A 115,343-nucleotide genomic window follows, 5' to 3' on the forward strand; every position below is an offset into this window, starting at 1 on the left:
AATGGTGCTGAGAAACCTAACTTTTTAAAATTTGATCCATCACAATTTCCAATAATACAACTTTCACTGCGGGCGGAAAATGATAATGTAGATGTGCGTTTACTGGCGGAAGCCTTGGAAAAAGAACTTCGTCGAACGGCTGGTGTCGCAAGTGTCAATATTTCAGGTAAGCTGGTAGAAGAAGTTCAAATAACTTTAGATAAATCGAAGCTAGTTGAAAAAGGATTAACCCAAGCAGATATTATTCAAATTATTCAATCGAGCAATGTCTCTCTTCCTGGTGAACCAGTGTTAACAGCAGATGGGAAGATGTTAACTACTCGTATTTTAAGCACTTTAAATTCGCCAGAAAGCATTGCGGATTTAATCATTTCAGTAAATCCTCTAGATGGTAAAGCATTAACAGTTGGAGAAGTAGCAACTGTTGAACGCGTAGAGCAAAAATCCGTAACTACTACCCGAGCGAATGAGCATCCTGCAGTATTAATGTCTGTGTTACAGGAGTCAGGTGCTAATACGGCAGAGGTATCAAAAGCTTTTAAAGAAGCTTTAAATGAATTATTAACGAAGAAGCAATATCAAGGAATCGCTGCAGACGTGCTAGTGGACCAAGGGAACTACGTGGATTTAGCGATTAGTAATATCGGATCTTCTTTACTTCTAGGTGGATTATTCGCAATGTTCGTATTGTTTGTCTTTCTACGTAGTGTGAAAAGCCCTATTATCATTGGCATTGCGATTCCATATTCAGTGATTGTTACATTTGTTTTAATGTTTTTTGCAAATTTCTCGCTCAATATTATGACATTAGGGGCATTAGCACTTGGCATCGGTATGCTGGTTGATAATGCTATCGTTGTTATTGAAAACATTGAACGACATTTAGGACTTGGCAAGGACCCGATAGTAGCAGCTAAGGAAGGGACGAGGGAAGTGGCACTTGCGATTACGGCTTCCACTCTAACTACTATTGCGGTATTTATTCCAGTAATGTTTATTGAAGGATTAATAGGTCAAATTTTCACAGAATTTGCATTAACTATTTCCTTTAGCTTAATTGCTTCATTAGTCGTTGCGTTAACAGTTGTCCCAATGCTTGCAAGTCGTCTTTTAAAAATGAAATCAACGAATATTTACGAAAAGCGTAATGAGTCATCCTTTTACAAGAGCTATAAAAAATCAATTATTTGGGTATTGCGTCATCGTATGCTTGTACTAATCTCAGCAGTTGTCTGTTTTGGACTTGCATTGTTTGGGCTTATGAAAATGGGCACAGAGTTTTTACCGCCAACCGATGAAGGATTTGCATCCATTAGTGTAAATCTTGAAAAAGGGGTAGCTGTATCAGAAACAGAAAAAGTTGTTGCGAAAATTGAGGAACGCTTGAAACGGGAGAAAGATGTTGACGTATATGTTAGCTTAATCGGCGGTACGCAGCAGGCACAAGCACGAGGGCAAACAAGTGCAAACCAAGCAGAGCTATATGTAAAGCTTGTGCCTGTAGCAGATAGGGACCGTTCGATTTTTGAATTTGTGGAAGAGGTTGAGCGAGATTTGCATAAAGAGCTAGGTGAGCAAGTTGAAATTAACTTCAATGTCTCAACGACAACCGGTTCGTCACCAAATACATTAACGTTTAGGCTAACAGACTCGGATGAGCAAAGACTTCATAGCTCTGTTGATAAGGTGCAGCAGGAGCTATCAAAAGTAAAGGCCATCACAAAAGTATCTACGGATTTAGATATCACTGTCAAAGAAATTCAAGTCGAAGTAGACCGAGAAAAGGCGAAAGACTACGGATTTGTACCTGCGCAAATTGCTCAAACGGTCAATCAAATGACAAAGGGTCAGCTAACTACGCAAATAATGGCAGGGGATGGTGCTGTATTGCCTGTTTATACAGGCTTTGGACAAGTGTTTAATGATAGTATCGAGTCATTAAAATCGATGCAGCTTCGTTCACCTGCTGGTTTATTTGTAAAGCTAGAGGACATTGCGACTGTTTCTATACAGGAAGGACCAGTATCGATAAGACGTTCTGATCAGGCGGCTGCGGTTGCATTTTTTGTCGAGTATGAAACGAAGGAATCACTAGGTGGCATCTCAGCTAAAGTGGACAAAGCATTGGAAAAAGCAGATTTACCATCTGAAACTCAAGTTGTCTTTAGTGGAGATCGTGAACTTTATGATAGTGCGATTAATGATATGCTTTTAGCCGTTGCATTAGCAATAGTGCTTGTATATATCGTAATGGCTGCACAATTTGAATCATTCAAATATCCATTCGTTATCATGTTCACAGTGCCATTAATGATTATTGGCGTTGCAATTGCAATGTTTGCTACGAACACGCTCATTGGTGTGACATCTGTTATAGGCATCTTAGTACTAGTTGGAATTGTCGTGAACAACGGGATTGTACTTGTAGATTACATTAATCAACAAAAGGCTAGTGGAATGGCGACGTATGATGCAATTTTACTTGCTACACAAGATCGACTTCGACCAATTTTAATGACGGCACTAACAACAATCTTAGGATTGCTACCACTTGCTCTTGGTATTGGTGAAGGAACAGAGATGAATCAACCGATGGGAATTGTAGTTATCGGGGGACTTGTGACATCAACTTTGCTGACATTATATATTGTACCGATTATTTACAGTCTAATGGATAAAGAAACTAGGAAGATGCGGTAAGTTCAGGGGGGATGAGAGATGGGGGTTCATTTTTTTACAGGGTTTCCGGGTTTTATTTCAAGTCAACTAATTCGAGAGTTGTTTCGAAAAAATCAATCGCAGGAAGTAATCGCAATTGTTTTAGCTGGTGAATTAGTAAAGGCGAATTTTGAAAGAGAAAATATACTAACGGAGTTTCCTAACTGTTCTATTCATATTGTAGAGGGCGATATTACATTACCGAATCTCGGTCTAGAAAACCAAGCTATACAGGAAATTGTACCTCAAATTGAGGTGCTCTGGCATCTAGCTGCAATTTATGATCTAGCAGTACCACGTGAACTAGCATGGAAGGTCAATGTGCATGGTACGACGATGGTCAATGATTTTGTTCGAACACTTCCGAACTTAAGACGCTATATGTATTTTAGTACGGCGTATGTAGCAGGAACACGTGAAGGTGTTTTGCGTGAAAACGAACTAATTCGCCCTCCTGCATTTAAAAACTATTATGAGGAAACAAAATATGAAGCAGAGCATCGAGTGGAGGATTTGAAATCAGAAATACCACTGACAATAATTCGCCCTGGCATAGTTCGTGGACATTCTGAAACAGGAGAGACTATTAAATTCGATGGGCCCTATTTCTTTTTAAATATGGTGGATAGATTAAAATGCCTTCCGTTTATCCCGTATATTGGTCAATCGAAAGCAACAATAAATGTGGTGCCAGTGGATTATATTATAAACGCTTCGACTTATCTAGTTGATGAAAAATGTGCTGAAGGGATAACTTTGCATCTAACGGACCCAAAACCGCATCCTGTGCAGGAAGTGTATCGTACGATGGTAAAATTATTAACTAACCATTATCCTAAAGGGCGATTACCGTTAACTCTAGCAAGATTATCTTTACAAGTGCCATGTATTAGAAAAAATCTAAGGGTTGAGCAAGAAACTTTAGACTACTTAACTTGGAATGCTAAGTTCGATACATCAGAAGCAGTTACTATTTTGAAAAAGGGTGGTATTACATGCCCCGATTTTATACAAACTATGCCTAGAATGATTGATTTTTATTTAGCACATAAAGAAGATAAAAGCTATCAAATTCAGATAAAGTGAGTAGCCCGTAGCGGAAATCAGAGCCTTCTTTTAAAAGTAGGGGTAGATAATTTTGCCACTCATATATGATAGTGCTATAATAAGTTAACAGAAGAAGAACCTTCGACGTTTTGTCAAAGGGGAGTAGCTAACAGATACGAGCGATGTATCTGGATCACATTCGTCATTACATGGTTATTACCATCGGGTGTGATAAGCGAATAACTCTATGCTAGCGGTATTCAGCTTCTAGTAATAGAGATAATTATTTGCTTAGCGAGACCTTTGCCTTTTATAGGGCAGAGGTCTTTTCTTTTGTACTCATATAGTAATGACTATTTTGGGTATACAGAGCATTAGAGGAGGCACATGAATGGAATCAATTTTATTACAATACGGTTGGGTACTTATTGTACTTATAGTATTAGAAGGGTTATTAGCAGCAGATAATGCAGTTGTAATGGCGGTGATGGTGAAGCACTTGCCACATGAGCAACAGAAAAAAGCATTATTTTACGGATTATTTGGCGCGTTAATTTTCCGATTCTCTGCACTCTTTGTCATTACAGTATTAGTGAATTATTGGCAAATTCAAGCATTGGGAGCAGCTTATTTATTATTTATGTCTGGCAAAAATATATATGATTTGCGTTATAAAGGGCATTCAGAAGAAGTATCTAACGATAAAGCGAAGAAAAAGGGCTCTGGTTTTTGGATGACAGTGATGAAGGTAGAGGCAGCGGATATTGCATTTGCTATTGATTCTATGCTTGCTGCAGTTGCCATTGCTGTAACTTTACCGAAGTTAGGGAACTTTGAAATTGGTGGCATCAATGGTGGGCAATTTATTGTCATGTTACTTGGAGGATTTATCGGAGTCATAATGATGCGATTTGCGGCACAATGGTTTGTGAAAATATTAAATGACTATCCTTCACTTGAAACCGCTGCGTTTTTAATTGTAGGTTGGGTAGGTGTGAAGCTCGTTGTGTTAACTTTGTCACATGAGAAGGTGGGCATCTTACCTGTAGAGTTTCCGCATTCTACTGTGTGGGAGTTAACTTTCTGGATTGTATTAGTTGCCATCGCACTTGTAGGCTATTTAGTAGGGGTTCGTAATAAAAAATAAAGCTCAATAATAGTTTAGAGGAATAGTCGTATCTATTCCTCTTTCTTTTTTTATATATTTTTTCTATACTAGTATCTATCGAGTTTGGCATCATTTAAGGAAGGGGTTGTCAAAGTGCCCTGGAAAAGATCAAAAAATAGACTTGTAACACCTTTTCAGGTACTTGTTTCTTATTATTTTATAGCTATAGCGATTTCCTTCCTGTTACTACGACTACCAGGCGTTCATCAAGAAGGTGTTAAAGTTTCATTATTAGATAGCTTGTTTACAGCAGTAAGTGCAGTTAGTGTAACAGGATTAACAACATTCAATATATCTGAGAGCTATACAACATTTGGGCTCGTGATGGTTCTTGTTATTTTACAGCTAGGGGCAATTGGTATTATGTCACTTGGTACATTTGTTTGGTTACTTGTTGGGAAGAAAATTGGTATGCGTGAGCGTCAGTTAATTATGATTGACCATAATCAATACAATTTGTCAGGGGTTGTTCAATTAATTCGAGAAATTTTGAAAATATTAATTGGCATTGAAGCGATTGGTGCGATTATTTTAACTTTGCACTTTACCAATTATTTTGATACTTGGGAAGAAGCCTTGATTCATGGTGTCTTTGCCTCCGTCTCTGCTACTACAAATGGTGGTTTTGATATTACAGGAATGAGTTTACTACCGTTTCATAACGATTACTTTGTTCAATTGATAACTATGGTACTCATTGTGCTTGGTGCTATAGGATTCCCTGTACTAATAGAAGTGAAAACTTTTTTACTCCATCGTCATGAGAACTTTCGCTTTAGTTTATTTACTAAAATAACAACTTCCACATATGCAATTCTATTTGTGGTAGGGGCTGTCGTTATCTTTTTGCTCGAATCATTCCATTCGTTTAAAGGGATGTCTTGGCATGAGGCGCTTTTTTCTGCAATGTTCCATTCGGTCTCGACCCGATCAGCCGGACTAGCAACCTATGATGTAACATCCTTCAGTGAAGCGACAGATTTTTTTATTAGCTTTTTAATGTTCATTGGTTCTTCACCGAGTTCAGTTGGTGGTGGGATACGTACAACAACGTTTGCAATGGCCATTCTATTCCTAATTACTTTTTCACGAGGTAGAGAGGATATTCAAGTATTCGGACGTGAAATACATTTAATTGATGTTTTCCGCTCGTTTGTTGTTATTTTGTTGGCATTTTTTATGGTATTAGTTGCGACAATCATTTTACTCATTACGGAGCCACACGCATCGCTCATTCAAATAATTTTTGAAATCACATCAGCGTTCGGAACATGTGGGATGTCTTTAGGAATCACCTCCGATCTATCGGTAATCGGTAAAATTATCATTATGATTTTAATGTTTATTGGTCGTGTCGGTTTAATTTCCTTCCTTTACACTCTTGGTGGTGGAGGTAGAGGCAAAAAATCAAGTTATCACTATCCTAAAGAGCGTGTAATTATTGGGTAAATTACTAGGAAATTAAAAAAGAGCTGATTGAGCTCTTTTTTAATTTCCTTAATATATTCTAGTTAAAAAATTGAGGAATTTAGAGATTACCTTGGTAGGAAATCTATCCATAAAAAAGTGTCTAGATTGTTTAATTAGCTAAAAAATTGGTTTCGCCACAGAATTGTCGAAAAATTTGAAATTATTTTTCCTGGTTAATATGGCTGTTTGGTGGGTAATATTTACAATAATAAGGTATTAATGAGTTGAGAATTTCGTACTAAGCTTTTTTAGGATAATTGTAATACCTCTAATAATCTCTATTAACCGCAATAAATCTATGACTTTAACTTACAATAGGCTCAATTAAAAAGGTAATTGTTTGGTTTTTATTTTCGGTTTCTGAAAAATTTAAGAATTCTTTATGAATGAAAAAACGCTAGTCCTTTATTTTATTAATGGACTAGCGTTTCTTATTAGATAGAGTGGATTGTTGCAAAGTATGGTTCTTGACCGTGACGGAAGTAGGTTAATAGATAGCCGTTTTTTTGTACAATTTTGCCTTTTGAGAAATTTTGATAATCTATATGATGCGGAATAATGAGCGTATGTTTAAACAACTCTTTTTCAGATAGATTGAAGCTGGCGAATTCCTCACCTGCAATTGCAGGGTTTTCACGTAAAGCATTATAAAGTGCTTTTTGCTGCTCCTCTGTAGGGCGTTCCTTCCACCATAATTTACGTGGTTGGAATTGCTGTGCCACTAAATAATCCAGTTGCATTAGACTTTTAATGATATTTAAATTAGCACTTTCTACAGTTTCTAAAAACATTAATAAACGACGGAATAAATCCTCAAGCTGATGTCCGATACGCGACCAACCTTTTGTTTCCCAATAAGTACCGAAATTTTGGAAGAAATCAAATGGTGTTTCAAACACTTCAGTTACTAAGTATTCAATCGTATGATCCATACGGTGATCGTTCCAGTATTTCTCAAGTACATCCTCTGCATGTTTAATGCGTACGATATCATCAAATGTTAAGACATTGTTTGAGAAAATCTCGTAAGGAGATAGGTCCACATACGTATATCCGAATTTTTCAGCCTCTAGACGAAGGCCAGTACCGCGCAGAAGTTTAAGGAATCCAAGCTGTAATTCTTCTGGTCGCATTGCGAAAACATCATTAAAGGTTTGACGGAAGCTTGCATAATCTTCCTCTGGTAAACCAGCGATTAAATCTAAATGCTGATCAATTTTTCCACCTTCCTTGACCATCGTCACTGTACGCGTTAGTTTTTCAAAGTTTTGACGGCGCTGTACAAGAGTATTTGTTAAATCATTCGTTGACTGAACACCTATTTCAAAACGGAAAATACCTTTTGGTGCGTTATCATTTAAAAACTGGATAACCTCAGGACGCATAATATCTGCGGTAATTTCAAATTGGAATACAACCCCTGGCTTATGCTCATCGATTAAAAACTGGAACATTTCCATGGCATAGCTGCGACTTATATTAAATGTACGGTCAACAAACTTAATAGTACGCGCACCATTGTCCATCAAGAATCGAATATCTTCTTTTATTTTTTCACGGTTAAAATAACGAACCCCTACTTCAATAGAAGATAAACAAAATTGACAGCTAAATGGACAGCCTCGACTTGTTTCAATATATTGAATTCGTTTGCTTAGATGAGGAAGGTCCTCCTCATAACGAAATGGACTTGGCAATTCACGTAAATCTATTTTTGGTGCTTGTGCGTGAATGCGTACTTTACCATCCTCCAAGTAGCAAATCCCTGGAACATCGTCTAATGCAATTTCTCCATGCAAATAGCGTAATAACTGTTTAAAGGAAGTTTCTCCTTCGCCCATAACAATGAAATCAACCTCTTCAATTCTACGTAACCAATGGTGGGCATCGTAAGAAACTTCAGGTCCTCCGAGCAAAATTTTAACATTTGGACAGACAGTTTTTAACATCTTGATGACGTGAATGGTTTCTTTAATATTCCAAATATAACAACTAAATCCTACGATATCAGGTTTTTTTTGAAACAAATCTGATACAATATTAAAAGCAGGATCTTTTATTGTATATTCTGCAATTATTGGATTAAATTCTGGTAAAGCTGCACCTTTTAAATAACGCAATGCTAAATTTGTGTGAATATACTTTGCGTTTAAAGTAGTTAAAATAGTATTCATGCAATAATCTTCCTTTCAATTTCTAATTGTAACAGTCAAGTAGCTGTCATACAATATAATCCTTTTTACCTATTTATTTTGTGAACAGTTCGTGAAATAATTTTAAATACTTAAATTTACTAAATTTTGTAATAATAGAATCGTGCAATCATAGATTATAGTAAGGGCTCAAAATTCGAATAAGGGGTTTTTTACTCTTTTGAAAGGTTCGGTGAGAAAGTTGAAGCAAAATGATATTAATCAATGTTTTGGAAACCTTATGACAAGTACTTCGTCACCAACACTTATTCTTAATAAAGCAGGGAAAATTTTGAACGTGAATGAGGCTGCTATTAACCTTTTTAACCTCACTTCAACGTATATTGGCTATTTAACTATGGACGAGCCATCTAATTTAAATTGGGCGAAATTCGTCAAACAATTAGAAAGTGATTTGAGATCAGAAGAAATCTTCAATATTCAAACAGCTGGAAACGAGTTTGAAATGATGTCTTTCAAATGTTTTTATGATCCAAACACAGAAGAAATTGTTGCGCAAATTTCAACGTTAAATAATGACATAGCTCATGAATTATATGTTAGTCAAGAGCAGGAGAGATCACAATCTTTCAATGCTTATGATCACTTACCGTACGCCGTTATTGTAAGTGACGCTAGCGGGATAATTCTTGGGCTAAATAAGTATGCCGAAATGTATTTAAAAATAGAAAAGTCACAGCTTCTTCATAAGGCACATCAACATATATTTGATGCATTCACATTGAAGAAAGGTCAAATTACAACATACCTTTCTAAACTGATGGGTGAAAAACATGCAAATATTCATGTAGTTGATGAAACACAAGTTAGCAGAACTTGCTATTATGAAATTTCGAGTATCTTTGATGAATATAACAATATTATTGTCACAGTCATTAATGATGAAACAGAAAAGAAACAACTTCAACATAAAGTGGAACATCAGCAAGCTTTAAATGTTGTCGGTCAAATGGCCGCAAGTATAGCCCATGAAATTCGTAATCCATTAACTTCTTTAAAGGGCTTTACCGAATTATTAAAGCTAAATGCCGATGAAGAGTCACGCATGTATTTATCTGTCATTGATAGTGAACTTCAACGTATGGAACAAATTTTATCCGAGCTTTTAGTATTGTCCAAGCCAACAAGTACGAAAGTGGAATTATTAGAGTTAAACAACATTGTGAAGCAAGTGATTGAGTTTATGCTTCCAGATGCACTTATGAAAAATATTATGATTCAATACATCTCTCCTTCTACCCAAGTATACATTGGTGGCAATGAGAATCGCTTAAAGCAAGTATTCATGAATCTTATTAAAAATGCGATGGAATCCATGAATAATGGTGGAACTATCACAGTGGAAATGAATGTTATTGACTGTGCGATTGTAGAACTAATGATTAAAGACGAAGGTGTCGGTATGGACAGTGCTACCCTTCAAAACTTATTCCAACCTTTTTACACGACGAAATCAACAGGGACAGGACTAGGCCTTGCTTTCGTGAAAAAGGTGATTGAAGAGCATGAAGGAGTAATAGGTGTGGATAGTGAATTACAGAAGGGGACATGCTTCCACTTACAATTCCCAATTTACACATTTAATCAGATGGATACAATAGAGGTATCCACGAAAGATCCTGCTTATTTAGTAACATAAAAATAGTTATAATGATAACATAAACCACCATGAAAGGCTCAAATTAAATATTGCTTTTGACAACGCTTTTCTAATATCGCTATAATGGCATGTATAAAGAGCGAATTGAGAGGAAAAGGATATGACGTCAGAAGATTTAAAGCAATCTTTAAAATTATACATTGTATTATCACGTGCACATAAAGCAATTAATGAGACGACTCATCAATTTTTTCAAGAGAATGGATTAAACCCTACTGAATTTGCTGTCTTAGAGCTTCTTTATCATAAAGGAAGACAGCCATTACAGCAAATTGGCAATAAAATTTTGCTAGCTAGTGGGTCTATTACGTATGTCATTGACAAACTTGAAAAAAGAGGTTATTTATTACGTGTCTCTTGTCCATCAGATCGCCGTGTTACTTATGCAGAAATTACGGATAAAGGTGAAGCATTTATGGGAGAACTATTTCCAAAACATGAACAGCATTTACATGAATTGATGAGTGTGCTATCTGTTGAAGAAAAAGATCAAGCTATCACTTTATTAAAAAAGTTAGGCCTATCTATTAAGGATTTGTCTTATTAAAAAGAGTTGTCTCAATGAATTTGAGGCAACTTTTTTACTTTGGCAAGTTGTCGCTAATGTGGGGGCGAGGCTAATTGTATCACTTTCTTGAAAGCCCCTTCCTTAATCACGTTTAACGCCCTCATGAACGCCCCTAGCCGCTCTATCGGACAAATCCATCCAGTCAGAATGGAAATCTCCCTCACGGTATGGTATAAGCCTTTAAAATAAAAAAGACTGTAGAGCAAAAAGTTTGTCTACAGTCCTATTTGAATAACTATTTTTTAGAAATAGTTGCTGCCATTTTAAGCATAGCATCAGTTAAATCAAGTTCTTTGTTATCGTGAATTGTTAGTTTTGTAATTAAACCGTCTTTTTCAAAAACAACGCCGATTACTTTTTCTGGATCAAAGTTTACAACAAAGCCGTCAATGTTTTTTACATCTTTAAATGCAGATAAATCTTCAGAAGATAAAGCTGATGTTTCACCAACAGCATTCATATAATCTTGCATAGATGTTTTTGCATCTTCGTAGCTTGATTGTGATGCATCAATAGTTTCGATACGCATAAATACTTCAGAATTTTCTTTAGAAACTAACATGTCTTTACCTGGTTCTTCTTGGGTAAGCGTAAATCCAGGTAGTTGTTGCATTTTATAGTCTTGTTTAGCACTTTTAGATTCTGTAGCTTTTTCAGTTTTGTCTACACCTTTTTGTACATATTTAACTTCTGGTTCTTTTTTAGTTGCATTGTCTTTATTTGTTTCATTTGATGTAGGCGTTTCTTGCGATTTATCTACAGCTTTATCCTCAGATGATGGTTGTTGCTGTTGTTCAGTCTGGGCATTTGATGGCTCATTTTTTTGAGCATCAGAATCTTCTGTTTTATCAGAAGTATTACATCCTACGACTAAAACCGATGTTAGTAATAATGCAGGTATAGAAAATAATTTTTTTTGCATGAAAAGCCCTCCTTTTCCTAATTAAACGTTGGTAAAGATAAAATGTTTCCAAATTTTAATGTTATCATGTTAAAGGTAACACTAAAAATAATAATAGTACAAAAACTACATGGGCTACAATAACAAGGGGCATACTTTTACGCCATTCATATAACAAGCCCCAAATAAGACTTGTTACAAGTGCAGCAATCATACCAAGTATAAAGCCGCTTATTGCAATGGAGATTGCACATAAAATCGCAGCTACAATGACAGCAAAAGTAGGACGCATAAAGCGTTTTAGTTGTTGCTGAACATAGCCACGCCAAAAGAGCTCTTCACCAATAGCAATAATGAATACGAGGAAAATATAGTGCCAAATATTTTGTGGGCCATAATTTGCTAGAAATTTTTGTACTGATTGTACTAAAGAATCATTAATGTATGGTGCAAGCCAATAGCCAAAGCGTATAATACCGTATGTTATTGTACCGTATCCAATACCGAAGAGTAAAAATTTCCAGGTAGGTAACTGATCTTCAATTTTACTAGCCAAAATTGCAATTGCAATACATACAAGCAAAGTAAAAGCATAAAGGTACCAAAATACAGCTGGGTTAGCAAAGGTAAAAGCAAGCATGCCGTAAACGAATAATAAAGAAAGGAGTAATATTATTGTTTGTTTCGAATTTGTAAGCATCATTCGACCTCCATGCTTATAATATTATCAAAAAAAAAGCCCCTTATCATCTATTAAGACAAATAGGGACTATTCAGACTATTAAGCTTTATTTGTATATAAAATTTTGTAACGTTTATGGTTGACGACCGTTTTTTCTTCAATTTCAAGAGAATCGAAATTCTCCATGTATGTTAAATCAACGATCACCGAATTTTCATTTACTTTTTCGACTATACCTTGTAAACCATCTTTAAACTCGATAATATTTCCAACTTCAGCTATTTTCACAGACAGTCAGCTCCTTCATCGACTAATAATATACAGTTTGCATGAAAAAATGGGAAACGTAAAGCTTTTTTTAAATAATTCATAATTTATTACACAAAATTCTGAAAAGAAAGGAATAGAATAAATGGAAAAATACGAAAACATGATTAAACAATTACAAAGTGGGGAATTAGAAAGTATAGAGATAGAAAAGGAACAATTTTATGAGTTTCGAGAAGTACTTGTAAAACATCCTTTATTTAAACATTTTAGAGGTGAGGCCAAACAAAATGGACGCGTAATCTATACTTATCAGGAAATTCCAAGAAGCTAATTTGTCGAACATTGTCGTAAGTTAATGCTGTAAGAAATGAAATATAAATGTATAATAATGGTATGATTATTTGTGTGTGGAGGGTTTAATGAATGGTCAATCTACTCTTGAAACAAATGGAACAAACTCGTGAGATGATGATTCGCTCAGGTGTAGAGAACGGGTTACAAAATGCGAAAACCATTCAACTGAGTCGCAGATTAGATCAGTTAATGAATACTTATTATAGACAAACAGCATTTGAAGAAGAAGAATATCAAGAAGATTGAAAGAATGTTCCAGTATCCAGAGAATAAACTTTTTAAAATAATATGTTTAAAAGGAATTTGATGGGGAAATACTTATTATGAACACAGCAACATTCTCATTTCCCCCTTTAGAGCAGTGATACCCCATCATCTGCTCTCTTTTTTTTTTCATTTAGCAAATGTTTTTATGTAGCGAAAGCTAAAGCCTCTGAAAGTGATTTACTCGTATATATGCAGCGCATAAGAATTTTAGTACAAATTAATAAGAGGAGTTTGAATTATCGCACTTATTCAACTACACTGAAAGATACAAATAAGTGCTAATGATTGATTATCTAAAAAATGTTGCGAGAATCAATCGATGGCCTTTATAACAAAGGAGTATTTACATATGGGAAAAGAGCGAATTGCATTTATCGGTACAGGTGTTATGGGAGCTAGTATTATCAAGCATTTATTACAAAATGGTCATGAGGTAACAGTTTATACACGCACAAGGGAGAAGGCGGAGCCACTTTTAGCTTTAGGTGCTGCTTGGGCAAGTACACCAGCAGAGGCATTAAAAAATACGGAAATGGCTTTTACGATGGTTGGATACCCTGCGGATGTAGAGGAAGTTTATTTTGGAGATAATGGTTTATTTCAAACAGCTGAATCCGGCAATATCGTTATTGATATGACTACTTCCGAACCGACATTGGCAAAGAGAATTTTTGAGCATGCCCAAAAGCTTGGAGTAGAAGCGCTAGATGCACCTGTTTCTGGAGGAGATATCGGTGCTCAAAATGGGACATTATCAATTATGGTTGGAGGAAGCCGTGCTGCATTCAATAAAGTTTTATCAGTCATGAAACATTTTGGTGAAAATATTGTTTATCAAGGTGAAGCTGGTGCAGGACAGCATGCTAAAATGTGTAATCAGATCGTTATTGCTTCTGGAATGATTGGTGTGTGTGAGTCACTGGCTTACGGTTTAAAGGCAGGTCTTGATTTACCAACAGTATTGCAATCTATTTCGTCTGGTGCAGCAGGCTCTTGGTCGTTAAGTAATTTAGCACCCCGTATGATAAAAGAAGATTACGCGCCAGGTTTTTATATAAAGCATTTTGTAAAGGATATGAAAATTGCATTAGACGAATCTAACAAAATGGGGATAACATTACCAGGCCTAGCACTTGCTTATGATATGTACGAAAAGCTAATGGAAGAGGGCTATGGTGAAAACGGTACACAGGCACTTTTAAAGGCTTATCAATAAAAGTTAATACTCTAGAAAACTGAAGAATTTTAAATTTTAAGAAGCCCGAAGTATCATCTTTTGGAAGGATGAATACTTCGGGTTTTCATATATCTTCATTCAGTAGAAGACTCTCACCTATGATGGTTGTGAGTTTAATGCGGATGTGAATCCTAATGTGTCCAAACATCAACTGAATGAAGATAAAGCCTCCGGCGGATGTCACAGATTTTGAAAGGAATGAATTGTGCAGGCACAATTTTATATCTGGACGCAATTACGCCAAAACTTTTTGATAAAGAAGCAGCTCACTAACACACAGAAAATAGCAAGCTACGAAGCATCACTCTTTATCAAAAAGTTTTGCATCTAAAGAAAAACTAGATGCCCCTGCAAGTGCAAAGTAGAAAGCAATTGCAGCTAAAGCTAAGTCTAATTCATATCCAGCTAAGCCGTTTGCGCCGATAAAGCCAACGCTAAGCTTCGCTGTAAAAATGGCAACAATCATTGTCACTGTCAATAAAGCGCCAAAAAGTCTTGTACCTAAGCCTAAAATAATTGCTACACCACCGACTAGTTCTATAATGGCTACAATATAAGCCATAAAGCCTGGAATACCAATGGCATCAAAATAATCAGCTGTGAAGCCAATACCACCTTGAAACTTTTGAAATCCGTGAGCTGCAAAAATAATGCCAAGTACCACACGTAAAATAGTTGAACCGATATTTTGCATAGTTTAATAAACTCCTTTCGTTTTTACTTACATTTCGTAACTTAGTTTATTTTTAAAAACAACTTTTGTCAAGTAACTAAATTTTATTTTCGAAACTAATTTTCGAAAAAATGATATACTGTTATATAAGAACGAAATACTAAGGAGGCAAATAAATTGGATCAAAAAAATATTTGTCCACGATTTGAAAAGGCGCTAAAAATCTTAAATCATAGCTGGAACACCCTGCTTATTTATCAGTTATTAGAAGGTCCTCAACGATACTCAACAATTAAAAATCAGGTGGGTATTAGCAGTCGTGTGTTGACGGAGAGATTAAAAGAATTAGAAATCGAGAACATTGTGAAACGCACTGTTATACCATCAACACCAGTAGTGATTGAATATGAGCTAACAGAAAAAGGACATGCACTTGCGCCGGTCCTTAAAGCCATTGAACAATGGTCTTCTATGTGGGTGAATTTAGAAGAATAGCACAAAGGATATCCAAGCGAGGGGGCTTGGATATCTTTTTTATTATGAAGAAAGAGAAGATTCGTTCATTTTAGAGTGTTAGTTAAATAAAAACGATTGTATATTGTAAATAGTATTAATTTTCTATAAATAAAGGGTATTTTTTAATACAAAAGTGAATTTATTTAATAATATAGAGAATGGGGAGGAGGGTTTTATGAAGCGGAATTCAGTAGTAGACGCACAGCATCGGAGTCAGTTAGCTCTTTATTTATCATTGCCAATTTTATCGTGGGCATTTTATGATTTTGCGAATACCATATTTTCTTCAAATATTAATACTATATTTTTCCCGTTTTATATGGACGAGGTTTTAGGGACGAATGAGGTAATGCAGCAGGTGGCAAGTACGTTTATTTCTTATGCTAATGCCATTGCAAGCTTTTTCCTCGTTGTTTTTTCACCACTTTTTGGTGTATGGATTGATAATACGGGTTATAAAAAGAGATTTATAGTGTGGTTTGCATCTATCTCCATCTTCTTCACCTTTATGATGGGTGTTTTTGCGAATCTACAGACATCAACAAATTATTCAGGTGTGCCACTTAGTTTATTTTTAGTTGTAGCTAGTTTTATCATCGCAAAATTTTTCTTTAATTCAAGTTTAGTATTCTATGATTCAATGATGGGAGATTTAGGGACAAAAGAGGAAATGCCCCTTATTTCTGGCTATGGGGTAGCGATTGGTTATCTTGGAACAATTTTAGGACTACTTGTTTATTTGTATGTAGGAAACAGTGATTTCCATCGAGCATTTATTCCAACTGCCATTTTATATTTATTATTTTCTTTGCCATTATTTTTTATAAATAAAGATACACCTATTCCAACGTCTCAGAGAAAGTCTATTAAATTTCTAGATGGCTATAAGGAAATTGTTCAAACTTTTAAGGATATGAAGCAATATAAAGCCATTTTCACTTTTATGATTGCTTATTTCTTTTTAAATGATGCAATTGCAACAACGATTGCAATGATGGCTGTATATGCAACAGCGACTGTAGGCTTTACTTCAGGTCAATTTATCGTGCTTTATTTAGTATCTACTGTTTCGACTATTATTGGCTCGTTTTCATTTGGCTATATTACAAAAGCTATGGGAGCCAAGCGTGCAATCACCGTGGTGGCGATTTTAATGATTGTTGCTTTATCATTTGCAGTCTTTGCGACAGAGCAATGGATGTTCTGGCTTGCTGGTAGTATGTTTGGCATATCACTAGGATCAATGTGGGTAACATCTAGAACATATATTATTGAATTGTCTCCAGAAGAAAAACGGGGTCAGTTTTTTGGCTTATTTGCATTTTCGGGTAAAGTATCCTCGATTATTGGGCCAGCAGTCTATGGAACGGTTACATTATGGATGAGAGATTATGGAACGTTAGCAAGTCGTTTTGCCTTATCGACATTAATTGTGATGACTGTAATTGGCCTATTAGTACATTTAAAGGTCAATGACTCAAAAGTTGGAGATGATATTTGTTAAAAATGTGCCTTGTCTATAAGTTGATTGGAGTGGAGACTGGGTGACTCCTTGGGGAAAAGCAATAGGGGAGTGAAGGCTAAAAGCATCACGTCCTGTGAAAACACCTTCGTGACCAACATCCTGTCGCTGCGCGAAAGCGAAGCGGCAGCGATAAAAGCACCCAGTCGGAACGGAAATCAACCCAAGTTATGCTTGAGGTAAATCAATGAAAAAATTGGGAAAAGCGAGTAGGAGAAATGTATTGCCTATGATACAATTGAATTATAAATTGAAGATAGAAAGAAAGGAGCGGGGTTGCTTTGGAACATAAAGGTATATTATTAGAAAGTGGCACAAATGAGCTAGAAATTGTTGAATTTGAAGTAGCTAACAATAAATTTGGGATTAACGTTATTAAAGTGAAGGAAATAATTCAACCGATTCCAGTAACATTTATTCCACACGCTCACCCGCATGTAGAAGGGATAATTCAATTACGAGGTGAGGTTTTACCAGTAGTTGATATGCTCCGAGTATTAGGTATTCAAAATACAGAGCGTAATTCTCAGCAAAAATATATTGTAGCTGAGTTCAATAAACAGCGCGTAGTATTCCATGTAGATAATGTAACGCAGATTCACCGTATTTCTTGGAATCAAATCGAGAAACCTTCTGATATGTATCAAGGAGGAACATCACAAGTCATAGGTGTTATTAAGCAAAATGAGCAAATGATTTTATTGCTTGATTTCGAAAGAATTATGGTAGATATTAATCCGGATTCGGGTATTAGTGTAGAATCTGTTAAAAAGCTTGGTAAACGTGAGCGCTCTGAAAAACGAATTTTAATTGCTGAAGATTCACCATTACTTCGAAAACTCTTATTCGATACTATGAATGAAGCAGGTTATGAGAATGTTGAATTCTTTGAAAACGGTAGTGATGCTTATGAATACCTAGAATCCATCATCAAAAGTGGTAGCAATGTAGCTGAACATATTCAATTAGTTGTGACGGACATTGAAATGCCACAAATGGATGGACATCATTTAACACGTAAAATTAAGGAACATCCAGATCTTCAAAAGCTCCCTGTCATTATTTTCTCAAGCTTAATTACGGATGATCTTCGTCATAAAGGTGATCAAGTAGGTGCAGAGGATCAAATTAGTAAGCCAGAAATTGCGGAGCTTATTTTACGAATAGATCAACTTATTTTATAAAATACAGTTTTAATAAAGATAAAGTTGGAAAAGGTACTTCACAATATTAATAATGGGTATCCTGAAAGTATATTAATAATTTTAAGAAAGTCGGATGCTTCTGTTAGGCACCGACTTTTTTGTATAGATAAATGATGCTAGGAACAAAATAATAAGGTTCTATTTGTTGGGGTCATTTTTGATATGAAGATAAATATCCATAACTGGTTAGCTAAGAGCTCGCAGGTTTGTAACGACAAATCGAGCAGGCTAAGCAGTCCGTCGACGAAAAGGGACCGGATTGTTTGAGTATCTACACATTGTGGCTCGCTTAAACATATGATACAGAACCAATAACAATATGCTGTACGCGTTAAGGAAGTGATTATTTGAATGAATTAAAAACCGCTATCATCGATATTGGCTCAAACACTATTCGATTAGTATTGTATAAATACGATAAAGAAGAGGGACTTCGTGAGATTGGGAATATTAAAACGGTAGCACGTTTACGTACATATTTACAGCCATCAGGTGAAATGTCTGAAGAAGGTATACAAGTATTAACAGAAACATTATTGACTTTTAAAGCAATGCTCGATGATTTTGAAGTGACTGATGTTAAAGCTGCTGCAACAGCTGCAATCCGTCAGGCGACAAATAGAGAAAATATTATTACCTTAATGAAAGAACGGACAGGCATTCAAATAGAGCTTTTATCAGAAGAAGAAGAGGCATATTATGGCTTTGTTGCTGTAGCGCATTCAATGGGTACGAAATCCGCTGTAACTATCGACATTGGCGGTGGTAGTACAGAAATAACGCTTTTTAAAAATAAAGAACTACAGAAATCTTATAGTTTTCCTTTTGGTACAGTTTCTTTAAAGCAACGCTTTGTAAAGGGCGACATTCTGAATAGTAGTGAAAAAAAGGAACTCATTGCATTTATCAAAGAACAGTTCAAATCACTTCCATGGATTCAGGATATAGGTTTACCGATTATCGCTATTGGTGGTAGTGCTCGGAATATTGCTCAAATTCATCAACAAAAGAATGCATTTCCAATCGCGAGTGTACATGGCTACGAAATGACGAAGCAAAATTTAGAAGAGCTTAGTGTATTTTTAGATAATTTAAGCTTTAATGAATTAAAACAATTAGATGGGCTTTCAGTGGATCGTGCGGATATCATCGTCCCTGCATTAGAGGTTTTTAATGTGTTAATGGAGGTTGTTGGCAGTAAATTGTTCCAAATAACAAAGAAGGGTTTGCGAGAAGGACTCATTATACAGCGTATTTTGCAAACAGATAAAAGTGCTTTTGATAAGTACAATGTGATGGAGGGAAACGTTAAAAGATTGGCTCGTCAGTATGGTCGAACTGAAGAAGAAGTGGACTACTTGATGAATTTAATGGATCAATTGTACCGTGAATGTTGTAATCTTGGGTATTTACAACATAATCCTAAAGATTTGCAATTATTAACGAAAGCGGCAAATGTTTTTAATATAGGAGAGTATATTGAGTTAAGTTCGGCGAGTCAGCATACCTTTTATTTAATTGCGAACCAATCTATTGATGGGCTAAATCATAAGGAGCGCTTAAAATTAGCCCTTTTAGCTTCGTATAAAAATAAAGATTATTATCAACGCTTTGCTGCTCCGTTTACAGAATGGATGAGTCGTGAAGAGTATCGTAAAATACGAGACTTTGGCGCAATTTTAAAATTTGTTTATTCGTTAAATGTATCTAAAAGAAAGATTGTATATGCCATTAAGATGCATACAAAAGAAGATTATGTACAGCTTAGCATCTATGTGAAACACAATGTGGCCGCTGAAAAATATCAAGCAGATCGACATAAAAAACATCTAGAACGCGCACTAAAGATACCTATAAAAATTAACTTTATTGAAGAAGGGTTGGACAATTATGACAACTGAAGTCACGAATAATCAGTTACTTGAAGAGGGATTAACAGAAACACAAAGTCGATTACTAGAGGAAATCGCTAAGCCGCAATACTATAATAATCGTGAATTGAGCTGGCTAGCCTTTAATGAACGAGTTTTGGAGGAAGCAGAGGATGTCAATAATCCTCTGCTAGAACGACTGAAATTTTTAGCAATATTTAGCTCGAATTTAGATGAGTTTTTCATGGTGCGTGTTGCAGGTCTACAAGATCAGGTACGAGCAGGTTTCCATAAGCCTGAAAATAAGTCAGGCTTAACACCAAAAGAGCAATTAGCGAAAATTGCAGAGCGAACTCAGGCATTAGTGCGCCGACAAACTGAAGTTTACAGACATTTAATATATGATTTATTACCACAACATAATGTACATATTGCAGACATGAAAGACTTAAATAGTACGCAAAAAGCATTTGTCAATGAAATGTTTGCAGAAACCATCTTCCCTGTTTTAACACCTGTAGCTGTAGATGCATATCGTCCTTTCCCAACTTTGCTTGGTAAAACATTAAATTTACTTGTTTTATTAGAGCAAGATGACGCAGACTTAGAAAATCGTGAAAAGGTAGCAATTGTCCAAGTTCCATCTGTCTTAGATCGTTATATTAAAGTACCATCAGCAGACGGAGAGACAGTTATTGTCTTACTAGAAGACGTAATTGTAGCACATATAGAAAAGCTCTTTTATGGTTACAGTGTTAAATCAGCACAGGCTTTCCGTTTGACACGTAATGCGGATTTAACGATTCATGAGGAAGGTGCAAGAGATTTACTTGTAGAAATCGAAAAAGAGCTGAAAAAACGTAAATGGGGTGTAGGCAGTCGCTTAGAAGTTCGTGAGGGCGAAATGAGTGAGGAAGTTCTTCAATACTTACTAGATGAATTTGAAATTGAAGAAACAGATGTCTTTCATATAGATGGACCGCTAGATTTAACTTTTATGTTCTCGTTTGTAAAAGGCATATCTGTTGGCCGAGAACATTTAGAATATGAAAGCTTTATCCCGCAACCACCATTAGATTTGCAATCGGATGAAAATATTTTTGAAAAAGCACTACAACAAGATATTTTTTTCCATCATCCATATGAGTCGTTTGCGCCAATCGTAGATTTTATCTCAGAAGCGGCCGTTAATCCGAACGTTTTAGCAATCAAACAAACATTATATCGTGTAAGTGGTAATTCACCCATTATACAAGCGTTAAAGCTTGCAGCAGAAAATGGAAAACAGGTAACCGTTTTAGTTGAATTGAAAGCACGTTTTGATGAAGAAAATAATGTGCATTGGGCAAAGCAACTTGAGCAAGCTGGATGTCTTGTCATTTACGGTATGAATAACTTAAAAACACACTCAAAAATAACGCTTGTTGTAAGTCGGCGAAATGGAAAAATTGAGCGTTTTGTACATCTTGGAACCGGGAATTATAATGATGCAACTGCCAAAATTTATACAGACATGGGTATAATAACGTCAGATAAGGAATTTGGCATTGATGCCACTAACTTCTTTAACTATTTAAGCGGTTATACAGAAAAGCCAACTTTTAATCATTTAGTCGTGGCGCCGTTTGATATTCGAGATGAATTTATTAGGTTAATGGATGAGGAAATTGCTTGTCACAAGAAGCATGGTAATGGTTTTATACGAGCTAAAATGAATTCACTAACGGACAAAGATTTAATGATGAAGTTGTATGAAGCGTCTATTGCAGGTGTGAAAGTAGAGCTTATCATTCGTGGTATTTGTTGCATTAGACCAGGCATCCCTGGGATTAGTGAAAACATAAAAGTAACGAGTATTGTTGGTCGTTTCCTTGAGCATTCTCGTATTTATTGGTTCCATCATAATGGAGAAAATAAAGTATACTTATCTTCCGCAGATATGATGACTCGTAATATGATTAAACGTGTAGAGATTTTATTCCCTGTATATGCAAGCGAAGCAAAAGCTCGTATTATTAACATCATGAATACACAACTTGAGGATACAGCAAAAGCTCGTATTCAAGACTCCAATGGAAAATATCATTACAAAGAGTTTGATCGTAGTGAAGATCCAATTAATAGTCAGGAAATATTCCTAAAGGATGCACTAAAGCCTACGCTAGACGAAGAATAAAGCAAACACGCTACTTAGTGAGGGATATAATGAAAAAATATAAAAAGAATGTAGCGCAATTTGCAGACTATCATCAAATCATACAACTTAATCCATTTGATGCAGTCGTATGTTTGAGAAAAGTTGATACAAAAGCGTTTGAAATCGTTAATTTTAACGATAAGCTACCGTCATTAATTAAGCTACAAGATGTGAAAGCCACCAACGCAGAACATTTTTTTACGGAGCAATGCTGGCTACAATTATCGAATATATTACAACAAGAATTAAATATAGACCAAAGTCTAAAGGAATGTACGGAGCACAAAGTAAAATCATTTGTTGTGTGTGTACAGCCCTTAGAAAACGAAGTTGTAGCAGTTATTCTACGTGAAAAGCAGAATGAAGTAGAACCGTATTTGCAATTTGTGGAACAGCATGTAAGTCCGGTAGTAACAACTGATTTACAAGGTCGCATTATTCACCAAAACGTTGTTGCCACTTCTCTTTTATCAAAAGAACATCAAAGCTTGATAGGACAAAATATTTTTTCATTATTAGAGAGTAAGTATATCAACGAATTTAAATTATTATTTGCAAAAACAATTGAGGGCTCAGCATTTGGTATGCCCCAATGCCTGTTTAAACGTCAATTGCTAAGTAAAGAACCATTTTATTTAAGAACGCATCCAACGTACTTTAATGGTGAAATTATAGGTGTACATTTATTTGTGAAAGACGCCAATTCATTTATGAATGATCATGAGGCCTTTTATTACCTAGCACTAATGGATGAATTAACGGGTATTTGGAATCGCAAGGCTTTTAAGGAGCATTGGCTTCAGCATTTAAATGATAAAAAGCATAATAAGCAAGCAGCTATTATTTTAGTGGATATTGATCGCTTTAAAAAGTTTAATGAATCCCTTGGTGAAAGTAAGGGAGATGAACTTATGCGAATGTTTAGTCATAGACTTCGTGAGCTTTGTTACTCCAAATGCTCGCTTTATCGTTATAATAGCGATGAATTTATTTTTGTTCTAAAAGATGCAACCGTCAACAAAATTGAACATACGGCTAACGCTATTTTAGACGCATTAAAACAGCCATTCATGATTGATGGACAGGAATATTTTATTAGCGTGTCTATTGGTATCTCACTTAGTCCAGCAGATGGCAAGGATTTAGAAACCCTTGTACGTAAAGCAGATAAAGCATTATTTTCTGTAAAAGAGCATGGGCGTTCACACTTCCGTTACTATCGTGAAGATATGACCACTATTTTTCCAAATGAGGCGCTAATGGAGGCCCATTTACGCCGTGCTATTGAATTTAATGAGCTCAGTATTCATTTACAGCCACAAATGGATTTAACGAATAACAGCATAAATAGCTTTGAGGCGTTATTACGATGGAATAATCGAAAATTTGGCTTTGTATCTCCTGCGCAGTTTATACCTATTGCAGAGGCATCAGGCTTAATAATTGAAATCGGGGATTGGATTATTGACGAGGTATGTCGCTATCAAGAGGAGTGGCAGATGAAGGGCTATCGACCGGTACGAATTGCCATCAATATTTCACCAAAACAATTTAGAAAAGAAAACTTTGCTCGAAAGATTAAAGCAGCCTTGAAAAAATATAATATACCACCAGAATTATTAGAGGTGGAAATTACCGAAAGCTCCATGACTAATGTCCATGAAACATTTTCAATTTTAACCGAATTGAAGCAACTAGGTGTTTATGTTTCAGTTGATGATTTTGGAACTGGCTATTCATCTTTAAGCTATTTAAAGCGTTACCCGATAGACATTATAAAAATTGATCAATCATTTATAGCTGATATTACGAAAGATGATAAAAATGAGGCAATTATTAAGGCCATTATTTCAATGTCCCATAACTTGGGATTAGAGGTCATTGCTGAGGGGATCGAGGAACCATCACAGGTTGATTTCCTAAAACGCCATCGATGCCAAAAAGGGCAAGGCTATTTATATAACAAGCCATTACCCGTAGAAACCATTGTTAATAAATATTTTGTTAGCTAATGAAAACTGATTAAGTAGCACTTCATCATGAATTGGATGAAGTGCTACTTTTTTTAGAATTTAGAGAGATATCTAAGCAAAATGAGGGCATAACCTGATCACTTCACCGTTCAAGCCGATCAAAAAAGGGGCCGACCTGATCACTTCTATGTACTACCCGATCAAAAAGTGGCCGACCTGATCACTTCACCGTTCAAGCCGATCAAAAAAGGGCCAAACCGGATCATATCTCCTAGCTACTCGATCGAATAGTGGCTGTACCCGAGCGGTTCTCCCGTCAATCCGAACGAACGGAGTTACAACCGGAACAGAAAAGGACTACACCCGAGCGTATGCAGTTTCCACCTGAACAAACCCTTCTAAAATGAGCTATTTATTTTCTGCTTTCAATCCATCTAACACAATAGCTGTAAATTGCGCCATTTCCGCGGATAAATCGAAGTCTTCATTATGGATTAACCAATCATAGACATTTGCACGCATACAACGTTGAATAATAGCCTGCATTTGAGAAACCTGCAAATCTTGACGAAATTCTCCAAGTCGAATGCCTTCCTCTATATAAGAATTAATGATTTGAAATATTTTTCTTTGTGGATTTATTAAATAATGATCTTGCTCCACTTGACTTGTCATTGCTGCAGTATAGACTGTACGCATTAAATCCTTTCCAATAATGTTTGTTAAATACATCATTTGCTCTTTATAAAGTGTTAGAATTTTTTCGCTTGCTGGCAAAGAAGAGTCTATATTTTTTTCCACAGTGCTATAAAAACTATCAAGTTCCTTAAATTTTTCTAAAATAACATCGTACTTAGATGGAAAATGAGTGTAAAACGTTCCCTTCGATACATTACATACTTTAGTAATTTGTTCAACAGACACATGCTCGAAGCCATATTCATTAAATAAGTCTAATGATGCTCTGAGTAATTTCTCACGTGTTTCTAATGCTTTTTTTTGACGGCTCGTTAATGAATTCATATTCTCATATTCCTCCGAATTAAATATATTAAGATGTTCTTGTGAAAAAATCTGAAAATATAAAAATTTTGATTGACGATATGGAATTAATTTGATTATGATTTAAATGACTGAAGTCAATGACTGTGGTCATTCAGATTTTCTCGTACTAATGTTACGATAAAAGACTAGAGTTGGCTAGTGTGCATTGGATTTTCAAGAAAGAATGATATGTCTGTAACTTATTTAAATCTAAAAAATGACAACTTTAAAGGAGGACAAGAAATATGACAACGGCACATGAGGTTAAAACATTAACACATTTCATTGGTGGAGAACTTGTTGAAGGAAAAAGTAGTCGCTTTGGTTCTGTATACAATCCAACTACTGGTGAGGTCATTGCAAAGGTGCCACTTGCAACGGTAAAAGAAACTCGGGAGGCAATTGATAAGGCACAGGCAGCTTTTCCACAATGGCGTGATACGTCAGTAGCTAAGCGTGCAGAGGTCGTATTAAAATTCCGTAACCTTATTACTGAAAATATGGAGGAGCTTTTACAAATTATATGTAAAGAAAGCGGTAAAACAATCGAGGATGCAAAAGGTGAAATTACACGAGGTTTGGAGTCTGTTGACTTAGCTATCAGTGCGCCTCATTTAATGAAGGGAGAGTATTCAGTCAATGTTGGCGGTGACATTAATGCCTACTCTGCTAAATATCCATTAGGTGTTGTAGCGGCCATTTCGCCATTTAACTTCCCAATCATGGTCCCTTTAGCGCAAACAAGTATGGCAATTGCTGTTGGTAATGCAGTTATTTTAAAAGCTTCCGAACGTGTTCCTATGACTGCCTTATATGTTAGTGAGCTTTGGAAAAAGGCTGGGTTACCAGATGGTATTTGGACGGTAGTAAATGGGGATAAAGATGCAGTTAATGAACTATTAGAAAACCCGAGTGTGCAAGCAATTTCATTTGTTGGATCGACACCTGTTGCCAAATATATTTATGAAACAGGTTCGAAATACGGTAAACGTGTCACAGCCCTTGGTGGAGGGAAAAACAATATGGTTGTTATGCCAGATGCAGATCTTGACCAGGTAGCAAATGCATTTATCGGAGCAGCATATGGAGCAGCCTCTCAACGTTGTATGGCCATCTCTACGATCATGCCTGTTGGAAAGGATACAGCAGATCGTCTTGTTGAGATCTTAAAGGAGAAAATCGCTAATTTGAAGGTAGGCTCATATACAAATCCAGAAACAGATTTTGGCCCTGTCATTTCACAGCAATCGAAGGAAGCGATTATTTCGGCGATCAATCGAGGAGAGTCTGAAGGCGCAACAATTGTTTGTGATGGCCGTGAACTTGATATTGTCAAAGAGTCAAAAGGATTCTTCGTAGGACCAACACTGCTAGATAACGTAAAACCAGGCATGGAAATTTATGAACAAGAAATATTCGGCCCTGCTCGAAATGTTGTACGTGTGAATTCATTGGACGAAGCCATCCAACTTATTAATAAGCATGAGCTCGGAAATGGAGTAACAATCTTTACGAATGACGGTTTAGCAGCTCGTAAATTTACTACAGAAATCGATGTTGGTATGGTTGGCGTGAATGTCCCAATTCCAATCCCAGTAGGCTACCATAACTTTGCTGGATTTAAAGGTTCTCGTTTTGGAGAAGGGCATATGTTTGGGCCCGATCAGGCACGCTTCTTCACAAAAACAAAAACAATATCAGAGCGTTGGATGGCAGGTCAAGCATCAACAGCATCTACGTTTGCATTCCCAAGTAATAACGACTAGTTCAAATGAAGAGCTGTATTCTTTTACAGCTCTCAGCTTGTCGACAAAAGAAAAAATATAAAATAATGTATGTCAATAAACAAAGGCTGATTTTTACTCTGAGTTGGCGCTTTCCGCGGGCTTGACTTCAATATCCTCGTTGCAGGCTCATCCCGCAGGAGTCGCCACTCTCCTTGAAAAAATCAACTGTTTCTCATAGGACGATACTCGGAAACATATTATTCTCAGGAGAAATATAGGAGGGGTTTTGCGTGAAAGGAAAAACAGTTTTTATTACAGGAGCAGCCCGTGGTATCGGTTTATCCATGGCACTAGCGTTTGCTGAGCAGGGAGCGAATGTAGTTATAACAGATATTAATGAACAGCTTTTAGCGGAGGTAATTAAACACAATCCGCAATTAACTGCATACACATGTGATGTTACAGATGAACAAGCAATTCATGATGCGATTGACTTTACTGTTAAAAAGTTTAATGTCATAGATATTTTAATCAACAACGCAGGGTTTCAGCATGTTTCTCTTATAGAGGATTTCGCGACAGAAATCTTCGAATCCATGCAAAAAGTGATGCTTGTTGCACCTTTTATAGCAATGAAATATGCGTTACCACATATGAAGAAGAATAAATTTGGACGCATTATTAATATGGCATCCATTAATGGTGTTATTGGGTTTGCAGGTAAGGCTGGATACAATGCTGCCAAACATGGGCTTATCGGTTTAACGAAAGTGGCGGCGCTAGAGGTTGCAACTGAGGGGATAACAGTTAATGCGATTTGTCCAGGGTATGTCGATACAGAATTAGTACGTAATCAGTTTACGGATTTGGCAAAGACAAGAGGCATTCAAGTAGAGGAAGTGCTCGAGCAGGTGCTTTATCCACTCGTTCCTCAAAAACGCTTACTGGATGTATCAGAAATTACAGGACTTGCGCTTTATTTAGCTAGTGACATGGCAAAAGGATTAACAGGTCAAGCCATTATTTTGGATGGCGGTTATACAGCACAATAGCAAAGGCTAAGGGGGATGAAATATGATTCAAACAAAAACAATCTTCACAGTAAACTCACCAGGAACAATCCTTTATGGGAGAGATTCTTTTGAAGAAGTGGGAGTCTATGCGAAAAAACTGGGGACTAAGGCACTTATTATTAGTGATCCAATAATGGATAGCTTAGGCTTTGTTAATCAATGTAGCGCTTTATTAAGAGCTAGTGGATTGGGAGCGGTTTCATATTTAGGTGTCACAACTGAACCAGTGGATACATATGTAGCAGAGGGGCTACATGTTTTACAAGCTGAGGGCTGTGATATTATCATTTCTGTTGGCGGTGGAAGCTGTATCGATACAGGAAAAGCAATCGCAGTAGTTGCAACGAATGGTGGCTATATTGGCGATTATATGAAAATGGCGAAAATTGCTGAGGAAGCACCGATTCCACATATTGCGATTCCGACAACAGCAGGGACTGGCTCAGAAGCAACGGATGCAACAGTTATTACTAACACGAAGAATGAAGTGAAAATGATGATTAAGCAGCCTGCATTTATGCCGAACATAGCGATTGTAGATCCGATTTTAACGGTTACATCTCCACCCGCCATCACTGCTGCGACTGGTATCGACGCATTAAGCCATGCTGTTGAAAGCTATTTATCACGTTTAGCCCATCCTTACTCGAATGCACTCGCATTATCAGCAATGGAGCTAATCGTTAATAATATTTTAAAAGTTTATAAACAAGGTAACGATATTGATGCTCGGGAAGCAATGTCTCTAGGTTCAATGCAAGCAGGTCTTTCCTTCTCAAATGCTTCTGTCGCTTTAGTACATGGCATGTCTCGTCCGATAGGAGCACTATTCCATGTGCCGCATGGTATTTCCAATGCCATGCTTTTACCAGCAGTATTAGAATATTCAAAAGATGCTTGTATCGTCCGACTAGCAGATATCGGTAAACTCTTTAATAAGGATGAAGCCACTTTGTCTCAAAAAGACCTTGCCGATTTAGCCATTGTTTCGATTAAGGAAATGTGTAAGAAGATGGATGTAGGTAATTTAAAGCAATGGGGAATTGATGAGGAAGCATTTTACGCAGCTATTCCAAAAATGGCAACGGACGCAATCGCAAGCGGTAGCCCTGGAAATAATCCTAAGGTGCCGACACATGAAGAGCTAATAGAGCTTTATAAAATTGCTTATCATTATGAGTTTTAGGATTTCAAAAAGAAACTGTCTAAAATAGAGTTACAAATCATATGTAATTTGTAACTCTATTTTTATTGTTCAGGAAAAATAGACCAATTAATTAATGGTTGTGTTATAATTTTGAAAATTCGAACAAGGGAGTGGAGATTAATGGAGGAATGTTTTATTTGCAATAAACATGCTAGCAACATCCAAGCTTCAGAGTTAAGGATTTATGAAGACGAATATGTTTATGTTGGACATATTGATAAAAATGGAGCTCCCAATTATTTAGGTCATATTATGATTGATTTAAAAAGGCATGTTCCCACACTTGGAGATATGACAATAGAAGAGGCAAAAGCATTTGGTGTCATTATGGCTAGAGTCAGTAAGGCAATAATGGAGTGTGAAAAGGCAGAGCATATTTATTCATTAGTTTCCGGTAACTCGGTGCCACATTTGCATATGCATTTAGTTCCTCGATATCCTAATACCCCTAAACAGTATTGGGGACCAAATGATGTGTATGATTGGGAAGATGCTCCGATGGGTGACGATATAGAAGTTATTAAACTTTGTACTCGAATAAAAACATATCTAGAGAATAATGCAGATGAGTGAAATTATAGAAGATTTTAGCTGGATAGGCAGCCAAGACAACTTCATTGATCATCCAAATCTTTATCAAATCAAGCATGTTATTGTTGGGCGATATGGTGGTAATTCTGATGCAGGACAATATAAAAACGAAGATGGGTGTTTAGTATGGCTCGATGAAAAGCAAGATTGGGAATTTTCCATTTTACTAGATGCTCATAATACGTCTGAGAGTGCTCAAATAATTATCGAACAATTTTTTTATCATAAACATGAAATTAAACATTTATTATCATTACCGACAAACCATCAAACCTTTAAAAGGTTTGAAGAGAAGATTTTAACGATATTTCAATCGGAAGAGTTCTTATCTGTTTGCAAAAATATTACTGGAGAAACTGCATGTTTAATTGTTGTAAGAAAGGATAAATATGTATGGTGGTTTTCAGTTGGAGACTGTGTTCTTTTTTTATTTCACCAAGAATTGGCTGCATTAGGTCAGTACCAATTAAATCAAAGGCAATTTTACGAATGGATAGGACAAGTCAATACTTTTGAACAGGACGTCCCTTGCTATAGTGTTGGAATAAAAGAATTAAGAAAAGGCGAAAATCGTCTTTTTCTAACTACAGATGGCTTAATTGAATGTCCCCATGAACCATACTCTAACCCTATTAACATTTATAATTCCTTCTTTAACTCTAAGGATAAAGAGAGCATTTGGTCAATGTTAAAGAATATCAAAAAAAATGGTGTCAGAGATAGCACTACCATAGTTTTTTGGAAAGTTGATATTTCAAAAGAAGCCACTAGAGCAAGTAATCAAGTAACAAGTTCTTAGTTGATTTTAAAAATGATGATTGTGATAAAATGTTGCGCAAAGAAAGGATACTAGCGCGGAAATGGTGGATACCCGCGAGAGGGTCAGCAGGCAAGCTGTGGGGACATCCCTTTAAGAAGGTACAGTATTTGAGTTCAAAAAGAACTCAAACATAGCAGTTACTATTTATCGTGCTTGGACAGAAGCAGAGGCTTGGAAGGTTTTAGCCGAGACTCTGAAAGTCACAAGCTAAGATTTATTAATTATTGCACATTTCGATAATTAAACGACTTTATTATACTTTTTAAACATTAAATTAGGTAATAAGAACATGCTAAAAGGACAGAGAATATACAATATTATCTGCCCTTTTTTATTGGATTAGGATTTTACCGTGCTGTTTTTTTTGATTGAAAATATCTTTGTGATTGTACACCTAAATTAAAAGCCGCTGCCACTGCGGTAAATATCCAAATATTTACCTGAAAGTTATCTATTTGAATTGGTCCTCTATTGAACAGCATAAAAATATTAATGGTAAACATCGATGATGTAAAGCATGCAAGAATGAATTGACCCTTTAATGATTTGACCATAATAGAACCCCCTCTTTTATGTTAACCACACTTAATAAAAGGTTAACACGTTTATGTTGGTAGTTAAATAATAATATTCAAAAAGTAGTGTATCTTTTATCCGCGCGTCAAGGATGAATACCCGCGAAAGGGAAGGAAATATCCGCGCGTCAAGCGGATACCTGCGGAAGAGAAGGAAATACCCGCGGAAGAGAAGGAAACACCCGCGCGTAACAGGGGAATACCCGCGAAAGAGTAGGAAATGCCCGCGCGCAAAGGGAGAATACCCGCGCAACAAAAAATCCCCTGTATACATATATAGTTGTCACCTTTCATCCTTTCCCTAAACTTCTATCGAGAAAAGAATTCTATGTGTGTTTTACAGAATTAATATGACATATGCGAGAAAATATAGTAATATTTTATGTGAATCACCATTCATTTTTGCAGAGGGGGAAATCGTATGTTGAAGGGGAAAACAATTATTATTACTGGTGGATCAAGTGGTATGGGGCTTTATATGGCAACGCAATTCGTTACTGAAGGGGCAAATGTTGTTATTACAGGCCGTAACGAGGAGCGTTTAGCTGAGGCGAAAGCCTTTATTTTAGAGGCTGGAAAAACGATTGAAACATTCCAAATGGATGTTCGAGTGCCTGAGCATGCAGAGGCAATGCTAGCATTTGCTGTTGAAAAGTTTGGACAGGTTGATGGGCTTGTGAATAATGCGGCTGGTAATTTTATAGTGCGTGCAGAGGATTTATCACCGAATGGTTGGAAGGCTGTTGTTGATATTGTTTTAAATGGGACATTCTATTGTTCTTCGGCAGTCGGAAAGTACTGGATTCAAAATAATATTAAAGGATCTATGCTTAATATGGTTGCAACTTACGCTTGGAATGCAGGTGCTGGTGTGATTCATTCTGCAGCGGCTAAAGCGGGTGTATTGTCATTGACTCGAACGTTAGCTGTTGAATGGGGAAAACAATATGGCATTCGAGTTAATGCAATTGCGCCTGGTCCAATTGAGCGTACAGGTGGTGCGGAAAAGCTCTGGGAGTCAGAGGCAGCAGCTGCTCGTACGCTAGACTCTGTTCCATTAGGTCGTACAGGTACTCCAGAAGAAATTGCTGATTTAGCAACATTTATGATGTCTGATAAGGCGAGTTATATGAACGGTGAATGTGTGACACTTGATGGCGGGCAATGGCTCAATCAATATCCGTTCTAACTAAAAATCTTTGCATAATGAAGAGCTGGGTTGACGCATACTAAAGGTAAAGAAAGGAGTTTTGCCTATGGGTATGTGGTTGATACCGGCTCTTATTGCCATTACGATTATTTCTGTCATTTCGCTTGTGTCTACGCTGAAAATTGCCAAAATGACATCTGAACGGAAATCAGAAAACGATACGCCGATTTCAGAAACCGTAGAAGAGTATGCGACTATGCTCAATCCAATTGTTTGGGTATATATCATTTTTTTACTTTTTTTAGGGATAATGATTTTTTATTATTGGAGTAAAGCAGGCTATTAAAAAAGATTTTTTTCTTCATTCAGTTCATATTATATAAATATGGCTGAATGAAGATATTTCTCCATTGTCCTCGGGTAAAACCTCCGTTATATATGCACTTTCGATACTTAGTTTTGTTCAAAATGCTTAAATAATTCATTGCTTATAAAAACTCTTCTCGGCCTTGTCATGGTCATAAAAGGAATAGTTATGATATGATAGAAGGGAAGCATCCTGTTCTGCAAAGCGAGGACAGAAAAGGAGAAGAAGTTCATGATTTCAACTAACAGCAAAGACTTTTTAGCAATGCCAATTAGTGATTTTATTATTTCATCTGAAAAGGTTGCGCATGTACAGATTGGAAATAGTGCGGAACATGCACTCCTAGTACTTACACGTACAGGGTATTCGTCGATCCCTGTTTTAGATTTGAAATATCGGCTTCAAGGTTTACTAAGTATGAAAATGATTACTGAATCCATTCTTGGACTAGAACATATAGAATATGAAAAGTTACCAGATATTAAAGTGAATACAATTATGGAGAAAGATATCGCTGTATTAAAGTTGACGGATACTTTTCAACGGGCTCTTGACTTAGTTATTAATCACGCCTTTTTATGTGTTGTGGACGAAGAAGGAACATTTGCGGGAATTTTAACTAGACGTGTTATTTTAAAGCAATTGAAAAAATATATTTATCAAAAAGAGTAGTAGATTAAGAGGGGACTCAGATGAAAATCATGAGGCCCTCTTTGCTTGTATCGGAGGTATACTAATTGATGGCAACGGAGGCTGAAATTTTAAAAGTACTAGCAGAGGAACGTAATATGCGTAAAGCAGCAGAACGACTATTTTTATCTCAACCAGCACTTTCTCAACGGTTGCAAACTATTGAAAAGGACTGGGGCGCGCAGTTATTTATTCGTTCTCAAAAAGGACTTACAGCGACACCTGCTGGAGAGCTTATTATTGCCTATGCAACTGAAATGCTTAGCAAAAAAGAAGAGATTTTTGAAACAATCCAATCATTAACGACGAAAGTAAACGGGACATTGAAAATTGCCTGTGCATCGATCGTCGGCCAAAACTGGCTTCCGATAATATTAAAAGATTTTGTAACGAAATATCCAGAGGCAAAAATCTCTCTTATGACCGGCTGGAGCTCTGAAATTGTAAAAGCGCTTTATGAGGGGGAGGCTCATGTAGGGATTGTGCGTGGGCAGGTTGATTGGAAAGGAGAAAAAATTCACCTTTTTCGGGACACCCTTTATTTAGTAGATAAAGAGCTAAAAACTATAGAAGATGTCCTGACGACTGATCGACCTTTTATTCAATTTAAAAGTGATTCTAATTACTATCAGGAAATTCAACAATGGTGGCAGCAGCATTTCGCTTCAAATCCAAGAAAACAAATTTTAGTTGATCAGATTGAAATTTGTAAGCAAATGGCATTGAACGGCATTGGTTATGCTATTTTACCTTCCATTACTTTAAATGACCATGATGGTATTAATAAAATAGCATTAACTAATAATGAAAAAGAGTTTGGTTTAACGCGTGATACTTGGCTAATTGGCTATGAATCCTCGTTTGAGTTACGACAAGTAGAGGCTTTTGTAGAGGTAGTGCAAGACCATGCGCGATGTTTGTTTGATTATACGAAATAAGAATAATATCAAGGTGGTCTCAAGTGATTCACTTGGGGCTGCTTTTTTTTATCCGATTCTTAATCTCACCATGGCGTGTGGTTGATTTCCGTTCCGACTGGGCGCTTTATTGCTGACGCTTCGATTTCGCGCAGAGCAAAGCTTCATCAAGGGTCTCGGGCCAACAGATGTTTTTTGTGCGAAAGCGTAGTGTTAACGTAGCGGCAGCAAAGTGTTTTTGTTTGTGCGAAAGCGTAGTGCAACGTAGCGACAGCAACAGCAACGATGTTGATCACGAAGGCGTTATCACAGGACGTGATGGTTTTAGCCTTCGTTCCTCTTAATCGCTGATCCCTAAGGAGTCGCCCAGTCTCCACTCCAATCAACTTATTCGCATGACATAGGTTTAAAAAAATGTCATCCAACTTTTGAATTTTATCGACTAACTTTCACGTATTATCACCCAACTTTTGAATTTTATCGACCAACTTTCACGTTTTATCACTCAACTTTTAACTTCTTTCAGCAAATGTCCAAACATCAGCTGAAAGAAGTTCTTTGTGCTCCAAAGAGCAAAAAGGATTCATACACAAAACTGTGTGTGAATCCTTTTTCTTAGCCTCCACTCCACTTACATGTATACGTTTTAATAAAATATCAACCCCACACTTTGGTAATTAGTTAATTCTTAAGAGTTTATGAATATTCATGAAGATATCATAAGAAATGGAACAAAATGCAATTTTAAACGTATAATTATTTAACCATCAATTTACATAAAAAGGGGTTGAGTTTTTGAAAAAAGCGAATATTACGGCACTCATACTACTATTCTTGCTTGTTATTAGCTTTATTCTTCCTGTGGAGCAGGCAAAAGCAGCCGCAACATTGGATGTACAGGCTAAGGTAGGGATTGCGGGTAAAGCTAAATACCAAACAGTTGTGCCAATTCAGGTAACAGTAAAAAATAATGGTACAGATTTTTCTGGAGATATGGTGATCAATGCCTCCAGTTCCTATCAAGCAACATCAGCACAAGTTATTCCAATAGATATAGCGGCAGGAGAAGAAAAAACATTTGATATTTATCTAGATGGTAATTATTCAAATGAAGATGCGTTTGCCTTTTTTGAAGGAGGCATAGAAAAAGGAGAAAAGGTTGCTTATGAAGGAACAAAGCAGCTACAAGCTAACTTTTTAGATCCTTCATCAGTTTTTATCTATACATTAACGGATAAAAGTGATCGTTTAGCAGCATTTTTGCGTTTATCTCAATTAGCTCCTCAAAATAATGTTGAAGTTTTCAATTTAAATCAAATCAAGGATTATATTCTGCCAGAGGATACACAAGGATTCGCAATGGCGAACGTTATCGTCATCGATGAAATTGCTATTGCTGATTTATCGCAAAAGCAACAAGACTCTTTACTAAAATGGGTACAGAATGGTGGAACTTTATTAGTAGGAGCTGCTGATCAAGTAAATGCAACAGCAGGTATTTTCAAGGATTATTTACCACTAGCGTTATCCAAGCAAATGACATCTGTTTCGGCAGATAGTCTATCAAAATTATCAGGCGGCGGAACTTTTACACAACCTATTTCTATTTATGGAGCTACTGAAAATCAAGGAAGTATTCCTGTATTAACAGATAACAATAAGATTTTAGCGTCTAAGAAAAAGGTTGGCAGTGGAGAAATTATTCAAACAGCCTTTTCTTTAGGGGATCAGCCACTTGCGTCTATGGATGGCTATCCAGCATTAGTGGAAAAATTGTTAAATATTCAAAAGATGTCACAACAAGGGATGAGCGTTAATGGACAGTCGCTGGTGGATCAAATTTCATATGACCTGCGTAATATAAATGAATTATTCCCTTCGTTTGAAGTATCTGTTAGCTATATGGTAATCGTTATTATTTTATATATTTTAATTATCGGACCTATTTTATATTTCATTTTAAAGAAAATAGACAAGCGTGAGCATGCATGGTGGATAATTCCTGCGATATCCATTGTGTTATCTATTGCCCTATTTATTTTTGGTGCAAAAGATCGAATTGGGCAACCGCAAATTCAACAATCTGCATTTTATAAAGTAAATGAAGATAGTAGTGTAAATGGTTATTATGTAGAGTCCATCTTAACAAATCGCAGTGGTGATTTTGTTGTTAATGCAGATAAGAATACAAGTGCATTCGCGCTACGAAATTCTAATGATTTCGCAGGGATAAGGGAGGATTTACATGAAATATCCTATATTAAGGAAAATGCCCATGGTTCAACGTTAACACTACGTAATTTAAGCTATTGGTCTGTTCAGTCGTTTGCAGGGAAGTCAGCGGCACAAAATATTGGCAAGATGGACATTGATATTACGCTAGATAATGAAAAGCTAACTGGGACAATTAAGAATAAATTCCCGTTTGCTCTAAAGGACGTTACTTTAATCTCTGGCATTAAAGAAGTTAAACTTGGCGACATTGAAGCGAACGGTACACTTAAAGTCGATAAGGAGCTAAAAGCAACAGTTCTTCAAAAACCATCTAATTATACTAGTTACAATTATAATAATTATCCGGCGAAGAAGGATGAAGTGGATCCTTCACGTATCGAGCATATGAAATCTATTGCATTACCGCTTGTAGAAAATGATAAAAAGCCTGTCATTACAGCATGGGCAGATCAAGCCATTGCTGGTGTTGAGCTAGAGACAAGTGCTAATATGTCACCGATTTCCTATTTTGTTCAGCCGTTTGATGGCAAAGTAGAGCTATCAGGTCCATTTACGATGAAACGTAACAACTTTATGTATACAGCAAACCCACAATCTCCTAATTCGTATGCTGAAAAAGTGGATGAACAGTTAAATAGTTGGCGCTTGTCTGATGGTTTATACGAAGTATCCATTGCGATGCCAGATAATTTTATGAAGTCAGTTCAAACATTAAACGAACTGACGATTTCGAATAAGGATACTGATCGTATGCAGCTATCGATTTGGAATAACGAGAAGAAAAATTATGAGCCATTGGTAGATGCGAAACAGGTGTTTACAGATAACATAAAAAAATACTTCAATGAAAATGATGAATTGCTGATTGAGATTAAATTCGGACCAGATCAAACAGGTGAGGAAACAAAATTACCTGATGTAGAGCTGAAGGGAGTGGCGAAATAATGATTGAAATTCGTGATTTGACGAAGAGATATGGCTCCTTTACAGCACTAGATCATTTGAATCTATCTTTGGAGGAAGGAGTTGTCTTTGGCTTTGTAGGTGCCAATGGGGCAGGTAAATCGACTACATTTTCGATTTTAGCAACCTTGCTGGCTCCTACTTCTGGTGATGCTCTTATTAATGGGAAAAGTGTTATTAAGGAACCAAAGGAAGTTCGAAAACAAATTGGCTATATGCCAGATTTCTTTGGTGTCTATGATCAACTAAAAGTAGATGAATACTTAGACTTTTACGGTGCCAGCTATGGCATTGGGGCAGCTGAACGAAAAGTACTTATTCCACAGCTGCTTGAACTCGTAAATTTAACAAATAAACGTTATGAATATGTTGATTTACTATCACGTGGGATGAAGCAACGTCTATGTTTGGCACGTGCTCTTATCCACGATCCTAAAGTATTAATTTTAGATGAACCTGCTTCAGGTTTGGATCCACGTGCCCGAGTAGAAATGCGAGATATTTTACGGAATTTAAAATCTATGGGGAAAACTATTTTAATCTCCTCACATATTTTGCCTGAGCTTGCAGAAATGTGCGATGAAATCGGTGTGATTGATAATGGTAAGCTTATCGCTCATGGCAATGTGGCTTCCATTCAAGCACAGCTACAGGGGGAGAAGCGTATCGTAGTAAAAGTAACGGATTGTTTAAACGAGGTACGTGCATTCTTGGAGGAGGATCCACTGATCTCTTCTATAGATGTATTGGAGACTCGCTTAGAGATAGCCTTTAATTACCGTGGGACAGATGCTGATCAGGTAGCGCTATTGAAAAAAGCAATACTTGCGAATTTACCTATTTATTCGTTAAGTGAAGAGGAAAAAGATTTAGAAGATGTCTTTATGGCTATTACGAAAGGAGCGGATAATCAATGATGGAACGATTTTATAATCCGGTATTCGTAAAAGAATTGAAGTTACGCTTCCGTTCTTTTAAAAGCTTTTCAGGTTTAATGTTTTATTTAGCGGTTATTTGTATTTTTATAGTAGGATTTTTGCTTATAACAACTGGATTCACAGGTAAGGGTTTCTTTAGACCAGATATGAGCTTTATGATGTTTGCGGTCTTAACAATATTACAAATGGCTCTTGTTCTTTTCATTACACCTAGCTTAACTGCCGGTGCAATTAGTAGCGAAAGGGAAAAGCAAACATTAAATATTTTACTAACAACGACACAAAGCTCTACTCAAATCATCATTGGAAAATTATTATCCTCGGTAGTATTTTTAGTATTAATGCTTATCGCAGGGCTACCATTGTATAGTTTAGTATTTTTATTTGGTGGTGTATCGCCGTCTCAATTAATCTCGATATTTTTATTTTATTTATTAACAGTTGTAGCAATCGGTAGTATTGGTGTTATGTTTTCAACGATTACAAAGCGAACAATTGTTGCGATGATTTCTACGTACGGTTCGATAATCTTTTTAGGTGGCATTACAGCGTTTTTCTTCTTTTTATCAATGGCCTTCCATCAAATGGGGAATGCCATAGGTACTACTACTTCTTATATGACTTACTTCTGGGCTTCTATTAACCCGGGTGCATTAATGCTCACGCTTACTTCACCAGCTATGGGCGATGCTTTAGTACAAGTTTCGGGAGTGAAATTACCTGTATGGATTAGTTATTTAATAGCTTATTCATTGATTATTATTTTTTGTTTAACAATTGCGATTAAAAAATTACGTGCCAATATGAAAAGCAACCGATAAGGAGGAAATATTATGGAGCGCCGTAGGCAATTACGAAAATATATTCAACGTGCAAAGACGAGTTTAACAGTTGAAAGAAGCGTTCCAATTGCACAGTCCGGCTTGTTTTTGGCATTGCTTTCGAGTGCTTCTCTCTTCCTCGTTTCAAGGCTATTTGTTTGGCCGTATTATCGTCAAACAGCTCTTGCTACCTTTATCGTTGTCATACTAGCAACATTGCTATTTATATGGTGGAAGCGTGTAAAGGAAAAGGAAGCATTGCATATGTTGGATGATTATTTTTCTCACAATGAGCTTGTGACAGCCTTATCGTTCGAGGACGATAAGGACCCACTCGTTCAATCTTTACTAACGAAAGCGATAGAAAACGTAGAAAAGGCATTTGCTGATTTTAAGACACGAAAGAAAAATTTGTTTCGTCCAAAAGCATTGATTGGATTATTTGGAACAGCTGTCGTACTGGCCATTCTTTATATGTTCCCAGCAGCTACACAAATTGAAGCGATTGAAGTGGAAAAAGAAAAAGCTGTCATTGAGGACGTAAAGAAGGAAGTTGCTAAATTAGAGAAAAAGGCAGAAACAAAAGAAGTGAAAGAGAAATTAAAAGAATTGCAAAATACGTTAAAAGAGACAGAAACAGCTGAAGAGGCATTACGCGAAGTCGTGAAAAAGCAAAAGGAGCTTGCTTTAAAGGAACAACAATTAAAGGATAAGCAAACGGCTAGTAAGGAGGGCGCTTCTGACGACAAAGGCTTATCGAAGGAAGAAGTGGAGCAATTGAAGGAGCTCGCCCAAATGCAGCAGGAGCTAACGCAAAATGCAAATACTACTCAGACAGCTATGAGCAAGCTTGGAAAACCAGCAAGCAATACTCTACAAAATGCTATTGCGAGTGCCAATAGTGCCAACAACAATCAGCAAAATAATCCTAATACTAATCCGTCAGCGAATTCACAGCAAAGTAATCAGCAAGGTCAAACAGGACAACAAGGCCAAAATGGATCCCAACAGGCTAGTGGTAATGGTCAGAAACAAGGATCGAATCAAAGTAATCAACAAGGGCAAGGACAAGGGCAAGGGCAAGGACAAGGGCAAGGACAAGGACAAGGACAAGGACAAGGGCAAGGGCAAGGGCAAGGGCAAGGGCAAGGACAAGGACAAGGACAAGGAAATGGCAAAGGTGCAGGCAAAGGTCAAGGCGGCCGCGATTTATTAACGACATCAAATAGAATTGGTGGCTCTAGTCAGACTTCAGTTGATGGTGGAGCATTAGGAGATGGATCACATGTATCAGAGCAACAAGGAAATGGCCCGATTACTAAAGGTTCTATCCGCCCATATGAGGAAGTTATAGGCTCCTATAAAGACAGCTATTTAGAAAGCTCAGAGCGTTTGCAATTACCGAAGGATTTACAAAATGTCGTGCAATCTTATTTCACGTCAATTGAGTCTCAGTAGGAGGAAAAAGAATGGCATTTACAGAGCAACAATATGTTGAAATGAGTACGAAATTACAGCAAGTAAAGGACGAAATTCATCGCTTTATCGTCGGGCAAGAGGAAGCAATTGATTATACATTGTACGCAGTCCTTGCTGATGGGCATGCATTATTAGAGGGCCTACCGGGTTTAGGGAAAACGATGTTAATCCGTACAATTTCTGAAGTATTAGATTTATCATTTTCGCGAATTCAATTTACACCAGATTTAATGCCGGCGGATATTACAGGAACAAGTATGATTGAGCGCACAGCTGATGGCAAGCAGCAGTTTACGTTCCAGCCGGGTCCGATTTTTAGCCAAATGGTATTAGCGGATGAAATTAACCGAGCAACACCAAAAACACAAAGTGCACTGCTTGAAGCTATGGGTGAAAAAACGGTAACCATCTTGGGAGATACAAAGAAGATGGCAAGGCCATTCTTCGTGTTAGCAACACAAAACCCGATTGAGATGGAGGGAACGTATCCTTTACCAGAGGCGCAAATGGACCGTTTCTTATGTAAAATTCTTGTGCCGTATCCTGAGAAAAGTGAGTTAATGGAAATTATGAAGCGGACAACAGGCGCTAAGGAAATTGATTTACAAAAGATCATGAATACAGAAGCACTTATTGAAGCGCAGCAAATGGTGAAGGAAGTACTTGTTGCTGATGAAATGCTTGAATTTGCGACGGATCTTGTTGTAGCTACACATCCTGAAAGAGTGGATGCAATCGCTGAGGTCAAACAATATGCCATGTATGGTAGCGGCCCTCGAGGTTTACAAAGTTTAATCAAATTAGCGAAGGCAAGGGCGCTTATGAATGGACGTTTCCACGTTTCTGTAGCAGATATTAAATCTGTGGCTAAGCCAGTCTTACGCCATCGTATGCTGTTGAATTATGAAGGGGAGGCTTCAGGCAAAACAGCAGACGATGTGATTGATGTCATTTTAGAAAAAGTACAGCAAGGTGTTAGTAGGTGACAAAAAAATTATTATTGCCCGAGGATTGGTTAGCGAAAATCAGTCGCTTCCAAGTGGCAACGGCCTCCAAATTACGTGGGCAGCACAAGGGCTCGCACCGTTCGCAACGCTTCGGGGCATCGCTCGATTTCTCAGATTTTCGTGAATATCATTTAGGTGATGATGTACGTCAGGTGGATTGGAACGTCTTTGCGAGAACTGATAAATACTTCATTAAACGTTTTTTAGATGAACAGGAGATGCGTGTACATATTTTGCTAGATACAACTAAATCTATGGGCGATCAAGCAAAATGGACTTTTGCCCGGCAAATTGTCGCATCACTTGGTCTAATGGTGCTCGGTCGCGATGATCGCTTATCATTTTCTTGTGTACAGGAGATGAAGCCACCGTTTCGTCGTAAAGGTGCTATGTATCGTCGTGCTTTTTTACAGCTAGTCACAGAAATTGAGCAAGCGACCTATACAAATAGCTTCGCACTAGGAGCTTTAAAAGCATTGCCTAAGGATAGTACCGTACTATTTATTGTCACAGACGGACTTGAGCCAATCAAGGAATGGGAGCAACTTTTAAAAAGGCTACCACGTTTTGCAGGGGATGTACGTATTTTGCAAATAGTTACGCAAGAAGAAATTTCACCAGAATATTCGGGTGATGTACGTTTACTCGATTGTGAAACGGGCAGAGATGTGAATGTTACCATGTCTTCAAAGGTTCTGGACACATATAAGGCAAGACGTTTATTACACGAAGAGGAATTTGAAGCAATTTGTCGGCGCTTCGGTGTTCGACAATTACAGCTTAAAGTAGAGGATGGATTACAGCAGGCCATCTTCCAACAATTATTAAAAGCACATTGGATTAGGTGAGGTGAGCCGTATTGGGCTTTAGTCAATTACTATTTAGCTGGACGGCCATCATCCCGGTCATTGTCCTTCTATATTATTTCTTTCGAAAAAAATATACTGATCAAACCGTATCCTCGACACTTTTCTGGTCGGAAATTATGCAAGAAACACGTGTATCACCATACTTAAAACATTTACAAAAAAATGCACTGCTTTATTTACAACTGCTAGCTCTTCTTTTACTTGTACTGGCATTAATGAATCCGTATGTTAAAAAGTCAACGATCGTTGGTGCGCAGACGATTTTCATTGTAGACACATCTGCAACAATGTTAGCTGGAAAAGATCAGTCAACATTTGACACACATAAAAGAGAAATGCTGTCATTGGTCAATGAGCTTAATGGAAGACCTGTGACGCTCATTACAACAGGCAATACGCCAAAAGCTATATTACAGCAGGAGACAAATACTAAAGATATTGAAAAAGCTATTCAACAGTTGCACGTCACCTATGAAACAGCTCAAATGAATAAAGCTTTAGATGCGGCACAGGCTTTTGTCGGTAATACCCCAACATCTATTTATGTCTTTACAGATTCGCTCGATAAAAAGCAATTACCGATGGAAAAAGATACGGTGAAGTGGATCGTAAAAGGGTCTGCTAAAAATTTAACAAATATCGCAATTACACGATTTGCTGCTACTACAGATGGAAAGTCTGCAATGGCGCTTGTACAGTTACAAAATGATATCGATCAAGAGCAACATGTAAAACTTTCGATAGAAAATGCTGAAGGTAAGGAGTTAGTTTCAGAGAGTGTCGCATTACCTCCGAATGAAGCTGTAACAAAAACATTTAAAGACCTATCGTTAGAAGATACTATGACAGCCAAGTTAGATGCTAAAGACGATTACGCTGTTGATAATTCGCAAACGGTATTGCTACAAACAGCTACTTCAAAAATAGTTGTCGATCAAAGTATGCATCAACTCATTCAAAAAGGCTTGCAAACGATTAATAGTAGTGTGAAAATTGTTCCATCTTCACAGGTGGCTGACAATCAGGACGCCACTGTTGTGACAAATCAGACGGCGCTACTCGAAAAGAAGGACAAGCCAATTGTATTATTTGGACGGGATGACGTTGAGAAGGTTGAAGTTACTGGGAAAGTCAGTACTTCAAGTGATTCATTGTTTGCATTTAGTGAACTAAAAGATATTTACGTCAGCGCCATATATCCAGGATTCGACAACTATAAAACGATTGCATCAGTTGGAGACCAGCCATTTATTCAGCGTTCACCTAAAGGGGATATTGTTGTATTAGCCGATATTGCAGATACAGATTGGCCGTTACATCCTTCATTCCCATTATTTTTATGGAGTGCTGAACAAGAGCTTTCAGAATCAATTGGTTCACTTGGTATTTTTACACCTAATGAGCAACGTGCAGTTGCCTTAGCGCAGGGCGATTGGAGTATATATTCGCAGGCAGATGAGTTTTTATCGTCCATTACGAATGGTCTTTTAACAGCTCCAATGAAGCCAGGAGTTTATACAGCTCGCTCAAAAGATGAAGAAAAGCGCTTCATCGTTCAGCTTCAAGCGCATGAGCGTATGATTGGAAAAGGGACAAGCTATACGCTTGGAGAGCTTCCGGATAATGGTAAGGAAGAAATATCGAAAGCCTCCTTCGTACCTTGGCTTATCCTTATGATCTTAGTATTACTTGTTTTAGAGTGGGAGGTGCAACGACGTCGTGGATTTACGAATTGATATGCCATTAGCATTGTTGCTTTTACTTCCATTGCTTATGTATTTTGGATGGACCTATTGGCGTGAACGACAGCGACTAAAAAAAAGCCATATCGTTGTACTAGGTATACGTATTGTGGCAATATGCTGTTTAGTTTTTGCACTTGCTGGTCCCTATATTTTATTGCCCGTAAAGGAAGAACAAGTATTATACTTAGTTGACCGTTCTGCTTCAATGAATGGTACAGCTGATGAGATGGCCAATTTTATAGCAGAAAGTTTACAGTCGAAAAAAGATGAACAGCTTGCAGGGATTTATTCTTTCTCATCGACATTACAAACGGAAGCCATTTTATCAGATTCTTTAAAGGAAGTGCCAAAGTTTACAGCCATAAAAGCAACAGATCAAACAAATATTGAACAGAGTCTACAGCTCGCATCAGGTATTGTAGATCCGAAAAAAGCAACACGACTTGTGCTCTTAACTGATGGCAATGAAACAAAAGGAGATGCCTTAGAATTTGCATCAAAGTTTAAAGGATCAAATATTAGTGTTGATGTAGTGCCATTTAACCAACCTGTTGCTAAGGATGTATCCCTGAAAAGCTTTGTAACACCGCAAGTTGCTTATGTAGGTGAACAGCAGCAGCTAGTCACTGAAATAAATGCAACTGTAGCAGAACGAGGGGAGCTATTATTATACGAAAATGATAAGCTTATTCATCGTGAAGCAGTGGAGCTTGCAGAAGGTTCAAATATGTTTACGTATAAACATTCAGCAACTGCTGAAGGACTTGTAAAATATGAGGCACTCGTGCAGGTTGAACAGGATGCAATATTTGAAAATAATAAATTAACAAGCGTCACGATGGTACAAAGTGAACCACATTTACTAATTGTTAATGGCTATGATATAGCATCACCAATCGCAGCAGCACTTGGCAAACAATCAATTTCCTATGATGTTGTAGATGCTAAAAGTCTGCCAAATGAACTTTCTAGTTATTTACAATACAATGCAATCATTTTTGATAATGTGCCAGGGCATTTAGTAGGCGAGGCAAAAATGAATGTCATTGAACAGGCGGTGAAAAATTTTGGTGTCGGTTTTACAATGGTCGGTGGCGAAAATAGCTTTGGTTTAGGCGGCTATTTTAAAACTCCAATCGAAACTTTATTACCTGTTGAAATGGAGATTAAAGGTAAGGAACAATTACCATCACTAGGGTTGGAGATCGTACTTGACCGCTCTGGAAGTATGTCTGGAGCAAAGCTAGAGCTCGCTAAGGAGGCAGCCGCTCGTTCAGTTGAAATGCTACGAGATGAGGATACGCTCGGGTTTATTGCCTTTGATGATCGACCTTGGGAAATTATTGAGACAGGACCACTTGGCAAGAAGGAAGAAGCGGTGGATACGATTTTATCTGTAACGCCAGGTGGTGGTACCGAAATATATGGATCACTTGCTAAAGCATATGAAAATCTAGCTGATTTAAAGCTACAGCGAAAGCATATTATTTTATTAACTGATGGACAGTCACAGTCAGGTAACTATGAAGATTTAATTGCACAAGGAAAAGAGAATGGTATTACTCTTTCAACGGTTGCAATTGGTCAGGATGCAGATGGCAACTTACTTGAAGCGCTTAGTGAGATGGGGAGTGGGCGATTCTACGATGTTGTTGATGAACAGACGATCCCCTCTATTTTATCTCGTGAAACTGCTATGATTTCACGCACATATATTGAGGATAATCCGTTCTATCCAACTATATTTAATGCTTCTGGCTGGAATACTTTATTTACAAATGGTGTACCTAAAATGAACGCTTATATCGGTACGACAGCAAAGCAGGGAGCTACTGTTATCGCAGAGAGTGAGAAGGAAGATCCAGTACTAGCAGAGTGGCAATATGGCCTTGGCAAAACATTCGCCTTTACTTCTGATTCGACAGGAAAATGGACAGGAGACTGGGCAAGATGGCAGAATTGGGGCACATTTTGGCAAACACTTATTTCAAAAATGCTACCAAGCTATAACGATGTTGCCTATGATGTACGTCTAGAATCAGACGGCTCATTTGTCATCACTGACCCAACAAATGAAGCGGCGTTCTTAGATATTGTTGCCGTCAATGAAGCAGGTGAAGAACTTGAAACTCAGCTTGAAACAATTTCAGCATCTCAAGTTCGAGCAGTCGTACAAGCAGAACCAGGACTCATCTTCTTCCGCATAGCCGATGAACAACAGGCTATTTACCAGGCAGGCTTAAGTGTACCTTATAGTGCTGAGTATGAATTACGTCCAGTGAATGATAAGCTAGTCGAAGAACTAACAAAGCAAACAGGTGGCTCCGTTTTGAAGGAACCGAGCGAAGTATTCCGTGAATTTACTAAAAAAGGTGCTGAACGCCAAAATATAGCAACATGGCTTTTATTAGCAGGGATGCTACTATTCTTCATTGATATTACTATTAGACGCTTTGGATGGAGCTTCATAACTAGGCCGAAGAAAAAAGAACAGCCTATTGAGGAAAAACCAATACAGGCAGAGGACACAAATGTTGCCCAGCTATTAAAGGGCATGAAAAAACGATCCTAGTAATTTAAAAACGATGGTTCATTGCTTTTTTAGCAATGAACCATCGTTTTTTTGTCATTCTATTTTAGGGCTATCACTAAAAGCTCGGAATGACATTTGTTAAAGCATATACCATGAATAATTAGTTGATCTTCGTTCCGACTGGGTGACTCCTTAGGGGATTAGCAATAGGGGAACGAAGGCTAAAACCATCACGTCTGTGATAACGCCTTCGTGACTAACATCGTGTTAGCCCGACGCCCCTAGGAAAGCGCTCAGTCGGATCGGAAATTAACCACACGTTATGATGATGAACTAATGTTGATCTTCAAATATGAATTTTTTTATGAAATGCTTGAAAATGAATGGACATGTATGTAATAATTCATGATAGTAATAATTTATTACTATCATTTTTATGTACTATATGTTTGGGGGATCGGACATGACCAATATAATGAATTCTTTTGGTTTTCTAAGTTTTAAATTAGCGGAGGCTTTAGAGGAAAATCTCGAGAAATATATTAGCGAAAAATTTCAAATGAAATCCAGAGAAGTTGGGATCATGATGGCTGTAAAAGAAAAAAAACTTAGTCAAATTCAAATAGGACAAATTTTAAAGTTGGATAAAAATAGTGTCCGCTTTTTTATCGATGGTCTAGAAGAAAGAAAGTATGTTTATAGGGAGAAAAATCCAGAAAATAGAAGAGAGAATTTAATATGCCTTACGGAACAGGGTGAAAATTTGGCAGAAGAATTAATGAAGGCTCTTGCGATTTCTGAGAATGAAGTTTTAAACGTACTTTCATTGGAAGAAAAAGAGCTGTTGAAAAGCGTATTGACAAAAGTATATGAAAATCGTGAATAGGGTTTAACTTCTTTCAGTAGGTTGCTGAAAGAAGTTAATGCCTCCGGCGGATGTCTTATCAATAAAAAAGAAAGAGTGATGACAGATGAAAGCAGTAGAGGTTATGAATGAGTATTTGAAAAGAGCGCAAGTAGAGGGTCAGGATTTATCTGACATGTATGCGGACCAGGGAGAATTAAAAGATTTTAAAGGTGAAATATTTAAAGGAAGAAAAGAAATACAGAACTTTTACATGTCACCTATGCCGAAAGGATTTAAGTTAACTATCCAAACTATTGAAGGCGATGATATAGAATGTGTTGCTATCATTACGACTACTTGGGATGGTTTGCCAAACCCAGTGATTTTGGAAGAAAAATTGATTCTTGAAAATGGAAAAATAAAATCGTTTACGATGATCCCTAAATAAAAGGAGAGCTCTTCCTATGACTGAAAGAGACACAAAATATTGGATTGGCGTGGTATCTCTTACTCATGTGCAAAAAGGGGTTGAGGGTGGATTCGGCCAACTATGCCATGGCAAAGAAAGACCTTTGAAACGAATGAAAAAAGGAGACTGGATTATATATTATTCTCCTAAAAAAAGTCTTGATGATAATGAGCCTGTAAGAGCATTTACCGCAATTGGAAGAATAAAAGACGAGCGAATATACGAGTTCCAAATGGCAGAAAATTTTATTCCTTTTAGAAGAGATATAGACTTCTATAAAGAGGCAAAGGCAGTACCAATAAAAAGGATCTTAGATTATTTAGAATTTGTAGAAGATAAATCGAAGTATGGTTATAAATTCAGGTTTGGTCATTTTGAAATAAGCAAAAAAGACTTTTTATTAATTGCGCATGAAATGGGATTACCATTGAAGTATGGGTGAATTTGTTTGGAACAAAAAACGTTACTTTCTTTATTAATTGCCATTAAAGGAAGTAACGTTTTTCAATTGCTGTAAATCAAGCTATTTAGGCGTAGTGTTAAGGTTAGTTACAAATACTGTTTTACGCAAATTGCTGGCAACGACAAAGCCTAAGATAGCACCAATAGTACTTGAGGTTAAAAAGGCTGGCATGAAAAATAAAGCAGCAACGGATGTCCCCATTAATAAATGTGCGTAAGGTACTGCAATAAGTGAGGCAATAATACCAGTCCCAAACATTTCACCGACACCTGCTAGCCATTGCTTGCCGCTGTATTTATAGGCGAGAGATGCACATATAGCACCAATTACACTACCGGGTATAGCTAGTAATGAGCCTGTGCCTGTTAAAATACGAATGATTGCTGTGACAAAGGCGACCATAACAGTAGGCAATGGTCCAAGAATGATAGCGCCAATAACATTAATGGCATGTTGTACAGGGTAGGCACGCGCAATTCCCGTTGGTATTGAAACGAAGGTAGAACCTGCTACGGCAATTGCTACTAATAAGGCCATGATTGTTAATTTTCGAATTGACATAATTTCCACTCCTTTGAAATGTGAATTTTATAGGTTATCGCCGGTAGCTAGGGAGTTCCGCCGCAAAAAGCGAGAGAACCGCCGCTAAACATGTGAGTTCCGCCGCTAGAGCGTGAAAAAGCCGCTTCCTAAAAACAATAGGAAGCGGCCCTGCATTTTTACATATTAAAAAGCAAGTGTCGCCACTTCCCTCCGCTAGTGTGAACTAGATCAGGTTCAAAGGGTCCGTATATCACCATATACGTCTCAGCCTTTTAAAGACTCCCCTAGTGGTAAGTAAATTTATTTATTAATTTTTCTCCTAATAATGTAGCATAATACCAAAAATAGTCAATAACTTTTCTGGCTATTCTGTATCAGGATGCATAAGGTGTGGTGCTTTTTTCCTTGTCCAAATAAGGGCAAGGAAGAAGCAAGCCATTAAAACAATAGACCCGAATATATAAGGACTGTTCATGTTCCAATCGAATAATATACCTGCTAAAGCTGGACCAATCATATTACCAAGACTCATATACGCATTATTCAGACCAGCTGCAAAGCCTTGTTCATTTTCAGCAAGCTTTGAAATCAGTGTGTTGACAGCTGGGCGAATCAATGTCGTTGCTGTAGAGAAGATTGTCGCAACAATTAAAATAAGTGCAAAACCAGATGCGAATAATATTAAGAAAATCGAAACGGCTGCAATAAATAAATTGACTAACACTACTTTCATTTCGCCGAAGCGATTAAACAGCGGTGTAATAACAAACATCTGTACAACAACACCAAAAGCGCCACCCACAACTAATATAATGGCGATATCAGTAGGTGTGTAATTAAACTTGTCTGTCACAAATAATGATAATGTTGTTTGGAAGTTAGCAATTCCGAATGAGAATACAAGCATGATAATTAGCATGACAAAATAAGGCATTCGGACTGAACGGGCCATCTGCTTAGCAAGATTATCCCGCTTTTGCGCTTTTTTCGTTGTGTTTGGTTTTGTAGCAGGCAGTAAAAAGAACGATAAAATAGCTGCTAAGATAGCTGCACATCCAGCAGTATAAAATGGAAAATGCAAACTAACTTTTGAGAGGAATCCACCGATACCTGGTCCAATCATAAACCCAAAGGACATTGCTGCCCCTAGCATACCCATACCTTTTCCTCGTTCCTCATACGTTGTGACATCTGCCACAAAAGCCATGATAGGAGGTGCCACAAATGCAGAGCCGAGGCCACCTAAAAAGCGTGCCAAGAAGAGCATCCACACATCTGTAGAAAGCCCGAAACCAATTTGTGCAAGTCCTGTTACGATAAGTCCGAAAATAATGAGATTTTTTCGACCATATTGATCCGAAAGATTCCCAGCAATTGGAGAAAATACGAATTGTGCTAAGGCGAACGTTGCAATCAACATGCCAAGTACTTGTCCTGCAGCACCAAATAGTTTTAAATACTCAGGCATGACAGGAATAATAATTCCGATACTCCCCATTGCGATAAACATATTAAACATTAAAATATACAAAGCCGCCTTATTAGACTTCTGCTGGGTCATCGAATACCCCCTTTTCTAATCAAATATAGTACAGTCTATCACAAAGAAAAATGGTTTGCTATTAGTTTGGATTACAAGAAATAGTGGACCAATGGTTTATTCTAAAACTAATAAATGATAAATATTTTGCAATAATAATTAAGTATTCAATTAGTAAATTCCACAAGTTTTTTGTGGAATTTACTTTTTTTCTTGTAGTGAATTAGGGGTTACATCATTTGTTCTTATGTTAATCTTTTTATATCAACTGTATTACGAAAATTGCGATGATTAGCAATTTATATATGGTTGATGTTCCTTTAATAATTCCTTTAATAATTCCTGTAATAACGGCTAATTACTGATCTAAATGAAGCGATCATAAGCCGAAAATCCGATTGAAGTTGATATTAAAAAGGAGAGAAAATGAAATGGTAACTATTCGTGCAGCAATGGAAAATTTAGAAAAATTAGGTATTAATCCAGTAACAGCAGTCATTGGGTCAACCCAACAGCTATTTCAATGGGATGAAGAAAAAGTCAATGAATTAAAGGGTTATTTAATCGCCCAAAATTTTAAACATCATTATGAAAACAATAGCTTTTATCGAATGCTATGCGAGGATAGCGGCGTTAAACCTGCCGATATACAAGGTCTAAATGATATACAAAAAATCCCACTTATTCCGGTGACAAGTTTTAAAAGACCTGACTCTCATTTATTATTATCAACATCTTTAGAGAACATTGAATTTGAAATGCGAAGTACAGGAACAAGTGGTATACCAAGTATATCGAGAAGGGATGCTGAAACATTAAATAATTGCGTATTTAGTATTTACGCAATGTATAGAGAGATGTTTGCCTTCTCTCGTGGGGCTGGTCTCTTCTTATTCCCATCTCCTGAAGAAATGCCAGAGATGGGAATGGTAAAAGTATTAAATATGCTCTCAGGTTTGTTTGATGCAACAAGATGTCTTGTTAAGAGAGCATCCTTCAAGCCTAAGGAGGCAATAGAAACTTTAGAAAAATGGCAAAACATTCATACACGCCACATCGTAGGACCTCCATTTTTAATTTATAAATTGGTCAATTATTTAAAAACAAATAATATTCATTTGAAGTTAGATCAAAAGACGATGATTATCAATCTAGGAGGGTGGAAACGCTTTTCTGGGATGGAGATACCTAGAGAACAATACAATAAAGAATGTGCTGAATTTTTAGGTATTCCTGAAGAAAATATAAGGGATATGTATGGGTTAGTTGAATCTAATATTTTAGCTATCGAGTGTGAGAAACAGTCTAAGCATGTACCACCTTGGGTTCATTTTTCATTAAGAAATCCCAAAAATTTAGCGGAAGAGGTACCACAAGGAAAAAGGGGTGTTTTAGCAATATTTGACCCTACGTCCTTGTCATATCCAGGATTTATTCAAACTGAGGATTTAGTGTATTTAAAGAAAGAGAATACATGTGAATGCGGAAGAAATGGTCAGAAGGTGGTATATCTTTCTAGAGTAGCTGGTGCAGAAATAGGTTGTTGTGCCATTAATTTAGAGAAGCATATGGATGCCGCTGAAGAAAAAAATGAAATGGCAGAAGTATAAGAGAGGATTCTAAACATGTACAATTCTATCATTGTTGATTATTTTAGTAACCCTCGACATTCAGGTGAACTGGCTGATGCAAATATGGAATTAAAAATTGGTAACTCCGTTTGTGGAGATACAATTTTTATGAGTATAAAGGTAGAATCTGGAAAGGTTAATGATGCAAAATATAAAGCATATGGTTGTGCTACATCCTTAGCAACGGCTGATATATTTGCAGATTATATCATGAATAAATCAATAGAAGAAATTAAGCAGCAACCGCAACATGAGATTGATAAAATGCTAGGGGAGTTGGAGCCTCCTCAAATGCATTGTTTGAATATTTTACATGAGTTATTTGAGCAAATACGTTCGGCAGCTTAGGAGGCTTTTATGATAGGAAGATATTTTGATTATAATGCCACTACCCCTCTTCGGGAGGAAGTGGCCTCTACTATGATAGAAAATATAACGTTATTTGGTAATCCCTCTAGCACGCACTCCTTTGGACAGTTAGCGAAATTAAAAATGGAAGAGGCACGTTCAAATGTTGCCACAGTAATCAATGCAGAAGAGACAGATATATTTTTTACTTCTGGCGGTACAGAGTCGATTAATACCGCATTGAAAGGATATTTCTTTACAAATGAAATGCGCCCGCTTCATATCATCACTTCTAAAATCGAGCATGCTGCAACCTTAGAATTATGTCGATATTTAGCTACCCTTGGTGCTGAAATTACCTATTTACCTGTTGATACTAATGGATTCGTAGCAATTGAAGATTTAAAAAACGCTATTCAAGAGAATACAGCGCTTATTTCGATCATGTATGCTAACAATGAAATCGGATCAATTCAACCAATTAAAGAGATGGTGAAAGTTGTTAAGAAGATCAATAGTAATATTATCTTTCATGTTGATGCTGTACAGGTGATAGGGAAAATCCAGATAGATGTTCAAGACTTAGGAGTTGACTCATTATCGATGGCTGCCCATAAAATATATGGTCCTAAGGGTACAGGTGCAGTGTACTTGAAAAACGGTGAACGTAAATTAGAACAGCTTCTTCACGGTGGTGGGCAAGAAAAAGGTCTTCGTGGTGGTACAGAAAATCTCTTAGCTATTATTGGTTTTGGTAAAGCCTGCGAAATTGCAAAAAGAGAGCTAAAGCAAAATGCTAATAAAATAATCGCATTAAGATCTTATTTCCTAGATAAATTAGAAAATTCGATTGAATACTATGAAATTAATGGTCCTGTGTTAGGTGAGGATTTATTACCAAATACTATTAATATATCTTTTCTGAATATACGAGCAGAAGCATTAGCTGTTCTATTATGCCAAGCTTATGGTATTGCAGTATCTATTGGTTCTGCCTGTAGTGCCGATAAAGCTAATTTATCTCATGTATTATTAGCACTCGGCCTAACTGAAGATAGAATAAAATCGTCTATTCGTATTAGCTTTGGTTATTACACGGACTACAAGGATATTGATTATTTTATTGAAAGTCTAAAAGCATCTGTTAATCGTCTACGAAGTATGCTCCCAGTTGGATAGAAAGGAGTCAGTAAGGTGGAGAATTTAAAAATTGTGGCACCTGTACGATCAAAATTTATGATGGAAGAAATGATAGAGGCTGGTGCAAATGAAATATATTTTGGCGTTTCAACTTCGCTTTTTAAACAACTATCATTTGATAATAAATTTCAAACAGTTGCAGATTATCCTGCCCACTTTTCAGATTGGGAGGAAATAGATGGCATAATAGCTTTAGCAAAAGCGAACAATCTTAAAGTCATATTCATGGCCAACACCTCATACGTCCCTACTTGCATTGAAAAAGACTTTCAAAAGCATGTTTATAGAGCACTTGAAAAAGGTGTAGATGCTATTACAATATCCTCAATACAATCTTGCCATCTGCTTAATCATTTGGAAAAGGAAATTCAAATAATTTCAGGCTCGCAATTAGCACCAGTTAATAAATACGGAGCCGAGCTATTAAAGGAATCAGGTGTCAAAAGGATAACATTGTCCCAATCAATGACATTAGAAGAGATTCATGAACTTCGAGATTTAGAGATGGAACTTATGATTACTGGAAACTTTGGCACTGGTAGTATGGCTGGGAGCTGTCGTTTATGGGAAAGCCCAAATAATCCTGAAATTGGAGAAGGGGTTAGAACTTTATATCGAGTTTTATCTCCATTAAACACATACAGTAACCAGCATCATTTTTTAGATAGTGCAACAGATTGTAGTTTGTGTAATCTAGAAGATTTGGTTTCTGCTGGTGTTACAGCCATAAAATTTCTCGGAAGGGAAGCGCCTAATCCAGTGACATTAGCGATGGTTGTGAATATGTTTAATGAATGGCGAGAAATGGGTCTTTCAGGCTTATCAATAGAACAAAAGATGAAAATAACGGAGCAGGAGCAGCTTATGTGGGTAATGAAATGGGTGCCACGCTTCTGTGAAAAATGTCGATGTACTTATAAACCAACTGCAATTACAAAAACATACATTTAGGTGATGCATAATTGAAAACACCAGTAAAAGAGCTAAGAATTCATCATGATTATTTATATACATTAACGGATGAAGTATTGGACGGTTATCAAATTGTTTCCTTAGGGCATTCAGGCTGCCACTATAAAATGGTTGGTCTCGGGGATCAGCATATACAGTTTTTATTGGAACGCAATAAAAAAGTGAAAATTGAATTTCCTATGTTATTTGAGGCATCGATGAAAAAGTTTATTGCTGAGATGCAACGCTTTTTTCATTATGAGCTAAATCTAATTGTGAATGATTGGGGGACAATGCGTTATTTAGCTCAACAGCCATTACCTCCAAACATCACTTTGTCATTAGGCAGGCAACTAATTTTTAGCTATGGAAACTGCCCATGGTATGAAGATATTTTGCAATATGAAGATCAAGCGACAAAGGAACAATTTTTACAATTGAATATTGCTAATCCACCTATGATTAGCTTAATGAAAGAAAATGGTGTAACGGAAATAGATGTAGATATGAATATTTATATGAAGAACTCTGTGCAATTGCTTAGAGATGAAGGAATTAAAGTAAATGGTTTTTTAAATTACCCATTGGTGTCTACCTCTAGATCTTGCCATACACTTCGACTTCATGCAGAGCAAATTGAAAAATGTCAGCATTTATGTGAAAGAGGTATCACAATCGAGCCGAGAGAACGATGGAATCGATTTGAGGATACAACCATTAAAATTTCAAGAGATGGTCGAGAGAAAATGGGGAATCTTATTATTTATGGAAATATGGTTGTTCAGGATATGAAGAAACTAAATGAAAGCATACCATTTGAAGTGGATTCATTATGTGATGATGCGAGATTTTCACCAATACTAGTAAAAGAGGAGGCAATAAATTGAGTACAATACAAGAAAAGAATTTTACGCAAGATCTTTTGACGAAATTAGATGATATTATTGTTGATTTTGTTGCTCCAAATGCTGCACGAATTGATAGAGAACGAGAGTTTCCAAGAGAAAATATTACTGAGCTTGGACGGGGTGGCTTTCTAGGTCTAATTATTCCTCAGCAGTTAGGAGGATTGGAGGCTCCATTATCACTCTATAAAGAAACGGTTATAAGGCTGGCTCAAGCTTGTGCTTCTACAGCACTTGTCTATGTGCAACATATGTCAGCGGTTTCTATTTTATTGTATGGAAGAGAAAATGACTATATAAAAAATATTTTAAGTAATATTGGTAAAGGTCAATGTCTTACTACAATTGCATTAAGTGAAGCTGGTTCTGGCTGTTATTTTTTCTTACCAGTTAGTCAGGTAAATGAAACCGACAAAGGGCTTCGACTAAAGACCAATAAAATTATGGTGACTAGTGCGGGAGAGGCAGATGTGTATGTCATTAACTCAAAAGCAACGTTCGCAAAGAATTCAATGCAAAGTAATTTTTTTGCTGTAGCTAGAGAATATAATGGCATTGAAGTCGGTGGAAAATGGGAAGGTATGGGATTAAGAGGGAATCAAAGCGCACCATTAAATATAGATACCTATTTAAATAAACAGATGCTTATTGGTGAAGAAGGTGAGGGCTTTAAAATTACTCGTGAGGCCCTGCTTCCGATGGGGCAAATTGGTATTTCAGCTGTCAATATTGGCATCGCCAAGGCAATATACAATGAATCAGTTAATTATGTGAAGAAACGATTTTATACACATATCAATACAAATCTTTCTGATTTTCAAAGTATTCAGCAGATGATCGGAGAAATAAAAGTACTATGCGATCAGGCTGAGACTGCGTTAAATGTATTTGTTCAACGGATGGAGAACAAGGAAGTTGATATGGTTAGTACCTTAGAGGTAAAGGTAATCGCCTGTCAAACAGTATTACAGGTGGCAGAATTAGGCTTAAAAGTTTGTGGAGGGCATGCCTATTCCGCTAATACACCGATTGAGAGGTATATTCGTGATAGTATGGCAGGAACAGTCATGGGGCCGACGCCAGATGTTCTTAAGGAATTGATTGGGAAAATTGTATTGGATGTCCCGACTCAATTATAAATTCATAGAACAGATGAAAGAGGGTTGACAATGACAAATCAAAATGAGCCTATCTACGGGGGTATGAAGCAGGTATTGGCGGTAAGCCTTGGTTTATTTTTAGTTTTTTTAGACAGTACCGTAGTTAATATTTCACTCCCAAATATTATGAATGATTATGAAATTAATTTAAGTGTAGCTTCTTGGATTATCAATTCATTTGTGTTAACGCTCGCTATTTTACTAATCACTTTAGGGAAAATTGCAGATTTTTTTGGCAGGAGAAAAATTTTTCTAATTGGCGTTATCGTATTTGCTGTAAGCTCATTATTATGTGGAATGGCCCCTACCGTAGAAGTTTTAATTGCAGCTAGAGTTTTACAAGGAATTGGTGGGGCGATGATTATCCCAACTAGTATGATGCTAGTAAGGACAGCTGTACCAGCAGAAAAAATGGGGCTTGCGATGGGGATATGGGGAGCCGTTGGTGCACTAGCTGTAGCCATTGGTCCTAGTCTTGGTGGTGTAGTAACAGATTTTATTAATTGGCGTTGGATCTTTTATATCAATGTTCCAATTATTATTCTAGCCTTTCCATTCATTCTATTAGCTTTTAAAGGATTTAAAGATATCAAATCCCCATTTAAATTAGATGTTCTAGGTATGTTAGTCGTTAGCTTTGCGCTCTATTTTTTAACTTATGCGATATTACAGGGTGAAAAATTAGGATGGACTTCAACGACCATATATATTTATTTTTCAATAAGTATCATAGCCACTCTATTATTTATTTTTATAGAAAAACGGGCTAAGGTGCCATTAGTGGATTTTTCAATATTTAACAATAAACATTATTTAGGTGGTATTCTCTCGAATTTTTTAGGTGGCATTTTGTTAATGGGTACTTTAATTTTGTTACCTGTTTATTTGACACAAGTAAAAGATTTCACGACTCTTTATGCATCATTTCTTATTACACCTTTATCTGCAGTAATGTTAATCGTAGCACCAATCGTTGGGAGAATAATTGACAAAATTGGCTATCAAGTCCCGATGCTTTTTGGTTATGTTTTTACTGTCGTAGGTTTTATTTTCCTCTTAAAATTAACACCGGATACTGAATTTCCAGTGCTAATTACGATGATGTCCTTATTAGGCACTGGATTAGGTATCATAATGGTTACAAGTGTAACAGTGTGTACGGTATCTGTTTCAGAAAAGCATGTCTCTTTGGGATCAGGTATATTTGCGACAGCACGAAATCTTGGAGGAGCCATTGGTGTATCTTTATTTGTTTCTATTACTCTAAGTTTTTTAAATCAATATGCAAACGATATAGTGGATGCTGGTGTGACACGCTTTGAAAATAGCGAAGTACCTGATGCTGTCAAGACGATAGCTATTGATAATTTAAAGGGAAAAAAAGATAGCTTTTTTGAAGGAGAGCAGAAGGTAGAGGATTTTAAGGTCTCCAAGGAAATGTCTGATCAATTTGTTGCGATGAAAATGGAAGAAGCATTAAAACAAATGCCTAAGACTGTGGAGGTTAATGCTTCACCAGATATAGAAAAGAAAATAACTGCTATGGTAAATGCTGAAATTGAAAATATAGAAAAGGAAGTTAAAGCTATTCAGAGCAATATCCGAAATGATGCGCAAGGATATATTGTTGAGGCAATGACAAAAGCATTTTGGTGTGGATTATTGTTAACGATCCTTTTTAGTTTATCCTTGATTTTTTTAAAAAAGAAGCATGTTGAAGAAGGTAAAGTATGAACTAGTAATCGGTAGGGTAAAAAATCCCTACCGATTCAAATTTATATCTTCTCTTAATTACTAATTAATTTAATATACATACTTGAATCAATTTCATAAATCATATGTTCCAAGAGCTTAGACTGCTCCTTTGAAGAAAACTTACGTTTTTAAAAATTATGCTGCTTGAGTTTGTACTTGTAATAAAGCATTTAGACGATCCACTGCCAACTTGCAGGCATTATAAATAAACGTCACCAGGTTGAAATGAAGTTTGGCTTTTCTTCCTGTTCTATGACGAATGTTGTTTAACTGAAAATATTGTTTTAAATAAGCATTCACACGTTCTACAGCGGTACGTTCCTTATAAAGTTATTTCCAAAGTTCAGAGCCACGTGCTGGATAAGTGAATTTTCGTAAATCCGTGTCACATTTGATTTTGAAACCCTTCTGACAGAGGGAATCATCACGTAACGGACAGGTTGCACATTCCTTTGGTCATTTATAGTATGATCTGTTAACACATCATGTACATCGTTACGGATTTGAGCTACTATACCTAAATAATTTGTATATGTTTTAATCATTTGCAATGTTTCTGGTAGAACATTTCCTGCGCCTAAAATACAAGCAAGCTGCATGAGAGAGCCCGATTTTAGGCTAACCATTTCCAAATATTCAAATTCATTAGAAATACTGTTATGCATATCTTTTTGTTGTCCATTGATTGATTTGAGCAATAATAGTTGAATTTGTTGACTGATGAAATTTTTAGCTTCCTCACTACAATTTAATAAGGTAACTTTATGGAGAGCTGTTAGTAAAAAACCGATTATAATATTTAAATTTTCCCCTATATTAACGTTTGACCAAGGATAAATCAATACATCTTCGTCCTGTATATCATCTAATATATCTGCTGCCAATATGATGAATTCTACAATAACTTGTAATTCTCTTTTTTCCTCTAAATTCTGTTGCTCTCTAAAGATGGAATAGTGAAGCTCAGTTAATAGGGCAAAATTTAGACTTTGTTGAAATTTAAAATTTACTTAGCTTTGAGCAAGCTGTTGCAAATAGACATCGGAAAACGACTTTTCAATCAGTTGATTTGCTATTATGATTAATTCTTCCTGTAAAATCATGTCCTGAGATGACTTCAATATAATCCCTCCATCTCTTTAAACTAAAAGACATTATTAAAATTGAGTACGATTGTTACTTAAAATTTTTGCAACTGCCTCAGAACGAGAATTTACACATAGCTTTTTATATATTTTGGTTAAATTATATTCTACGGCACGAATACTCATAAAAAGTTCATCCGCAATTTCTTTATTGCTGGCTCCTTTAGCTAAATTTTCTAAAATATCCATCTCTTTTTGTGAAAATTCTTGCTGTTGCTCAGCAACTAAAAATCCTTGAGATATGTTAGATGGTAACGAACGAATTAACATTTCCCTTGGAATCATTACATAACCCTTTAGTACAGCTTGTATATTTATCATTAATTCCTGATAGGATGCAGATTTGCTTATAATACCGCAAATTCCCAACTCGATTAGAGTATTCAACTGACAGGAATAATCAAATCCTGTATAAAGTATGATTTTAGCATCCGAATGAGTAAGTAAGATTTTTTTTGATAATTCGATGCCAGAGCAGTTAGGCATATTAATATCCAATAAGTAAAGATCAAATGATTTTTTCTTGATGCCTTGTATGACCTGCTGCCAACTTGATAGATAAGTAATATTATAATCTGATACTTCCTCTAGTATATTTTTAGTGCCGAGACCAACCATTGGATGATCGTCTACAATTAATAGCTGAATCAATGTTCTCACCTCGGAATTGTTATTAAAATTTGTAATCCTTGAGTAAGTTCCGTAATAAATTCAATTTCTCCGTCTAAAATATGAATACGTTCTTTTATACCGATTAATCCAATATGATTCTCATTATACTGCTCACTTATATTGTCCATCCCTATACCATTATCCTTATAATCTAAGAAAATATAATGATCATCCTCCCACATTTCTATGGATACTAATGTGGCATTAGAATGCTTTTCAGCATTGGTAAGCAGTTCTTGAAGTACACGGTAGATAGAAATTGTTAAATTATGATTATTTGCGTAGTTAGAAAGTTGAAATTCATATCGTAGGCTAAAACTAGCTTTCGCTTGTTTCTTTTTACAAAGATTTTCTAACGATCCGATAAAATTTGTATTTAACAAAAAGTTGGGACGTAACTCACTACAGGTATCTCTAATTTGTTTAATAACATCCAATAAACCGTTCTTGATTTTATTTAATGTTTCTAAGTCATCCTTCTGTATAGAGCTTGTTTTTTGTATAAGCAGATCTAATTTCTGATACCAAATTGTTTGATCTTGTAAAGTGGAATCATGTAAATCTGACGCCAATCGTTTACGTTCCTGTTCACTTAATTGCAATAAAAATCGAGTAAGAGTGTTTGAAGATTGATGATTGGTTGTGTCTCTATTTTCGATTGTCTCAATTATATTTTTTACTATATTTAAGTTTTCAAAGACCAATCTTACGTATTTAACAATATTTATTAACCACATTTTTTCATGTAAATTGATCATCGTGTTATTTCTTTTTCTGCTAATCCAAATATACGTACCTATTTTATGATGTTCATAAAGCTGAATGCCAAGATAATTTGGGTGGTCAATTAATATATCTGTATGATTATTTTTAAGCTTAAGTTTAATAGAATCTGCAAGTATAATTTCTGTATTATTTTGGATGAAATCAAAGCATTGGTACTCGGTAGTTTCATAATTTATTCGAATCAATAGTAGAATTTGAGGATCTAATGTCTCTTTGATTTGATGCAGTAATAAATCTTCTAAATCATCTTCTTTGATAACAGAAGCTAGTTTTTGTGAAAATTCATTTAAATTTTTAGAAAAAAAGGATTGATGATAAAGTAAACTATCTTTTAATTGAAAATCTAGTTTTTCTTTTAGAAATAATGTCACAATATTGATGGTAAGTATTACGAGAAATAAAATTATAAAATACAAAATAATATTTCCTGAGTAGAATCTTTCACTGATAATGAAAATTGTTAAGATAAGAGTGGGGGTAAATGTTAAAAATACATAATATGGAATTTGTTTTGATATAAAATTAATATCTATTAAACGATTAGTCAACACAATATATGTGTAACCAATAGGAATAATAAATATCGTAAAAGCTGCTAGATCATCTTGTATATAAGGTAGTCTAAAGATAAATGGAACTGCATGTAAAAAAATAAAAGGTACAAATGCACAAACATTAATTAATATTAACCATTTTAAAAATATCTCATGATGAGAACCTTTAGTAGTTAAGTAAAAATAAATTAGTAGCAAAATTGAAAAACAAATATTGAAACAGAAGTAGCTGATAACAAGTATGGTGTTGAAAGCATCTAAATTATTTATGAAGAAAAGAGTTAATAATTTTGAAATAATAATAATCAAACAGATAAATCCATTTATTTTATAAAAAATATCCCATTTGATTTTAATACCCTTTTCTAACAACAGTATTCGAATGAACTGTGTCAGAAAAAGAGAGCCTAAGGGGAAAAATACACTAATAATAATACTGGAAACATTATCTCCTCTTCCAGATTCTGTCGAGGCAAAAAAACTGAGAGTCACTGATAATAGAAATCCAGTTAAATAAAAAGCAACTTTACTATTTTGTTGATAGATAAAAAGAGTCAGAATGAAAATTGTTAAGGAAAATATGCTAGGAATGATAATTTCTTGAAAGGTGTATTTAACAGAATCGGGTGGTGCTTGTATGTACTGTATTTTATTGTTTCTTATAATCTTTATAGTGGAACCATGAACAAAGCAATTATTACGTTTGAGATGAGTATTGATCGTAGTCACATTGATCTCATCTACCTCTAAGATAGTATCACCGATAGCGAGATATGAATAGCGAGCCCAGCCATCGTTATCATAGATATTGGATATGGTGATTTGGCCATTTTTATTATACTGTACATCTATGCCGATATATGGTTTCAACATAGTAAATATTAAAAAAAAGTGGGATAAGAAGAATATTAATTGTAAAAATAGGATTTTTTTTTATTACTCATCATATAACCCTCTCCAAATAAAAAATTTGCGGTTATTACTAATAGATTTGCGGTTAATACACACTCCCTTTATATTATCATAACAAGCGTGTTGATTAGGAAAAAATAGGTTTATTATTGAGTGATAAAAGGATTTTTCCGATGCTATTTTGCTAATGTATTTCCATTTTTAACTGATTGTAGCGTAGGGCTACTCGACTCCCGCGGGAAAGCGAAGCGACAGCAACGTAGCGGAGGAAGCGGCTCGACGCTCGCCCGCAGGAAAGCGAGTAGCCCGTAGCGGAAATCAGAGCCTTCAAATTAATCAAGGTTGATAAAAATGGTTAATCAACACGTGTGATAAAATAATAATTAATATTTAATTTTTTAGTATTTCGCAGAATCAGAAGTATATCCTGTAAATACTATTTTTGATGAAAATCGGTTGACTGTATGATAAGTTAAACCTTCCCATACATTAGTACCTGATAAATCAGTAGTCTTAACTGTAGAAGTAGCTTTAGAAGGGGTTACTTTCAATACTGTAGTTAGCATAATTCCCTTGAATATAACTTAAGCCCGCAGTTCTTATTGATGTTTGTGCGATATTATATCGAAAATACCACCGTCTTGAGATATCCCGGTGCTCTTAACTTTTCCTTTCGCATATGAAATTTTTGTACTTCCATTTGTATATCTGAGAGCTTCGTTTGCCCTAGTTAAAGACTCACCACCAGGGAAAGTAATAGTACTAGGATAGTTTTCAGTTTCGAAAGATTCCCAAGCCTTATCCCAATCTACTTCATCATTCGATTCATTTGCTTCAGCAAAAGAGTTACTTCCAGCTGATAAAACAAAACCTGCAATTAAGAATGGTGTTAACAATTTTTTGATTGTCATATAAATTCGCCTCTTTTCTTTTTTGTGATGTGAATACCATACCATTTGCTATAAAAGTTTTAAAATCAACTTTTGCTATTTTATTAACAAAAATTGATAATTCAGATAATTTGACTTAATTCATTCCTTAATGTTTTAAAGTGATGTTCAAATTAGATTAAAAAGGGGATGATGCTTTACTGCCAATTTAACAGAGGGCTTTTCTTAGATTTTTTTGTTTTCATCACTACTCTCCTGCGTTTCTTTTTTTTGCTTATGTTAGTACAAAACCATCAGCTATAAATTTTCAAAATCATTTTTTGTAGGTTTTTCTACAAATTCTGAGAATTGAAGAGCAATCAGCTACAACTCTGGTATTCACACATGTTACATACAGAATAAGGTGCTTTAAACATGCAGATTATAGGTGACCACAACGGAGTCTTTGAACAAGGGAGATTGTTATTCCTAAAGTTTTTATTAGCAATGTGGCATATCATTTATATTAAAGTATGGATTTTAAAATTCTTACTAGAAATCTTATGTATCAAGCGTGTTGATTAGGAAAAAATAGGTTTATTATTGAGTGATAAAAGGATTTTTTCGATGCTATTTTGCTAATGTATTTCCATTTTAACTGATTGTAGCGTAGGGCTACTCTACTCCCGCGGGAAAGCGAGACAGACGAGACCCTGCAAGGAGCGAATGTTTTCTGTGCGAAAGCGCGAGTGCTAACGTAGCGGCAGCGATGTTTTATCCGTGCGAAAGTGCAACGACAGCAACGACACCAGCGGAGGAAGCGGCTCGACGCTCGCCCGCAGCGGAAATCAGAGCCTTCAAATTAATCAAGGTGGATAAAAATGGTTAATCAACACGTGTGTTATCATAACTGTAAACAAATTGAGAGGAAGGGAATACTATGATAATGATTACGGTTCATACATTACTCACAAATTCTAATAAAGATGAAATTAATTTACAACAATTACAGATAGCAAATGATCTTTCAGCTTCTGAGCTAAATATTATCCAAGAGGTAGTACAGAATACTGATAAATCAGATGTAATCCAAAAATCATCGACATGGCTTCCTCGATAAAAAATGCTTCTTTTCAACAAAAAAAGTGATGAAAAACAATTTTGTTTTTCATCACTTTTTTTAATCTATCGAATACTCATTTTAAATTTTAAAAACAGCTCATTGTATTTGCCTAAATAATCAGGGCCTAGATTTTTATATACCTCTAATGTTTCGCGTTGTTTTTTAGAAGGATAGAAGCGTTCATCAGATACAACTTTCTTATCCATTAATTTCATCGCTGCAATATTTGGGGTAGAGTAGCCTAGATAATTAGCATTTTTAGCACCGGATTCAGCTTTAAGCATAAAATTGATGAAGGCATGTGCACCATCAATATTTTTTGAAGTTTTTGGGATGACCATATTGTCAAACCATAAGTTTGAGCCTTCCTTTGGTACAGCAAAGTCTAAATCTTCATTTTCTGACAACATATCTGCTGCTTGACCAGACCAAGTGAGTGCCACAGCTGCCTCGTTGTTAATCATCAGAGGTGTAATTTCATCCCCGATAATGGCTTTAACATTTGGTGCTAGTGTGATTAGTTTATCAGTAGCTTTACGTAGCTCCTGTTTATTTAAAGAGTTGAGTGAGTAGCCAAGACTGTTTAAGCCCATACCAATTACCTCACGTGCGCCGTCTACTAAAAAGACTTTACGTTTTAACGATGGGTCCCATAAGTCCTCCCAAGATGAGAAGTCAAGCTTTCCAACGAGCTTTGGATTATAGACAATGCCGACTGTTCCCCAGAAATATGGAACAGAATATTTATTGTCATCATCAAATGGTAGGTCTAAAAAATAAGGATCGATATTTTTTAAATTAGGGATTTTAGATTTATCTAAAGGAATAAGTAAGTTTTCTTCCTTCATTTTTTCAATCGTATATTCAGAGGGTACTGCAATATCGTAAGCTGTACCACCTTGTTGAATTTTTGTCATCATCGCTTCATTGGAATCAAACGTTTCATAAATGACGTGAATGCCTGTTTCTTTTTCAAATTGCTTCAGCAAATCAGGGTCAATATATTCTCCCCAGTTAAAGATTGTTAACGTATCTTTACCACTTTTCCCACCGCCAGCACTTAGAGCGTCAGCAGCATAGAACAAAAGGGCGGAAACGACAAGAATAGCGATTGTTGCTTGAATTAATTGCTTCATTGAGTTCCCCCCGTTCTTTTACTAGCTCGGCTTGTAATGAAGTAATAGCCAACTACGATGATAACCGTAACAAAGAATACTAAACCAGAAATAGCGTTAACCGTTAAGGAAATACCGGCACGGGCCATAGAGTAAATTTCAACAGATAAAGTACTAAAGCCGTTACCTGTCACGAAAAACGTTACCGCAAAATCATCTAGAGAATACGTTAGGGCAAGGAAGAACCCTGCAAAAATACCAGGTTGAATATACGGTAAAATAACACGCATCATGACATCTTTTTTCGTTGCACCTAAATCCAATGCAGCATCGATTAATGATTTATTCATTTCTAATAGTTTCGGTAGGACCATTAGTACAACAATTGGTACACTAAACGCTACATGTGCTAATAACACAGAAGTAAAGCCTAATTTAATACCGATCATTGTGAATAAAATTAAAAAGCTTGCACCAATAATGACATCCGGGCTAACAATTAACACATTGTTTAAAGAAAGTAGGGTATTGCGCATTTTGGAATCTTTTATAGTGACAATGCCAATAGCTCCTAGTGTCCCAATGATTGTAGAAATCAATGCAGAGAGTAAAGCCACGATGACTGTATTAATTAAAATAACGAGTAAACGTGAATCCTCAAACACCGCTTTATAATGTTCTAACGTAAAGGACTCAAAATTATTCATCGATCCGCCACTATTGAATGAATAGAAGATTAAATAGAAGATAGGTGCATACAAAACGATAAAAACAATCGCTAAATACACTCTTGCTGTAGCAGATAGTTTTTTCATCGTACGCGACCTCCTTTATCCTTTTTCTGTCCTGTAATTAGCATAACGATGACCATAAATAAAATTAAGAAAACAGCAATTGTTGAACCCATTCCCCAGTTTTGGGTTACAAGGAATTGTTGTTCAATAGCTGTACCAAGTGTAATAACACGGTTTCCTGCAATTAAACGAGTAATCATGAAAAGTGATAATGCAGGAATAAATACAACTTGAATACCTGATTTAACACCGTCCATTGTTAAAGGCAATATAACGCGACGGAATGTAGTAAAGGCAGATGCCCCTAAATCACGTGCTGCATAAATAAGAGCCGGATTTAAACGATCCAAGGAGTTGAAAATCGGTAAAATCATAAATGGAATAAAAATATAAACGGATACGAACACAAAGCTAATGTCAGTGAATAGCATTTGCTTCGGATCAAAACCAAATACTTCGATAAACGCATTTAATGGGCCGTGCAAGCCGAAAATCCCGATAAAAGCATATGTTTTTAACAAAAGATTAATCCAAGAAGGAATAATAATTAGTAAAAGCCAAAGTTGCTTATATTTCGTTTTTGTTAAAAAATAGGCTGTTGGATACGAAACAAGTAACGTAAAGAACGTAATTAAAAACGCATACCAGAATGAACTTAATGTCATTTTTAAATAGACAGAAGTAAAGAATGCTTTATAGTTATCGAGCGTGAAATTGCCATGTATATCTAGTAGGGAATAGTAAACAACAAGTGCAATCGGTGCGATAACGAAAAATGCAATCCATAAAACGTAAGGAAATAAGGCTGATTTCGAAGTCTTAGTTTGCATCTTCGTCGTCTCCATACGCCTCTAAACGCTTATCGAATTCTTCTTCTGTTTCATTTAAGCGCATTACATGAATTGCTTCAGGATCAAAGTCTAAGCCAATTTCTGTCCCTACCTCAGCTTTTTTCAATGAATGTACAAGCCATTCATTCCCATCTGTGTCATACGTGGATAATTCATAATGCACCCCACGGAACAATTGAGTATCAACTTTAACGACAAGTTTTCCTTTGTCGATTGTTGTCATTTCTAAATCCTCTGGGCGAATGACAATATCAATTTTTTCATTTGGCTTCATACCTTGGTCAACACATTCAAAAACTTTACCAGCAAATTCTACTTTGAAATCTTCAATCATCACGCCAGGAACAATATTTGATTCACCAATAAAATCAGCAACGAAGCGGTTAATTGGCTCATCATAAATATCTACCGGTGTACCAGATTGTTGAACTTCACCTTCACTTAGGACAAATATTTCATCACTCATGGCAAGTGCTTCTTCTTGATCGTGTGTGACAAATACAAATGTTTTTCCAAGTCGCTGTTGTAACTCTCGTAGCTCATACTGCATCTCTGTACGTAGTTTTAAATCTAAAGCAGAAAGAGGCTCATCGAGTAAAATTACTTCAGGATCATTTACAATCGCACGAGCAATAGCTACACGTTGACGTTGACCACCAGACATTTCAGAAATTTCACGATTGCTATAGCCTGCTAAGTTAACGAATTTTAATGCTTCCGCAACACGATTTTTAATTTCACTTTCAGGAAGTTTTTTTATGCGAAGTCCAAATGCGACGTTTTCAAAGACATTTAAATGAGGAAATAACGCATAATCCTGAAAAACTGTGTTTACTTGACGTTCATTTGCTGGTACTGAGTTGATTTTTTTATCATGAAAATAGATATCTCCTGTAGTCGGTTCTGTGAATCCAGCAATCATACGTAAAATAGTTGTTTTACCACAACCAGAAGGACCTAGTAGTGTATAGAATTTCCCTTTTTCTAGCTCCAAGTTAATGTTTTTTAAGACGACCGTGCCGTCATTATAGGACTTTGAAACATTTTCAAAGCGGATAATCGAATTCGTTGTCATAGATGTGCCTCCTTAAGCTATAAATATGAATCCGTTGCGACAAGCAAAATTTTTGTTTCATCAGCATGTGCATTAAAAATTTGATGATGATCTGTCGCGTCAAAATAGAGAGCATTGCCTTCACTTGCTATATACTGCTCATTTCCTAAAACGAGACGAATACGCCCTTCGACAACATAAATAAATGTTTCTGAGAGCGAGGGCTCAAATTGTTTGAATTCACCATCAGCAGCAAATGTTAAGAAAATAGGCTCCATCTCTTTTTCATTTGATGTAGGAATGAGCCATTGAATCTCATATTTTTTTTCTTCATCTGAATAAATGGATTGATCATCCTCTGTATATACAACCTTTTGTTCAGGTGCTTCATCATCGAAAAATTCCTTAGGGGTTGACCCTAAAACTTCTAATAGTGAAAATAATGTTTCAATGGAAGGTGAATTTAGATCACGTTCTAATTGTGAAATATACCCTTTACTTAAATCTGTACGTTCTCCAAGTTCCTCTTGGGTAAGACCCTTTTTTAAACGAAGCGCTTTGATTTTTGCTCCTATTTGCATCTTTTCCCTCCTAGAAGAAGTTTAGCAATCATAAACTTTTGAAATATGAAGTTTACTTTAACGAAACTTTTAGTTTACTAAAACCATTACAATTATACATAATAATAAAGAATTTGCAATCGTTTTTTATGAAAAAAAAGTAGATATAATTTTTAGAAATTATACATAAATATCGCGTAGAAAAATTTCGTTTAAATTAGAATAAAATTGTTAAAAGTAGCTAATAAATAGGCTGTAGTAGCTATTCCATTTGGGGATTTGACGAAAATTTGTCAGATAATTTAATATGAGCACTATTGGGAAGTTTACTTGTTTGAAAAACTACGATTACTCTGCTATCGTAGAAGACGAGTTCGCTGGTGCGAATGGAATATATACACTACATATTTAATCGGAGGGATTTATTATGGCAGAACGCATGGTAGGTAAACAAGCACCTGACTTTACAATGGAAGCAGTACTTCCAGACAAATCTTTTGGTAAAGTATCATTAGAAGACATTAAAGCACAAGATAAATGGACAGTTCTTTTCTTCTATCCAATGGACTTCACTTTCGTATGTCCAACAGAAATCACTGCAATGAGCGATCGTTACGATGAGTTTGAAGACTTAGATGCAGAAGTAGTCGGTGTTTCTACTGATACAATCCACACTCACTTAGCTTGGATTAACACTGACCGCACTAAAAATGGTCTTGGTGAGTTAAAATATCCATTAGCAGCAGATACAAATCACCAAATTTCAAAAGAATATGGTGTTTTAATTGAAGAAGAAGGTATCGCACTACGCGGCTTATTCATCATCAACCCAGAAGGCGAATTAAAATACCAAACAGTATTCGATAACAACATCGGCCGTGATGTAGATGAAACTTTACGTGTACTTCAAGCTTTACAAACTGGTGGTCTTTGCCCAGCAAACTGGCGCCCAGGTCAAGCAACTCTATAATTAAAGACTTGGCAAAATTGATTATTTAACAAATAAAGAGTCCCCACAAACTTGCTGTGGGGATTTTTTTAAACTTGATATAAATAAAGGAGAATGTTTTATGAAACTTCGTGAACAAATGCCTGAACTTGTAGGCGCAACGACTTGGTTAAATGGTGAAGTAACAAAAGCGGATTTAGTAGGTGAAAAACCAACGTTAATCCACTTCTGGTCAGTTAGTTGCCATTTATGCAAAGAAGCAATGCCGGATGTGAACAATTTCCGTGATCAATACAAAGATGAGTTAAACGTTATTGCAGTGCACATGCCACGTTCTGAGGAAGATACAGATTTAGAAACAATCAAAGCGGTAGCAGCAGAGCATGATATTGTTCAACCAATCTTTGTTGATAGCGAATTAAAGCTAACGGATGCATTTGAAAACCAATACGTACCAGCATATTTTGTTTTCGATAAAGATGGTCAGCTTCGTCATATGCAAGCCGGTGGTAGCGGAATGAAAATGCTAGAAAAACGTGTAAATCGTGTTTTAGATGAAATGCGTAATGCATAAAATAGCAGATTAAGAGGCGAGGATATTTTATTCCTCGTCTTTTTTTATGGAGAATCTTCGGGAGGGAATCGGAGAGTATCCTAGTTACCTGAGTAGAAAAATCGGGTGGAACGTTCATAATCCGACCCGAGCGAAAAAGGGAGTAATCCGATCAAATTAAGGCGTGACCCGAACGAAAAAGAGGTTACCCTGATCACTTGATTGGATAACCCGAGCAGTTTTGGTGCAAACCAGATCACTTTCTCGTGCAACCCGAGCAGTTTTGAGGCTAATACGATTATTTCCTAACGACAACCGAACAAAAAAGCTACTAGGTAGAACGATCCTGTTCAAGAGATGTCTTTTATTGACGAATAGTTTCTTGTTTTGACGATACATATAGCAGAGAATGCGTTACAATAATGGTATAGTAGTTTTCGGAGGGATTTTTAATGATGAAAAAAGAGTTTGCTGTCATTGGACTTGGACGTTTTGGAGGAAGCATTGTTCGCGAACTAATGAGTCAAGGTGCACAAGTTATGGCGATAGATAATTCCTCAGAGCGGGTGGACGAGTTTGCTTCCATTGCCACACAGGCCGTTATCGCAGATTCGACAGATGAATCGGTATTAAATTCATTAGGTATTCGTAATTTTGAGCATGTTATCGTAGCCATTGGTGAAGATATTCAAGCTAGTATTTTAACAACCATTATTTTAAAAGAAATTGGTGTTCAGCAGATTACTGTAAAGGCTCAGAATGACTACCATGAAAAAGTTCTGCGTAAAATTGGTGCAGATTTTGTCGTGCATCCTGAGCGCGATATGGGGATACGTATTGCCAATAATATGCTGTCTAATACAGTGCTTGATTATTTGGAGCTTTCAGATGAACATTCAATTATGGAGCTTAAGGCCAATGATGCGATTGCGGGTAACTCTGTTATGGATTTAGATATTCGTGCAAAGTACGGGATTAATATTGTAGGTCTTAAGCGTGGTTCAGATATCATCGTATCTCCGCAAGCGAGTGATAAAATTTTGCTAGGAGACATTATGCTTGTTATTGGAGCTGATGTAGATATTAACCGCTTTGTCAAAAAGGCATTGAATGGGTAATGAAAAATGAATAAACGAAGATGGAAACTAGTAATATTTGTTGCAATTATTCTTATTGGCGCTTTTACATTGCAGTTTCGAGAAAAAAATGAGGAAGAGGCTATTTCTCACATTTTAGATCACACAGCAGAAATTGATGCAATCGAGCTATTTAAAGGAGAACAATCTTTATTTAGAGCAACTGGTCAAGATGCAACAGCCTATATTGAAAAATATCCTCTAAGCCATGTTAAGAAACTAAGTAAAAAAGAACGATCTATATTTGAAGAAAAACCACTCTATCATATTGTCTACGAAATTAAAGGAAAGCCTTTATATGAGGTGGATATTTTAAAGGTCGCTATTAGCTCTGAGCTAAGTGAAGAATTACAGCAGATGGTTTTTAATGTTGGAGATCAGCAATATTCGATCTATTGGGCAAAAGAGAAAAAAGCACTTGAGCAATCAACAAATACGCAACGTTTGCTTGAACAATATGCTAAATAAAAAGGGTAGTGAAACAGCAAACTAGCTGTTATCACTACCCTTTCTTGTAGTTAAGGAAAATATAGATTTTTTGCCTGTGAATACCCTAGAACATAGTAGGCGTCTAGGCTAAAGTGCTACATCCTTTAGGCGCTTCGATTCCTCGGACAAAAGTGGTGGAGCGTTTACTTTTGCTTCGGGCTCTCCAGCACTTTAGCGCATTTGTTCTTAGGACACAATAGTATTTTTTCCTTGAAGTGCACGTTCTTGCATTTCTATATCAAACTCTTTTTCGGATTTCGATACAACTACACAAGCTACACCGTTACCAATTAAATTTGTTACGGCACGTGCTTCAGACATGAAGCGGTCAACACCAATTAATAGTGCAATCCCTTCGACTGGAATCATTGGGAAAGCAGCAAGTGTAGCTGCTAATGTGATAAAGCCAGAACCTGTTACACCAGCGGCACCTTTAGATGTAATCATTAATATCCCAAGAAGTGTAATAATTTGAATCCACGTCAAATCCATTCCGTATGCTTGTGCAATAAATAATGCAGCCATTGATAGGTAGATGGACGTTCCATCAAGATTAAAGGAATAACCGGTAGGTACTACTAATCCAACAACTTGCTTGGAGCAGCCAAAGTTTTCTAATTTACGCATCATAGATGGCAAGGCAGATTCAGATGATGAAGTACCAATTACTAAGAAAATCTCTTCTTTTATATAAGCGATAAATTTAAAAATGTTGAAGCCGAAGAATTTTGCGATCGTTCCTAAAACAAAGACTATGAATAAGAACATTGTAATGTATACTGCAGCCATTAATAGACCTAAGTTGCTTAACGATTTCAAACCAAAATTACCAATTGTATAGGCCATTGCACCAAAAGCACCTATTGGAGATATTTTCATCACCATACTTACGATTTTGAAGAAAATTTCTGCCACTTGTTCAAAAAATGTGATGACAGGTTTTGCAGGTGCGCCAATAGAAGCAGCAGCTAAGCCGAACAAGATTGCAGAGAATAACACAGGAAGTAATTGTCCTGTTGCAAGTGCACCTACAACGTTTTCAGGAATAATGCTAGAGATGAAAGCACCTAAGCCTTGCTCAGACTCTGCTGCAGCAGTTGTATATTTTGAGATATCGGCTTCGGCAGCACCTGATGTATCTAAACCTGTACCAGGGCTAACGATTAATGCAACAGCAATACCAATTGCTAAGGCAACGGTAGAGACAATTTCGAAATAGAGTAACGCCTTGCCTCCGATTTTACCAACCTTTTTCATATCTCCCATACTACCGATTCCGATTACTACTGTTAAAAAGATAATAGGGGCGATTAACATTTTAATTAGCTTAATGAATAAGTCTGCCAGAATTTTTAGGCTTGCTCCAAACTCAGGGAAGATAGCCCCAACAATCACCCCTAGAATGATCGCAGCTATAACCTGAACGGTCAGATTTTTCAGTAATTTCATTTTATGCTACCTCTTTTCTAAAATTTTCTCTTTGATATCGTTTTCACTAGAATTATCATAGCGAATCCTTTTAGAAAAAAGAGATTTAGAAAATAAGAAACATATCGTTCATTAAGTACATTCATCCATATTTTAAATAAAACGTAGTGTTTTCAATATCTCAAGCTGTTATGATACTACCTGAATAATTTACTATTGTTATAATACAAAAATAATTAATGAAAGAAAATTTTGTTTTACGTCAATTTTTCGTAATATTGTTCATTAAGTTCATGACTTTCTCCTACTTATGTCAACTAAAAGTGTTGTCAAAAGATTTTTTTGAAGATAATCTTAAAAGCATATCATTGATAGAAGTGACATTCTTAGCATGAGTAAAATCAGTCCATTAAGCTTCTCTAATAGTAAAATGCAGATTTGGAAAGGAAGGAAATTTAAATGATAAAAATGCCTGTAAACGGCAAAATCCTGTTAGTGACATTTTTAATCATTGCATTCTCCTTTTTACTTGGTGGCATCTTTGTTCTTGGAAACCTCATAACTGAGCAAGAAAAGGAGTTTGGTCAGCGTGCCATGCTCGTTGCGCGGACTGTATCAAATGTGCCAGAAATCAGTATGCATTTGAAAAATGACAATATTAAAGAAGCGGCGAAAAATGTCAATAAAATTGTAGATGGAATTCGTGTTGTTAATAAAGCAGAGTATATTGTTGTAATGAATATGGATCGTATTAGGCTATCTCACCCGGTCAGTAAAGAAATAGGAAAACGTAGTGAATCACAGGATTTAAATGCTTCCTTTAGTGAGCATTATTATGTATCGAAGGTACAAGGGGAAGTGGGTGTAATGATTCGAGCTTTCGTCCCTATTATTGATGACAAAAAAGAACAAGTAGGCATAGTCGTTGTAGGGTATTCACTGCCAACTTTTATAGAAATGTTGCAAAATTATGAGCATGAAATTTTTATTACTATTCTTATATCGCTCTTTTTTAGTATTTGGGGGGCATATACACTTGGTCGACATATTAAAAAGCAGATGTTTGGGCTTGAGCCTCATGAGATTGCCAAGATGTATGTGGAACGAACAGAAACGTTCAATGCTATGCATGAAGGTATTATAGCGGTCGATAAAGGAATGAATATTACAATTTTTAATGAAAAAGCAGCTGATATATTAGGAGTTACTAGAAAGATAGAGGATTGTATCGGAGAAAAGATTTATGATGTTTTGCCTGACACACGATTGCCTGAAATTGTTGAAACGGCAACACCAGTATACGATCAAGAGCTCTACATCAATCATCATAGTATTTTGAGTAATCGTGTCCCAATTATTGTAAATGGCGAGTTAGTTGGAGCAGTTGCTATGTTTAAAGATTTAACAGCAGTGAAAAAGCTTGCGGAAGAGGTAACAGGTGTTAAAGCTTTTGTTCAAGCACTGCGTGTACAAACACATGAGCATAAAAATAAGCTTCATACTATTGCGGGACTTCTGCAATTGGGACATACAAAGCAAGCACTTGAATACGTTACAGCTACTACAGAAAATGAAGCTTCTTTAACGAAGTTTTTGAATGAACGCTTTCATAATGAAAATATTTCAGGATTATTGTTAAGTAAAGTTAGTTATGGCAAGGAATTAGGCATACAAGTAGAAATTGATCGAAAAAGTCATTTTAAACGCTTTCCTCCATTATTAGATCACCACGATTTTGTCGTCTTGTTAGGAAATTTAATTGAAAATGCCTTTGAAGCGCTAAATGTTCTTTCAAAGAATGATAAATATGTTGCGATTTCTGTAGATGAGCATGACGGTGTGCTAGCAATTGCTGTTTCTGATAATGGAATTGGGATGTCGGAAGAGGTGCAAGCTCGTATGTTTGAGAATGGATTTTCTACAAAGGCAAGTGAGAATCGTGGTATCGGCTTGCATTTAATACATGAAATCGTAAGAAAAGGTAATGGCGATATTGAGGTAATGAGTGAATTTATGAAAGGGACAAGTTTCTTAATCTTATTTGAGGTAGGGGAAGAGTAGATGGATGTAATTAATGTGTTATTAATTGAAGATGATCCAATGGTACGAGAAGTGAACAGGCAATTTATTGAGCAAATCAAAGGATTTTCATTGATAGGCTATGCTGGTAATGGGGTAGAAGGGGTAGAGAAGATTAAGCAATTAAACCCTGAACTTGTCTTTATGGATATTTTTATGCCTGAGCAGGATGGCATTATTACACTAGGAAAAATTCGTGAAGAACATATTCCAGTTGATGTTATTGCCGTAACTGCTGCGAATGATATGTCTACTGTGCAGAGAATATTACACCTAGGTGTCTATGATTATATTATGAAACCTTTTACGTTTGAACGAATTGAACAAACTTTAAAGAATTATCAAGCATATAGAAAGAAAATAAGTGGTATGCAAGATCTAACACAGCATGATGTGGATCGACTAATGCAACAACGTTTCCCTGAGCAAATAGTTGTTCCTCCAATCACTGAGACAATAATAATTGACGAGCTACCAAAGGGTTTTAACCGAGCGACATTAGACAAGGTACTTGCCTATATTCAAAAGAGTAACGAAGCCGTATCAGCGGAAGAAGTGTCCACGTACATTGGAACGGCTCGTGTAACAGCTCGACGTTACTTGGATTTTTTAGAAAAACAAAGTTTATTAAAGGTGGATATACAATATGGAAGTGTGGGACGTCCTATCCATCGATATTATATTTAAACCGAAAGAGTGTCTTAAAAACGGTTTAATACATCTTTTATATGGAAACCTTAGTAACTAAGGGGATATTCGAAACATCATTTGCTTTCTCACCAATGTGGATTAGATTTTGAGAATGAAATTTGTTTATTGATGAATACATTATGCAGTAAAATAGACTCAGTAGAGTGAATAATATATGCTTTATCCAGAGTGGCAAATTTACTTTGACGATACATATAGCAGAGAATCCGTTACAATAATGGTATGTTATTCTTCGGAGGATGTATTATGGAAATTAAAGATATAATTGATTTTAGAAAGCTAATGGGGAGTAGGTTTAACACACATGTTCAACGTTCAAAAAGAGTCGCTATTTAAATTTTTGAAAATTCTATTTCCAATAGCGCTTTTAGCAATAGCAATTTATGAAATTCTACAAACGATAAGTGGGATGGATGTTCAGTTACTTCGGAAAGAAGTGAATGAATTGCAGATATGGGAGCTCTTATTTATTCTTTTTATCACCTTCTGTGCCATTACACCGATGATTTTTTATGATGTTATTTTAGTGAAAATATTAGGAATCAAAATAAACAACCGTATTTTGCTGAATCATTCATTTATTGTGAATACCTTTTCAAATCTTATTGGCTTTGGTGGTTTAGTTGGTGTATTTCTGCGAAATTATTTCTATTCGAAATATAAAGAGGATAAGGAAGACTTGTTAAAAAGCATAGCCTCTGTAACACTCTTTTATTTAACGGGGATTTCACTGTTAGCTTGGATTATGTATTTATTCTTTTGGGACTTCCCATTGCTAAAAGAAGTACGATGGTTAAAGATAGCAGTTATTCTTGTCAGCTTATATGTTCCGATATTTATTGTGATGCTCATCATTCGCAATAAAAAGGCAGGTTCTATAAATCCCAAGATCTCTCTTCAATTGATAACAACTTCCGTAACTGAATGGGTTGCAGTCTTTTTTGTTATCTGGATATTAACTTTTATTTTAATGATCCCAATAGAATTATCCAATTTAATTCCCATATTTTTAATTGCTGCCTGTGCGGGAATTGTTAGTATGATACCTGGTGGAGTTGGCTCATTTGACCTTGTTTTTTTATGGGGGACTCAAAGTTTAGGAATCGCTGATGAGAAAGTGCTTTTTCTATTAATTTTATACCGGGTTGGCTATTTTGTGCTTCCATTTTTGGTTTCCGCTCTTTTATTTGTAAAAGAATATTGGAACCGTTGGAATGAATCGTGGGAAGACTTGCCAAATGTTATTTTTCAGAGGCTTAGTCACATGCTATTAACGATATTGGTATTTTTCTCCGGTATTGTATTATTACTATCGGCGTCGGTCCCGGGTATTTTAAGTCGACTAAAAATAGCTCAGGAATTTTTATCTTCGCCAATCATGCATGTCTCTCATCAAATGACTGTTGCAGCTGGCTTTATTCTCTTAGGGTTATGTAGAGGGATTAAATATAAAGTAAAAAGAGCATATCAGTTAAGTCTCATTGTACTAACTAGTTCTGCAGTATTTTCAATTTTTAAAGGCTTAGACTATGAAGAAGCTATTTTTTTACTGATTGTAGCAGGGCTGTTAATTGCCTCAAAAAAACAATTTTACCGTGAAAGTAACGTTTTGACATGGGGAATCGTTTTGATTGACCTTGCTGCAGTGACAATTATTACAGTGATGTATGTATTGATTGGTTATGTGAACTTACCTACTTCCAAAATTCATATTCCAGCCTCTCTGCAGGAATATATCATTACAGATTACCGAGACCTATTTTATAGTGCAGTAATAGGCATCCTAATAGCAATTGTCATTTTTTGTATAGGTTATTTTATCCGTGGACCTAAGAAAATGGAAAAGCTATTATCGAGGGAGCAAGAAGAGAGAATCAAAAATCATCTGATGTCCTATAAAGGGACGGAGTATTCACATTTAATTTTTTTACACGACAAATTTGTGCATTGGAATAAACAAGGTACAGTTTTATTTTCTTATCAAATATTTGCTGATAAAATCGTTGTACTGGGAGATCCAGTAGGAGATGAAGCTGATTTTTTATCTGCTATTCAGGAGTTTTTGGAAGTGGCTGATAAGCATGGTTATACTCCAGTCTTTTATGAAATTAACAATAAGATTTTTCCTTCTTTACATGAGAATGGGTATAGTTTTTTTAAGCTTGGCGAGGAAGCTTTTGTAGATTTAGATGAGTTTACACTTGCTGGTAAGGGAATGAAGGGGCGTCGAGCAGTAAAAAATAAATTTGAACGAGAAAATTTTACAGTTGAAATAGTAAGCCCTCCTTTCTCAAAGGAATTAATGAATGAATTGGAAGAAGTATCTACGAAATGGTTGCAGGGAAGGGCAGAAAAAGGCTTTTCTCTTGGCTTTTTTGATGAACATTATTTAAGCACTTCAAATATTGCCGTTTTACGCGGAACAGAGGGAGCTATTGGCTTTGCCAGTATCATGCCAATGTACGATAATGGCGAAGGAATCTCAGTAGATCTCATGCGTTTTAAACCGGGGGCACCATCTGGGACGATGGACTTCATTTTCCTATCGCTATTTGAATGGGCAAAAGCAGAAGGCTATCGTGTATTTAATATGGGGATGTCGCCATTGTCAAATGTCGGAAAGTCTAGGTATTCTTTTTTGAGTGAAAAAATTGCAGCACAAATATTTTTACATGGACAGCACTTCTATCATTTTAAAGGATTAAAAAACTTTAAATTAAAATATGCTGATTTTTGGGAGCCAAAGTATATAGCGTATCGAAAGAAATCTTCATTGCCATTTACAATGGCACAAGTCACGCTATTAATTGGCAAAAAGAGAAAATAGGTAGCATAATTAAACACATTGGTCACACAGCCAATACAAAAAAAGATGCATTGCAAAATTACTTTGCGATGCATCTTTTTTGATGGATTTTTATCGTAGGAAGAGCAGTGGACATCACTGATAAAGCATCGAAAAACATCGCTGATAAAAGGGCAGAAATCGCTGATAAAACCTTGAATATCGCTGATAAAAGAGCCGGAATCGCTGATAAAACATCGAATATCGCTGATTAAAGAGCTGGAATCGCTGATAAAACCTCAAACATCGCTGATAAAAGGGCAGAAATCGCTGATAAAACCTCAAACATCGCTGATAAAAGTGTTAGAATCGCTGATAAACAACAAGCAAAGCAGGGAGTTGTGAGAAATCAACGTTCCATTACACGATGAAATAAGATAAATGAAAAAATTGTAATTTTATATTTGATTTTCCATTAAAGCTTTGGAATAATAGAGAAAATTTTAGTTCAAATTTTAGTTTTAGAGGAGGGACGTTTACGAATTCCGATAAACTAACAGTAGGTGATGACTTACGGGTTATCGCACCTAGTCACAGTGCAACAATGAACACGCAAGACTTTTGTCACTAAATAGAAAGAAGGGAGTAAATAAAAATGTTAATAAGAGAGGCAATACGTGAAGATGCTGAACAGGTCATAGCTGTTATAAAAAATGCGGAAGAGTCTAATTTTATGTTATTTGGGCCGGGCGAACGAAAGTTAGAGACTGAGCAATTCACTAAATTTATCGAGAATATTCAAAATGATAGCCACTCAGCTTTATTTATAGCTGAAATTGAAAAGAGAGTAGTTGGTTATTTGATTGTTCAAGGTAATAATATGCCATCTAGAGTTTCACATCGAGCCTATATTGTCGTTGGCATACATAGTGATTTTAGGGGACAGAAAATTGGTACTGCGTTATTTAATCACCTTGCCGATTGGGCAAAGAAAAAGGGCATGCATCGCTTGGAACTAACAGTGATGGAGAATAACACTGCAGGCATAACATTATATAAAAAAATGGGGTTTGAAATTGAGGGGACAAAAAGACATTCCTTATATGTTGATGGGGAATACATGGATGAATATTACATGTCAAAATTATTGTAACATTAAGTAGAACCTTACTGAATTTTCAGTAAGGCTCATTTTTTGTTTGCTTTGAAAACACCCTTTGAGCAGGGGGGCGGAAAGCTTTTTGCTATGGTGGTGGTTTGATTAAAAATAATTATCATCTGTAATGGCATACATTTTCACATTTTGATGAATTCCCTTAACAAACATACTTTTTCGTAAAATCCCCTCATAAAGCATCCCTGATTTCTCCATTACTTTTTGAGATCCAATATTCTCCTCAAAGCATCGCGCTTGAATTCGCACTAATCCTAATTCGTTAAAGCCAAAGTCGATTAGTTTTTTTGCCGCTTCAGTCGTTATCCCTTTATTCCAATAAGCTTCAGAAAGAACATAACCAATCTCCGCAAATTTATGTGTCTCATTAATCGACACGAAGTCAATAGTGCCAATCAATTTTTGCTCATATTCAATACCCCAAAATAGATGTTTTCCTTGGCTATACCCATTTAAAATTAACTCAACAAACTCTTTTGTATCGTCTAAACTTTTATGGGGTTCCCAAGTTACATAGCGTGCTACATTTTCACTGGAAGCATAATTAAACATTGCCTCTAAATCATTTAATGAAATCGGCCTTAATGTTAATCTTGCTGTTTTTAAAACAGGTATTGTTTGTTTAAAAATGCTATCGCTCATAAAACTCCCCCTTCATTTGTGAAATTAATATAGTGTATTTAATTATAACAAGATTTGTAAATTGCCGTTAAGCTTTTTATTAGAGATTGAGAGGGGAAGTACCGGTTTAGTAGTTGTACAAATGACGACAATGCTTCCTCAAAACATAGAAAAAAGGGCGCTCCTACAAAGGAGAGCCCTTTTTTACATGTAATTATTAATTTTCTTCAATGTCTTTTCGGTTTTTCTTTAACATTTTAGATAGCATTTCATAAACGATTGGTACAACTACTAATGTTAATAATGTTGAAGATAGTAAACCACCGATTACGGTAATTGCTAAGTCTTTTGAAATTAGACCACTGCCACCATTACCAAGTGCCATTGGAATCATCGCACCGATTGTCGCTATGGCAGTCATTAGGATTGGACGTAAACGAGTTGCTCCAGCTTCTAAAATGGCCTCGCGCATAACAAGTCCGTCACGTTCCATGTGGATAATGCGGTCTACTAATACGATGGCGTTCGTTACAACGATACCGATCAGCATTAATAGTCCCATCATAACAGAAACAGAGATTGTTTGATTTGTGACGTACAAGCCGACAAATGCACCAATTACTGCGAATGGTAGTGAGAACAGAATAGCAAATGGTGCTAAACCTTCACCGAATGTTACTACTAGGATGAAGTAAACAATCGCGATAGCAGCTAACATAGCAATTCCGAGCTGTGTGAACGTTTCTTGCATGTCTGCAGCAACGCCTCCAACGCCAGTCGTTACACCTTTAGGTAAATCTAATTTATCGATTTCTTTATCAGCAGCTGAAGTTGCTTTTGAAATATCGTCACCGATAATCGTACCAGAAACTTTTGCGAAATATTCACCTTTTGAGCGAGATAATTTGTTTAATGTAGTGCCATCTTCTACTTTTACTAACTCGCCGATTGTCATTGTTGTGCCTAAAGCTGTATGGATTTTAGTAGCTAATACATCATCAATAGATTTAGCCGCAGCTTTTTCATCATGTTGTACAATAACATCAATATCTTCACCATCATATTTAACTGTTGTTAAAACTTCTGGTGATGTATTTTCATTTAAAGCCATTACAATTTGAGCAGTAGTTAATCCGTATTGTAGAACATTCTTTTGCTCTACTTTTAGGACATGTTCAACAAATGGATCTTCATTATCAGATTTAATTTCTTCTAAACCATCAACTTCTTTTAATGCACCTTCCACTTGTTTCACTGCTGTGCGAAGCTTATCTAAATCTTCACTATATAATGTATAACTTACTTCATTTGAAGATGCCGACATTGATGAGAAGTTTTGAGATTTCCATGTTCCTGATTGACCGATGTTAGTTACATAGTCTTCTACTTCTTTACGTGCTTCAGGGAAGTCCTTCATATCTGGATCGAAGATGAGGTACATCAAGGCACCACCAGCGCCGCCACCCATCATCATTGCCGAAGGATCAACATGTTTAGGATCATTGATAGAAACTTGTAAAATATTAACGTCTTTACGTTTCATTAATTCTTTTTCTACTTTTGCAACATTTGCTTCTGTATCTTTCATTAGCTCGCCTGTACCAGGAGTATACGATAAGTACATTACCTTTTCTTCTTGTGAGCCCATGAAACTGAAGCCAATAAGTGGTGTTAAAGCAAGAGAACCAACAAGCAATACAATCGCTATAACTGATGTAATGATTTTATGATTTAATGCTTTCGCTAATACACCTTTATACCAAAGAGCTAGTTTACCAACTTCTTTATGTTGACTTTCTTTTTTCTCACCATATATCTTTTTGCGGAATAGGAAGTGAGATAAAGCTGGAACTATTGTAATTGCCACTATTAATGAAGCACCTAGCGCAAATGACATTGTTAGCGCAAACGGCATGAATAATTCACCAACCATACCGCCTACAAAAATTAGTGGAGCGAATACTGCTATAGTTACTAATGTAGAAGAAAGGATTGGTTTGAACATTTCAATTGTCGCTTCACGAATAAGGGCACGACCTGATAGTTTTTCATCTTTTAAATGGATACGTCGATAAATATTTTCTACAACTACAATGGAGTCATCGATTACACGACCAATCGCCACGGTTATCGCGCCGAGAGTCATAATATTTAAGGTGATATCCATCCAGTTTAATAGTAGTAATGCCATGAATACTGAAACTGGGATAGAAATAATCGAAATAATTGTTGATTTGAAGTCACGTAAGAATAGTAAAATAATTAATACGGCAATGGCACCACCGAATACTGCTTTTTCAATCATTGTGTAGACTGAATCTTCAATCGGTTTACCTTGGTCAAGTGAGATATCCACTTTTAGGCCGTCTAATGATTTTTCTTCGTCTTTCATTAAATCCTTCACTGCATTTACGACTGTTACCGTATTTGCATCTTGAGCTTTAACGATTTGAATCGCAATCGCATCTTTGCCGTTTGTGCGTGATACGGATTGTACTTTACCTTCTACTTCAATTTTTGCAATATCGCCTAAGCGAACGAATGGTGAAGGATTTGTAGCTGAAGGTGTAACAGGGATCAATAAGTCTTTTAACTCATCGATAGATTTAACTTTACCATCTACTGAAACTGCCTGTTCACCTACAGTAAATTGATATAAACCAAGTGAAAGTGACATATCACTTGCTTGAATCATTTGCTTGACAGAATCCTCTGTTAAGCCAAGAGCAGCCATTTTTGCTTTATCATATTTAAATGATACTTCATTAATGTGCTGACCATTGATCGTTGCTGAAGCAACGCCATCAATTTTTTCGATTTTAGGAAGTAGAATGTTTTCTACTGTTGACGTTAATCCAACAATATCTTCCTTAGAGCTACTTACCGATAAAGCGACAACAGGCATCATATTCATGCTAATTGCCATAACTGTCGGCTTTTGAGCACCTTCAGGTAATTTTATACCTTCTAAAGCGGACTCTAATTGGCGCTTTTTCTCATCCATATCAATTCCGTAGTCATATTCAACTTGAACTTGTGCTACGTTTGAAGAGGATGATGAGTAAACTGCCTTAACATCTTCTAAGCTTTCTATGGACTTTTCAAATGGTATGGAAAGCTCGTTCATAACCTGTTCTGGTGTTGCACCAGGATAGACACCCATTACAATTAAATATGGTACAGAAATGTCAGGTATGGATTCCATTTTCATTCTTGTACCTGAATAAATACCAGAGACAGTGATGATAATTGTTAGTAACCACACTGCCAATTTGTTTTTCAATACGAAATTAACTAAACCTTTCACCGTTACACCTGCCCTTTTATTGACTAACTAGATTTCGTTATTTATAATAATGACTAATCGGTCATTTGTCAATGAAATACATTAGGAGAGAATTAAAAGTATGTTAAAAAAGCAACTTATTATGGAGAAAGCGTTGGAGCTGTTCTCGGAACAAGGCTTCGAAGCTACATCTGTACAGCAGATTACAGAACGATGTGGAATTTCAAAAGGCGCATTTTATTTATCTTTCAAAACAAAAGACGAGCTTCTAATTTCTATGGTAGAGTATTATCTACAACAGTTTGTTACTGACGTTGACCAAGTAGTCAGAAGTTCACTTAGTAAAGATATCATTTTGGTTGAATTTTACAAAAGTATTTTTCAAGCATTTAAAAATCATGCTGCATCTGCCCGTGTGTTTTTTAATGAGAAAGTACTTCTTACCAAAAAAGAATTGTTTCAGAAAATAATCGCCTATGATGCCGAGATGTCTAAGTCAATCATCTATATGCTTGAGCAGTTATATCAGGATGAACTTCACGAGACAAAATACGACGTTATGTATTGCATTAAAGGATTTATGAAAAGTTATTCAGAACTTTTTATTTTTTCCGATATACCACTCGATTTAGATCAATTGGCTAAATCTCTAGCCGAAAAGACGGAAATTATTGCACAGCATACAACGATTCCATTTATAACCGAAGAGCTCGTTCGATTAACAGCGGAACCATGCAATGAAGAAGTTTCACAGGAATCTATACTAGAATTAATCGAACAACATTTAGATGGCTTTGAAGAGTCTATAGAACGCGAGTCTCTTGAATTATTAAAATTTCAAGTCGAAAGCCCAACTTATAGCAAACCGATTTTAAAAGGTCTGATTGAAAACATACGCTTGAAGCCGGATTATAGTTGGGTTGCTTATGTAATAGCTAAATACTTTAATATTTAGGCATATGGACAGGATTGCTCACTCTAAAGGGTGACAATCCTATTTTATTGAGATTAAAAAATGGTTGTTAGAAAAATTGTAGTGTTAGTGGCAATTATGTAATAGTCTAGGTGATTAGAATTGATTGCGGTGCTTCTAATAGAGATACAATAGGAACATGCAAGCAGCCGTTCTTCCAAAAACGGTATCTTATTGAATGTGTTATTCTAATTCATATCGAAAATAATAGTCGTTGGAGTAATTTTTAAAGTTGTTATATTACCTATACGAAAAAAAGAGTAAAGAGGTTTCGAAAAAATGAAAATAAAAAAACTACGCATTTTTGCGTAGTTTTTTATAATCGAGGTTAAACCTCCATAATAATCGGTAAAATCATAGGTCGACGTTTTGTTTTTTCAAATAAATATGGTCCTAACACGTCAGTAATTTCATTTTTCAGCTCAGTCCATTGAGGAGTTTTGCTTTGAATTGACTCGTTCAGGTGACGATTTAGCATTTTTTGTGCTTCATTAATCATCGTACCTGACTCACGCATATAAACAAAGCCTCGTGAAATAATGTCTGGGCCGGAAACAATTTTTTGATTTTCCATATCCACACTTACAACAACAATAACTAAACCTTCTTCAGAAAGAATGCGTCGATCACGTAGTACGATATTGCCGATATCTCCAATACCATTGCCGTCAATATAAACGTCTCCTGAAGGGATACGACCTGCTACATGTGCTTCATTGGCACTTAATGCTAGCACGTCACCATTCTCCATAACGAATGTATTTTCAAGTGGAACATCACAATCTTCTGCTAGATGAGTATGCATTTTTAACATACGGAATTCACCGTGAATCGGCATAAAGAATTTAGGTTTCATTAAGCGCAACATCAATTTTTGTTCTTCCTGTGAACCGTGACCAGAAGTATGGATATTATTAAGTGCACCATGAATAACTTCTGCACCTGCACGGAAAAGTAAGTTGATGATCTTGTTTACACTTACCGTATTCCCTGGTACTGGTGAAGAAGAAAAGATAACTGTGTCACCAGGCTGAATTTGGATTTGACGATGTGTGCCATTTGCAATACGAGAAAGGGCCGCCATCGGTTCACCTTGAGAGCCTGTACATAATATCATTACCTCATTGGCAGGAAGACGATTAATGCTTTGGGCATCAATAAATGTATCCTTAGGTGCATTAATATAGCCTAGTTCACGACCAATTGTAATGGCATTATCCATTGAACGGCCGAAGACAGCAATTTTTCGTCCGTATTTTATTGCAGCATCTGTTGCTTGTTGTAAACGGTGAATGTTGGATGCGAAAGTTGCAAAAATTATACGACTATCAACCTTACGGAAAATTTCATCGATACTTTTTCCAACTGTACGCTCTGACATTGTAAAGTTCGGTTTTTCTGCATTTGTACTATCTGAAAGTAAGCACAGTACTCCATCACGGCCGATTTCAGCCATTTTTGTTAAGTTTGCTGGCTCGCCTACAGGGGTAAAGTCAAATTTAAAGTCACCTGTATGCACGATGTTACCAGGTGGTGTTTTTACAACAATTCCGTAAGCATCTGGAATACTATGTGTTGTTCTAAAGAAGCTGACAGACGTTTTTCTAAACTTAATAACATCCTCTTCTTTAATTTCGATTAGTTTTGTCGTACGTAGCAAGCCGTGCTCATCTAACTTATTGCGTAATAAGCCAAGTGCAAGCTTACCACCATAGACAGGGACATTTACTTGACGTAATAAGTAGGGAATACCACCAATATGGTCTTCATGTCCATGTGTAACAAATAGACCTTTAATCTTGTCGACGTTGCGTACTAAATACGTATAATCCGGAATAACATAGTCAATGCCGAGTAAGTCGTCTTCAGGGAATTTAATGCCGGCATCAATTAAAATGATTTCATCTTGAAATTGAACGCCGTAAGTGTTTTTGCCGATTTCGCCCAGTCCGCCGAGCGCGAAAACAGCTGCTTGGTCATTTTTAACAAACTTCATGTTTGTTAAATTTCCTCCAAGACAAAGTTCGGACTTGCTTGTTCGTAATCTAAATAGTTACCTTCAAGCAGTTGAATGAACTCGATGTTGTAGTTTCGGTCTTTTAGCTTTTCACGTACTTCGCGGTCTGAAGCAGCTTCAAGGTATAGACTTTTAGTATTTTCGCGAACTGGAATTTCATTTGCACTTTCTTGATAATAAACTTTGTAAATCATAGTTTGCTCTCCTTTTGTTGCGTACAATTTTATTGCACCTTTGACTAATACCACGCACGTACTACAAGAAAAAACAGCAAATTTCTAGTATGCTAAGGACGAAATTAGACGTTTGAAGTTCTTGTATCTCAGTGCTTCAAAATGGCACTGCTTATCTTCAATCAGCAAATGTCACGATTTTGAGATGAATAAATATAGATGTTATTCTAACTGTGTCCTTGTGACAGTCTGAAAGCGATGTGGCACGAATAACGACTAGCCGACCTGCATCGGCAAAAACGTCACATCCTGTGGCTTTACCGAAATGACCAAAATCTTATCGGCCCTCGTGCAGGCCATTTGCACATATCAAAATTCAGACGAAAATTACAACAAGGTGTAATTGAATAAAGCAATGAGACAGTGGTTGCACATAGCCAAATAAATGCATTTCCTTTATATTATCACGCAGTTACTCTAAAATAAAGAAAAGCCCTTCAAATAATGAAGGGCAAATGTTAGGCAATTGATTTTTTTCCGAGTATGCCGCGAAGTTGCTTCAACAATTTCCGTTTGAGTTTCTTCAGCATGGCACATCACTCCTTAGGATCATTATAATGAAAAATTATGCCTCTGTAAAGTAATTGACCTTTGCAAATTATACATATTGAAGGGGACTATAAGATGAAGAAAATATTATTTTTTGATGTAGATGGTACACTTTATAATAGTGAGAAAATATTACCTGCTTCTGCGAAAGAAGCACTTTTTGAAGCTCGTCGAAATGGCTATGAGCTAGCAATTGCAACTGGACGTGCACCTTTCATGATTCAATCCTTACTAGAGGAGCTAGATATTAATACGTATGTGACATTTAATGGGCAATATGTTGTTTATAAAGGTGAGGTTGTCTATACAAATGGTATTGAAAAAGACGAGCTAGCTAAGATAATAGCCTTTGCTGAAGCACGAAATGAACAAGTAGTATTTTTAGATGACGAGCGAATGATTGCATCAGGTGGAAATAATGCTAGGCTGGCAGAAAGTTTAAATACATTAAAATACCCATATCCAGAGATAGACGCAACTTATTATATGCAGAACAGTGTCTATCAAACACTTATATTTATGGAAGAAAAAGATGAACCTTTGTATTGCGAAACATTTCCAAACGTACAATTTGTACGCTGGCATCGCTATTCTTGTGACATTTTACCAAAGGGTGGCTCAAAGGCTGCTGGCATTGAAAAGTTGCTTGAAAGAATGGGACTTACTTTAGAAGATGCCATTGCTTTTGGAGATGGTATGAACGATATTGAAATGTTACAGGCTGTTGGGACTGGCGTGGCGATGGGAAATGGGCATGAGAGAGTAAAGGCTGTTGCTACCCATATTGCTGAGCATGTTGATGAGGACGGTCTTGCTAAAATCATGCGCCGATTAAATATCATTTAAGAAGCTAAAAAAGCAACTAGTTGTAAGAATTGACTACAACTAGTTGCTTTTGTGTTTATTCAGCGTATTTGATGTTTACTATTTTCAGCTGTACACCTTTATCGGTAAAATGATTGATCGTGTCTTTAGAGAGTGTGGAATCTGTGATAATCATATCTACCTCATTTACTGGACAAACTTGGATAGCGACATCTTTGTTAAATTTTGAAAAGTCTGCTGCTACATATACAGTTTGAGAAATATTTATAATTTGTTTTTCGTGTGATAGCCTCTTCGATATTGAAATCTGAATTTCCTTTTTCCAGTGATACCCCACTTAAGAAGAGTAGCAATTTACTGTCGCGAAAACAGAGCGAATATATAAAGAAATAGGTGCACATTATACGATTCAAACGATGAAAGAGCTGCCTGTACTGTTGGAAAAAAATAATGAACGTTTACAACGTGGAATAGTATTGGCATAAAAATAATGGGGATTTTTAAGTTAGACTGATCGAAAGTTGATAGAAAATCACAATAAGGACGAAAAAAAAGTAGACCCCGCAATTAAAAATAACTGCGGGGGTTGGCTTTCTTTATGTGCTCCTAATCGCGATCATATGGTGTAGAATCTGGAATTTCCGCAAATGGATTTTTTTCATTGATGCGATCGTAAAACATAATGCCGTTAAGGTGGTCTAATTCGTGTTGGAAGGCTATAGCAGGCATTCCTTTAAGTCGCATTTTTTTCTCTTCACCGTCAACAGTTTTAAATTTAACTGTAACACGAGCATGACGTGGTACATAGCCTGGAACATTGCGATCTACAGAAAGACAGCCCTCACCCGTTGCTAGGTATGTGTTTTCTACAGAGTGGCTAACAATTTTTGGGTTGATAGCTACAAAACTTAATTGTTCGCCATGTTCATCTGTTAAATGAAGAGCAAACATTCGGTGTAGGCTATTTACTTGATTGGCAGCTAAACCAATGCCGCCGCGTAAATTATATTTATCAGCAATTTCAGGATCTTGGCTGTTTATTAAATATTGAAGCATGTCTTCTGCAAGCTGTCTTACTTCATCAGTTAAAGGGAATTTAACCTCCTCAGCTTTTGTGCGTAAAGTCGGATGACCTTCGCGAATAATATCATCCATTAAAATCATATGTGAATCTTCCTTTCAACTTTGTAGTGCTTACTTATAAGTATACATCACGTATTAAAACAATCACATGAAAAAAGACCTTATTTGAATATATTTAAAAAATTTTTCTAAAGCTATTAGATTGTTTGGAACTGGGGCATTCTACTATTGGTAATCATGTAAGGAAACCTGATAATTGTGTACTTTTAAAATGTTGTTATAATACAGTCCTTGTTAATATGTAGTACAGTATAAAACAGAGTTGTTCAAACGTTATTTTAGAAAAAATCTTTGTTTGTACGCGTAATATATGATTGACCGACAGTATTTTATTAAGTATACTGAGTGCAAAGAATAAGTTGTACTAGTTGGAAAGGTGATTTATTTTAATACAGTTGAAAGGGAGATGTGACAAATGAGCAAGAAAAACAATAATATTTTTGATGCTAAACAAACGCTAACTGAAATCGAAGATAAGTTTGAACTGTTTCAAATTTTGAATGAAGAAGGCGAAATTATAAATGATGAGGCAGACCCAAAACTTTCTGATGAGGAACTAAATGAGCTAATGACTCGTATGGTTTATACACGTATTTTAGACCAACGTTCTATCTCTCTTAACCGTCAAGGTCGATTAGGCTTCTATGCACCAACGGCTGGGCAAGAAGCTTCACAACTTGCTTCACAATTTGCTTTAGAAAAAGAAGATTGGATATTACCAGGTTACCGTGATGTACCACAAATCGTATGGCATGGTTTACCTTTAGAAAAAGCGTTTTTATTCTCACGTGGTCATTTTATGGGGAACCAAATTCCTGAGGGTGTAAACGTATTAGCACCTCAAATCATTATTGGTGCACAGTATATTCAAGCGGCAGGTGTAGCGCTTGGTATTCAAAAACGTGGTAAAAAGGCTGTGGCAGTAACATATACAGGTGATGGTGGTTCTTCACAAGGGGATTTCTATGAAGGCATTAACTTTGCAGGTGCGTTTAAATCACCGGCAATCTTCATTGTACAAAATAACCAATATGCAATTTCAACACCTCGTGAATTACAAACAGCTGCGAAAACAATTGCTCAAAAAGGTGTAGCTGCAGGTTTACCAAGTATTTTAGTGGACGGAATGGATCCGCTAGCAGTTTACGTAGCAACACGTGATGCACGTGAGCGCGCAGTTAATGGCGAAGGTCCAACTTTAATTGAAACACTATGCTATCGCTATGGTCCTCATACAATGGCAGGGGATGACCCAACGCGTTACCGTACATCTGATACAGATAGTGAATGGGCACTAAAAGACCCTCTTGTACGCTTCCGTAAATATCTTGAGGCAAAAGGTCTGTGGGATGAGCAAAAAGAAGAGGCTGTTATTGAGCGTGCAAAAGAAGAAATTAAAGAGGCGATCAAAAAAGCAGATGCTGCTCCAAAACAAAAAGTAACAGAGTTAATGGAAAACATGTATAAAGGCGAAATGCCATCAAATTTAAAAGAACAGTATGAAATCTACAAAGAGAAGGAGTCGAAATAACCTATGGCACAAATGACGATGATTCAAGCAATTACAGATGCACTTCGCACAGAATTAAAGAACGATGAAAACGTTCTTGTATTCGGGGAAGATGTGGGTGTCAACGGTGGGGTATTCCGCGCAACTGAAGGCCTACAAAAAGAATTCGGTGTTGATCGCGTATTTGATACACCATTAGCAGAATCAGGTATTGGTGGCTTAGCAATCGGACTTTCTCTACAAGGTTTCCGTCCAGTTCCTGAAATACAGTTCTTCGGATTTGTTTATGAAGTAATGGATTCAATTAGTGGTCAATTAGCACGTATGAGCTATCGTAGCGGTGGTGTCTATAATGCACCAGTAACAATCCGTTCACCATTTGGTGGGGGTGTGCATACACCTGAAATGCACTCTGATAGCTTAGAGAGCTTAATGACAGCACAGCCAGGTTTAACGGTTGTTGTCCCATCAACACCATACGATGCTAAAGGCTTATTGATTTCATCTATTCGAAATGATAACCCAGTCATTTTCTTAGAGCATTTAAAATTATATCGTTCATTCCGTGAAGAGGTACCTGAGGAAGCATACGAAATTCCACTAGGTAAAGCGGATGTAAAACGTGAAGGTAAAGATCTAACAATTATTGCCTATGGTTTAATGGTTCACGAAAGCTTAAAGGCTGCAGAAGAGCTAGAAAAAGAAGGCCACTCTGTAGAAGTTATTGATTTACGTACAATTCAACCAATTGATATTGAAACAATTATTGCATCAGTTGAAAAAACAGGCCGTGCAATCGTTGTACAAGAAGCCCAAAAACAAGCAGGTATTGCTGCAAATGTTGTGGCTGAGATTACAGAGCGTGCGATTTTAAGCTTAGAAGCACCTGTACTTCGTGTGGCTGCACCAGATACTGTGTACCCATTCCCACAAGCTGAAGGTGTTTGGTTACCAAACTATAAAGATGTAATGGCAACAGCGAAAAAAGTTTTAACATTCTAATGTAGTTTCTATACTTGAAGCAACAGTAAATAGGAAGGATGGGTACAATGGCATTTGAATTCAGATTACCGGATATTGGCGAGGGCATTCACGAAGGAGAAATCGTGAAATGGTTCGTTAAAGCTGGGGATACAGTAAAAGAAGACGATATTCTTTGTGAAGTACAAAATGACAAAGCAGTGGTAGAAATTCCTTCTCCGGTTGAAGGAACAGTAGAGGAAGTTTTAGTAGGAGAAGGCACAGTAGCGGTTGTGGGAGATGTCTTAATCCGCTTTGATGCACCTGGCTATGAAGACTTAAAGCTAAAAGGTGATGACCATGCTGAAGCGAAAACAGAGGCTCAAGTTCAAGCGACAGCTGAGTTTGGTAAGGAAGTAGCGAAGGCACCTGTTGAAGATGAGCAAGCTCCAGAGAAAACTCCTGAAAAGACTGAGGCTGTAGCTACAGATAATAAGCGTATCATTGCAATGCCTTCAGTTCGTAAATTTGCACGAGACAATGATGTTAATATTCGTGAAGTTAAAGGTACAGGCAAAAACGGTCGTATTTTAAAACAAGATATTGAGAATTTCCTAAAAGGTGGAGGTGCTGTAGAGGCTGAAGTAGCACCAGTGGCTAATGAAGAAGTTGCTCAGCAAGAAACAACTGCACAAGCAGCACCAGTAGTCCTTGAAGGTGAATTCCCAGAAACACGTGAGAAAATGTCTGGCATTCGAAAAGCGATTGCAAAAGCGATGGTTCACTCGAAACAAACAGCTCCACATGTTACACTAATGGATGAAGTCGATGTAACAGCGCTGGTAGCACATCGCAAAAAATTCAAAGATATCGCTGCTGAAAAGGGTGTCAAATTAACGTACTTACCATACGTAGTTAAAGCGCTTATTTCAACTTTACGTGAGTTCCCAGAATTTAACCGCTCATTAGATGATGCAACACAAGAAATTATTCAGAAGCATTATTACAATATTGGTATTGCAGCGGATACAGAAAAAGGCTTACTAGTACCAGTTATTAAGCACGCGGATCGTAAATCTGTTTTTGCAGTATCAAACGAAATTAATGAATTAGCTACTAAAGCACGTGAAGGCAAGCTTGCACCACATGAAATGAAGGGTGCTTCGATGTCAATTACGAATATCGGCTCTGCAGGAGGACAATGGTTTACACCAGTAATTAATCATCCTGAAGTAGCGATTTTAGGTATTGGTCGAATTTCAGAAAAACCTGTAATAAAAAATGGTGAAATTGTAGCCGCACCTGTGTTAGCATTATCATTGAGCTTTGATCATCGTATGATTGATGGAGCCACTGCGCAAAATGCTTTAAATCACTTAAAGCGTTTGTTAAGTGAACCAGAATTATTATTAATGGAGGCGTAACAAAAATGGTAGTAGGAGATTTTCCAATCGAAACAGATACTCTTGTCATTGGTTCAGGTCCTGGAGGATATGTAGCAGCAATCCGTGCAGCTCAAACTGGCCAAAAAGTAACAATCGTTGAAAAAAATGTACTTGGTGGTGTGTGCTTAAACGTAGGCTGTATCCCATCAAAAGCATTAATTTCAGTAGGTCACCGTTTTGAGCATGCTAAACATTCAGATGACATGGGTATCATCGCTTCTGACGTGAAATTAGACTTCTCAAAAGCACAAGCATTTAAAGACAGCGTTGTTAAAAAATTAACTGGCGGTGTTGAAGGCTTACTTAAAGGTAATAAAGTTGAAATTGTACAAGGTGAAGCTTATTTCGTTGATGCTCATTCAGTGCGTATCATCAATGGAGAATCTGCTCAAACTTACACATTTAACAATGTAATTATCGCAACAGGTTCTCGCCCAGTTGAAATTCCAACCTTTAAATTCTCTGAGCGCGTACTAAATTCTACTGGCGCACTTTCTTTACAAGAAGTACCAGGTAAATTAGTAGTTATCGGTGGCGGTTATATTGGTACAGAGTTAGGTTCAGCTTATGCTAATCTTGGCTCACAAGTAACAATTATCGAAGGTGGAAAAGATATCTTAGCTGGCTTCGAAAAACAAATGACACAAATCGTGAAAAAAGGCCTTAAAAAGAAAGGCGTTGAAATGGAAGTAAACGCATCTGCAAAAGGCGTTGAAGAAACAGAAAACGGCGTAGTAGTAACTTATGAAGTTGGCGGAGAAGAGAAAAAAGTTGAAGCTGACTATGTATTAGTGACTGTAGGTCGTCGTCCAAATACAGATGAAATGGGCCTTGCTGAAATCGGTGTTGAATTCGGTGAACGTGGTCTAATCAATGTTGACAAACAATGTCGTACAAATATTCCAAACATCTATGCAATTGGTGATATTGTAGCAGGTCCTCAGCTTGCTCATAAAGCATCTTACGAAGGTAAAGTTGCTGCTGAAGCAATCGCTGGTGAAAAATCAATCGTTGATTATTTAGCTATTCCTGCTGTATGCTTCACAGATCCAGAAATGGCAACAGTTGGTTATAACGAAGACGAAGCAAAAGCTGAAGGCATCGAATACACTGCAGCGAAATTCCCATTCGCAGCAAATGGTCGTGCACTTGCATTAAACCAAACAGAAGGTTTCGTAAAGCTTGTTGCGCGTAAAGAAGATGGCTTATTAATCGGTGCTCAAATCGTAGGTGCTGGTGCATCTGATATGATCGCTGAAATGGGCTTAGCAATTGAAGGCGGCATGACTGCTGAAGATATCGCATTAACAATCCATGCTCACCCAACTTTAGGTGAAATTACAATGGAAGCTGCTGAAGTATTACTTGGCAACCCAATCCATATTGTAGCTAAAAAATAATAAAGTTTATGAAAACGGCTATAAAGCATTTGCTTTGTAGCCGTTTTTTGTATATTACTTGTAATTTTGATAAAGTAATTATATCGAATGAATATTCGAAAAATATAATTCGGTTAGGAATCTATTAAATGCCGGATTGACTTAGTAAAGGTTTAAAATAAATCTAGCGAAGTGCCAGATAGTCTCGAAATTGACTGCTGGATGTCTGAAAATGATAACGATGTTTATGAAAAAGAGAAGTTGAACAAAAAACTGAGGTGATAACAATGGAACTAGGCTTAAAGGGGAAAGTAGCAGTTATTACAGGTTCAAGTAAAGGAATTGGTTATTATACAGCGATGCAGCTTGTCAAAGAGGGAGCAAAGGTTGTACTTTGTGCTCGTGGTGAAAAACAGCTTCAAGTGGCTGCTGGCTGTATTAAAAACGAAACAGGCGAGGACGTTTTGATTGTACCGACTGATATTACAAAGGAAAAAGATTGTAAGTACTTAATTGAACAAGCAGTAGAGCATTTTGGTCGACTTGATATTCTTATAAATAATGCAGGCACAGCTTCAGCTAATCCATTTGAATCGGTTAGTAGTGAGCTATGGCAAGCTGATTTAGATTTAAAAGTATTTGGTGCTGTTAATTGTTCAAAATATGCTGCACCTCATTTACGGAAGGTTGGTGGCGGTGCAATAGTTAATGTGACCGCGGTAATGGCTAAAACACCACCAGCAAACTCACTTCCTACTACTGTAAGTCGTGCTGCCGGACTTGCATTAACGAAAGCTATGAGCAAAGACTTAGGTAAAGATAATATTCGTGTGAATTCTGTTTGTATTGGGCTTATTCGTAGTGATCAAATAGAGAAGAAATGGAAAGAAGAAGAGCCAGAGCTTTCGTGGGAAAATTATTCTCGCAAAGTAGGTCAAGCGATTCCGCTTGGTCGGGTAGGGGATACTCAAGAAGCGGCAAATGTCATTACTTTTTTAGTATCAGATGCAGCTAGTTATGTGACAGGAACTTCTATTAATATTGATGGTGGTTCTGGACACGCTTTATAGAGTAATATTTTTGAAGAAAAGCTTATTTAGCGTTGTTTAAAAAATGAATGTAGAGCAGTTTTTAGACAACCTCTTTATTTGATGTATAGAAAAAGGATGGCTCAAAGTGTTTTGGAGTTATCCTTTTTTTCTATTGTTTTCCTAAAATTATAATAGACAGAAAATTCCTACAGATGTAGAATAAACGTTATAGGGGGTGAAATGTGGCGAAATGTTGAACGAAAATATTACTTTGATGTTAAAGAGAGTTGTTCGTATTATTGTTCAGATTGGGATACTCAATATTTTTTACTACATGGGCGCCGGTATTGTTGCTTTACTACATGTACCTCTTCCGGGAAGTGTAATTGGATTACTATTATTAGCACTTTCACTCAATTTTAAAATAATTAAAGTAGAATACATTCAAGATGGAGCAGGCTTTTTAATTGGCGTATTAACCTTGTATTTCATTCCTGCAACAGTAGGGGTGATTGACTACCCGGAACTTTTTTCAACAACTGGCCTATTGATTATTCTAGCCGTTATAGTAAGCACTCTAATCTCTATTTATGTTACAGGATTGATTAGTCAAATGGTTGAGAAAAAAGAGCAGGCTAAAAAAGAAACAGAAGCCATTGTAGAAGAAGGAGAGGGGGAATTAACTGTTGATTGAAATTATTGTTGTCGTTGGCACCGTTGTCTTATTCGTGTTATTTACAAAACTTTATCAACGTTTCCCACATCCTTTAATGATTCCGCTAGTGACGACAACCATCGTCAGTGCAGTTGTGTTACTAGTTTTTAATATTCCATATTCTACTTATATGGAAGGGGGGAAATGGCTTCAAAAAATGCTAGGTCCAGCGGTTGTAGCCCTAGCTTATCCTCTATATAATCAGCGTGAGATCATTATGAAATATAAGTATGCTATTTTGTCAGGTATTTTTATCGCTATGATTACGGGCTTAGCGACAATATTTGCTATGCTGAAATGGATTGGCGTCAATAAAAGCTGGCTGCTGACGGCCTTGCCTAAATCATTAACGACACCTGTAGGTATGCAGGTGAGTGAGTCAATTGGCGGCATTCCACCATTAACAGCTGTATTTGTAATGCTAGCAGGGTTTGTAGGCGCTATTATTGGACCGTTAGTCATTAAATACGGCAAAATTGATTCAGCCGTTAGTAGAGGTGTTGCAGTAGGTAGTGCTTCTCATGGCGTTGGACTTGTTAAATTAAGAGAATACGGAGAACAAGAATTATCAGTAGGCTCGTTATCTATGGCCTTAACTGCAATTATAGGCGCATTTCTATGTCCGCTATTTGTTTATTTATTTTTGTGAAAAAAAGCTATATACAGAAATCTGTATATAGTCTTTTAATTTTTTTCGATAATAAATTGAATTGTATGAGCAAGGCCTGTGTGGAGTATACCTTCATTTCGTACTTGTTCACCTGTGAAAAAATGGATAATTTTATAAGGTTGACACCATTTTAGAACATCCAATGGATCGTATAAAAAATCAAGCTGTCTTGGGCCACCTGAGGCGTAAGGTAGTTGATAAATTGAATAAAATTCCATCATAATACGGCCGCCAGACTTTACAGAATCTACAATTCGCTTAAAGACTTCTTGTTGCAGTTCAGTTGGAAAATGACCAAACACCATAATTGCAGCATCAAACATTTCTACTGGTAGTTCATCTTGAATTAGGTCAATAAGCTTTGTTTGAACTGTAACATTATGTTTTTCTGCGAGCTGTTCTGTTTTATCAAGACCGCTTTCGGCATAATCAAAGGCAGTTACTGTATGTCCTTGTAAAGCTAAAAATACAGCATTTCGACCTTCACCTTCTGCGTATGCAGCCACGTTTGTATGCCCTTTTAAGTAGTGTACATAGTCTTCTATAAATGCATTTGGTTGCTCACCATAAACATATTCGATTGTTTTGAATCGTTGATCCCATGTATTCATTCAGTTTTCCCCCTTACTAAATATTGTAAGTAAATTATGCTATAGAATCGAATTTTTTGCTCAGTTTTCAATGAAATCAACTATGCGTTGTGAATTGGTAAATAATAACTTCTAGAATAAAGTGTAAATAGGAATTAGGAAAGGGCTATCTTGATATAGATAATTTAATAAAGTTAAGTGATTTATATGAAATTTCTGTATACCAGCTTATTACAGGTGATGAAAAATATCATACTCCAGTAGCCTCTTATTCAAATAAATCTAATCAAAAAACTGTTGGGGATTTTTTGTGAGATATTGGTGGATTATTTTTCTTGTATTAGTAATACTCTCTACTTGGTTCTATTATTAAACGACAAAAAGCTACCTCTTTTTTGAGGTAGCTTTGTCATTAAATAATTGGTTTTCGTTCTTTTATGACACGAATTGTTTTTAATGTTGTATCTTCTGGTCCTTGAACTGGTAAACCGGCTTCAATATTCATTTGAATGTAACGAATATTTTCTTGGGTAATTATTTCCCCGGGAATAAAAATAGGAATACCAGGAGGATATACCATTATGAATTCTGCACAAATGCAATTATCCGCTTCTGCAAGAGGAACAACTTCAGTATCTGCATAAAATGCGTCGCGCGGTGACATAGCAAGTGCTGGAATATCTGGGACATTAACGATTGCTTCAGTAATAGCAGCCTCTGAATCAAATGCTTTAGACATACGACTAAGTGCATTGATAAGGAGGTTAATTTCCTTTTTCGTATCAGCTAATGTCACTAAACATAAAATATTATATAGGTCTGACAACTCTACTTCGATATTAGCATTGTGGCGAAGCCATTCTTCAGCTTGATGACCAGAAATGCCTAAATCCTTAACACTTATCAATAGTTTTAACGGATCCATATCATAAGTTGCAGATGAGTTTAATTTTTCTTTACCAGCGCATTTTAAATGCGGAATTTGGTTAATGCGTTTTCGGGCATCTTTAGCCAAACGAAGTGCATCATCGATTAAATCATAACCATGTATTGCTAGTTGACGTCGAGCTGTGTCAAGCGAAGCGAGTAATGGATAAGATGTTGATGTTGTTGTTAGCATTGAGAAAACAGCTTGTACACGTTTTGCAGAGACAAGACCTTCACGTACATTTAGAATCGATGTTTGTGTCATGGAGCCACCAAGCTTATGAACGCTTGTAGCTGCCATATCGGCACCTGCCTCCATCGCAGAATAAGGAAGTTCATCATGGAACTTAATGTGTACACCATGGGCTTCATCAACAACTACTGGGATATTACGGCTATGGACTATTTCAACAATACGTTTTAAATCAGCTGTAAAGCCGTAATATGTTGGGTTAATGACAAGAACTGCTTTTGTATCCGGATAAGCATTTAAAGCTTTTTCGACAGCTTCAGGCGATATTCCATGAGAAATACCATACTCACTATCTACTTCAGGATGAATAAAAATCGGGATTGCTCCAGCGAAAACAATCGCCGACATTATTGATTTATGAACATTCCGTGGCACTAGAATTTTATCACCTGGACCGACGACGGTCAGAATCATCGTCATAATGGCGCCACTAGTACCTTGAACGGAAAAGAATGTGTGATCAGCACCAAAGGCTTCGGCAGCAAGTGCTTGCGCTTCCTTAATTGCGCCTTTTGGTGAATGTAAATCGTCTAGTGGAGCAATATTAATTAAATCAATTGATAAAACGTTGTCGCCGACGAATTCTCGGAAAGCAGGATCCATACCTTGCCCTTTCTTATGGCCTGGGATATGGAACTGAATTGGATGTCTGTTCCGATGTTTAAGTAATACGTCGAACAATGGAGTCTCTAATTGTGACAACGCAGGTACCACCTCACTTTATAATATCTAAGAAAACAAATGAATTATAGCACCTAATGACACGAAAAAATAGAGTTTGCAGAAAAAAATAAAAATAAAAGGTTTTTTTTGATAATTTCGAGAAATTAGTATAGAAGGGGGAGATACTATGAAATGGGATACACGTGTGACGAAGCTTTTAAAAATTAAATACCCAATTATTCAAGGGGGATTAGCCTATTTGGCATATGCTGATTTAGCAGCAGCAGTGTCGAATGCTGGGGGACTAGGTCAAATAACAGCAATGAGTTTACGAGATCCTGACTTATTGCGCGCAGAGATTCATAAACTAAGAACATTAACGGATAAACCGTTTGGCGTAAATTTTGCAATTGGTATGTATGGTACTGGTTATGAAGATATGGTACGTGTTGCAGTGGAAGAAAAGGTACCAGTTGTTACAATGACTGGCGGGAATCCTGCACCTATTTTTGATATTTTAGAAGGAACGGATATTAAAAAATTAGTACTTGTTGCTGCACGTAGACAAGCTCAAAAGGCGGAAGAGCTGGGAGCAGATGCTGTTATGGTAGTTGGGCAAGAGGGCGGGGGTCATCTTGGACGCGATGATATTGGAACAATGGTGCTTGTGCCACAGGTTGTAGATAGCGTAAAAATACCAGTTATTGCCTCTGGTGGGATTGGTGATGGCCGTGGCTGGATGGCAGCTCATGCATTAGGAGCAGAGGGAATTGAAATGGGTACGCGTTTTATAGCGACAAAGGAATGCGTTGATGCCTCTGAGGCTTATAAAGAAGCCTTAATCGCAAGCAACGAGGCAGATACGACTGTTATAAAACGCTCAATAGGTGCACCTGCACGAGCGTTACGCAGTGAATTTACGGAAAAGATTTTAGAAATTGAGCGTACTACACCTACGTATGAGGCATTAAAAGATTATATTAGCGGGAAAGCAAATAAACGTTTTATTTATGATGGCGAGAAAGATGAAGGAATTGGCTGGGCTGGACAAGTTACAGGAATGATTCATGATATTCCAACAGTCGAGGAGCTAATCACTCGAATGCTTGCAGAAGCAGAAAGTATCCGGGTAAAATGGGGTCAGTAAAGGTGGTTATGTCCAATGGAATACTCTTATCCGTTTTCAACTGATTGGTCGACTGAGGAAATTGTTGATGTTGTCCAATTTTTTGAAGGAATTGAACAAGCTTATGAAAAAGGCATTAAGCGTGAAGTAATGATGGCGAAATATCGTCGTTTTAAAGAAATTGTTCCTTCACAAGCTGAGGAAAAATCAATTTTTCGTGAGTTTGAAGAAGCAAGTGGCTATGTCAGTTACCCTGTTGTGAAACAAACAAAAGAAGCAGCTGATGGCACGATTATTAAAGTTGTCCCGAAGCAACGTCGATAAAAAAATGAGGCTAGGACCCAACTGCTCAAAACCTTAAAAAGCGCGAGAAATCAATTTTAGCAACATTGATTTCTCGCGCTTTTCTGATGAGAAATTTAATTTTTCTTTAAAAATATACTTATGCCCCAACCTCTTCATAGTGTTAAAAAACAAAATAATCAAGCTTTATCACTATAAATCGAGTGATATGTCGGAAGATACATAATTTGTGAAGTGGTTGATTGGAGTGGAGACTGAGCGACTCCTTGGGGATCAGCGTCACAGATGAGACCCTGGAGCGAGCAACGCGAGCGAAGCGGCTCATCGGACGCCCCCAGGAAAGCGCTCAGTCGGAACGGAAATCAACCCCTCGTTTTGCCAGAAAGGCATACTTAATTGACACCTAATTTTATTGACTATTTTTTTATCAGATAGCATTACACTATCTCTGTGTTAAAAATAAGCTTATTTCATATACTACATATACAACATTTTCCTGATTTTTTTGAAAAGCAGAGAAAAAGTAAATAATTTCCTCAAACCATCATCCACAAGAATATTCTTCAAACAAATTTTCATTTGCTAGGGATAATAAAGTAAATTTTCCACAATATATAAATATAAGCTTTAGTCATTGAAAATTGTTTTAGTTATTATGTCTCAAAAGGTAAAGCACAATCCGTGAAACTTTATTTTCCAACAATGATGTTATAAATAGGGACTAAGCGGCTAAAGGTTTCTTCCGTTAATTGATGAAGTTGACTAGCAGACAGCTTGACAGCTTGATCTTTTGGAATATGTCGACCTACTAAAAATTCACCTTTTTTAACATTACGCAAACGAGTAAGTAATTCATCTAACTTGTTTTCTTTTGCATCTTGCATGGAGATTGCTGCTGGAGACATATGGTCCCCAGAGACAATGAAATCATCAGGAAGTTGCTGTAGCATTGCTTTGTTGGCAATTAAACGTTCAGCCATCACATTTTTTTGTGGAGCTTCATAAATAATAGCTAAGACGATGAATAAATGTGTGTCCCAAAGACCAATCTGAAAGTGAGGTAATGATTTATAACCTCTCTTGTACGGAGCGAAGGCAACCCAGCTGTCGTTTGGGGGATTTACTGTTCTACGTGCATGCTTCGCAACATGAGGGTAAAATTCTTCTCCAAGATGACTTGAAAAGAAGGAAGAAAAATCTTCCCCAAGCAATTGGAATTTTGGTCGTATACACGAATTTAATGCATCCATTCTTTGTTCTAAACCGTCTATTTGAAAAACATTGAAGTCTTTGTTAGTCCACTTTATTTTCGGCATTTTTTATTAACTCCTTTTGATTTATAAGGTTTATTTTATTAGGAAATTGGGAAAAAATCTTATAACAAGAACTTTATCGAATCTAATAAGTTTTGTGAAAAAATAAAAAAAGGAAGTGATTTTTATGAAGCCAATCGTAAAAATTATACGTAAAGTTGACATTGAAAAGCAATATGAACACATTTTACAATTAGAATTAGATTATGAATTAGCTTCGCTATTCTCGGCAATGAATGAAAAAAATGGGCTTGAAATTGAAAAAAGTAAAAAACGTCTCGCTGAAATTCAGCTGGAACTTGAAAGCTTGCACGCCTATGCGTGATAAAAAGTTTATACCGATTTGAAAAATCACTTGCTGAAAATTCCGACAGCAGGTGATTTTTATTGCTATAAAGGGTAAAATAGACAGTATATCATAATGGGAAGTTATATTTTCAAGGAAGTATTATGTGCTACGTAGTAACAAAACGTCATGAGAAATCAAGCCTTAAGTAGTGAGAAAGTTGAAAAGTATTTTAAGTAGGCTAAGTGCATAGGGCCTTTTCTTATATTCGAAGGGTGGGTTTTTATGGATTTACAACAAATTGATCAATTTGCGAAAAGTATTATATTTGAAGCGGGTAGCCGTATTCGAGAGGCCTTTTCGTACAATCTAGTTATCGAGACTAAATCAAGTGCAAATGACCTTGTCACAAATATTGACCGTGAAACAGAATTATTTTTTATAGAAAAAATACGAGATTTCGATCCAACTCACAAAATTTTAGGGGAAGAGGGAATGGGAGAGGCAGTAGAGTCGTTAGAAGGTGTCGTATGGATTATTGATCCAATCGACGGCACGATGAATTTTGTGAAACAACATCGTCATTTTATGATTTCTATCGGTATTTTTGTTAATGGGGTAGGGAAGCTTGGTTACATATTTGATGTAATGCGTGAAGATTTATTTTATGCGATTGCAGGTGAAGGGGCATGGTACAATGATTCACCATTACGTAAATTGCAGTCAGTCAAAATAGAAGAATCGGTCATTGGTATAAACGCACACTGGGTAGCTCCAAATCGACATATTCACCATGAAAAAGTAATTGAAATGGTTCGGAAAGTACGTGGTACACGGTCATATGGTTCAGCCGCAATGGAAATAGCGTTTGTTGTCAGTGGTAAATTAGATGCTTATGTGTCTATGCGACTATCGCCGTGGGATATTGCTGGAGGTACTATTATAGCTAAGGAAGTTGGTGCCATCGCCACTAATTTACATGGTGAGAGCTTTGATTTTCTGCATCAGGATACTTTTATCATTGCTAACCCTTCAATTCACAAAGTATTATTAGAAAAATATATTGTGCCTTATAAATAATGAAGGAGCCGTCTATTTTTTAGACAGGCTCCTTCTTACTTTAGTCCATAAATTTCTTATTAAAGTAATCCTTGCTCACGCAGTTTACGTTTCATTTTAAAGGCTGTCATGAAGATGACACAAGTAGCCACAATGCCTGCTATTATACCTAATACACTACCAGCTGCCACTGAATATCCGATAGAACACATTGCTAAAACAGCCGCTAATGCGTAAACGGCCATTACGAATTTTGCACGATTCATAGCCGAGCCTCCTATATTAAAAATTTGCAAATCAAATATATTTTTTAGAATGAGGAAAATTCTAATAAGGACATTTCTACCCTTCTTGTGCTATAATATCACAGTTAAACATTCGAAAAAAGAATATGGAGTGGAATAATGACAAACTTACGTCAAGATCTTCGCAATATCGCAATTATCGCACACGTTGACCATGGTAAAACTACTTTAGTCGACCAATTATTAAAACAATCGGGTACATTCCGTTCAAACGAACGTGTTGAAGAACGTGCAATGGACTCTAACGATATTGAACGCGAACGTGGTATTACGATTTTAGCTAAAAATACAGCAGTAAACTATGAAGGAACTCGTATCAACATCCTTGATACGCCTGGACACGCTGACTTCGGTGGTGAGGTAGAACGTATTTTAAAAATGGTAGATGGCGTTGTACTAGTTGTCGATGCGTATGAGGGTTGTATGCCACAAACACGTTTTGTGTTGAAAAAAGCATTAGAACAACGTTTAACACCAATCGTTGTTGTTAATAAAGTAGACAAAGATTCAGCTCGTCCACTAGAAGTAGTAGATGAAGTACTTGAATTATTCATTGAACTAGGTGCAGATGAAGATCAATTAGACTTCCCTGTTGTCTATGCTTCAGGTGTAAATGGTACAGCTTCTTTAGACGCTGATCCATCTAAGCAAGAAGCGGATATGGAATGTCTATTTAAGAAAATTATCGAAGCTATTCCAGCACCAATTGATAACTCAGAAGAACCATTACAATTCCAAGTTGCTTTACTTGACTATAATGACTTCGTTGGACGTATCGGTATTGGTCGCGTATTCCGCGGAACAATTTCTGTAGGTCAACAAGTATCTCTTATGAAGTTAGACGGAACAGTGAAAAACTTCCGTGTAACGAAAATCTTTGGTTTCTTCGGCTTAAAACGTGAAGAAGTTGAGACAGCAAAAGCTGGTGACTTAATCGCCGTTTCAGGTATGGAAGACATCAACGTTGGTGAAACAGTTTGCCCTGTTGAGCACCCAGAAGCGCTAACGCCATTACGTATTGATGAGCCAACTTTACAAATGACTTTCTTAGTAAACAATTCTCCATTCGCAGGTCGTGAAGGGAAATGGGTTACTTCTCGTAAAGTAGAAGAGCGTTTACGTGCTCAATTACAAACAGACGTATCTTTACGTGTTGAAGATACTGATTCTCCAGATGCTTGGACAGTTTCAGGTCGTGGGGAGCTTCACTTATCTATCCTTATCGAAAACATGCGTCGTGAAGGCTTCGAATTACAAGTGTCAAAACCACAAGTAATCGTGCGTGAAATCGACGGCGTGAAATGTGAACCTTACGAACGCGTTCAAATCGATGTGCCTGAAGAAAATGTTGGTTCAATTATTGAATCAATTGGTACACGTAAAGGTGAAATGCTTGATATGGTGAACAACGGCAGTGGTCAAGTTCGTTTAACGTTCTTAGTACCAGCTCGTGGATTAATCGGTTATACAACTGAATTCATGTCGATGACAAAAGGTTTTGGTATTATCAACCATACGTTCGATTGCTATCAACCATTATTACCAGGAAAAATTGGTGGCCGTCACCAAGGTGTACTAGTTTCAATGGAAACTGGTAAATCAACAACTTATGGTATGATGCAAATTGAAGACCGTGGTACACTGTTCTTGGAGCCAGGTACAGATATTTACGAAGGTATGATCGTTGGAGAAAATACTCGTGACGCTGATATTACTGTAAACATCACAAAAATGAAACAAAAAACAAACATCCGTTCAGCAAACAAAGACCAAACGAATGTTATTAAAAAGCCACGTATTTTATCACTAGAAGAAGCGCTTGAATACTTAGGTGATGACGAGTACTTAGAAATCACACCAGAATCTATTCGCCTTCGTAAACAAATTCTAGATAAAAACGAACGTGAGAAAGCAGCGAAAAAATTACGTAACGCAGAACAATAATTTTCCGCTGACATGAAAGGAAGAGGAGTCTTGGCTATTAAGTCCGCTTTATTGGGTCAACTGAATTTTATTCAAGTTGCTGCACAGACAAATGCAGAGGAAACAGCAAATGCCTATGAAAAAATGGCAGGGATTACGCGTTTTTTATATGAAAACTTACCTACCAAAGAAATGGCAGGTTATGTTCTGTTTGCTCTAGTGTTTTTGCTCTCTGCACTTGTTTATAAACTAGGCTTTGCAAAGAAATTAAAACTAACACAAAATATTGTTATTTATATTTTCCTGTTCTTAGGATGTACTTTATTAACATTTTTTGCGTTATATCTTCCTATGGTCGAAGGTCTTATTGTAGCGGCATTAATTCTAATCGTCTATAAAACACGTTTATGGCGTGAAAAAAGAGAAGAGCAACAAGCTGCCAATCAATGAGAGTAGCTTGGCTCCTATACCGTGAAACTTGTATTGAGTTTTTAAGTAATAAAACAGCCTTAGCATTAATTTGCTAAGGCTGTTTTATTTGGTATTGTGAAAAATTTTATCGTTTTAAGCCATCTACATATAAACGATTGGCTACGGAACCCATTTTCAATCGATTGTGTCTCTCAAACCTAAATTGATTGGCACCGAAATCTTCCGATATGAATAAGTTAATGTCGATAGGCTTATTTTCATCAATCAAGGAGGAAATGGAATGCGTTGGCTTAAAAAAGGTTTACTAGTTAGTGTTATTGCTTTATTATTCCTTTCTTTGACAGCATGTAATAAAACAGAGCTTGAAAAAGTCAAAGTTGGGGAAGTGACGCGCTCGATTTTCTATGCGCCGCAGTATGTAGCACTTGAAAAAGGGTACTTCAAGGATGAAGGGCTTTCTGTTGAGCTACAAACAATTGCAGGTGGCGATAAGACAATGACGGCGTTACTTTCTGATGGAATTGATATCGCCTTAGTTGGATCGGAAACTTCTATTTATGTAACACTTCAAGGCTCTAATGACCCGATTCAAAATTTTGCTCAGTTAACACAAACAGATGGCACATTTTTAGTTGCACGCAAAAAGATGGATAATTTTTCGTGGGATCAGTTGAAAGGCTCTACATTTTTAGGGCAACGTAAAGGTGGAATGCCACAAATGGCGGGCGAGTTCGTACTGAAAAAGCATGGCATTGATCCTGCGAATGATTTAAAACTCATTCAAAACATTGATTTTGCTAATATTTCTACAGCTTTTGCTTCTGGAACTGGGGACTATGTACAGTTATTTGAACCTACAGCTAGCATGTTTGAGAAAGAAGGTAAGGGCTATATTGTCGCTTCGTTTGGTACTGAATCTGGACAATTACCTTATACATCGTTTATGGCGAAGAGCAGCTATTTAAAGGACAAAGCGAAGACAGTTCAAGGCTTTACAAATGCATTGAAACGAGCACAGGACTTTGTACAAAAAGCGACTCCGGCCGAAATAGCGAAAATTATTCAGCCATATTTTGAAAATGTTGATATTGGATTAATTGAGACAGTAGTAGAGCGTTATAAATCACAGGGTTCCTATGCTACAGATCCTATTTTGGATAATAAGGAATGGGATAATTTGCAAACGATAATGGAGGCTGCAGGTGAACTTCCTCAACGGGTGGATTATGATAAGCTTGTGAATACAACCTTTGCTAAAAAGGCTGTTGAGTAATATGGAAATTTTAAAACTAGAAAATATTCACCATAGCTACTTTTCGAATACGCAGGCAAAGGAAGTTTTACGTGATATCAATTTAGATATTCGTGAAGGTGAGTTTGTTTCTTTTATAGGGCCGAGCGGATGTGGGAAAACGACATTATTATCAATTATTGCGGGCTTATTTTCGTCTACAGAAGGCAAGGTATACATTGATGGTGAGGGAATTTCAACGCACAATCAGTCTCTCATTGGCTACATGCTTCAGCAAGATTATTTATTTCCTTGGAAAACCATCGAAGAAAATGTCACAATTGGTTTGAAAATCATGGAACGAAGCAATAAAACACATAAAGTAACTGCAAATGCACTTTTGCAAGAAATTGGTTTACCGCATGTAGGAAACAACTATCCGAGAGAATTATCTGGTGGCATGCGTCAACGAGTAGCACTTGCAAGAACTTTAGCAGTGGACCCTAAAATTTTATTGCTAGATGAACCATTTTCAGCTCTTGATTATCAGTCTAAATTAAAATTGGAGGACTTGGTTGTTGAAACCTTAAAGGCCTATAAAAAAACGGCAGTTCTTGTGACACATGATATTGGTGAAGCCATTGCGATGAGTGAACGGGTATTTCTATTCTCTGCCAATCCAGGTACATTGCATAGAGTATTTGAAATACCATCAGAGTTACAAGAGCTTTCACCTTTTGATGTTCGACAGCATCCAGCATATTCAGATATATTCCAAACTATTTGGAAGGAGCTGGAGAGTCTTGGATAATACATTATTTAAACAGTATCAGCAAATGCTAAAAAAAGAAAAGCGCTATGTTCGAGTATACCAGCTTATCATCTTACTAGTATTTTTCGTTGGGTGGGAGCTTCTTTCGAGATTTGGATGGATCGACCGATTAATTTTCAGTTCGCCAACGCATGTATGGCACACATTAGTAGAAAAAGTAAGCGATGGTACGTTAACACTTCACGTTGGTGTTACTTTAATGGAAACGATTATTGGCTTTATTGCCGGAACACTAATAGGTACATTAATAGCAATCGTATTGTGGTGGTCACCGATGCTATCGAAGGTACTAGATCCATATTTAGTTATTTTAAACGCCATGCCGAAAGTTGCCTTAGGGCCAATTTTAATAGTCGCTCTTGGTCCTGGTTATTTTTCTATTGTCGCGATGGGTGCGTTGATTTCAATAATTATTACAACCATCGTAGTTTATACAGCTTTTAAAGGGGTTGATCCAAACTACAGCAAAGTATTACAAACTTTTGGGGCAACCAGATGGCAAATATTTAGAGAAGTTATTTTACCAGCTTCATTCCCAACGATTATTTCTACTTTGAAAGTAAATGTAGGACTTTCTTGGGTAGGTGTTATTGTTGGTGAATTTTTAGTTGCCTCAAAAGGGCTTGGTTATTTAATTATTTACGGCTTCCAGGTGTTTAATTTTAATCTTGTGCTTATGTCACTGCTCATCATCGCCTTTTTTGCGACGATTATGTATCAGATTGTAGAGTTGATTGAGAAGGCGATTGTAAAAAATAATGGTTGAACGACAAAGGAGGTGTCTCAAATAATGAGGCACCTCCTTCAGTTGCTGTTAAAACTCTTTATCCATTTGTGGTGAAGTACGATAAAACCGGAAATTTCCTGTTTCAATGCGTGAAATGGTATTTTCTTCAATACGATCATGACATGCACCACACATATACGTATGAATTGGTCGATTGCGCAATTTTTTTGCTAACGGTAAATTATCATCTAAATTGTTAATTGTATCGCAAATAACGCATTTTACTCGCATTGCATTCCCTCCTACTCAGCACGAATAGCTAATACATTTTTGATAGGGTTGTCTACATTTGAACCGTCTCTAAATAGCACATGAACAGGACCATCTTCTAGTAATGGTTTACCATCTTGGCTATATTTTAAAATGAATGTATAAGCTTCTTCGATTGTAAATGTATATTCTTTGCCATCTTCACATTCTATGACGATTGTTGTTGCTTCAGGTTTAATTTCAGCATTTTTTAAGAAGTGACTTAATTCGATCCCAAAAGTACCTGTTTCCATCCCTTTGCGGTCAAATTTTCGTTCTGATTTTAACGTTGGTGGGAAAGTAGCTCCTTCCATAATCTCACGTGACCAGTGAGCACCTACTTCACGCATATATTTAATATCCGAATCTTCCTCAATTTCTTTTGCATCGAAGTATGTTGTTAAATCTAATTTACGATCATCGAAAATCCAAACAGTGGGATCTAATGTTAATTGGAATGAAACTGCGCCCTTGATAGGAATTATTGTTTCCATAATAGAAATCCTCCTCAAATCTTGTATATCCATGAAATAGTATAACGCTAATGACTAGAGATAATAAAGAAATATAATTCGATTTCTCTATTTTCCAATGTAGACACTTGCATTTTTAACGACTAAAAGCTAAACTTTATTAAGATAGAATCGAAGAAATATCAGATAATGGGGGCGTCCTCATGGATACTAAATCACAAACTTCTTTTCAAGAGAAGGCTTTGGAGCTTTTAGTTGCTGATGCAGACAAAATTGCTCGCCTCATTCGAGTACAAATGGATCATTTAACAATGCCACAATGCCCTTTATATGAAGAAGTATTAGATACACAAATGTTCGGCCTTTCACGTGAAATTGACTTTGCTGTCAAGCTTGGACTCGTTGATCGCGAAAAAGGCAAAGAAATTCTCGATTCACTCGAGAAAGAACTTTCTGTATTACATGACGCGTATACAGACAAATAAAAAGAAAAAACTCAAACGCAATTTGCGATTTGAGTTTTTTTTCTAGAATGAGGTTTTCCGATGAAACAATATTTAAAACGTTATGCACAAAATTTTGATTACCCATTATTTTTTACATTCATATTTTTAAGCTTATTTGGATTAGTAATGATTTATAGCTCAAGTGTGATGGTGGCGATTGTAATAAAAAAACAAGATGCAGATTATTTTTATCACAAGCAAGTAATCAATTTAATTGTAGCTTTTCTTGGATTTTTAGCAGCAGCATTCTTCCCGTATAAGCATTATGCGAATAAAAAAGTTATGTTGATACTTACAGCTGTGTTAGTTGTGCTATTTACTTGGGTAAAAGTAGCTGGTAATGGTGATGAGGTAGGAATAGGGTCTAAAAGTTGGATACACGTTCCAGGTTTAGGAAACTTTCAGCCTTCTGAATATGCAAAGCTATTTATAATTTTATATTTTGCCGCTGCATTTTATCGGAAAGGACAAAAATATACGCTTGAAAAGCTACAACCAACAGAAATATTTTATCCAATATTCCTTTGGATTCTTGTTGTTGCTGGTGTAGCCTTTGAAACCGATTTGGGAGCAAGTATTATTCTTTGTGGAATTGCTGTTTCTGTTGTAGCAGCAAGTGGCATTCCATTTAAAACATTTTGGAAGTTCTTCGGAGTACTAGGAGCTTTTGGTGGAATCATCTTTGGTATACTAATGTTGTTTAAAGGAAATATGTTAACTACAAACCGTATGGGACGTCTTCAATCATACATAAACCCTTTTAATTATGAAAATGGTAGTGGTCACCAAGTTGTCAATAGTTATTATGCAATTGGTGGAGGCGGTTTAGAAGGAAGAGGTCTCGGTCAGTCAATTCAAAAATTGGGGTATTTACCTGAACCACAAACCGATTTTATTATGGCGATTATTATGGAGGAACTAGGTATTTGGGGAGTTCTTATCGTTTTAGGTGGTTTAGGATTTATTGTATATAAAGGATTTTCGATTGCGTTGCGCACGAAAGATCCACTAGCGCGTATGATTGCAGCAGGTATTGCGAGCTGGATTGGCTGGCAATCGTTTATCAATCTTGGGGGTGTAACTGGGTTAATCCCGTTAACTGGTGTAACGCTACCTTTTATTAGCTATGGCGGGACATCTATAATTATTCTATCTTTAGCGATGGGAATATTGATCAATGTTTCTATGTTTGAAAAGATAGAAAGGAGAAAAACACAATCATAAAGGGGGATATCAATGGAATCGATCAAAAAAATTCTCGTAGCCAATCGAGGAGAAATTGCAATTCGTATTTTCCGTGCATGTACGGAGTTGAATATTCAAACTGTTGCTATTTATTCTCGGGAGGACAGTGGGGCGTTCCATCGCTTTAAAGCAGATGAGGCCTATTTAGTGGGAGCTGGCAAGAAACCAATTGATGCTTATTTAGATATTGAGGGCATTATTACAATCGCTAAAGATGCAGATGTTGATGCGATTCATCCGGGTTATGGCTTTTTATCTGAAAACGTGGAATTTGCGCGTCGATGTGAAGAAGAGGGCATTGTCTTTATTGGGCCAACTTCTAAGCACTTAGATATGTTTGGAGACAAGGTGAAGGCGCGAGAACAAGCAATTGCTGCAGGTATTCCTGTTATTCCTGGTACAGATGGTCCAGTAGCTGATTTAGCAGAGGTAGAGGCTTTTGCTAACACATACGACTATCCAGTTATGATTAAGGCAGCGCTAGGCGGCGGTGGTCGAGGTATGCGCCTTGTTCATACAGAAGAGGAGCTAGCTTCCTCCTATGAACGTGCAAAATCAGAGGCGAAGGCAGCATTTGGCTCTGATGAGGTGTATGTAGAAAAGGCCATTATTAAGCCAAAGCATATTGAAGTACAAATTATTGGTGATCAACAGGGCAATATCATTCATTTATATGAGCGCGATTGCTCGATACAACGTCGTCATCAAAAGGTTGTTGAAATCGCACCATCTAATTCAATTTCGGAAGATTTAAGAAGCCGAATTTGTGATGCAGCTGTTCAATTAATGAAAAATGTCTCATACATAAATGCAGGGACAGTAGAATTTTTAGTTGCAGGTGAGGATTTTTATTTCATCGAGGTCAACCCTCGTATTCAAGTAGAGCATACGATTACTGAAATGATTACGGGTGTCGATATTGTTCATGCCCAAATTAAAGTGGCAGCAGGCTACGGTCTGCATAGTGAGGAAATTCATATTCCACAACAGGCGGAAGTTCCAATGATTGGCTATGCGATTCAAGCACGTGTCACAACGGAAGACCCAGCTAATGACTTTATGCCAGATACAGGGAAGCTCATGGTGTATCGTTCAAGCGGGGGCTTTGGTGTACGATTAGATGCCGGTAATGGCTTCCAAGGTGCTGTTGTAACACCGTACTATGATTCACTACTGGTGAAAATTTCAACATCAGGGATGACGTTTAAAGAAGCCGCAGCAAAAATGGACCGTAATTTAAAAGAGTTCCGAATTCGTGGGGTAAAAACGAATATTCCATTCTTAAATAATGTCGTGACGCACGAGAAATTTTTAACGGGTGCATTTGATACAAGCTTAATCGATACAACACCTGAACTATTTAATTTCCCTGTGCGCAAGGACCGTGGGACAAAGCTCTTAAGCTATATTGGTAATGTGACGCTAAATGGCTTCCCAGGAGTAGAGAAGAAGGCGAAACCAATTTTTGTACAGCCGAGCATCCCAAAAGTTGATAAATTAATCGTTCCTCCGGCGGGAACAAAGCAAATTTTAGATGCCCAAGGAGCAGATGGGCTTGTGAAATGGATTCTGGAGCAAGAAGACGTGCTATTAACAGATACAACTTTCCGAGATGCACACCAATCACTGCTTGCGACACGTGTACGTTCACAGGATATGTTCGAAATTGCAGACGCAACAGCGCGCATGATGCATGATTTCTTTTCACTCGAAATGTGGGGTGGCGCGACGTTTGATGTGGCGTACCGTTTCTTAAAAGAAGACCCATGGGAGCGCCTTGCAAAGCTGCGTGAACAAGTACCGAATGTGCTATTCCAAATGTTATTGCGTGGTGCGAATGCCGTTGGCTACACAAACTACCCAGACAATTTAATTCGTGAATTTATCGCTGAATCAGCGGCATCAGGCATTGATGTATTCCGTATTTTCGATAGCTTGAACTGGATTAAAGGAATGGAAGTAGCCATTGATGCTGCACGTCAATCTGGTAAAATTGCGGAAGCTGCTATCTGTTACACAGGAGATATTTTTGATGAAACAAGAGCAAAATATTCAGTTCAATACTACAAGGAAATGGCAAAGGAGCTAGAGGCAGCAGGTGCCCATATTTTAGCGATAAAAGATATGGCTGGTTTATTAAAGCCAGAAGCAGCGTATCGTTTAATTTCCGAGTTAAAAGAGACGACAAATCTGCCAATCCATCTGCATACGCATGATACAAGTGGTAATGGTATTTATTTATATGCCAAGGCGATCGAGGCAGGGGTGGACATCATTGATACGGCGCTCGGTTCAATGGCGGGCTTAACGTCACAGCCAAGTGCAAACTCCTTATATTATGCAATGAAGGGTAGTAAGCGTGAGGTTCGTGCCGATATCGATGCGCTTGAAAAATTATCGTACTACTGGGAAGATGTACGTAAGTATTATAAAGATTTTGAAAGCGGAATGATTAGTCCACATTCTGAAATTTATGTCCATGAGATGCCAGGCGGCCAATACAGTAACCTGCAGCAACAAGCCAAAGCAGTTGGCCTTGGGGACAGATGGGAAGAAGTGAAGCGCATGTATTCCCGCGTAAACCTTCTATTTGGCGATATTGTCAAAGTAACCCCATCTTCGAAAGTAGTCGGTGATATGGCGTTATTTATGGTGCAAAACGATTTAAA

103 protein-coding genes, 2 pseudogenes and 1 riboswitch (2 of these 106 cut by a window edge) are annotated in these 115,343 nt (G+C 36.6%); of the genes and pseudogenes, 73 read left to right on the top strand and 32 right to left on the bottom strand.

Annotated features, from left to right (window positions below):
• From ACQKMV_RS01645 to ACQKMV_RS01660, 4 genes are all read left to right on the top strand, one after another.
• Positions 1-2,700: the 3' portion of an efflux RND transporter permease subunit gene (locus ACQKMV_RS01645; protein WP_427502099.1), read on the top strand. 354 nt of this gene lie to the left of the window's left edge; the window shows 2,700 of its 3,054 coding nt (coding positions 355-3,054); its start codon lies beyond the left edge, outside the window; the stop codon is at positions 2,698-2,700.
• Positions 2,701-2,718: 18 nt separating this feature from the next.
• Positions 2,719-3,804 carry an SDR family oxidoreductase gene (locus ACQKMV_RS01650; protein ID WP_427502100.1) on the top strand — a complete coding sequence of 362 codons (1,086 nt, stop codon included), beginning with the start codon at positions 2,719-2,721 and terminating at the stop codon, positions 3,802-3,804.
• A gap of 352 nt (positions 3,805-4,156) precedes the next feature.
• A complete protein-coding gene (locus ACQKMV_RS01655; protein WP_427502101.1) occupies positions 4,157-4,912 on the top strand; it encodes a TerC family protein in 756 nt (251 codons plus the stop codon).
• Between the two features lie 114 nt (positions 4,913-5,026).
• Positions 5,027-6,382 carry a TrkH family potassium uptake protein gene (locus tag ACQKMV_RS01660; protein WP_427502102.1) on the top strand — a complete coding sequence of 452 codons (1,356 nt, stop codon included), beginning with the start codon at positions 5,027-5,029 and terminating at the stop codon, positions 6,380-6,382.
• 455 nt (positions 6,383-6,837) lie between these two features.
• On the opposite strand, the gene ACQKMV_RS01665 is transcribed toward ACQKMV_RS01660, so the two are convergent.
• A complete protein-coding gene (locus tag ACQKMV_RS01665; RefSeq protein WP_427502103.1) occupies positions 6,838-8,577 on the bottom strand; it encodes a B12-binding domain-containing radical SAM protein in 1,740 nt (579 codons plus the stop codon).
• 211 nt (positions 8,578-8,788) lie between these two features.
• Here ACQKMV_RS01665 and ACQKMV_RS01670 point away from each other — a divergent pair, with 211 nt between their 5' ends.
• Both ACQKMV_RS01670 and ACQKMV_RS01675 read left to right on the top strand, forming a co-directional pair.
• The gene (locus tag ACQKMV_RS01670) at positions 8,789-10,255 is read left to right on the top strand and encodes a PAS domain-containing sensor histidine kinase (RefSeq protein WP_427502493.1); all 1,467 of its coding nucleotides are present in this window, start codon (positions 8,789-8,791) and stop codon (positions 10,253-10,255) included.
• 121 nt (positions 10,256-10,376) lie between these two features.
• Positions 10,377-10,823, top strand: coding sequence for a MarR family winged helix-turn-helix transcriptional regulator (locus ACQKMV_RS01675; RefSeq protein ID WP_427423582.1), 447 nt, complete (start codon positions 10,377-10,379; stop codon positions 10,821-10,823).
• 256 nt (positions 10,824-11,079) lie between these two features.
• Here ACQKMV_RS01675 and ACQKMV_RS01680 read toward each other — a convergent pair whose 3' ends face one another.
• From ACQKMV_RS01680 to ACQKMV_RS01690, 3 genes are all read right to left on the bottom strand, one after another.
• Positions 11,080-11,766 carry a hypothetical protein gene (locus ACQKMV_RS01680; RefSeq protein ID WP_427502104.1) on the bottom strand — a complete coding sequence of 229 codons (687 nt, stop codon included), beginning with the start codon at positions 11,764-11,766 and terminating at the stop codon, positions 11,080-11,082.
• A gap of 64 nt (positions 11,767-11,830) precedes the next feature.
• Positions 11,831-12,445, bottom strand: coding sequence for a CPBP family intramembrane glutamic endopeptidase (locus ACQKMV_RS01685; protein WP_427502105.1), 615 nt, complete (start codon positions 12,443-12,445; stop codon positions 11,831-11,833).
• A gap of 81 nt (positions 12,446-12,526) precedes the next feature.
• Positions 12,527-12,715 carry a YkvS family protein gene (locus ACQKMV_RS01690; RefSeq protein WP_285400261.1) on the bottom strand — a complete coding sequence of 63 codons (189 nt, stop codon included), beginning with the start codon at positions 12,713-12,715 and terminating at the stop codon, positions 12,527-12,529.
• A gap of 124 nt (positions 12,716-12,839) precedes the next feature.
• Between ACQKMV_RS01690 and ACQKMV_RS01695 the strand changes: the two genes are divergently transcribed.
• The 3 genes from ACQKMV_RS01695 to ACQKMV_RS01705 all read left to right on the top strand — a co-directional run bounded on the left by ACQKMV_RS01695 (position 12,840) and on the right by ACQKMV_RS01705 (position 14,534).
• A complete protein-coding gene (locus tag ACQKMV_RS01695) occupies positions 12,840-13,028 on the top strand; it encodes a hypothetical protein (RefSeq protein ID WP_427502106.1) in 189 nt (62 codons plus the stop codon).
• Between the two features lie 92 nt (positions 13,029-13,120).
• The gene (locus tag ACQKMV_RS01700; protein WP_427502107.1) at positions 13,121-13,297 is read left to right on the top strand and encodes a Spo0E family sporulation regulatory protein-aspartic acid phosphatase; all 177 of its coding nucleotides are present in this window, start codon (positions 13,121-13,123) and stop codon (positions 13,295-13,297) included.
• Positions 13,298-13,667: 370 nt separating this feature from the next.
• Positions 13,668-14,534: an NAD(P)-dependent oxidoreductase gene (locus ACQKMV_RS01705; RefSeq protein ID WP_427502108.1), complete on the top strand. Its 867-nt coding sequence runs from the start codon at positions 13,668-13,670 to the stop codon at positions 14,532-14,534.
• Positions 14,535-14,856: 322 nt separating this feature from the next.
• Here the strand turns inward: ACQKMV_RS01705 and ACQKMV_RS01710 are convergent, their stop codons facing one another.
• Positions 14,857-15,249, bottom strand: a complete 393-nt coding sequence (locus ACQKMV_RS01710; RefSeq protein ID WP_427502109.1) for a DoxX family protein — start codon at positions 15,247-15,249, stop codon at positions 14,857-14,859.
• 156 nt (positions 15,250-15,405) lie between these two features.
• On the opposite strand from ACQKMV_RS01710, the gene ACQKMV_RS01715 reads away from it, so the two are divergent.
• From ACQKMV_RS01715 to ACQKMV_RS01740, 6 genes are all read left to right on the top strand, one after another.
• Complete coding sequence (locus ACQKMV_RS01715) at positions 15,406-15,723, top strand: winged helix-turn-helix transcriptional regulator (protein ID WP_427502110.1); 318 nt, start codon at positions 15,406-15,408, stop codon at positions 15,721-15,723.
• Positions 15,724-15,919: 196 nt separating this feature from the next.
• Complete coding sequence (locus tag ACQKMV_RS01720) at positions 15,920-17,248, top strand: MFS transporter (protein WP_427502111.1); 1,329 nt, start codon at positions 15,920-15,922, stop codon at positions 17,246-17,248.
• 299 nt (positions 17,249-17,547) lie between these two features.
• Positions 17,548-18,450, top strand: coding sequence for a chemotaxis protein (locus ACQKMV_RS01725; protein ID WP_427502112.1), 903 nt, complete (start codon positions 17,548-17,550; stop codon positions 18,448-18,450).
• Between the two features lie 368 nt (positions 18,451-18,818).
• The gene (locus ACQKMV_RS01730) at positions 18,819-20,372 is read left to right on the top strand and encodes a Ppx/GppA family phosphatase (protein WP_427502113.1); all 1,554 of its coding nucleotides are present in this window, start codon (positions 18,819-18,821) and stop codon (positions 20,370-20,372) included.
• Entirely contained in the window at positions 20,362-22,518 is a 2,157-nt protein-coding gene (locus tag ACQKMV_RS01735) for an RNA degradosome polyphosphate kinase (protein WP_427502114.1), read from the top strand. The genes ACQKMV_RS01730 and ACQKMV_RS01735 overlap by 11 nt, the downstream gene beginning before the upstream one ends.
• A 29-nt stretch (positions 22,519-22,547) precedes the next feature.
• Complete coding sequence (locus ACQKMV_RS01740; RefSeq protein WP_427502115.1) at positions 22,548-24,551, top strand: EAL domain-containing protein; 2,004 nt, start codon at positions 22,548-22,550, stop codon at positions 24,549-24,551.
• Positions 24,552-24,920: 369 nt separating this feature from the next.
• On the opposite strand, the gene ACQKMV_RS01745 is transcribed toward ACQKMV_RS01740, so the two are convergent.
• Complete coding sequence (locus ACQKMV_RS01745) at positions 24,921-25,535, bottom strand: TetR/AcrR family transcriptional regulator (RefSeq protein ID WP_427502116.1); 615 nt, start codon at positions 25,533-25,535, stop codon at positions 24,921-24,923.
• A gap of 266 nt (positions 25,536-25,801) precedes the next feature.
• On the opposite strand from ACQKMV_RS01745, the gene ACQKMV_RS01750 reads away from it, so the two are divergent.
• The 5 genes from ACQKMV_RS01750 (at position 25,802) to ACQKMV_RS01770 (ending at position 30,953) form a co-directional block, all read left to right on the top strand.
• A complete protein-coding gene (locus ACQKMV_RS01750; RefSeq protein WP_427502117.1) occupies positions 25,802-27,322 on the top strand; it encodes a CoA-acylating methylmalonate-semialdehyde dehydrogenase in 1,521 nt (506 codons plus the stop codon).
• A 251-nt stretch (positions 27,323-27,573) separates the two neighbouring features.
• A complete protein-coding gene (locus tag ACQKMV_RS01755; RefSeq protein ID WP_427502118.1) occupies positions 27,574-28,335 on the top strand; it encodes a 3-hydroxybutyrate dehydrogenase in 762 nt (253 codons plus the stop codon).
• A 22-nt stretch (positions 28,336-28,357) separates the two neighbouring features.
• Positions 28,358-29,542, top strand: coding sequence for an iron-containing alcohol dehydrogenase (locus tag ACQKMV_RS01760; RefSeq protein WP_427502119.1), 1,185 nt, complete (start codon positions 28,358-28,360; stop codon positions 29,540-29,542).
• 141 nt (positions 29,543-29,683) lie between these two features.
• The gene (locus ACQKMV_RS01765; RefSeq protein ID WP_427502120.1) at positions 29,684-30,136 is read left to right on the top strand and encodes an HIT family protein; all 453 of its coding nucleotides are present in this window, start codon (positions 29,684-29,686) and stop codon (positions 30,134-30,136) included.
• Positions 30,129-30,953, top strand: a complete 825-nt coding sequence (locus tag ACQKMV_RS01770; protein ID WP_427502121.1) for a protein phosphatase 2C domain-containing protein — start codon at positions 30,129-30,131, stop codon at positions 30,951-30,953. Before ACQKMV_RS01765 ends, ACQKMV_RS01770 begins: the two co-directional genes overlap by 8 nt.
• Before the next feature lie 368 nt (positions 30,954-31,321).
• Here the strand turns inward: ACQKMV_RS01770 and ACQKMV_RS01775 are convergent, their stop codons facing one another.
• Positions 31,322-31,528, bottom strand: a complete 207-nt coding sequence (locus ACQKMV_RS01775) for a hypothetical protein (RefSeq protein ID WP_427502122.1) — start codon at positions 31,526-31,528, stop codon at positions 31,322-31,324.
• 442 nt (positions 31,529-31,970) lie between these two features.
• On the opposite strand from ACQKMV_RS01775, the gene fadH reads away from it, so the two are divergent.
• The 15 genes from fadH to ACQKMV_RS01850 all read left to right on the top strand — a co-directional run bounded on the left by fadH (position 31,971) and on the right by ACQKMV_RS01850 (position 49,021).
• Positions 31,971-32,738 carry a 2,4-dienoyl-CoA reductase gene (gene fadH, locus ACQKMV_RS01780; RefSeq protein ID WP_427502123.1) on the top strand — a complete coding sequence of 256 codons (768 nt, stop codon included), beginning with the start codon at positions 31,971-31,973 and terminating at the stop codon, positions 32,736-32,738.
• Between the two features lie 67 nt (positions 32,739-32,805).
• Complete coding sequence (locus tag ACQKMV_RS01785) at positions 32,806-33,045, top strand: short-chain dehydrogenase (protein ID WP_427502124.1); 240 nt, start codon at positions 32,806-32,808, stop codon at positions 33,043-33,045.
• Between the two features lie 252 nt (positions 33,046-33,297).
• Positions 33,298-33,738: a cyclic-di-AMP-binding protein CbpB gene (cbpB, locus tag ACQKMV_RS01790; protein ID WP_427423604.1), complete on the top strand. Its 441-nt coding sequence runs from the start codon at positions 33,298-33,300 to the stop codon at positions 33,736-33,738.
• Between the two features lie 68 nt (positions 33,739-33,806).
• Positions 33,807-34,694: a LysR family transcriptional regulator gene (locus tag ACQKMV_RS01795; protein WP_337992200.1), complete on the top strand. Its 888-nt coding sequence runs from the start codon at positions 33,807-33,809 to the stop codon at positions 34,692-34,694.
• Positions 34,695-35,468: 774 nt separating this feature from the next.
• Positions 35,469-37,853 (top strand): DUF7408 domain-containing protein, encoded by a 2,385-nt coding sequence (locus ACQKMV_RS01800; RefSeq protein WP_427502125.1) that lies wholly within the window; start codon positions 35,469-35,471, stop codon positions 37,851-37,853.
• On the top strand, positions 37,853-38,788 hold the full coding sequence (locus ACQKMV_RS01805; protein ID WP_427502126.1) for an ATP-binding cassette domain-containing protein: 936 nt from the start codon (positions 37,853-37,855) through the stop codon (positions 38,786-38,788). The genes ACQKMV_RS01800 and ACQKMV_RS01805 overlap by 1 nt, the downstream gene beginning before the upstream one ends.
• Positions 38,785-39,630, top strand: coding sequence for an ABC transporter permease (locus ACQKMV_RS01810; RefSeq protein WP_427502127.1), 846 nt, complete (start codon positions 38,785-38,787; stop codon positions 39,628-39,630). Before ACQKMV_RS01805 ends, ACQKMV_RS01810 begins: the two co-directional genes overlap by 4 nt.
• Before the next feature lie 12 nt (positions 39,631-39,642).
• The gene (locus ACQKMV_RS01815) at positions 39,643-41,088 is read left to right on the top strand and encodes a hypothetical protein (protein ID WP_427502128.1); all 1,446 of its coding nucleotides are present in this window, start codon (positions 39,643-39,645) and stop codon (positions 41,086-41,088) included.
• Between the two features lie 11 nt (positions 41,089-41,099).
• Positions 41,100-42,095, top strand: coding sequence for an AAA family ATPase (locus tag ACQKMV_RS01820; RefSeq protein ID WP_427502129.1), 996 nt, complete (start codon positions 41,100-41,102; stop codon positions 42,093-42,095).
• Entirely contained in the window at positions 42,092-42,964 is an 873-nt protein-coding gene (locus tag ACQKMV_RS01825; RefSeq protein ID WP_427502130.1) for a DUF58 domain-containing protein, read from the top strand. Before ACQKMV_RS01820 ends, ACQKMV_RS01825 begins: the two co-directional genes overlap by 4 nt.
• Before the next feature lie 11 nt (positions 42,965-42,975).
• On the top strand, positions 42,976-44,721 hold the full coding sequence (locus ACQKMV_RS01830; protein ID WP_427502131.1) for a vWA domain-containing protein: 1,746 nt from the start codon (positions 42,976-42,978) through the stop codon (positions 44,719-44,721).
• Positions 44,705-47,302, top strand: coding sequence for a VWA domain-containing protein (locus tag ACQKMV_RS01835; protein ID WP_427502132.1), 2,598 nt, complete (start codon positions 44,705-44,707; stop codon positions 47,300-47,302). The genes ACQKMV_RS01830 and ACQKMV_RS01835 overlap by 17 nt, the downstream gene beginning before the upstream one ends.
• A gap of 424 nt (positions 47,303-47,726) precedes the next feature.
• Complete coding sequence (locus tag ACQKMV_RS01840) at positions 47,727-48,149, top strand: MarR family winged helix-turn-helix transcriptional regulator (RefSeq protein ID WP_427502133.1); 423 nt, start codon at positions 47,727-47,729, stop codon at positions 48,147-48,149.
• Positions 48,150-48,234: 85 nt separating this feature from the next.
• Positions 48,235-48,558 carry a hypothetical protein gene (locus tag ACQKMV_RS01845; protein WP_427502134.1) on the top strand — a complete coding sequence of 108 codons (324 nt, stop codon included), beginning with the start codon at positions 48,235-48,237 and terminating at the stop codon, positions 48,556-48,558.
• 16 nt (positions 48,559-48,574) lie between these two features.
• Complete coding sequence (locus ACQKMV_RS01850) at positions 48,575-49,021, top strand: EVE domain-containing protein (protein ID WP_427502135.1); 447 nt, start codon at positions 48,575-48,577, stop codon at positions 49,019-49,021.
• Between the two features lie 81 nt (positions 49,022-49,102).
• Here the strand turns inward: ACQKMV_RS01850 and thiW are convergent, their stop codons facing one another.
• A complete protein-coding gene (gene thiW, locus ACQKMV_RS01855) occupies positions 49,103-49,603 on the bottom strand; it encodes an energy coupling factor transporter S component ThiW (RefSeq protein WP_427502136.1) in 501 nt (166 codons plus the stop codon).
• A 170-nt stretch (positions 49,604-49,773) separates the two neighbouring features.
• A riboswitch (TPP riboswitch) is annotated at positions 49,774-49,881 on the bottom strand.
• A 68-nt stretch (positions 49,882-49,949) separates the two neighbouring features.
• On the bottom strand, positions 49,950-51,146 hold the full coding sequence (locus tag ACQKMV_RS01860; protein WP_427502137.1) for an MFS transporter: 1,197 nt from the start codon (positions 51,144-51,146) through the stop codon (positions 49,950-49,952).
• Between the two features lie 410 nt (positions 51,147-51,556).
• On the opposite strand from ACQKMV_RS01860, the gene ACQKMV_RS01865 reads away from it, so the two are divergent.
• From ACQKMV_RS01865 to ACQKMV_RS01895, 7 genes are read left to right on the top strand one after another with little or no spacing between them, the layout of a single operon-like run.
• Positions 51,557-52,735, top strand: a complete 1,179-nt coding sequence (locus tag ACQKMV_RS01865; RefSeq protein WP_427502138.1) for a LuxE family acyl-protein synthetase — start codon at positions 51,557-51,559, stop codon at positions 52,733-52,735.
• A gap of 15 nt (positions 52,736-52,750) precedes the next feature.
• Complete coding sequence (locus tag ACQKMV_RS01870) at positions 52,751-53,104, top strand: iron-sulfur cluster assembly scaffold protein (RefSeq protein ID WP_427502139.1); 354 nt, start codon at positions 52,751-52,753, stop codon at positions 53,102-53,104.
• A gap of 9 nt (positions 53,105-53,113) precedes the next feature.
• Positions 53,114-54,283, top strand: coding sequence for a cysteine desulfurase family protein (locus ACQKMV_RS01875; protein ID WP_427502140.1), 1,170 nt, complete (start codon positions 53,114-53,116; stop codon positions 54,281-54,283).
• A gap of 15 nt (positions 54,284-54,298) precedes the next feature.
• Complete coding sequence (locus tag ACQKMV_RS01880) at positions 54,299-55,255, top strand: peptidase U32 family protein (RefSeq protein ID WP_427502141.1); 957 nt, start codon at positions 54,299-54,301, stop codon at positions 55,253-55,255.
• A gap of 11 nt (positions 55,256-55,266) precedes the next feature.
• The gene (locus ACQKMV_RS01885) at positions 55,267-56,142 is read left to right on the top strand and encodes a hypothetical protein (protein WP_427502142.1); all 876 of its coding nucleotides are present in this window, start codon (positions 55,267-55,269) and stop codon (positions 56,140-56,142) included.
• The gene (locus ACQKMV_RS01890) at positions 56,139-57,299 is read left to right on the top strand and encodes an acyl-CoA dehydrogenase family protein (RefSeq protein ID WP_427502143.1); all 1,161 of its coding nucleotides are present in this window, start codon (positions 56,139-56,141) and stop codon (positions 57,297-57,299) included. Before ACQKMV_RS01885 ends, ACQKMV_RS01890 begins: the two co-directional genes overlap by 4 nt.
• A 30-nt stretch (positions 57,300-57,329) precedes the next feature.
• The gene (locus ACQKMV_RS01895; protein WP_427502144.1) at positions 57,330-59,054 is read left to right on the top strand and encodes an MFS transporter; all 1,725 of its coding nucleotides are present in this window, start codon (positions 57,330-57,332) and stop codon (positions 59,052-59,054) included.
• A 156-nt stretch (positions 59,055-59,210) separates the two neighbouring features.
• Here the strand turns inward: ACQKMV_RS01895 and ACQKMV_RS01900 are convergent.
• The 5 genes and pseudogenes from ACQKMV_RS01900 to ACQKMV_RS01920 all read right to left on the bottom strand — a co-directional run.
• Positions 59,211-59,531: pseudogene (locus tag ACQKMV_RS01900) on the bottom strand (transposase); the annotation flags it as partial.
• A gap of 23 nt (positions 59,532-59,554) precedes the next feature.
• Positions 59,555-60,034, bottom strand: a pseudogene (locus ACQKMV_RS01905) (polyprenyl synthetase family protein); the annotation flags it as partial.
• 198 nt (positions 60,035-60,232) lie between these two features.
• Positions 60,233-60,871, bottom strand: a complete 639-nt coding sequence (locus ACQKMV_RS01910; RefSeq protein ID WP_427502145.1) for a response regulator — start codon at positions 60,869-60,871, stop codon at positions 60,233-60,235.
• A gap of 5 nt (positions 60,872-60,876) precedes the next feature.
• On the bottom strand, positions 60,877-63,105 hold the full coding sequence (locus ACQKMV_RS01915; protein WP_427502146.1) for a sensor histidine kinase: 2,229 nt from the start codon (positions 63,103-63,105) through the stop codon (positions 60,877-60,879).
• A 638-nt stretch (positions 63,106-63,743) separates the two neighbouring features.
• Positions 63,744-64,055 (bottom strand): hypothetical protein, encoded by a 312-nt coding sequence (locus ACQKMV_RS01920; protein WP_427502147.1) that lies wholly within the window; start codon positions 64,053-64,055, stop codon positions 63,744-63,746.
• Positions 64,056-64,953: 898 nt separating this feature from the next.
• Between ACQKMV_RS01920 and ACQKMV_RS01925 the strand changes: the two genes are divergently transcribed.
• A complete protein-coding gene (locus tag ACQKMV_RS01925; protein ID WP_427502148.1) occupies positions 64,954-65,133 on the top strand; it encodes a hypothetical protein in 180 nt (59 codons plus the stop codon).
• A gap of 65 nt (positions 65,134-65,198) precedes the next feature.
• Here the strand turns inward: ACQKMV_RS01925 and ACQKMV_RS01930 are convergent, their stop codons facing one another.
• From ACQKMV_RS01930 to ACQKMV_RS01950, 5 genes are read right to left on the bottom strand one after another with little or no spacing between them, the layout of a single operon-like run.
• Positions 65,199-66,272, bottom strand: a complete 1,074-nt coding sequence (locus ACQKMV_RS01930; protein ID WP_427502149.1) for an ABC transporter substrate-binding protein — start codon at positions 66,270-66,272, stop codon at positions 65,199-65,201.
• Positions 66,269-67,066 carry an ABC transporter permease gene (locus ACQKMV_RS01935; protein ID WP_427502150.1) on the bottom strand — a complete coding sequence of 266 codons (798 nt, stop codon included), beginning with the start codon at positions 67,064-67,066 and terminating at the stop codon, positions 66,269-66,271. Before ACQKMV_RS01935 ends, ACQKMV_RS01930 begins: the two co-directional genes overlap by 4 nt.
• The gene (locus ACQKMV_RS01940; RefSeq protein ID WP_427502151.1) at positions 67,063-67,875 is read right to left on the bottom strand and encodes an ABC transporter permease; all 813 of its coding nucleotides are present in this window, start codon (positions 67,873-67,875) and stop codon (positions 67,063-67,065) included. Before ACQKMV_RS01940 ends, ACQKMV_RS01935 begins: the two co-directional genes overlap by 4 nt.
• Positions 67,865-68,971, bottom strand: a complete 1,107-nt coding sequence (locus ACQKMV_RS01945; RefSeq protein WP_427502152.1) for an ABC transporter ATP-binding protein — start codon at positions 68,969-68,971, stop codon at positions 67,865-67,867. The genes ACQKMV_RS01940 and ACQKMV_RS01945 overlap by 11 nt, the downstream gene beginning before the upstream one ends.
• A gap of 17 nt (positions 68,972-68,988) precedes the next feature.
• Entirely contained in the window at positions 68,989-69,531 is a 543-nt protein-coding gene (locus ACQKMV_RS01950; RefSeq protein ID WP_427502153.1) for a helix-turn-helix domain-containing protein, read from the bottom strand.
• A gap of 406 nt (positions 69,532-69,937) precedes the next feature.
• Between ACQKMV_RS01950 and ACQKMV_RS01955 the strand changes: the two genes are divergently transcribed.
• The 4 genes from ACQKMV_RS01955 to ACQKMV_RS01970 all read left to right on the top strand — a co-directional run bounded on the left by ACQKMV_RS01955 (position 69,938) and on the right by ACQKMV_RS01970 (position 72,616).
• Positions 69,938-70,480: a peroxiredoxin gene (locus ACQKMV_RS01955; protein ID WP_427423623.1), complete on the top strand. Its 543-nt coding sequence runs from the start codon at positions 69,938-69,940 to the stop codon at positions 70,478-70,480.
• A gap of 100 nt (positions 70,481-70,580) precedes the next feature.
• Complete coding sequence (locus ACQKMV_RS01960) at positions 70,581-71,033, top strand: TlpA family protein disulfide reductase (protein WP_427423624.1); 453 nt, start codon at positions 70,581-70,583, stop codon at positions 71,031-71,033.
• 434 nt (positions 71,034-71,467) lie between these two features.
• A complete protein-coding gene (locus ACQKMV_RS01965; protein ID WP_427423926.1) occupies positions 71,468-72,130 on the top strand; it encodes a potassium channel family protein in 663 nt (220 codons plus the stop codon).
• Positions 72,131-72,136: 6 nt separating this feature from the next.
• Complete coding sequence (locus ACQKMV_RS01970; RefSeq protein ID WP_427502154.1) at positions 72,137-72,616, top strand: hypothetical protein; 480 nt, start codon at positions 72,137-72,139, stop codon at positions 72,614-72,616.
• A 207-nt stretch (positions 72,617-72,823) separates the two neighbouring features.
• On the opposite strand, the gene ACQKMV_RS01975 is transcribed toward ACQKMV_RS01970, so the two are convergent.
• Positions 72,824-74,086 (bottom strand): dicarboxylate/amino acid:cation symporter, encoded by a 1,263-nt coding sequence (locus ACQKMV_RS01975; RefSeq protein ID WP_427502155.1) that lies wholly within the window; start codon positions 74,084-74,086, stop codon positions 72,824-72,826.
• A gap of 438 nt (positions 74,087-74,524) precedes the next feature.
• Between ACQKMV_RS01975 and ACQKMV_RS01980 the strand changes: the two genes are divergently transcribed.
• The 5 genes from ACQKMV_RS01980 to ACQKMV_RS02000 all read left to right on the top strand — a co-directional run bounded on the left by ACQKMV_RS01980 (position 74,525) and on the right by ACQKMV_RS02000 (position 80,793).
• Entirely contained in the window at positions 74,525-76,126 is a 1,602-nt protein-coding gene (locus ACQKMV_RS01980; RefSeq protein ID WP_427502156.1) for an ATP-binding protein, read from the top strand.
• On the top strand, positions 76,127-76,831 hold the full coding sequence (locus ACQKMV_RS01985) for a response regulator (RefSeq protein ID WP_427502157.1): 705 nt from the start codon (positions 76,127-76,129) through the stop codon (positions 76,829-76,831).
• Positions 76,832-77,159: 328 nt separating this feature from the next.
• A complete protein-coding gene (gene mprF / locus ACQKMV_RS01990) occupies positions 77,160-79,682 on the top strand; it encodes a bifunctional lysylphosphatidylglycerol flippase/synthetase MprF (RefSeq protein WP_427502158.1) in 2,523 nt (840 codons plus the stop codon).
• Between the two features lie 107 nt (positions 79,683-79,789).
• Positions 79,790-79,915, top strand: coding sequence for a hypothetical protein (locus ACQKMV_RS01995; protein ID WP_427502159.1), 126 nt, complete (start codon positions 79,790-79,792; stop codon positions 79,913-79,915).
• Positions 79,916-80,295: 380 nt separating this feature from the next.
• Positions 80,296-80,793, top strand: a complete 498-nt coding sequence (locus ACQKMV_RS02000) for an N-acetyltransferase family protein (RefSeq protein WP_427502160.1) — start codon at positions 80,296-80,298, stop codon at positions 80,791-80,793.
• A gap of 108 nt (positions 80,794-80,901) precedes the next feature.
• Here ACQKMV_RS02000 and ACQKMV_RS02005 read toward each other — a convergent pair whose 3' ends face one another.
• Positions 80,902-81,456: a GNAT family N-acetyltransferase gene (locus ACQKMV_RS02005; RefSeq protein WP_427502161.1), complete on the bottom strand. Its 555-nt coding sequence runs from the start codon at positions 81,454-81,456 to the stop codon at positions 80,902-80,904.
• A 196-nt stretch (positions 81,457-81,652) separates the two neighbouring features.
• Positions 81,653-84,742, bottom strand: a complete 3,090-nt coding sequence (locus ACQKMV_RS02010; RefSeq protein WP_427502162.1) for an efflux RND transporter permease subunit — start codon at positions 84,740-84,742, stop codon at positions 81,653-81,655.
• Between the two features lie 100 nt (positions 84,743-84,842).
• Here ACQKMV_RS02010 and ACQKMV_RS02015 point away from each other — a divergent pair, with 100 nt between their 5' ends.
• Positions 84,843-85,676, top strand: a complete 834-nt coding sequence (locus tag ACQKMV_RS02015; protein WP_427502163.1) for a TetR/AcrR family transcriptional regulator — start codon at positions 84,843-84,845, stop codon at positions 85,674-85,676.
• A gap of 346 nt (positions 85,677-86,022) precedes the next feature.
• Here the strand turns inward: ACQKMV_RS02015 and rnjA are convergent, their stop codons facing one another.
• Both rnjA and ACQKMV_RS02025 read right to left on the bottom strand, forming a co-directional pair.
• A complete protein-coding gene (rnjA, locus tag ACQKMV_RS02020) occupies positions 86,023-87,690 on the bottom strand; it encodes a ribonuclease J1 (protein ID WP_427502164.1) in 1,668 nt (555 codons plus the stop codon).
• Between the two features lie 5 nt (positions 87,691-87,695).
• Positions 87,696-87,905, bottom strand: coding sequence for a DNA-dependent RNA polymerase subunit epsilon (locus ACQKMV_RS02025; RefSeq protein WP_427502165.1), 210 nt, complete (start codon positions 87,903-87,905; stop codon positions 87,696-87,698).
• Positions 87,906-88,568: 663 nt separating this feature from the next.
• Here ACQKMV_RS02025 and ACQKMV_RS02030 point away from each other — a divergent pair.
• On the top strand, positions 88,569-89,339 hold the full coding sequence (locus tag ACQKMV_RS02030) for a Cof-type HAD-IIB family hydrolase (protein WP_427502166.1): 771 nt from the start codon (positions 88,569-88,571) through the stop codon (positions 89,337-89,339).
• Positions 89,340-89,394: 55 nt separating this feature from the next.
• On the opposite strand, the gene ACQKMV_RS02035 is transcribed toward ACQKMV_RS02030, so the two are convergent.
• Complete coding sequence (locus ACQKMV_RS02035) at positions 89,395-89,655, bottom strand: hypothetical protein (RefSeq protein WP_427502167.1); 261 nt, start codon at positions 89,653-89,655, stop codon at positions 89,395-89,397.
• A gap of 269 nt (positions 89,656-89,924) precedes the next feature.
• Positions 89,925-90,482: a peptide deformylase gene (gene def / locus ACQKMV_RS02040; RefSeq protein WP_427502168.1), complete on the bottom strand. Its 558-nt coding sequence runs from the start codon at positions 90,480-90,482 to the stop codon at positions 89,925-89,927.
• Positions 90,483-90,876: 394 nt separating this feature from the next.
• On the opposite strand from def, the gene pdhA reads away from it, so the two are divergent.
• The 7 genes from pdhA to ACQKMV_RS02075 all read left to right on the top strand — a co-directional run bounded on the left by pdhA (position 90,877) and on the right by ACQKMV_RS02075 (position 98,150).
• A complete protein-coding gene (gene pdhA, locus ACQKMV_RS02045) occupies positions 90,877-91,992 on the top strand; it encodes a pyruvate dehydrogenase (acetyl-transferring) E1 component subunit alpha (RefSeq protein WP_427502169.1) in 1,116 nt (371 codons plus the stop codon).
• 3 nt (positions 91,993-91,995) lie between these two features.
• A complete protein-coding gene (locus ACQKMV_RS02050; RefSeq protein ID WP_427502170.1) occupies positions 91,996-92,973 on the top strand; it encodes an alpha-ketoacid dehydrogenase subunit beta in 978 nt (325 codons plus the stop codon).
• 47 nt (positions 92,974-93,020) lie between these two features.
• Positions 93,021-94,355, top strand: a complete 1,335-nt coding sequence (locus tag ACQKMV_RS02055; RefSeq protein WP_427502171.1) for a dihydrolipoamide acetyltransferase family protein — start codon at positions 93,021-93,023, stop codon at positions 94,353-94,355.
• Between the two features lie 5 nt (positions 94,356-94,360).
• Positions 94,361-95,776, top strand: a complete 1,416-nt coding sequence (gene lpdA, locus ACQKMV_RS02060) for a dihydrolipoyl dehydrogenase (protein ID WP_427502172.1) — start codon at positions 94,361-94,363, stop codon at positions 95,774-95,776.
• 266 nt (positions 95,777-96,042) lie between these two features.
• A complete protein-coding gene (locus tag ACQKMV_RS02065; protein ID WP_427502173.1) occupies positions 96,043-96,825 on the top strand; it encodes an SDR family NAD(P)-dependent oxidoreductase in 783 nt (260 codons plus the stop codon).
• 211 nt (positions 96,826-97,036) lie between these two features.
• Positions 97,037-97,480, top strand: coding sequence for a CidA/LrgA family protein (locus ACQKMV_RS02070; RefSeq protein WP_427502174.1), 444 nt, complete (start codon positions 97,037-97,039; stop codon positions 97,478-97,480).
• Positions 97,473-98,150, top strand: coding sequence for an LrgB family protein (locus ACQKMV_RS02075; protein ID WP_427502175.1), 678 nt, complete (start codon positions 97,473-97,475; stop codon positions 98,148-98,150). The genes ACQKMV_RS02070 and ACQKMV_RS02075 overlap by 8 nt, the downstream gene beginning before the upstream one ends.
• Before the next feature lie 35 nt (positions 98,151-98,185).
• Here ACQKMV_RS02075 and ACQKMV_RS02080 read toward each other — a convergent pair whose 3' ends face one another.
• On the bottom strand, positions 98,186-98,782 hold the full coding sequence (locus ACQKMV_RS02080; protein WP_427502176.1) for a class I SAM-dependent methyltransferase: 597 nt from the start codon (positions 98,780-98,782) through the stop codon (positions 98,186-98,188).
• A gap of 391 nt (positions 98,783-99,173) precedes the next feature.
• Positions 99,174-100,643 (bottom strand): aminotransferase class I/II-fold pyridoxal phosphate-dependent enzyme, encoded by a 1,470-nt coding sequence (locus tag ACQKMV_RS02085; RefSeq protein ID WP_427423645.1) that lies wholly within the window; start codon positions 100,641-100,643, stop codon positions 99,174-99,176.
• 148 nt (positions 100,644-100,791) lie between these two features.
• On the opposite strand from ACQKMV_RS02085, the gene ACQKMV_RS02090 reads away from it, so the two are divergent.
• Positions 100,792-101,751: an NAD(P)H-dependent flavin oxidoreductase gene (locus ACQKMV_RS02090; protein ID WP_427502177.1), complete on the top strand. Its 960-nt coding sequence runs from the start codon at positions 100,792-100,794 to the stop codon at positions 101,749-101,751.
• A 15-nt stretch (positions 101,752-101,766) separates the two neighbouring features.
• On the top strand, positions 101,767-102,054 hold the full coding sequence (locus tag ACQKMV_RS02095; protein ID WP_427423648.1) for a UPF0223 family protein: 288 nt from the start codon (positions 101,767-101,769) through the stop codon (positions 102,052-102,054).
• A 668-nt stretch (positions 102,055-102,722) separates the two neighbouring features.
• On the opposite strand, the gene ACQKMV_RS02100 is transcribed toward ACQKMV_RS02095, so the two are convergent.
• Positions 102,723-103,349 (bottom strand): YktB family protein, encoded by a 627-nt coding sequence (locus ACQKMV_RS02100; protein WP_427502178.1) that lies wholly within the window; start codon positions 103,347-103,349, stop codon positions 102,723-102,725.
• A 124-nt stretch (positions 103,350-103,473) separates the two neighbouring features.
• On the opposite strand from ACQKMV_RS02100, the gene ACQKMV_RS02105 reads away from it, so the two are divergent.
• Together ACQKMV_RS02105 and ACQKMV_RS02110 are read left to right on the top strand one after the other, a co-directional pair.
• Complete coding sequence (locus ACQKMV_RS02105; protein WP_427423650.1) at positions 103,474-103,671, top strand: hypothetical protein; 198 nt, start codon at positions 103,474-103,476, stop codon at positions 103,669-103,671.
• A 246-nt stretch (positions 103,672-103,917) separates the two neighbouring features.
• Positions 103,918-104,712, top strand: coding sequence for an inositol monophosphatase family protein (locus ACQKMV_RS02110; protein WP_427502179.1), 795 nt, complete (start codon positions 103,918-103,920; stop codon positions 104,710-104,712).
• Between the two features lie 59 nt (positions 104,713-104,771).
• Here the strand turns inward: ACQKMV_RS02110 and ACQKMV_RS02115 are convergent, their stop codons facing one another.
• The gene (locus ACQKMV_RS02115) at positions 104,772-104,957 is read right to left on the bottom strand and encodes a DUF5325 family protein (protein ID WP_427423652.1); all 186 of its coding nucleotides are present in this window, start codon (positions 104,955-104,957) and stop codon (positions 104,772-104,774) included.
• A gap of 138 nt (positions 104,958-105,095) precedes the next feature.
• Here ACQKMV_RS02115 and typA point away from each other — a divergent pair, with 138 nt between their 5' ends.
• The 5 genes from typA to ACQKMV_RS02140 all read left to right on the top strand — a co-directional run bounded on the left by typA (position 105,096) and on the right by ACQKMV_RS02140 (position 110,180).
• Positions 105,096-106,940: a translational GTPase TypA gene (gene typA / locus ACQKMV_RS02120; protein ID WP_427423653.1), complete on the top strand. Its 1,845-nt coding sequence runs from the start codon at positions 105,096-105,098 to the stop codon at positions 106,938-106,940.
• A 30-nt stretch (positions 106,941-106,970) separates the two neighbouring features.
• Positions 106,971-107,369 carry a YlaH-like family protein gene (locus tag ACQKMV_RS02125; protein WP_427423654.1) on the top strand — a complete coding sequence of 133 codons (399 nt, stop codon included), beginning with the start codon at positions 106,971-106,973 and terminating at the stop codon, positions 107,367-107,369.
• Positions 107,370-107,631: 262 nt separating this feature from the next.
• Positions 107,632-108,624 carry an ABC transporter substrate-binding protein gene (locus ACQKMV_RS02130; protein WP_427502180.1) on the top strand — a complete coding sequence of 331 codons (993 nt, stop codon included), beginning with the start codon at positions 107,632-107,634 and terminating at the stop codon, positions 108,622-108,624.
• Between the two features lies 1 nt (position 108,625).
• Positions 108,626-109,393, top strand: a complete 768-nt coding sequence (locus ACQKMV_RS02135; RefSeq protein WP_427502181.1) for an ABC transporter ATP-binding protein — start codon at positions 108,626-108,628, stop codon at positions 109,391-109,393.
• Complete coding sequence (locus tag ACQKMV_RS02140; RefSeq protein ID WP_427502182.1) at positions 109,386-110,180, top strand: ABC transporter permease; 795 nt, start codon at positions 109,386-109,388, stop codon at positions 110,178-110,180. The genes ACQKMV_RS02135 and ACQKMV_RS02140 overlap by 8 nt, the downstream gene beginning before the upstream one ends.
• Before the next feature lie 48 nt (positions 110,181-110,228).
• Here the strand turns inward: ACQKMV_RS02140 and ACQKMV_RS02145 are convergent, their stop codons facing one another.
• Complete coding sequence (locus ACQKMV_RS02145) at positions 110,229-110,432, bottom strand: YlaI family protein (RefSeq protein ID WP_427423658.1); 204 nt, start codon at positions 110,430-110,432, stop codon at positions 110,229-110,231.
• Between the two features lie 11 nt (positions 110,433-110,443).
• Positions 110,444-110,944 carry a peptidyl-prolyl cis-trans isomerase gene (locus ACQKMV_RS02150; protein ID WP_427502183.1) on the bottom strand — a complete coding sequence of 167 codons (501 nt, stop codon included), beginning with the start codon at positions 110,942-110,944 and terminating at the stop codon, positions 110,444-110,446.
• 182 nt (positions 110,945-111,126) lie between these two features.
• On the opposite strand from ACQKMV_RS02150, the gene ACQKMV_RS02155 reads away from it, so the two are divergent.
• The 3 genes in view from ACQKMV_RS02155 to pyc are tightly spaced (at most 60 nt apart) and all read left to right on the top strand, a layout consistent with a single transcriptional unit that may run on beyond the window.
• Entirely contained in the window at positions 111,127-111,408 is a 282-nt protein-coding gene (locus ACQKMV_RS02155) for a YlaN family protein (protein ID WP_049668302.1), read from the top strand.
• 60 nt (positions 111,409-111,468) lie between these two features.
• The gene (locus ACQKMV_RS02160; protein WP_427502184.1) at positions 111,469-112,653 is read left to right on the top strand and encodes an FtsW/RodA/SpoVE family cell cycle protein; all 1,185 of its coding nucleotides are present in this window, start codon (positions 111,469-111,471) and stop codon (positions 112,651-112,653) included.
• Between the two features lie 12 nt (positions 112,654-112,665).
• Positions 112,666-115,343 carry the 5' portion of a pyruvate carboxylase gene (gene pyc, locus ACQKMV_RS02165; RefSeq protein ID WP_427502185.1) on the top strand. Its footprint extends 757 nt past the window's final position, so the window shows 2,678 of its 3,435 coding nt (coding positions 1-2,678); its start codon is at positions 112,666-112,668; its stop codon lies off the right edge, out of view.

It is taken from the genome of Lysinibacillus sp. NPDC094403, assembly GCF_050278745.1.
Taxonomy (GTDB): Bacteria; Bacillota; Bacilli; order Bacillales_A; family Planococcaceae; genus Lysinibacillus.

Excerpts from the sequence above, each read along its gene's own strand:
- ACQKMV_RS02095 (WP_427423648.1), top strand. The coding sequence starts at position 101,767 with ATGGAATACTCTTATCCGTTTTCAACTGATTGGTCGACTGAGGAAATT.
- ACQKMV_RS01695 (WP_427502106.1), top strand. The coding sequence starts at position 12,840 with ATGGAAAAATACGAAAACATGATTAAACAATTACAAAGTGGGGAATTA.
- ACQKMV_RS01940 (WP_427502151.1), bottom strand. The coding sequence starts at position 67,875 with ATGCAAACTAAGACTTCGAAATCAGCCTTATTTCCTTACGTTTTATGG.
- rnjA (WP_427502164.1), bottom strand. The coding sequence starts at position 87,690 with ATGAAGTTTGTTAAAAATGACCAAGCAGCTGTTTTCGCGCTCGGCGGA.
- ACQKMV_RS02135 (WP_427502181.1), top strand. The coding sequence starts at position 108,626 with ATGGAAATTTTAAAACTAGAAAATATTCACCATAGCTACTTTTCGAAT.
- ACQKMV_RS01935 (WP_427502150.1), bottom strand. The coding sequence starts at position 67,066 with ATGAAAAAACTATCTGCTACAGCAAGAGTGTATTTAGCGATTGTTTTT.
- ACQKMV_RS02100 (WP_427502178.1), bottom strand. The coding sequence starts at position 103,349 with ATGCCGAAAATAAAGTGGACTAACAAAGACTTCAATGTTTTTCAAATA.
- ACQKMV_RS01980 (WP_427502156.1), top strand. The coding sequence starts at position 74,525 with ATGATAAAAATGCCTGTAAACGGCAAAATCCTGTTAGTGACATTTTTA.
- ACQKMV_RS02105 (WP_427423650.1), top strand. The coding sequence starts at position 103,474 with ATGAAGCCAATCGTAAAAATTATACGTAAAGTTGACATTGAAAAGCAA.
- ACQKMV_RS02025 (WP_427502165.1), bottom strand. The coding sequence starts at position 87,905 with ATGATTTACAAAGTTTATTATCAAGAAAGTGCAAATGAAATTCCAGTT.
- mprF (WP_427502158.1), top strand. The coding sequence starts at position 77,160 with ATGTTCAACGTTCAAAAAGAGTCGCTATTTAAATTTTTGAAAATTCTA.
- ACQKMV_RS01975 (WP_427502155.1), bottom strand. The coding sequence starts at position 74,086 with ATGAAATTACTGAAAAATCTGACCGTTCAGGTTATAGCTGCGATCATT.
- ACQKMV_RS02065 (WP_427502173.1), top strand. The coding sequence starts at position 96,043 with ATGGAACTAGGCTTAAAGGGGAAAGTAGCAGTTATTACAGGTTCAAGT.
- ACQKMV_RS01700 (WP_427502107.1), top strand. The coding sequence starts at position 13,121 with ATGGTCAATCTACTCTTGAAACAAATGGAACAAACTCGTGAGATGATG.
- ACQKMV_RS02115 (WP_427423652.1), bottom strand. The coding sequence starts at position 104,957 with ATGAATCGTGCAAAATTCGTAATGGCCGTTTACGCATTAGCGGCTGTT.
- ACQKMV_RS02070 (WP_427502174.1), top strand. The coding sequence starts at position 97,037 with ATGTTGAACGAAAATATTACTTTGATGTTAAAGAGAGTTGTTCGTATT.
- ACQKMV_RS01735 (WP_427502114.1), top strand. The coding sequence starts at position 20,362 with ATGACAACTGAAGTCACGAATAATCAGTTACTTGAAGAGGGATTAACA.
- ACQKMV_RS01840 (WP_427502133.1), top strand. The coding sequence starts at position 47,727 with ATGACCAATATAATGAATTCTTTTGGTTTTCTAAGTTTTAAATTAGCG.
- ACQKMV_RS01650 (WP_427502100.1), top strand. The coding sequence starts at position 2,719 with ATGGGGGTTCATTTTTTTACAGGGTTTCCGGGTTTTATTTCAAGTCAA.
- ACQKMV_RS02090 (WP_427502177.1), top strand. The coding sequence starts at position 100,792 with ATGAAATGGGATACACGTGTGACGAAGCTTTTAAAAATTAAATACCCA.
- ACQKMV_RS01925 (WP_427502148.1), top strand. The coding sequence starts at position 64,954 with ATGATAATGATTACGGTTCATACATTACTCACAAATTCTAATAAAGAT.
- ACQKMV_RS02030 (WP_427502166.1), top strand. The coding sequence starts at position 88,569 with ATGAAGAAAATATTATTTTTTGATGTAGATGGTACACTTTATAATAGT.
- ACQKMV_RS01850 (WP_427502135.1), top strand. The coding sequence starts at position 48,575 with ATGACTGAAAGAGACACAAAATATTGGATTGGCGTGGTATCTCTTACT.
- ACQKMV_RS01810 (WP_427502127.1), top strand. The coding sequence starts at position 38,785 with ATGATGGAACGATTTTATAATCCGGTATTCGTAAAAGAATTGAAGTTA.
- ACQKMV_RS02145 (WP_427423658.1), bottom strand. The coding sequence starts at position 110,432 with ATGCGAGTAAAATGCGTTATTTGCGATACAATTAACAATTTAGATGAT.
- ACQKMV_RS01665 (WP_427502103.1), bottom strand. The coding sequence starts at position 8,577 with ATGAATACTATTTTAACTACTTTAAACGCAAAGTATATTCACACAAAT.
- ACQKMV_RS01820 (WP_427502129.1), top strand. The coding sequence starts at position 41,100 with ATGGCATTTACAGAGCAACAATATGTTGAAATGAGTACGAAATTACAG.
- ACQKMV_RS01770 (WP_427502121.1), top strand. The coding sequence starts at position 30,129 with ATGAGTGAAATTATAGAAGATTTTAGCTGGATAGGCAGCCAAGACAAC.
- ACQKMV_RS02160 (WP_427502184.1), top strand. The coding sequence starts at position 111,469 with ATGAAACAATATTTAAAACGTTATGCACAAAATTTTGATTACCCATTA.
- ACQKMV_RS01870 (WP_427502139.1), top strand. The coding sequence starts at position 52,751 with ATGTACAATTCTATCATTGTTGATTATTTTAGTAACCCTCGACATTCA.
- fadH (WP_427502123.1), top strand. The coding sequence starts at position 31,971 with ATGTTGAAGGGGAAAACAATTATTATTACTGGTGGATCAAGTGGTATG.
- ACQKMV_RS02155 (WP_049668302.1), top strand. The coding sequence starts at position 111,127 with ATGGATACTAAATCACAAACTTCTTTTCAAGAGAAGGCTTTGGAGCTT.
- ACQKMV_RS01720 (WP_427502111.1), top strand. The coding sequence starts at position 15,920 with ATGAAGCGGAATTCAGTAGTAGACGCACAGCATCGGAGTCAGTTAGCT.
- ACQKMV_RS01915 (WP_427502146.1), bottom strand. The coding sequence starts at position 63,105 with ATGTTGAAACCATATATCGGCATAGATGTACAGTATAATAAAAATGGC.
- ACQKMV_RS01785 (WP_427502124.1), top strand. The coding sequence starts at position 32,806 with ATGGGTATGTGGTTGATACCGGCTCTTATTGCCATTACGATTATTTCT.
- ACQKMV_RS02050 (WP_427502170.1), top strand. The coding sequence starts at position 91,996 with ATGGCACAAATGACGATGATTCAAGCAATTACAGATGCACTTCGCACA.
- typA (WP_427423653.1), top strand. The coding sequence starts at position 105,096 with ATGACAAACTTACGTCAAGATCTTCGCAATATCGCAATTATCGCACAC.
- ACQKMV_RS02130 (WP_427502180.1), top strand. The coding sequence starts at position 107,632 with ATGCGTTGGCTTAAAAAAGGTTTACTAGTTAGTGTTATTGCTTTATTA.
- ACQKMV_RS01930 (WP_427502149.1), bottom strand. The coding sequence starts at position 66,272 with ATGAAGCAATTAATTCAAGCAACAATCGCTATTCTTGTCGTTTCCGCC.
- ACQKMV_RS01945 (WP_427502152.1), bottom strand. The coding sequence starts at position 68,971 with ATGACAACGAATTCGATTATCCGCTTTGAAAATGTTTCAAAGTCCTAT.
- ACQKMV_RS01875 (WP_427502140.1), top strand. The coding sequence starts at position 53,114 with ATGATAGGAAGATATTTTGATTATAATGCCACTACCCCTCTTCGGGAG.
- ACQKMV_RS01705 (WP_427502108.1), top strand. The coding sequence starts at position 13,668 with ATGGGAAAAGAGCGAATTGCATTTATCGGTACAGGTGTTATGGGAGCT.
- ACQKMV_RS01950 (WP_427502153.1), bottom strand. The coding sequence starts at position 69,531 with ATGCAAATAGGAGCAAAAATCAAAGCGCTTCGTTTAAAAAAGGGTCTT.
- ACQKMV_RS01775 (WP_427502122.1), bottom strand. The coding sequence starts at position 31,528 with ATGGTCAAATCATTAAAGGGTCAATTCATTCTTGCATGCTTTACATCA.
- ACQKMV_RS01710 (WP_427502109.1), bottom strand. The coding sequence starts at position 15,249 with ATGCAAAATATCGGTTCAACTATTTTACGTGTGGTACTTGGCATTATT.
- ACQKMV_RS01760 (WP_427502119.1), top strand. The coding sequence starts at position 28,358 with ATGATTCAAACAAAAACAATCTTCACAGTAAACTCACCAGGAACAATC.
- ACQKMV_RS01815 (WP_427502128.1), top strand. The coding sequence starts at position 39,643 with ATGGAGCGCCGTAGGCAATTACGAAAATATATTCAACGTGCAAAGACG.
- ACQKMV_RS01955 (WP_427423623.1), top strand. The coding sequence starts at position 69,938 with ATGGCAGAACGCATGGTAGGTAAACAAGCACCTGACTTTACAATGGAA.
- cbpB (WP_427423604.1), top strand. The coding sequence starts at position 33,298 with ATGATTTCAACTAACAGCAAAGACTTTTTAGCAATGCCAATTAGTGAT.
- ACQKMV_RS02005 (WP_427502161.1), bottom strand. The coding sequence starts at position 81,456 with ATGAGCGATAGCATTTTTAAACAAACAATACCTGTTTTAAAAACAGCA.
- ACQKMV_RS02150 (WP_427502183.1), bottom strand. The coding sequence starts at position 110,944 with ATGGAAACAATAATTCCTATCAAGGGCGCAGTTTCATTCCAATTAACA.
- ACQKMV_RS01985 (WP_427502157.1), top strand. The coding sequence starts at position 76,127 with ATGGATGTAATTAATGTGTTATTAATTGAAGATGATCCAATGGTACGA.
- ACQKMV_RS01865 (WP_427502138.1), top strand. The coding sequence starts at position 51,557 with ATGGTAACTATTCGTGCAGCAATGGAAAATTTAGAAAAATTAGGTATT.
- ACQKMV_RS01750 (WP_427502117.1), top strand. The coding sequence starts at position 25,802 with ATGACAACGGCACATGAGGTTAAAACATTAACACATTTCATTGGTGGA.
- ACQKMV_RS02080 (WP_427502176.1), bottom strand. The coding sequence starts at position 98,782 with ATGAATACATGGGATCAACGATTCAAAACAATCGAATATGTTTATGGT.
- ACQKMV_RS02015 (WP_427502163.1), top strand. The coding sequence starts at position 84,843 with ATGTTAAAAAAGCAACTTATTATGGAGAAAGCGTTGGAGCTGTTCTCG.
- ACQKMV_RS01740 (WP_427502115.1), top strand. The coding sequence starts at position 22,548 with ATGAAAAAATATAAAAAGAATGTAGCGCAATTTGCAGACTATCATCAA.
- ACQKMV_RS02110 (WP_427502179.1), top strand. The coding sequence starts at position 103,918 with ATGGATTTACAACAAATTGATCAATTTGCGAAAAGTATTATATTTGAA.
- ACQKMV_RS01895 (WP_427502144.1), top strand. The coding sequence starts at position 57,330 with ATGACAAATCAAAATGAGCCTATCTACGGGGGTATGAAGCAGGTATTG.
- def (WP_427502168.1), bottom strand. The coding sequence starts at position 90,482 with ATGATTTTAATGGATGATATTATTCGCGAAGGTCATCCGACTTTACGC.
- ACQKMV_RS01805 (WP_427502126.1), top strand. The coding sequence starts at position 37,853 with ATGATTGAAATTCGTGATTTGACGAAGAGATATGGCTCCTTTACAGCA.
- ACQKMV_RS01920 (WP_427502147.1), bottom strand. The coding sequence starts at position 64,055 with ATGACAATCAAAAAATTGTTAACACCATTCTTAATTGCAGGTTTTGTT.
- ACQKMV_RS01685 (WP_427502105.1), bottom strand. The coding sequence starts at position 12,445 with ATGCTTACAAATTCGAAACAAACAATAATATTACTCCTTTCTTTATTA.
- ACQKMV_RS01765 (WP_427502120.1), top strand. The coding sequence starts at position 29,684 with ATGGAGGAATGTTTTATTTGCAATAAACATGCTAGCAACATCCAAGCT.
- lpdA (WP_427502172.1), top strand. The coding sequence starts at position 94,361 with ATGGTAGTAGGAGATTTTCCAATCGAAACAGATACTCTTGTCATTGGT.
- pdhA (WP_427502169.1), top strand. The coding sequence starts at position 90,877 with ATGAGCAAGAAAAACAATAATATTTTTGATGCTAAACAAACGCTAACT.
- ACQKMV_RS01745 (WP_427502116.1), bottom strand. The coding sequence starts at position 25,535 with ATGAATTCATTAACGAGCCGTCAAAAAAAAGCATTAGAAACACGTGAG.
- thiW (WP_427502136.1), bottom strand. The coding sequence starts at position 49,603 with ATGTCAATTCGAAAATTAACAATCATGGCCTTATTAGTAGCAATTGCC.
- ACQKMV_RS01655 (WP_427502101.1), top strand. The coding sequence starts at position 4,157 with ATGGAATCAATTTTATTACAATACGGTTGGGTACTTATTGTACTTATA.
- ACQKMV_RS02000 (WP_427502160.1), top strand. The coding sequence starts at position 80,296 with ATGTTAATAAGAGAGGCAATACGTGAAGATGCTGAACAGGTCATAGCT.
- ACQKMV_RS01795 (WP_337992200.1), top strand. The coding sequence starts at position 33,807 with ATGGCAACGGAGGCTGAAATTTTAAAAGTACTAGCAGAGGAACGTAAT.
- ACQKMV_RS01845 (WP_427502134.1), top strand. The coding sequence starts at position 48,235 with ATGAAAGCAGTAGAGGTTATGAATGAGTATTTGAAAAGAGCGCAAGTA.
- ACQKMV_RS02055 (WP_427502171.1), top strand. The coding sequence starts at position 93,021 with ATGGCATTTGAATTCAGATTACCGGATATTGGCGAGGGCATTCACGAA.
- ACQKMV_RS01960 (WP_427423624.1), top strand. The coding sequence starts at position 70,581 with ATGAAACTTCGTGAACAAATGCCTGAACTTGTAGGCGCAACGACTTGG.
- ACQKMV_RS01680 (WP_427502104.1), bottom strand. The coding sequence starts at position 11,766 with ATGCAAAAAAAATTATTTTCTATACCTGCATTATTACTAACATCGGTT.
- ACQKMV_RS01965 (WP_427423926.1), top strand. The coding sequence starts at position 71,468 with ATGAAAAAAGAGTTTGCTGTCATTGGACTTGGACGTTTTGGAGGAAGC.
- ACQKMV_RS01860 (WP_427502137.1), bottom strand. The coding sequence starts at position 51,146 with ATGACCCAGCAGAAGTCTAATAAGGCGGCTTTGTATATTTTAATGTTT.
- ACQKMV_RS01675 (WP_427423582.1), top strand. The coding sequence starts at position 10,377 with ATGACGTCAGAAGATTTAAAGCAATCTTTAAAATTATACATTGTATTA.
- ACQKMV_RS01970 (WP_427502154.1), top strand. The coding sequence starts at position 72,137 with ATGAATAAACGAAGATGGAAACTAGTAATATTTGTTGCAATTATTCTT.